General features: G+C 64.7%; 102 protein-coding genes and 1 rRNA gene (1 of these 103 only partly in view). 48 read left to right on the top strand and 55 right to left on the bottom strand.

The genetic code is table 11. The annotated features are described in order from the left end of the window. Positions 1-563, bottom strand: the beginning of a protein-coding gene (locus tag C7H85_RS16085; protein WP_106730717.1) for an inosine/guanosine kinase. Its footprint begins 742 nt before the window's first position; the window shows 563 of its 1,305 coding nt (coding positions 1-563); its start codon is at positions 561-563; its stop codon lies off the left edge, out of view. Positions 564-840: 277 nt separating this feature from the next. Here C7H85_RS16085 and C7H85_RS16080 point away from each other — a divergent pair, with 277 nt between their 5' ends. Next, positions 841-1,254, top strand: a complete 414-nt coding sequence (locus C7H85_RS16080; RefSeq protein ID WP_106730716.1) for an arsenate reductase/protein-tyrosine-phosphatase family protein — start codon at positions 841-843, stop codon at positions 1,252-1,254. Further along, complete coding sequence (locus C7H85_RS16075; RefSeq protein ID WP_106730715.1) at positions 1,248-1,604, top strand: metalloregulator ArsR/SmtB family transcription factor; 357 nt, start codon at positions 1,248-1,250, stop codon at positions 1,602-1,604. The genes C7H85_RS16080 and C7H85_RS16075 overlap by 7 nt, the downstream gene beginning before the upstream one ends. Positions 1,605-1,767: 163 nt before the next feature. Here the strand turns inward: C7H85_RS16075 and C7H85_RS16070 are convergent, their stop codons facing one another. Next, positions 1,768-2,688 (bottom strand): LysR family transcriptional regulator, encoded by a 921-nt coding sequence (locus C7H85_RS16070; RefSeq protein ID WP_106730714.1) that lies wholly within the window; start codon positions 2,686-2,688, stop codon positions 1,768-1,770. 283 nt (positions 2,689-2,971) lie between these two features. Next, positions 2,972-5,041 (bottom strand): TonB-dependent receptor domain-containing protein, encoded by a 2,070-nt coding sequence (locus C7H85_RS16065; RefSeq protein WP_106730713.1) that lies wholly within the window; start codon positions 5,039-5,041, stop codon positions 2,972-2,974. A 352-nt stretch (positions 5,042-5,393) separates the two neighbouring features. Between C7H85_RS16065 and C7H85_RS16060 the strand changes: the two genes are divergently transcribed. The 13 genes from C7H85_RS16060 (at position 5,394) to C7H85_RS16000 (ending at position 22,522) form a co-directional block, all read left to right on the top strand. After that, positions 5,394-5,681: a hypothetical protein gene (locus tag C7H85_RS16060; protein WP_106730712.1), complete on the top strand. Its 288-nt coding sequence runs from the start codon at positions 5,394-5,396 to the stop codon at positions 5,679-5,681. A gap of 3 nt (positions 5,682-5,684) precedes the next feature. Then, positions 5,685-6,545, top strand: coding sequence for a putative metalloprotease CJM1_0395 family protein (locus C7H85_RS16055; RefSeq protein WP_106730711.1), 861 nt, complete (start codon positions 5,685-5,687; stop codon positions 6,543-6,545). A gap of 225 nt (positions 6,546-6,770) precedes the next feature. Next, the gene (locus C7H85_RS16050; RefSeq protein ID WP_106730710.1) at positions 6,771-7,925 is read left to right on the top strand and encodes an efflux RND transporter periplasmic adaptor subunit; all 1,155 of its coding nucleotides are present in this window, start codon (positions 6,771-6,773) and stop codon (positions 7,923-7,925) included. Continuing rightward, on the top strand, positions 7,925-9,853 hold the full coding sequence (locus C7H85_RS16045) for a MacB family efflux pump subunit (protein WP_106730709.1): 1,929 nt from the start codon (positions 7,925-7,927) through the stop codon (positions 9,851-9,853). The genes C7H85_RS16050 and C7H85_RS16045 overlap by 1 nt, the downstream gene beginning before the upstream one ends. Positions 9,854-9,855: 2 nt before the next feature. After that, positions 9,856-11,217, top strand: coding sequence for an efflux transporter outer membrane subunit (locus tag C7H85_RS16040; protein WP_106730797.1), 1,362 nt, complete (start codon positions 9,856-9,858; stop codon positions 11,215-11,217). A 482-nt stretch (positions 11,218-11,699) separates the two neighbouring features. After that, positions 11,700-12,689 carry a 2,3-diaminopropionate biosynthesis protein SbnA gene (gene sbnA, locus C7H85_RS16035; RefSeq protein ID WP_106730708.1) on the top strand — a complete coding sequence of 330 codons (990 nt, stop codon included), beginning with the start codon at positions 11,700-11,702 and terminating at the stop codon, positions 12,687-12,689. A gap of 18 nt (positions 12,690-12,707) precedes the next feature. After that, positions 12,708-13,718: a 2,3-diaminopropionate biosynthesis protein SbnB gene (sbnB, locus tag C7H85_RS16030; protein WP_106730796.1), complete on the top strand. Its 1,011-nt coding sequence runs from the start codon at positions 12,708-12,710 to the stop codon at positions 13,716-13,718. Positions 13,719-13,727: 9 nt separating this feature from the next. Continuing rightward, positions 13,728-15,434, top strand: a complete 1,707-nt coding sequence (locus tag C7H85_RS16025) for an IucA/IucC family protein (protein ID WP_106730707.1) — start codon at positions 13,728-13,730, stop codon at positions 15,432-15,434. Beyond that, positions 15,421-16,620, top strand: coding sequence for an MFS transporter (locus tag C7H85_RS16020; RefSeq protein ID WP_106730706.1), 1,200 nt, complete (start codon positions 15,421-15,423; stop codon positions 16,618-16,620). The genes C7H85_RS16025 and C7H85_RS16020 overlap by 14 nt, the downstream gene beginning before the upstream one ends. After that, complete coding sequence (locus tag C7H85_RS16015) at positions 16,617-20,150, top strand: IucA/IucC family protein (RefSeq protein ID WP_106730705.1); 3,534 nt, start codon at positions 16,617-16,619, stop codon at positions 20,148-20,150. Before C7H85_RS16020 ends, C7H85_RS16015 begins: the two co-directional genes overlap by 4 nt. Next, positions 20,140-20,907 (top strand): HpcH/HpaI aldolase family protein, encoded by a 768-nt coding sequence (locus tag C7H85_RS16010; protein ID WP_106730704.1) that lies wholly within the window; start codon positions 20,140-20,142, stop codon positions 20,905-20,907. Before C7H85_RS16015 ends, C7H85_RS16010 begins: the two co-directional genes overlap by 11 nt. Then, a complete protein-coding gene (locus C7H85_RS16005) occupies positions 20,904-22,124 on the top strand; it encodes a type III PLP-dependent enzyme (protein WP_106730703.1) in 1,221 nt (406 codons plus the stop codon). Before C7H85_RS16010 ends, C7H85_RS16005 begins: the two co-directional genes overlap by 4 nt. A 2-nt stretch (positions 22,125-22,126) precedes the next feature. Continuing rightward, positions 22,127-22,522: a ParB N-terminal domain-containing protein gene (locus C7H85_RS16000; protein ID WP_106730702.1), complete on the top strand. Its 396-nt coding sequence runs from the start codon at positions 22,127-22,129 to the stop codon at positions 22,520-22,522. Between the two features lie 85 nt (positions 22,523-22,607). Here C7H85_RS16000 and C7H85_RS15995 read toward each other — a convergent pair whose 3' ends face one another. From C7H85_RS15995 to C7H85_RS15975, 5 genes are read right to left on the bottom strand one after another with little or no spacing between them, the layout of a single operon-like run. Continuing rightward, positions 22,608-23,399 (bottom strand): ABC transporter ATP-binding protein, encoded by a 792-nt coding sequence (locus C7H85_RS15995; protein WP_106730701.1) that lies wholly within the window; start codon positions 23,397-23,399, stop codon positions 22,608-22,610. A 3-nt stretch (positions 23,400-23,402) separates the two neighbouring features. Next, a complete protein-coding gene (locus tag C7H85_RS15990; protein WP_158260108.1) occupies positions 23,403-24,374 on the bottom strand; it encodes a FecCD family ABC transporter permease in 972 nt (323 codons plus the stop codon). Then, on the bottom strand, positions 24,371-25,372 hold the full coding sequence (locus C7H85_RS15985; RefSeq protein ID WP_106730699.1) for a FecCD family ABC transporter permease: 1,002 nt from the start codon (positions 25,370-25,372) through the stop codon (positions 24,371-24,373). Before C7H85_RS15985 ends, C7H85_RS15990 begins: the two co-directional genes overlap by 4 nt. Continuing rightward, positions 25,353-26,252: an ABC transporter substrate-binding protein gene (locus C7H85_RS15980; protein WP_106730698.1), complete on the bottom strand. Its 900-nt coding sequence runs from the start codon at positions 26,250-26,252 to the stop codon at positions 25,353-25,355. Before C7H85_RS15980 ends, C7H85_RS15985 begins: the two co-directional genes overlap by 20 nt. Then, entirely contained in the window at positions 26,246-28,384 is a 2,139-nt protein-coding gene (locus C7H85_RS15975) for a TonB-dependent receptor (RefSeq protein WP_158260107.1), read from the bottom strand. Before C7H85_RS15975 ends, C7H85_RS15980 begins: the two co-directional genes overlap by 7 nt. Positions 28,385-28,496: 112 nt before the next feature. On the opposite strand from C7H85_RS15975, the gene C7H85_RS19625 reads away from it, so the two are divergent. Both C7H85_RS19625 and C7H85_RS20275 read left to right on the top strand, forming a co-directional pair. Then, positions 28,497-28,730: a hypothetical protein gene (locus C7H85_RS19625; protein WP_146140469.1), complete on the top strand. Its 234-nt coding sequence runs from the start codon at positions 28,497-28,499 to the stop codon at positions 28,728-28,730. Positions 28,731-28,870: 140 nt separating this feature from the next. Continuing rightward, a complete protein-coding gene (locus C7H85_RS20275) occupies positions 28,871-29,731 on the top strand; it encodes a ferric iron reductase (RefSeq protein ID WP_106730696.1) in 861 nt (286 codons plus the stop codon). Here the strand turns inward: C7H85_RS20275 and C7H85_RS15965 are convergent. Next, positions 29,713-31,149 (bottom strand): aminotransferase-like domain-containing protein, encoded by a 1,437-nt coding sequence (locus tag C7H85_RS15965; RefSeq protein ID WP_106730695.1) that lies wholly within the window; start codon positions 31,147-31,149, stop codon positions 29,713-29,715. The two genes, C7H85_RS20275 and C7H85_RS15965, sit on opposite strands and share 19 nt — an antisense overlap. A 102-nt stretch (positions 31,150-31,251) precedes the next feature. Here C7H85_RS15965 and C7H85_RS15960 point away from each other — a divergent pair, with 102 nt between their 5' ends. The 6 genes from C7H85_RS15960 (at position 31,252) to C7H85_RS15935 (ending at position 37,872) form a co-directional block, all read left to right on the top strand. Next, the gene (locus C7H85_RS15960) at positions 31,252-32,136 is read left to right on the top strand and encodes a DMT family transporter (protein ID WP_106730694.1); all 885 of its coding nucleotides are present in this window, start codon (positions 31,252-31,254) and stop codon (positions 32,134-32,136) included. A gap of 207 nt (positions 32,137-32,343) precedes the next feature. Beyond that, positions 32,344-32,808, top strand: a complete 465-nt coding sequence (bfr, locus tag C7H85_RS15955; protein WP_106730693.1) for a bacterioferritin — start codon at positions 32,344-32,346, stop codon at positions 32,806-32,808. Between the two features lie 12 nt (positions 32,809-32,820). After that, on the top strand, positions 32,821-33,291 hold the full coding sequence (bfr, locus tag C7H85_RS15950) for a bacterioferritin (protein ID WP_106730692.1): 471 nt from the start codon (positions 32,821-32,823) through the stop codon (positions 33,289-33,291). Positions 33,292-33,494: 203 nt separating this feature from the next. Further along, positions 33,495-33,995: a M48 metallopeptidase family protein gene (locus C7H85_RS15945; RefSeq protein ID WP_106730795.1), complete on the top strand. Its 501-nt coding sequence runs from the start codon at positions 33,495-33,497 to the stop codon at positions 33,993-33,995. Positions 33,996-34,399: 404 nt separating this feature from the next. Next, entirely contained in the window at positions 34,400-35,866 is a 1,467-nt protein-coding gene (locus C7H85_RS15940) for a NarK family nitrate/nitrite MFS transporter (protein WP_106730691.1), read from the top strand. A gap of 278 nt (positions 35,867-36,144) precedes the next feature. Then, positions 36,145-37,872, top strand: coding sequence for a bifunctional protein-serine/threonine kinase/phosphatase (locus C7H85_RS15935; protein ID WP_106730690.1), 1,728 nt, complete (start codon positions 36,145-36,147; stop codon positions 37,870-37,872). A gap of 2 nt (positions 37,873-37,874) precedes the next feature. Here C7H85_RS15935 and C7H85_RS15930 read toward each other — a convergent pair whose 3' ends face one another. The 9 genes from C7H85_RS15930 to C7H85_RS15890 all read right to left on the bottom strand — a co-directional run bounded on the left by C7H85_RS15930 (position 37,875) and on the right by C7H85_RS15890 (position 49,918). After that, positions 37,875-39,218 carry an MmgE/PrpD family protein gene (locus C7H85_RS15930; RefSeq protein ID WP_106730689.1) on the bottom strand — a complete coding sequence of 448 codons (1,344 nt, stop codon included), beginning with the start codon at positions 39,216-39,218 and terminating at the stop codon, positions 37,875-37,877. A 51-nt stretch (positions 39,219-39,269) separates the two neighbouring features. After that, positions 39,270-40,103, bottom strand: coding sequence for a nitrilase-related carbon-nitrogen hydrolase (locus C7H85_RS15925; RefSeq protein WP_106730688.1), 834 nt, complete (start codon positions 40,101-40,103; stop codon positions 39,270-39,272). 244 nt (positions 40,104-40,347) lie between these two features. Beyond that, positions 40,348-41,235, bottom strand: a complete 888-nt coding sequence (locus C7H85_RS15920) for a glycine betaine ABC transporter substrate-binding protein (RefSeq protein ID WP_106730687.1) — start codon at positions 41,233-41,235, stop codon at positions 40,348-40,350. Positions 41,236-41,275: 40 nt separating this feature from the next. Then, positions 41,276-42,016, bottom strand: coding sequence for an ABC transporter permease (locus C7H85_RS15915; protein WP_106730686.1), 741 nt, complete (start codon positions 42,014-42,016; stop codon positions 41,276-41,278). Continuing rightward, positions 42,013-43,194 (bottom strand): ABC transporter ATP-binding protein, encoded by a 1,182-nt coding sequence (locus tag C7H85_RS15910; protein WP_106730685.1) that lies wholly within the window; start codon positions 43,192-43,194, stop codon positions 42,013-42,015. Before C7H85_RS15910 ends, C7H85_RS15915 begins: the two co-directional genes overlap by 4 nt. A 37-nt stretch (positions 43,195-43,231) precedes the next feature. Beyond that, complete coding sequence (locus C7H85_RS15905) at positions 43,232-43,885, bottom strand: ABC transporter permease (protein WP_106730684.1); 654 nt, start codon at positions 43,883-43,885, stop codon at positions 43,232-43,234. A gap of 211 nt (positions 43,886-44,096) precedes the next feature. Further along, a complete protein-coding gene (ydiJ, locus tag C7H85_RS15900; protein ID WP_106730683.1) occupies positions 44,097-47,156 on the bottom strand; it encodes a D-2-hydroxyglutarate dehydrogenase YdiJ in 3,060 nt (1,019 codons plus the stop codon). Positions 47,157-47,188: 32 nt separating this feature from the next. Further along, positions 47,189-48,814 carry an amidohydrolase family protein gene (locus tag C7H85_RS15895; protein WP_106730682.1) on the bottom strand — a complete coding sequence of 542 codons (1,626 nt, stop codon included), beginning with the start codon at positions 48,812-48,814 and terminating at the stop codon, positions 47,189-47,191. 99 nt (positions 48,815-48,913) lie between these two features. After that, positions 48,914-49,918 carry a GlxA family transcriptional regulator gene (locus C7H85_RS15890; protein ID WP_210433677.1) on the bottom strand — a complete coding sequence of 335 codons (1,005 nt, stop codon included), beginning with the start codon at positions 49,916-49,918 and terminating at the stop codon, positions 48,914-48,916. Positions 49,919-50,049: 131 nt separating this feature from the next. On the opposite strand from C7H85_RS15890, the gene C7H85_RS15885 reads away from it, so the two are divergent. Together C7H85_RS15885 and C7H85_RS15880 are read left to right on the top strand one after the other, a co-directional pair. Next, entirely contained in the window at positions 50,050-50,940 is an 891-nt protein-coding gene (locus C7H85_RS15885) for an alpha/beta hydrolase (protein WP_106730793.1), read from the top strand. A 70-nt stretch (positions 50,941-51,010) separates the two neighbouring features. Next, positions 51,011-51,907, top strand: a complete 897-nt coding sequence (locus tag C7H85_RS15880) for an amidohydrolase family protein (protein WP_106730681.1) — start codon at positions 51,011-51,013, stop codon at positions 51,905-51,907. 70 nt (positions 51,908-51,977) lie between these two features. Here the strand turns inward: C7H85_RS15880 and C7H85_RS15875 are convergent, their stop codons facing one another. The 8 genes from C7H85_RS15875 to speB all read right to left on the bottom strand — a co-directional run bounded on the left by C7H85_RS15875 (position 51,978) and on the right by speB (position 61,554). Beyond that, a complete protein-coding gene (locus tag C7H85_RS15875; protein WP_106730680.1) occupies positions 51,978-52,664 on the bottom strand; it encodes a response regulator in 687 nt (228 codons plus the stop codon). Then, positions 52,661-53,971: a DUF4118 domain-containing protein gene (locus C7H85_RS15870; protein WP_106730679.1), complete on the bottom strand. Its 1,311-nt coding sequence runs from the start codon at positions 53,969-53,971 to the stop codon at positions 52,661-52,663. Before C7H85_RS15870 ends, C7H85_RS15875 begins: the two co-directional genes overlap by 4 nt. Next, positions 53,958-55,280, bottom strand: a complete 1,323-nt coding sequence (locus tag C7H85_RS15865) for a TrkH family potassium uptake protein (RefSeq protein WP_106730678.1) — start codon at positions 55,278-55,280, stop codon at positions 53,958-53,960. The genes C7H85_RS15870 and C7H85_RS15865 overlap by 14 nt, the downstream gene beginning before the upstream one ends. After that, entirely contained in the window at positions 55,259-55,915 is a 657-nt protein-coding gene (locus C7H85_RS15860) for a potassium channel family protein (protein WP_106730677.1), read from the bottom strand. The genes C7H85_RS15865 and C7H85_RS15860 overlap by 22 nt, the downstream gene beginning before the upstream one ends. Positions 55,916-56,062: 147 nt before the next feature. Continuing rightward, on the bottom strand, positions 56,063-57,511 hold the full coding sequence (locus tag C7H85_RS15855) for an aldehyde dehydrogenase family protein (RefSeq protein WP_106730676.1): 1,449 nt from the start codon (positions 57,509-57,511) through the stop codon (positions 56,063-56,065). Between the two features lie 9 nt (positions 57,512-57,520). Then, positions 57,521-59,140 (bottom strand): 5-guanidino-2-oxopentanoate decarboxylase, encoded by a 1,620-nt coding sequence (locus tag C7H85_RS15850; RefSeq protein ID WP_106730675.1) that lies wholly within the window; start codon positions 59,138-59,140, stop codon positions 57,521-57,523. 10 nt (positions 59,141-59,150) lie between these two features. Beyond that, the gene (locus tag C7H85_RS15845; protein ID WP_106730674.1) at positions 59,151-60,539 is read right to left on the bottom strand and encodes a YjiH family protein; all 1,389 of its coding nucleotides are present in this window, start codon (positions 60,537-60,539) and stop codon (positions 59,151-59,153) included. 55 nt (positions 60,540-60,594) lie between these two features. Then, the gene (gene speB, locus C7H85_RS15840) at positions 60,595-61,554 is read right to left on the bottom strand and encodes an agmatinase (protein WP_106730673.1); all 960 of its coding nucleotides are present in this window, start codon (positions 61,552-61,554) and stop codon (positions 60,595-60,597) included. A 203-nt stretch (positions 61,555-61,757) separates the two neighbouring features. Here speB and C7H85_RS15835 point away from each other — a divergent pair, with 203 nt between their 5' ends. After that, complete coding sequence (locus tag C7H85_RS15835) at positions 61,758-63,170, top strand: sigma-54 interaction domain-containing protein (RefSeq protein WP_106730672.1); 1,413 nt, start codon at positions 61,758-61,760, stop codon at positions 63,168-63,170. Here the strand turns inward: C7H85_RS15835 and C7H85_RS19745 are convergent. Continuing rightward, positions 63,152-63,319, bottom strand: a complete 168-nt coding sequence (locus C7H85_RS19745; protein WP_158260106.1) for a hypothetical protein — start codon at positions 63,317-63,319, stop codon at positions 63,152-63,154. The two genes, C7H85_RS15835 and C7H85_RS19745, sit on opposite strands and share 19 nt — an antisense overlap. Positions 63,320-63,548: 229 nt before the next feature. Between C7H85_RS19745 and C7H85_RS15830 the strand changes: the two genes are divergently transcribed. Both C7H85_RS15830 and C7H85_RS15825 read left to right on the top strand, forming a co-directional pair. Then, the gene (locus tag C7H85_RS15830) at positions 63,549-63,995 is read left to right on the top strand and encodes a MarR family winged helix-turn-helix transcriptional regulator (RefSeq protein WP_106730671.1); all 447 of its coding nucleotides are present in this window, start codon (positions 63,549-63,551) and stop codon (positions 63,993-63,995) included. Positions 63,996-64,119: 124 nt separating this feature from the next. Further along, positions 64,120-64,539: an organic hydroperoxide resistance protein gene (locus C7H85_RS15825; RefSeq protein WP_106730670.1), complete on the top strand. Its 420-nt coding sequence runs from the start codon at positions 64,120-64,122 to the stop codon at positions 64,537-64,539. 306 nt (positions 64,540-64,845) lie between these two features. On the opposite strand, the gene C7H85_RS15820 is transcribed toward C7H85_RS15825, so the two are convergent. Further along, the gene (locus C7H85_RS15820) at positions 64,846-66,117 is read right to left on the bottom strand and encodes a mechanosensitive ion channel family protein (protein ID WP_106730669.1); all 1,272 of its coding nucleotides are present in this window, start codon (positions 66,115-66,117) and stop codon (positions 64,846-64,848) included. A gap of 103 nt (positions 66,118-66,220) precedes the next feature. Continuing rightward, complete coding sequence (locus C7H85_RS15815) at positions 66,221-66,904, bottom strand: glutathione S-transferase (protein WP_106730668.1); 684 nt, start codon at positions 66,902-66,904, stop codon at positions 66,221-66,223. Between the two features lie 731 nt (positions 66,905-67,635). Here C7H85_RS15815 and C7H85_RS15805 point away from each other — a divergent pair. Further along, positions 67,636-69,597: a methyl-accepting chemotaxis protein gene (locus tag C7H85_RS15805; RefSeq protein ID WP_106730666.1), complete on the top strand. Its 1,962-nt coding sequence runs from the start codon at positions 67,636-67,638 to the stop codon at positions 69,595-69,597. Between the two features lie 136 nt (positions 69,598-69,733). On the opposite strand, the gene C7H85_RS15800 is transcribed toward C7H85_RS15805, so the two are convergent. Further along, positions 69,734-70,591 (bottom strand): LysR family transcriptional regulator, encoded by an 858-nt coding sequence (locus tag C7H85_RS15800; protein WP_158260105.1) that lies wholly within the window; start codon positions 70,589-70,591, stop codon positions 69,734-69,736. A 109-nt stretch (positions 70,592-70,700) separates the two neighbouring features. Here C7H85_RS15800 and C7H85_RS15795 point away from each other — a divergent pair, with 109 nt between their 5' ends. Then, positions 70,701-71,951, top strand: coding sequence for a YbfB/YjiJ family MFS transporter (locus C7H85_RS15795; protein WP_158260104.1), 1,251 nt, complete (start codon positions 70,701-70,703; stop codon positions 71,949-71,951). Then, positions 71,882-72,091, top strand: coding sequence for a tautomerase family protein (locus tag C7H85_RS15790; protein WP_106730663.1), 210 nt, complete (start codon positions 71,882-71,884; stop codon positions 72,089-72,091). Before C7H85_RS15795 ends, C7H85_RS15790 begins: the two co-directional genes overlap by 70 nt. A 3-nt stretch (positions 72,092-72,094) precedes the next feature. Here C7H85_RS15790 and C7H85_RS15785 read toward each other — a convergent pair whose 3' ends face one another. Genes C7H85_RS15785 through C7H85_RS15775 form a run of 3 tightly spaced genes read right to left on the bottom strand, consistent with a single transcriptional unit; the run spans position 72,095 to position 75,029 of the window. Then, positions 72,095-73,363, bottom strand: a complete 1,269-nt coding sequence (locus C7H85_RS15785; RefSeq protein ID WP_106730662.1) for an amidohydrolase — start codon at positions 73,361-73,363, stop codon at positions 72,095-72,097. A 9-nt stretch (positions 73,364-73,372) separates the two neighbouring features. Next, on the bottom strand, positions 73,373-74,830 hold the full coding sequence (locus C7H85_RS15780; protein ID WP_106730661.1) for a sodium:solute symporter family protein: 1,458 nt from the start codon (positions 74,828-74,830) through the stop codon (positions 73,373-73,375). Then, positions 74,823-75,029 carry a hypothetical protein gene (locus C7H85_RS15775; RefSeq protein WP_094039059.1) on the bottom strand — a complete coding sequence of 69 codons (207 nt, stop codon included), beginning with the start codon at positions 75,027-75,029 and terminating at the stop codon, positions 74,823-74,825. Before C7H85_RS15775 ends, C7H85_RS15780 begins: the two co-directional genes overlap by 8 nt. A gap of 161 nt (positions 75,030-75,190) precedes the next feature. Between C7H85_RS15775 and C7H85_RS15770 the strand changes: the two genes are divergently transcribed. Continuing rightward, positions 75,191-76,084, top strand: a complete 894-nt coding sequence (locus C7H85_RS15770; protein ID WP_106730660.1) for a LysR family transcriptional regulator — start codon at positions 75,191-75,193, stop codon at positions 76,082-76,084. A 118-nt stretch (positions 76,085-76,202) separates the two neighbouring features. Beyond that, positions 76,203-77,666: a DUF3360 family protein gene (locus tag C7H85_RS15765; RefSeq protein ID WP_106730659.1), complete on the top strand. Its 1,464-nt coding sequence runs from the start codon at positions 76,203-76,205 to the stop codon at positions 77,664-77,666. 80 nt (positions 77,667-77,746) lie between these two features. Here the strand turns inward: C7H85_RS15765 and C7H85_RS15760 are convergent, their stop codons facing one another. Beyond that, on the bottom strand, positions 77,747-78,556 hold the full coding sequence (locus tag C7H85_RS15760; protein ID WP_158260103.1) for a helix-turn-helix domain-containing protein: 810 nt from the start codon (positions 78,554-78,556) through the stop codon (positions 77,747-77,749). A 394-nt stretch (positions 78,557-78,950) separates the two neighbouring features. On the opposite strand from C7H85_RS15760, the gene dctP reads away from it, so the two are divergent. The 6 genes from dctP to C7H85_RS15730 all read left to right on the top strand — a co-directional run bounded on the left by dctP (position 78,951) and on the right by C7H85_RS15730 (position 84,642). Beyond that, on the top strand, positions 78,951-79,967 hold the full coding sequence (gene dctP, locus C7H85_RS15755) for a TRAP transporter substrate-binding protein DctP (protein WP_106730657.1): 1,017 nt from the start codon (positions 78,951-78,953) through the stop codon (positions 79,965-79,967). 160 nt (positions 79,968-80,127) lie between these two features. Next, positions 80,128-80,691, top strand: a complete 564-nt coding sequence (locus tag C7H85_RS15750) for a TRAP transporter small permease (RefSeq protein WP_106730656.1) — start codon at positions 80,128-80,130, stop codon at positions 80,689-80,691. Next, positions 80,691-82,010 carry a TRAP transporter large permease gene (locus C7H85_RS15745; protein ID WP_106730655.1) on the top strand — a complete coding sequence of 440 codons (1,320 nt, stop codon included), beginning with the start codon at positions 80,691-80,693 and terminating at the stop codon, positions 82,008-82,010. The genes C7H85_RS15750 and C7H85_RS15745 overlap by 1 nt, the downstream gene beginning before the upstream one ends. Before the next feature lie 94 nt (positions 82,011-82,104). Next, positions 82,105-82,857 (top strand): gamma-glutamyl-gamma-aminobutyrate hydrolase family protein, encoded by a 753-nt coding sequence (locus C7H85_RS15740; RefSeq protein WP_106730654.1) that lies wholly within the window; start codon positions 82,105-82,107, stop codon positions 82,855-82,857. A 13-nt stretch (positions 82,858-82,870) separates the two neighbouring features. After that, positions 82,871-84,139 carry a D-amino acid dehydrogenase gene (locus C7H85_RS15735; RefSeq protein WP_106730653.1) on the top strand — a complete coding sequence of 423 codons (1,269 nt, stop codon included), beginning with the start codon at positions 82,871-82,873 and terminating at the stop codon, positions 84,137-84,139. Between the two features lie 35 nt (positions 84,140-84,174). Next, entirely contained in the window at positions 84,175-84,642 is a 468-nt protein-coding gene (locus C7H85_RS15730; protein ID WP_106730652.1) for a RidA family protein, read from the top strand. A gap of 13 nt (positions 84,643-84,655) precedes the next feature. Here C7H85_RS15730 and C7H85_RS15725 read toward each other — a convergent pair whose 3' ends face one another. Beyond that, complete coding sequence (locus C7H85_RS15725; RefSeq protein WP_106730651.1) at positions 84,656-88,057, bottom strand: AAA family ATPase; 3,402 nt, start codon at positions 88,055-88,057, stop codon at positions 84,656-84,658. Further along, positions 88,054-89,271: an exonuclease subunit SbcD gene (sbcD, locus tag C7H85_RS15720; RefSeq protein ID WP_106730650.1), complete on the bottom strand. Its 1,218-nt coding sequence runs from the start codon at positions 89,269-89,271 to the stop codon at positions 88,054-88,056. The genes C7H85_RS15725 and sbcD overlap by 4 nt, the downstream gene beginning before the upstream one ends. A 123-nt stretch (positions 89,272-89,394) precedes the next feature. On the opposite strand from sbcD, the gene C7H85_RS15715 reads away from it, so the two are divergent. Further along, positions 89,395-90,294: a DMT family transporter gene (locus C7H85_RS15715; RefSeq protein WP_106730792.1), complete on the top strand. Its 900-nt coding sequence runs from the start codon at positions 89,395-89,397 to the stop codon at positions 90,292-90,294. On the opposite strand, the gene C7H85_RS15710 is transcribed toward C7H85_RS15715, so the two are convergent. Both C7H85_RS15710 and C7H85_RS15705 read right to left on the bottom strand, forming a co-directional pair. Further along, positions 90,291-90,911, bottom strand: coding sequence for a glutathione S-transferase family protein (locus C7H85_RS15710; RefSeq protein WP_106730649.1), 621 nt, complete (start codon positions 90,909-90,911; stop codon positions 90,291-90,293). The two genes, C7H85_RS15715 and C7H85_RS15710, sit on opposite strands and share 4 nt — an antisense overlap. Before the next feature lie 215 nt (positions 90,912-91,126). Beyond that, complete coding sequence (locus C7H85_RS15705; protein WP_245879693.1) at positions 91,127-91,660, bottom strand: MarR family winged helix-turn-helix transcriptional regulator; 534 nt, start codon at positions 91,658-91,660, stop codon at positions 91,127-91,129. 285 nt (positions 91,661-91,945) lie between these two features. On the opposite strand from C7H85_RS15705, the gene C7H85_RS15700 reads away from it, so the two are divergent. Then, positions 91,946-92,323, top strand: coding sequence for a c-type cytochrome (locus tag C7H85_RS15700; protein WP_425445079.1), 378 nt, complete (start codon positions 91,946-91,948; stop codon positions 92,321-92,323). 48 nt (positions 92,324-92,371) lie between these two features. Here the strand turns inward: C7H85_RS15700 and rep are convergent, their stop codons facing one another. Further along, entirely contained in the window at positions 92,372-94,387 is a 2,016-nt protein-coding gene (gene rep / locus C7H85_RS15695) for a DNA helicase Rep (protein ID WP_106730647.1), read from the bottom strand. Between the two features lie 127 nt (positions 94,388-94,514). Between rep and C7H85_RS15690 the strand changes: the two genes are divergently transcribed. Together C7H85_RS15690 and csdE are read left to right on the top strand one after the other, a co-directional pair. Then, a complete protein-coding gene (locus C7H85_RS15690; RefSeq protein WP_106730790.1) occupies positions 94,515-95,729 on the top strand; it encodes an aminotransferase class V-fold PLP-dependent enzyme in 1,215 nt (404 codons plus the stop codon). Then, a complete protein-coding gene (csdE, locus tag C7H85_RS15685) occupies positions 95,729-96,151 on the top strand; it encodes a cysteine desulfurase sulfur acceptor subunit CsdE (protein ID WP_106730646.1) in 423 nt (140 codons plus the stop codon). The genes C7H85_RS15690 and csdE overlap by 1 nt, the downstream gene beginning before the upstream one ends. Positions 96,152-96,433: 282 nt before the next feature. Here csdE and tcdA read toward each other — a convergent pair whose 3' ends face one another. Both tcdA and ilvC read right to left on the bottom strand, forming a co-directional pair. Then, positions 96,434-97,240, bottom strand: coding sequence for a tRNA cyclic N6-threonylcarbamoyladenosine(37) synthase TcdA (gene tcdA, locus C7H85_RS15680; RefSeq protein ID WP_106730645.1), 807 nt, complete (start codon positions 97,238-97,240; stop codon positions 96,434-96,436). 170 nt (positions 97,241-97,410) lie between these two features. Beyond that, the gene (ilvC, locus tag C7H85_RS15675) at positions 97,411-98,895 is read right to left on the bottom strand and encodes a ketol-acid reductoisomerase (protein ID WP_106730644.1); all 1,485 of its coding nucleotides are present in this window, start codon (positions 98,893-98,895) and stop codon (positions 97,411-97,413) included. Positions 98,896-99,032: 137 nt separating this feature from the next. Here ilvC and ilvY point away from each other — a divergent pair, with 137 nt between their 5' ends. The 3 genes from ilvY to C7H85_RS15660 are packed head-to-tail and all read left to right on the top strand — an operon-like array spanning position 99,033 to position 100,420. Next, on the top strand, positions 99,033-99,923 hold the full coding sequence (ilvY, locus tag C7H85_RS15670; RefSeq protein ID WP_106730643.1) for an HTH-type transcriptional activator IlvY: 891 nt from the start codon (positions 99,033-99,035) through the stop codon (positions 99,921-99,923). Positions 99,924-99,981: 58 nt separating this feature from the next. Continuing rightward, positions 99,982-100,248: a ubiquinone biosynthesis accessory factor UbiK gene (ubiK, locus tag C7H85_RS15665; RefSeq protein ID WP_106730642.1), complete on the top strand. Its 267-nt coding sequence runs from the start codon at positions 99,982-99,984 to the stop codon at positions 100,246-100,248. After that, positions 100,235-100,420: an acetyltransferase gene (locus C7H85_RS15660; RefSeq protein WP_106730641.1), complete on the top strand. Its 186-nt coding sequence runs from the start codon at positions 100,235-100,237 to the stop codon at positions 100,418-100,420. The genes ubiK and C7H85_RS15660 overlap by 14 nt, the downstream gene beginning before the upstream one ends. A gap of 3 nt (positions 100,421-100,423) precedes the next feature. On the opposite strand, the gene fre is transcribed toward C7H85_RS15660, so the two are convergent. From fre to trxA, 4 genes are all read right to left on the bottom strand, one after another. Further along, entirely contained in the window at positions 100,424-101,122 is a 699-nt protein-coding gene (fre, locus tag C7H85_RS15655; protein WP_106730640.1) for an NAD(P)H-flavin reductase, read from the bottom strand. 15 nt (positions 101,123-101,137) lie between these two features. After that, positions 101,138-102,625, bottom strand: coding sequence for a 4-hydroxy-3-polyprenylbenzoate decarboxylase (ubiD, locus tag C7H85_RS15650; RefSeq protein ID WP_106730639.1), 1,488 nt, complete (start codon positions 102,623-102,625; stop codon positions 101,138-101,140). A 111-nt stretch (positions 102,626-102,736) separates the two neighbouring features. Then, positions 102,737-104,002, bottom strand: coding sequence for a transcription termination factor Rho (gene rho, locus C7H85_RS15645; protein WP_106730638.1), 1,266 nt, complete (start codon positions 104,000-104,002; stop codon positions 102,737-102,739). Positions 104,003-104,183: 181 nt separating this feature from the next. Beyond that, a complete protein-coding gene (gene trxA / locus C7H85_RS15640) occupies positions 104,184-104,510 on the bottom strand; it encodes a thioredoxin TrxA (RefSeq protein WP_094039082.1) in 327 nt (108 codons plus the stop codon). Positions 104,511-104,625: 115 nt separating this feature from the next. Here trxA and rhlB point away from each other — a divergent pair, with 115 nt between their 5' ends. Together rhlB and gppA are read left to right on the top strand one after the other, a co-directional pair. Further along, positions 104,626-105,939, top strand: a complete 1,314-nt coding sequence (gene rhlB, locus C7H85_RS15635) for an ATP-dependent RNA helicase RhlB (protein ID WP_106730637.1) — start codon at positions 104,626-104,628, stop codon at positions 105,937-105,939. Positions 105,940-105,945: 6 nt separating this feature from the next. Next, complete coding sequence (gppA, locus tag C7H85_RS15630; RefSeq protein WP_106730636.1) at positions 105,946-107,427, top strand: guanosine-5'-triphosphate,3'-diphosphate diphosphatase; 1,482 nt, start codon at positions 105,946-105,948, stop codon at positions 107,425-107,427. A 41-nt stretch (positions 107,428-107,468) separates the two neighbouring features. On the opposite strand, the gene hemB is transcribed toward gppA, so the two are convergent. The 10 genes from hemB to rrf all read right to left on the bottom strand — a co-directional run. Then, positions 107,469-108,482 (bottom strand): porphobilinogen synthase, encoded by a 1,014-nt coding sequence (hemB, locus tag C7H85_RS15625; RefSeq protein WP_106730635.1) that lies wholly within the window; start codon positions 108,480-108,482, stop codon positions 107,469-107,471. After that, on the bottom strand, positions 108,479-109,270 hold the full coding sequence (locus tag C7H85_RS15620; RefSeq protein WP_106730634.1) for a TatD family hydrolase: 792 nt from the start codon (positions 109,268-109,270) through the stop codon (positions 108,479-108,481). The genes hemB and C7H85_RS15620 overlap by 4 nt, the downstream gene beginning before the upstream one ends. Continuing rightward, the gene (gene tatC / locus C7H85_RS15615) at positions 109,267-110,016 is read right to left on the bottom strand and encodes a twin-arginine translocase subunit TatC (protein WP_106730633.1); all 750 of its coding nucleotides are present in this window, start codon (positions 110,014-110,016) and stop codon (positions 109,267-109,269) included. The genes C7H85_RS15620 and tatC overlap by 4 nt, the downstream gene beginning before the upstream one ends. Beyond that, on the bottom strand, positions 110,017-110,379 hold the full coding sequence (tatB, locus tag C7H85_RS15610) for a Sec-independent protein translocase protein TatB (RefSeq protein WP_106730632.1): 363 nt from the start codon (positions 110,377-110,379) through the stop codon (positions 110,017-110,019). Between the two features lie 2 nt (positions 110,380-110,381). Next, positions 110,382-110,636, bottom strand: a complete 255-nt coding sequence (gene tatA / locus C7H85_RS15605) for a Sec-independent protein translocase subunit TatA (protein ID WP_106730631.1) — start codon at positions 110,634-110,636, stop codon at positions 110,382-110,384. Between the two features lie 83 nt (positions 110,637-110,719). Beyond that, positions 110,720-112,360, bottom strand: coding sequence for a ubiquinone biosynthesis regulatory protein kinase UbiB (gene ubiB / locus C7H85_RS15600; protein ID WP_106730630.1), 1,641 nt, complete (start codon positions 112,358-112,360; stop codon positions 110,720-110,722). Further along, on the bottom strand, positions 112,357-112,962 hold the full coding sequence (locus C7H85_RS15595; RefSeq protein ID WP_245879692.1) for a ubiquinone biosynthesis accessory factor UbiJ: 606 nt from the start codon (positions 112,960-112,962) through the stop codon (positions 112,357-112,359). The genes ubiB and C7H85_RS15595 overlap by 4 nt, the downstream gene beginning before the upstream one ends. A 14-nt stretch (positions 112,963-112,976) precedes the next feature. Continuing rightward, positions 112,977-113,732 (bottom strand): bifunctional demethylmenaquinone methyltransferase/2-methoxy-6-polyprenyl-1,4-benzoquinol methylase UbiE, encoded by a 756-nt coding sequence (gene ubiE / locus C7H85_RS15590; protein WP_106730628.1) that lies wholly within the window; start codon positions 113,730-113,732, stop codon positions 112,977-112,979. A 56-nt stretch (positions 113,733-113,788) separates the two neighbouring features. Continuing rightward, on the bottom strand, positions 113,789-114,175 hold the full coding sequence (gene crcB, locus C7H85_RS15585; RefSeq protein WP_106730627.1) for a fluoride efflux transporter CrcB: 387 nt from the start codon (positions 114,173-114,175) through the stop codon (positions 113,789-113,791). A 151-nt stretch (positions 114,176-114,326) separates the two neighbouring features. After that, positions 114,327-114,411: ribosomal RNA gene (gene rrf, locus C7H85_RS20355) — 5S ribosomal RNA — on the bottom strand; the annotation flags it as partial.

The following is a 114,411-nucleotide window of genomic DNA, read 5'->3' as shown; positions in this document are numbered from 1 at the left end:
GAGGCGGTCTGGATCTGCGCCTGGTCGAGGTGGGCTGGCTCAAGGTGGTCCATCATGCCCTTGTTGATGGCGAAGCTGCGTTCGCCGTCGGGGCTTATCAGGGTGATGCACTGGCCGATGGAGCCGGCCACCGGCTGCAGGTAGTTCAGATCCACCCGGGAGGAAGAGGTACACAGGTAGCGGTAGGGCGAACTGCCCACCCGGATATTCTCGCTCATCACCCCGAACAGCACGGATCGGTCGTCGGCCAGCACCGAGTAGTTGTGCAGGGTGTTGCCGATGGTGCCGCCGGCAAACTCCGAGACGATCAGTTCCCGAGCGAGCAGCTCCCGGTAGATGCCCTCGGCCTTGTCCGCCGCCAACAGCATGGAGTGCCCCCTGGAAAGACCATGGCGGGCCAGGAAGCTGTCGTCCACATGGGCTTCGATGTCCACCAGCACCTGATCGATGCCGCAGATATGGCCGGAGAGCGGTTTGTTTTCCGGCAGCAGTTCGCTCAGCCGCGGATCCCGCGACTCCACCGGGAAGAAATGCTTGTGCTTGCGCTGGCCGGGAAACTTCATGTGTCTTTACCTCAAGGCAACAATCGGCGGAGTCTAGCAAAAACCCGGGGCCGGCTCACCAGGCCGTCGGCCGGTCAAACGTTTACGCCCGAAATTAATTCACCGGTTTTTCAATGAAAGACCCCTCACCCGGGCCCGGTCAAGCCAACCCGGCCGCCGCACCGAGCACAACTCGATGACAGCATGATGAATCCGGCGGCACGGCGCCACCGGTTGTCGTTGACATGCGAAGGTCCGTATATATGATGTTGCCATCATTCAGGACTTCGATTCCGTCATGACGCGTGTGCTTTTTGTCTGCCACAGCAATGCAGTCTGCTCTCCCATCGCCGAGGCCCTGCTCAAACACCTTGCCGCCGACCGCTACGAGGTGATGAGCGCGGGCCTCCAGCCTTCTGATATAGAGCCCAACGCCCTGGCCGCCCTGCAGCGGCTGAGCGTGAACACCGAGGGGCTCCATAGCAAAGGGCTGGACCGGGTTTCCGACCAGTATTTCGATATCGTCATCAGCCTGTGCGAACAAGTGGAAGACGCCGCCAGAACCGTGCCGGCGGCGCGCTTCATGGCCTGGCATTTCGAGGACGCCCACTGCTGCTCCCAGCCGGAGGCCACCAAGGTGGTGCATGAAATCTTTGAGCGCATCAAGCTGCTGGTGCTGGTCCAGGATCGTCAGGAGAAAACCCTGTGGTAACCGAAAGCTATCCCCTGGCGCTGTTCAAGTGCCTGTCCGACGATACCCGCCTGCAACTGGTGCTGATGATCATGGCCGAGCAGGAAATGTGCGTCTGCGAGCTGACCCACGCCCTCGACGAAAGCCAGCCCAAGATCTCCCGCCACCTGGCGCTGCTGCGCCAGCACGGCCTGCTGGCCGACCGCCGCGAGGGTCAGTGGGTCTATTACCGGCTGTCGCCGGCACTGGATGCGGGCGCCCGGTCGGTATTGCAGCACACCTTTCAGCATTACCAGGGCTATATCGGCCCGGCCCGGGCCCGGCTGGCCACCATGGGCAACCGGCCCGAGCGCCAGCGGCTGTGCTGCTGATACGGCTGACCAACCTTCGTATTACTCGGTGGTCACTCCCGCGAAGTCGGGAGTCCCGTGCAAACGGTCATGGAGCTCCGCCTTCGCGGAGATGACAGGTATTAAACCGAAACATCCTCAGAGAAGCTTGGAGGAGCGCACCCCCGCCCCAAGCATCGGCGCTTTAGCAGCCCTGCTCTTCGTGGTAGCGCCAGGCTTCCGGCAGTGACTTGCGCAGGTGCGCCAGCAGGGCGCCCACCTTCCTCGGCTGACGCCCGAACGAATACAGCAGTCCTACCGGCCGGGACGACAGCCGCCACCCCGGCAGGCAGCGGGCGAGCTTGCCCGGATGGGACCGGTCGTAGCTCTCGGCGAAGGCCACCGGCAGTATGCCGATGCCCTGGCCGCGGGTGATGGCATCCATCTGCAGCACCAGGCTGTCGACGGTCAGTCGCGACGGCGACGGCTGAAAGCCGTATTCCCCCTCGGCGTCGTGCCGGAAGGTCACCCCCGCCGCCGCCTCGCCGAGCCAGTCGACCCAGGCATGGGCCGCCAGCTCGCGGGGATGGCCCGGCTGCCCCCGCGCCGTCAGGTAGGCAGGGCTGGCGTACAGGCCGCACTGCCAGTAGCTCAGCACCTCGTGGCGCAGGCCACATTCCGGATCCCGGCCCACCCACAGCCAGATCTCCCCCTGCCCCTCGCCGGGCGCCGGCGGCCGGGTTTCGGTGTGCAGCGAGATGCGCATACCCGGGTAATCCGCCAGAAAGCGCTCCAGCGCCAGCGGAAACCAGCCCCGGCTGCAGCAGGCATGCACCCGCACCACCAGCTCGCCGCTGACCTCCTCGCGCAGATCGTCCATCGCCTGCCGGCTCTGCTCGGCCAGCCGCAGTATCTGCCGGCTGTACTGTTCGAACAGCAACCCGGCTTCGGTGGCCTGCAGCCGGTTGCCCTGGCGGTTGAGCAGCGGCTGGCCCAGCCGCTCTTCCAGCTGGCTCAGGCGGCGGCTCAGGGTGGATTTGGGAACGCAGAGCTGGCGGGCGGCCTCGGTCAGGCTGCCGCAGCGCATGACGGCGGTAAACCCTTCCAGTTCCTGTAAATCGTGCATCGGCAAACCATCGACTCAATGGCGCCCGGTAGTGGTCATCCGGTGATGACGGGCGCCGGGTGGAAGTAGCTGCAACCCCGGGGCTGCTGTTCCGGATAACGGAACACCCGGATGGAGCCGATACTACTCCATTCCGGCCGGTTTTTTAAGTCATAACCATAATGGTTTCTAAAACCATTATCATTTAACTTTGCAGGGCACCCCAAAAACAACAGGCGCCGGGCCGGAGGGCCGGGCGCCTGGGGCGGTATCGGCGGCGGCATCGGGCCGCCACCGGGCAGGATCAGAAGTCGACGGTCAGGCCCAGGTTCAGGCTGCGGCCGTCCAGCACCACCTCATAGTCGTCGTTGGTGACCTTCTTGTTGGCGACATTGTAGAGGCCGGCCTTGACCCTGGTATTGGCAGCCAGCTGGTACACCAGGCCCACATCCACCAGGGTGTAGCTCGGCGTGCCCTCGGACATGCTGGTGCGGCTCAGGTAGTCGCTGGTCTCGCCCCGGTAGTTGCCCTGCACCCAGAAGTCCAGGGTATCGCTGGCCTGCCAGTCCAGGCTGACGTTGGCCATGTGCTCGGGCACCTTGTTCAGCGGCTGGCCCTGGAATTCCCCGCTCTGCTGCTCGGACTCGGTATAGGTGTAGCTGGAGCTCAGCCGCAGATCCCGGGTGAAGTCGTAATCCAGGGTCAGCTCCAGCCCCTGCATCATCGCCTCGCCGATGTTCTTGCGGGTGCTCAGGAAGTAGTAATTGGTTCCCTGAAAATTACAGCTCCAGGCCGCGACATTGTCTCTGTTGGTGTTAGAACCATCGGTATCTGTCTCGCACAGGCGGTCTTCCGCGATCTTGTCCTTAAAGTCGGTGCGGAACAGCATCAGGCTGCTGCTCAGGCCGAGCTGGTGGCTGTTGTAGACGAAGCCCGCCTCGTAGCTGGTGCTCTTTTCCGGCTCCAGCTCCGGGTTGCCGATGATCAGGGCGCGCGGATGGGGCGCGGGGGAGCCGCCGCCGCCGGTGCCGCGGCCGAAGCCCTCGGTGGCCTCGGCCAGCCCCGGCTGCTTGTAGCCGGTGGACACGCCGCCCTTGAAGGTCCACTCGGGGGTCAGATGGTAGGTGGCGTAGACCCGGGGCGACAGGTGGCCGCCGAACAGCTCGTCGTCGTTGTAGCGCAGCCCGGTGGTCAGGTTCAGCTCGTCGGTGAGGGACCATTCGGCCTCGGCGTAGAGGGCGGCGATCCAGCGGTCCACCTGGGCCACGGCGCCGGGCACGTTGCTGGTGAGCAGGCCGTTGGTTTCGTCGGTGAAGTCTTCGTACTTGTACTGGCCGCCGAAGGTCAGCACATGGTCGCCCATGAAGTAGCTGGCCTGGGTGTTGAAGATGCTGACCTCTTCTTTCTTGGTGCTGTCCTGCACCCGCTCCGACACGTCGTGCTGCAGGTAGCTGCTCAGCTGCAGGTCGCCGTAGTGGCCGTCGTGGGACAGCACGTAAACGTCCTTGTGGAAGGTCGTGTCCGAGCCGGTGGCGGTCGCGGCCACGCTCTTGCCCGGGGTGCTGCTTTCGTCCAGGGCGGCGGTATCGTAGGACAGGCCGATCTCGTTGGCCTCGTCCGGGGTCAGGATCAGCTTGACGCCGCCCTTCTTGCGCCGGCCTTCCGGGGTGCTGGCCGCCGAGTCGTCGGCGCCGACGAAGTCGCTTTCATCCGTGCCCTGCCAGCTGCCGTTGAGCTGGGCGCCGAGCAGCCCCGGGATCAGGGCGCCGCCGGCGAACAGGCTGACCTGCTGGGCGTCGTTGTTGATGTCGTTGAACGACTTGGTGTACTCGGTGCTGATGCTGCCGCTCCAGGTTTCCTCCGGCTTGCGGGTGATGATGTTGATCACCCCGCCCATCGCCTCGGAGCCGTAGAGGGAAGACATGGGGCCGCGGATCACCTCGATCCGCTCGATCATCGAGATCGGCGGCAGGGCGATTTGCTTGCCGCCGTCGGAGCCGTTGGTATTGACCGCGCGCCCGGCGGACACCGGCTTGCCGTCGACCAGGTAGAGGGTGTAGCTCGGCGCCATGCCACGAATGCTGATGTCCTGCATCTTGCCGCCACCGGTCACGTAGACACCGGGAATGTTCTTCACCGCGTCGGTGATATCGGTATAGGACTGCTTCTCCAGCTCCTCCCGGCTGATCACCGAAATGCTGGCGGGGGCGTCGGCGATGTTCTGCTCGAAGCCGGCGGCGGTGACCACCACCGTATCCAGGGCGGTGTAGTCCTCGGCCACGGCGGCGGGACCCGCGGTGAGCAGTGCCAGCCCCAGCGCCCTGGTCAGGGTATTCCTGGTGAAAGGCAGGGGAGCGTTGGAAGGCTCGGACATGGTGTTGACTCCTTGATGACAAAGTTATCTGCTGTTCCGTTTTCGATACCGGTGCTCCCCCGGGCCGCGCGGCCGGGTCGCCCGGCACGGCCGCGGCGGATGCGCGCAAACGGGCAAGCGGCTTCCCGCGCTTCACCGCGTTGCGGAGGAAGCGATACGTGCGATAAGCGGGTCGGGGTGACCGGCAAACCTGAGGAAGCAATGATAATCGTTATCATTTTTCTTTTACAGCCGTGTTGCTGAAACATGCTGTTGCAGAAAATGGAACCCGGGCCCTGTCGCGCCCGGCCTTTCCTCCCCGGCCGTTATGGTGAATAATTAAACGTCCCGAACGAACCCCATGCGAGGCCCGATGAACATTCAATCCGCTTTCTCCGCCGGCTTGCAGGGCTACCAGCGCGCCGCCGACGGCGTGGCCGAAGCCTCGGTCAATATCAGCCGGCAGCACCTCAACCGGGTCGCCAACCAGTCCGACACCGCGCCCGAGGTCAATCCGGATCGGTTCGTGGATGCGGGCCGGAAAACCGCGACCGACAGCCTGGTCCAGCTCAAACAGGGCGAGCTCCAGGCCCGGGCCGGTGTCAACAGTATCCGCAGTGCCGACGCCATGCTGGGCACCCTGATCGATATCCGGGTCTAGACGATGCAGATCGGCACCTCCTTCAACGACGCCGCCTTCATCCCGGCTCCGCCCGCCACCGGCCCGATCCGCCGGGACAACGAGCAGCGCGAGCGCGTCCCGGCCACCGAACAGGCCGACGCCTTTGCCGGCTCCGACCCGCGCCGGGAGCAGACCGACAGCCCGGACGAGCCCGGGCTGTACGATGCACGCGGTCGCCGGAGCGGCGAGCCCACCGATGCCCGGGAGCAGGCCGCCACCGGGCCGGCGGTGGATCCCGAGGCCGAGGATAGCCAAACCACCGAAGAGGACGGTGAGTCCGCCCGGCCGACCAAGCCGTCCGGCGAGGAAATGAGCGTCGAGGAAGTGCAACAACTGCAGGAGCTGCAACAGCGGGACCGGGAAGTGCGCATTCACGAACAATTGCACGCCAGCGTCGGCGGCCAGTACGCGGGCGCCCCCAGCTATGAATTTGAAACCGGCCCCGACGGCAAGCAGTACGCGGTGGGCGGCGAGGTGCAGATCGACATTTCCCCCGTTCCCGGCGATCCCCGGGCCACCATCGACAAGATGCAGCAGGTCAGGGCGGCGGCGCTGGCGCCGGCCGAGCCGTCCGGCGCCGACAAGGCCGCCGCCGCCCGTGCCGATCAGCATATTCGCACGGCCCAGGCCGAATTGCTGGAATCGGCCGACCCCACCCGGACTGCCGCCACCGGCCAGGACAACGGCTCAGGCCCTACGCCCGGGCCCGGCGGCGAAGCGCCGGCCTCGGCGGTCACGCAAGAGACGACCCAGGGCCAGATGGCACTCCGAAACCGGGTGATCAGCGGAACCTACGGCAAGGCCGCCCAGGCCGACGCCCGCAGCCTGCTGAACCTGGCCTGATCGGTCCCCGGCCAGGGCCCGCGCCAGCAGCAGTTCCAGCGCCTGGTCCAGGGTGAAGTCCGCCGTCTGATTGTTCATGTTCCCGCGCCGGCGAGCCGTAACGCCGGTGAAGAAGTGTCAGCCTGTGAGACTTTGACACACTTTAGCGACAATTCGCTGTTTGAATACCCTCATATCAGGTTACCGCCGGGGCCGCGGGCCCCCGGACTCTCTCAGGGCTTATCGATGAAAAGAACCACCTTGTTCGGGCTGAGCCTGGCGCTGTTACTGGCGCCCGGCCTCTATGTATTTTCCGACCGCCTGCTCGGCGACGACGGCGCCGCGGCGCCGGTGACGGTGGCGGTACAGCAGGGCGAGCTGATCGACCAGGTGACCGCCACCGGCATACTGCAACCCAGCGGCTACGTGGACGTGGGCGCCCAGGTGTCGGGCCAGCTCAAGGTCATTCACGTGGAGGTGGGCGACAGGGTCGAGGCCGGCGACCTGCTGGCGGAGATCGATCCCACCGTCTACCTGGCCCAGGTGGACGCCAGCCGGGCCCAGCTGCGCAACCAGCGGGCCCAGCTCAAGGACCGGGAGGCCCAGCTCACCCTGGCCCGCCTCCAGCACCGGCGCCAGCAGAACCTGATGGCGGAAAACGCCACCTCCCGCGAGGCGCTGCAGAGCGCCGAGGCCGGCCTGCGCTCGGCCGAGGCTCAGGTGGAGGCGCTCAAGGCACAGATTGCCCAGACCGAGTCCAGCCTGCGCGCCGACGAGGCCAACCTGGATTACGCCCGCATCTACGCCCCCATGGACGGTACCGTGGTCAGCATTGAGGCCCGCCAGGGCCAGACCCTGAACACCAACCAGCAAGCGCCGACCCTGATGCGCATCGCCGACCTGGCCACCATGACGGTGCAGGCCAAGGTGTCCGAGGCCGACGTGGGCAAGTTGAGCCCCGGGATGAAGGTCTATTTCACCACCCTCGGCGATCCCAACCGGCGCTGGTACAGCCAGTTGCGCAAGATTGAACCCACGCCGGTGGTGGAGAACAACGTGGTGCTGTACAACGCCCTGTTCGACATCGACAACCCCCGGGGCCGGCTGATGTCGCAGATGACCACCCAGGTGTTCTTCGTGCTGGCGGAGGCGGAGGACGCCCGGCTGGTGCCCATGTCGGCGCTGGCCTTCCCGGACCGCCGGGATCGCAGCCAGGCCGAGGTGCAGGTGCTTACGGCGGCGGGAAAGCTTGAAACACGCCGGGTCGAGGTGGGCGTGAGCAACCGCATCCAGGCCGAGATCCGGTCCGGGCTGGACACCGGCGAGCAGGTGGTGCTGAACGTGGCACCGGTCGCCGCCGAAGGCGGTGAACGCCGGCCCGGCATGAGGATGCGCTTCTGATGAGCTCACCATTGATAGAACTCAGGGGCATCACCAAGCAGTACGGCGCGGGCGAGCTGGCCACCCGGGTGCTGCACGGCATCGATCTCACCATCAACAAGGGCGAGTTCGTCGCCATCATGGGCAGCTCCGGCTCGGGCAAGTCGACCCTGATGCACCTGCTCGGCTGCCTGGACCAGCCCAGCGGCGGCGAATACCGGCTGCAGGGCCGGGACGTGGCCAGCCTGAGCGGCGACGAGCTGGCTCGGCTGCGCCGGGACACCTTCGGCTTCGTGTTCCAGAGCTACCACCTGCTGGGCGGCGCCAGCGCCCGGGAGAACGTCGAGGTGCCGGCCATCTACTCCGGGTTGTCCCGCCCCGAACGCCGGGCCCGGGCGGAGCAACTGCTCTCCACCCTGGGCCTTGCCAGCCGGCTGGAGCACAAGCCCAGCCAGCTGTCCGGCGGCCAGCAGCAGCGGGTGTCCATCGCCCGGGCGCTGATGAACGGCGGCGACATCATCCTCGCCGACGAGCCCACCGGCGCGCTCGACAGCAGGAGCGGCGCCGAGGTGATGGCGCTGCTCACCGGGCTGGCCCGCCGGGGCCACACCGTGATCCTGATCACCCACGATCCCAAGGTGGCGGCCCAGGCCGACCGCATCATCGAGATCAGCGACGGCCGCATCCTCGCCGATCCGGGCCCGGCCACGGCACGGGAGGACGGCGCCGCCCCTGCCCGCCCCCGCCCCGCCGGCTCGCTCGCCGCCGAGCTGCTGGAGGCGGTACGCACCGCCCTGCGCTCCCTGCGCAGCAACCTGTTCCGCGCCGCCCTCACCCTGCTCGGCATCGTCATCGGGGTAGCCTCGGTGATCACCATGCTGGCCATCGGCAACGGCTCCCAGCAGCAGGTGGTGCAGAGCATCAGCGCCATGGGCAGCAACCTGCTGCTGGTGCGCCCCGGCGCCCCCAACCAGTGGGGCCGGCGCGCCACCTCCACCCTGGTGCCGGAAGACATGCAGGCGGTCCGGGAGCTGGCCAACGTGAGCGCGGCGGTGCCCGAGATCGGCGGCTCCGCCACCCTGCGCTTCGGCAACCTGGACCACAGCCCGGAGATCAACGCCACCTCCGCCGATTTCCCCGCCGCCCGCCAGTGGGCGCTGAGCCAGGGCACCTTCTTTACCGAAGAGGACGAGCAGAGCTACGCCACGGTGGCGGTGCTGGGCCAGTCGGTGGTGGACGCCCTCTTCCCCGACACCGAGCCCCTGGGCCAGTACGTGATGGTCAACAACATCCTGTTCCAGGTGATCGGGGTGATGGCGCCCAAGGGCGCCTCGCCCTGGGGCCAGGATCAGGACGACGTGGTGTTCGTGCCCTACACCACCGGCGGCCTGCGGCTGTTCGGCCAGCGCTTCCTGCGCAACATCACGGTGTCGGTGGCCGAGGTGGCCCGCATCGGCGACACCGAAACCGAGATCCACCGGCTGCTGCTGGCCCGCCACGGGGTGGAGGATTTCCAGATCCGCAACATGTCCTCCATCATCGACACCGTCTCGGCCACCACCCGGACCTTCACCTGGCTGCTCGGCTCCATCGCCGCCATCTCGCTGCTGGTGGGCGGCATCGGGGTGATGAACATCATGCTGGTGAGCGTGACCGAACGCACCCGGGAGATCGGCATCCGCATGGCCACCGGCGCCCGCACCCGCCACATACTGCAGCAGTTTCTCACCGAGGCGCTGGTGGTGTCGGCCCTGGGCGGCGCCATCGGCGTGGTGCTGGGTCTGGCGGCGGCGGCGGTGCTGGCCGCCTTCGAGATACCGGTGTATTTCTCGCCCGCGCCGGTGCTGCTGGCCTTCGGCTGCGCCTTCGCCACCGGCCTGGTGTTCGGCTGGCTGCCCGCCCGCAAGGCGGCGCGGCTGGATCCTGTTGTTGCTCTGGCATCGGAATGATCATGACTCGCTTACCCTTTTCCCTGTTTGCCCTGCTGCTGCCCCTGACCCTGGCCGGCTGCGCCCAGACCACCCCGCCGGAGCGCCCGGAACTCGCCCTGGCCGGCCAGTGGAACACCCCCGCCGGGACCGATGAGGTCGGCCCCGGCTGGTGGCGGGACTTCGGCTCCCCCACCCTCGACCGGCTGATCGAGGAGGCGCTGACGGCCAGTCCGGACCTGCGCATCGCCGCCGAGCGGATCCGCCAGGCCGAGGCCCAGGTGCAGAGCGCCGGCGCCTCGCTGTTCCCCGCCCTCGCCCTGAGCGGCGGCAGCGATCGCAGCTGGTCCGACAACGGCGCCGGCGAGAGCAGCCGCGCCAGCCTGGGCATCAGCTACGAGCTGGATCTGTGGGGCCGGCTCGGGGCCGAGCGGCGGGCGGCGGATGCCGGCCTGGCCGTCAGCCGCCACGATCTCGACACCGCCCGGCTAACCCTGACCAGCGGCGTGGCCAGTGCCTGGTTCCAGCTGCTGGCGCTCGACGAGCGAATCCGCATCAACGAGGCGAACCTGGCCATCGCCAGGGACAACCTCGCCATCGTCGAGGCCAAGTACCGCAACGGCGCCGCCGTGGTGAGCGACGTCCACCGCCAGCGTACTGCCGTGCTGAGCCAGGAGGCTACCCTGCTGCCCCTGCGCGAGCAGCTGCGCCAGACCGAATCGGCCCTGGCCATCCTGCTGGGCCGGCCGCCCCAGGGGTACCGGCTGGCGCCGGAAGCCCTGGCCCGGTTGTCGGTTCCCGAGCCGGCGGCGGGACTGCCCAGTGAACTGCTGGGCCGGCGCCCGGACCTGGCCGCCGCCGAGGCCCAGCTGACCGCCGCCGAGGCCAACGTGGCGGCCGCCCGCGCCGCCCTGCTGCCCTCGGTGCAGCTCAGCGGCAGCGGCGGCCTGGCCAGCTCCGCGCTGCTGTCGCTGGCCGACCCCGGCCACAGCCTGAGCCTGGCGGCGGCGCTGTCGCAGACCCTGTTCGACGGCGGCCGGCTGCGCAGCCAGGTGGCGCTGAACGAGGCGCGCCGGCGCGAGCTGGTGGAAAACTACCGCAAGGCCATCCTCACCGCCCTGAAGGAAGTGGAGGACGCCCTCGGCAACTTGGTGCTGACCCGGGAGCAGGAAGTGCAGCAGCGGTTGATCGTCACCGAGGCGCGGGAAACCCTGCGCCTGACCGAAATCCGCTACCGGGAAGGGGCCGAGGAACTGCTGTCGCTGCTCGACGCCCAGCGCACCCTGTTCGGCGCCGAAGAGCAGCTGGCCATCCTGCGCCAGGGCCGGCTCGACGCCAGCCTGGATCTGGTCAAGGCCCTCGGCGGCGGCTGGCAGGCCGGCTGAGCGCAAGCAATTTATTCCTGGCCATCCGGCTGCCCGGCAAGGCGGCAGGTGGCCAGCCTGTATCCTCCCGCTACTTGCTCCCATAGCCGGCGCTTTAGCCGCCGGGAAATACTCTTTCTCCTCCACTAAACGGCGTTAAATAACCAATCCTAATAGTGCTACATCGACTGAGACACGCCGTATAAGGTGTGACACTCGCGGTTTCGACCTGCTGCGAACATTCACTGGATGTTCGGTCAGGCCGAAATGCTCGTCACGGCGAGCAAGCTCGCCCCCTGGCACGGAGGGTCTGCTTAGCGGGACCCAGTCGCTGCCGGTAGTGATCTACTATTCGGAACAGCCACTTAAGCAAACAGCCGCTCATGCCTTTCTTCTCTTCAATGGCGAAGATTCCTGTCGCAATAACTAAAACACAATGAAAATGATGTTGATAGTGATTATCATTTGTGTACTATGAGAGCCACTTTTCAGGAGGCTCAACGATGATCTGCAAAAACATTACGGACTGTGTAGGTAATACTCCGCTCGTCAGCCTGTCGCGGCTTTTCCCTCGGGAGGGGGTCAGCGTATTGGCGAAAATGGAAATGATGAATCCCGGCGGCAGCATCAAGGACAGACCGGCCAAGTATATGCTCGAGGCCGGCATTCAGGCCGGCACCATTAACAGCGGCAGCCATATCATCGAAAGCTCCTCCGGCAACCTGGCTATTGCCCTCGCCATGACCTGCAAACTGAAAGGATTGCCCTTCACCGCCGTGGTGGATCCCAAGATATCCCCCACCAATTTGAAAATGCTCAGGCTGTATGGCGCCAATATCGTCTCGGTGACAGAAAAAGATCAAAACGATGGCTATCTGCTTACCCGGATCAACACCGTCAAACAACTGCTGCTGTCAATCCCCAACTCGGTCTGGGTAAATCAGTATGCCAACCCCGACAACTGGCGCAGCCATTATCATGGGGAAGCGGATGAAATTCTAAGACAGACAGACCGGGATATTGACTATCTGGTGATAGGGGCGAGTACATCCGGAACCTTGATGGGGGTCTCCCGCCGTCTCAGGGAGCATTTCCCGGCCATGAAAGTCATCGCCGTCGATATCGTCGGCTCCGTCCTCTTTGGCGGAAAGTCCTCTCCAAGGGAAATACCGGGAATAGGGGCGAGCCGCGTCCCCGAGTTGTTGTCTCCCGAAGAAGTGGACAGCGTCATCTATGTCGACGATTACGAATCAGCCCTGGGCTGCAGGGAACTGCTTGTAAAAGAAGGGATCCTCGCCGGCGGATCCAGCGGTTCGTCGGTTTCCGCCATCGGCAAGCTGCTGCCCGACATCCCCGACGGCAAGTGCGTCCTGACCCTGTTGCCGGACCGTGGCGAGCGCTACCTCGATCTGGTTTACGACGAAGACTGGTTCGATATGGTCAGACAGCGTCATTTTGATAACACCCCTCCTCTCCAAAGAAAGATTGCCTAATAAAAAGGAAACATGTTCATGCACCACGTCAAACTCCGCTACCTCAGCCAATCGGATCTGCTCGGCCTGGGCGCAGACCACAGCAACGCCTTTATCGAAGCGATAGAGGAAGGATTGAAACTTCACGCCGGGGGGCATTTCATTCAGCCATTGAAACCCTATCTACGCTGGCCGGGTGCCGACCATATTGCCGATCGCATCATCGCCATGCCCTGCTACCTGGGCGGGAATAATCCGATCGCCGGCATCAAGTGGATCGGCTCCAGGCAGCACAACCCCGGCCGTTTCCATCTACCACGCGCCAGCGCCCTCATTATCCTGAACGACGCGCAAACGAACTACCCGGTGGCGATAATGGAAGGCAGCCTGATCAGCGCCATGCGTACCGCCGCTATTACCGGGGTGGCGACAAAGTATCTGGCCAGAAGCGGTTTCTCCGATATCTCCATCATCGGATGCGGCCCCATAGCACAAATGCAGGTGAAGACGCTGCTCGAACAATATGAGCAGATTAACACCGTACATCTGTTCGATATCAATAAGGCCGCCGCCGACAACCTGATCAGCCAGTTTGCCGCCAAATACCCGAAAGTCGGCTTTGTCATTCATGACTCGGCCCGTTCCGCGGTGGAACAGGCCGATGTACTGGTGACCTGCACCGTTTCCGACAAACCCTATATCCCCTTCGAATGGATAAAAAAAGGCTGCTTTATTTCCAATATCTCGATCATGGATATAGAGCGGGATGTTTTCCTGAAAGCGGACAAAGTCATCGTCGACGACTGGGATCAATCAAACCGCGAGAAAAAAGTGATCAACCAGTTGGTCGAAGAGGGATTGTTCAGCCGTGAACAGCTGCATGCCGAGCTGGGCGAGATCGTCCTCGGTCAGGTAACGGGCCGGCACAGCGATGATGAAATCATACTGCTCAACCCCATGGGCATGGCCATCGACGACATTGTCTGCGCCCGTTGGTTCTATCAGGCGGCGGAAAGCAAAAACGCGGGTACCGAACTGCCCTTGTTCTAGGAAACGCTTATGTTACGGCAACTCTATACGGACCAACTGCAAAAGCTGGTCGATGCGCTTTACATGGAGAACGTCGACGGTTTTTGCGACAGCCTGCGCTTTTCCGGCGCCGTGCTGTCCGTCCGGCTCGACGATGCGATGAGTCTTGGCTTCTCTTGCCGGATGCAAGAGGGGCTGAGGCCCTATCGGGTACAGGATGACGATGTCCGCCTGCAAGACGAAAGGCAGGGTACGCGATGCCGGATATCCCCCCGGGAGGTCATGCCCTATCTGGTGCAGGCGTCCTGGTGGCCCGAGGCGGGCCGGGAACGGGCGGTGCAATGGTGGCAGGAGTGCTTCGATTTTCTCGAGCACCTGCCCGCCCGACTCCCATCGGCCCGCGATGCCGCCACCTCGCCCCTGGCGGCCAGCGAATGCTTCGCCATGATGGCCGATCGCCCCTTCCATCCCTTTGCTCACGCGAAAGGCGCGCTCGCCCGGCTGGTCACCGATTCGCCACGGCTTCACTGGTGGGCCCTGCCCCCCGGCAGCCTGTTGAGCAAACAGTCCCGGCAGCCGGCCGAGCTGCTGCTGAGTGAAGCGGAGCAGGCGGCGCTGAGTGTCCGCCTTCGGCACCTGGCGCCCGGTTACGTCGCCTTGCCCCTGCTCCCCACCCAGCATCGGCTCCTGTTGTCGGAAAGCAATACTTTCGGCGCCGTGGATCTGATCTTCACCACCGCGACCGGCTCTCCCACTTCCTCCCTGCGCACCCTGGCGAGTGCCCGGAACGAAAGGATGCATATCAAGCTTTCCACCAGCGCAAGCACCCTGGGGGCTATCCGTTCCATGCCGCCCCGCTACCTGGTCAATGGCGATGAGGCTTGCCGCCTGCTGACGCAGATCCTGGAGCGGGACAGTGCCCTGACCTCGGCCATCACCCTGTGTGACGAGCACCACTGGTGGGTTGCCGGACGGGAACAGGTGCTGGTCAGGAATCCGGGCCTCCTGGGTTGCCAGATCCGTTTTCTGCCGCCGTTCGACCAGGCCCCGTCAAGCCGCCTGCTCGCCATGTCGGCGTTGAGTTATCCGCACGAGCCGGTCTGGCGGCGGCTCCTGGATGGAGATGCCGACCCCTGGCAGGCCCTCCAGGACCTGAGCCGCTGTTTTATCAACACCTTCCTGAACCTGTGGTGTCACGGCGTGATGCCGGAGTGCCATGGCCAGAACGTACTTGCACGCTATCAACACCGGCAGTTGCACGGCTTTGTTCTCCGGGATCATGACACCCTCCGCATCTGCCCCGCCCGGCTCACCCGGTTGGGATTGCCGCTGCCGGATTATCAGATCGACTGGACGACGCCCAATTCGCTGGTGCTGGCCTCGATGGAGGAACTGCTCGCCTATTTCACGACACTGGGACTGCAGGTCAACCTGTACCCTATCGCCTTGGCCGCACTCCGGCACAGCAACAGGACCGAAGCGGACTTCTGGCGCTGGGTACGGACCTGTATCGAAGATTACGCGGCAGCCCTGCAGGACGAGGAGCTCGGGCGTATCCTGTCCGACAGCCTGCTGAACGCAAAGGCCTGGCCGTTCAAGCAGGTTCTCGGCCCCCTGTTGACGCGGCCCGGCGCCTCGACAGGCATGCCGAGCGCCATGGGAAGTATCCGCAACCCCCTGTTGCCGCTCCCCGCACCCCGGCCCCCGACGGCGGAACCCATGCATGAAGCATCCTAGCGCTATCCATGTCCTCTTGTGCTGCCAGTTCCTGGCGACCTTCGGGGTCATGGTGCTGATCCCGGTTATGCCGTTGTATCTGGAAAAACTGGCGGACGACATGAGCACCGCGATGCTCTGGTCCGGTATCGCCCTGGCCGCTCCCGCCATCGGCGGCGTGCTGTCGGCGCCCTTGCTCGGGCGCCTGGCCGACCGCTGGGGATACCGCCCCATCCTGTTCCTGGCCTTGGGCGGGTTCTGCGTGTCGCTGCTGCTGATGTCCTTCGCCGGCACCCTGGCCCAGTTTCTTGCCGCCCGGCTGCTGCTTGGCTTTTGCGGCATATCCCTCGTCATCACGGCCTATACCGCCCATATGGCGGAACCTTCCGGCAAGGGCATGCTGCTGGGACGCTTGCAAAGCGCCATGGCACTGGCTTGCCTGAGCGGTCCCCTGCTCGGGGGGCTGTTCATGGACCGCTGGGGAATGGAACTCTTGCTCAATATGACCGCGGCCATGACCTGCGTCGCCCTCGTTGCCGCCGCGCTTTGTCTTCATGACGCCTCGCCCCGTTCCTGCCATCGGGACCAACCCGAGCCGCCGTTGCGCAAACGCTGGTTCTGCCGGTGGCCCACCTTGTCCTGGCTGGCGGCGGGGGCGCTGGCCCAAGGCGGCGCCTTTGCCCTGGTCACCTGCTTTGCCCTCTATGTCAGCGAGCTCGGCGACCCGCGCTTTCCCGCCGCCACCCTCACGGGAGGACTCCATGCACTGGCCTGGGCCGCGACTTTCCTGGCCGGCAGCTACTGGGGGAAGCGTAACGACCGGGGCAGTGCCCGGGGCAGCTTTATCATGGCCTCGGCCGGATGCGGCAGCGCCATCCTGGTCATGCTGTATGCGGACAGCCTATGGCAGCTCGCCCTGCTTCGGCTGGTGCAGGGCTTCTGCCTGGCCGCCCTCACCCAAACGGTCGTTTATATCGTCAGCAACCGGGTCCATCCCCGCCACCAGGGACAGGCGATCGGAACCGCCAACAGCGCCCTGGTCTCGGGACAGCTGATAGGGCCACTAACGGTGGCGGCCGTCTATCCGTTCTTTCACGCCAGTGGCGCCATGGCGGCCAGCGCGGCTCTTTTTATTGCCGCCGGCCTCCTGTTGCTCACCAACAAACACCCCGCTTATTCAACCTGTACAGAGGCAACCAGACCATGACGTCAACAATGGACAGCCGTTGGCACCACAAACTGTTCGAACAATACCTGAACACCTTTTTCCGAGAGACCGGCCTCGATATCCATCGGCATCTGGTTTCATACCAGGACAACCCTTATGCCGATCAACTGGCGATGAACGATGGCGAGCTCGGCTTTGCCTATCACTTTACCGCCTCGGACAAGATCCTGTACGGCACCATCAGCCACCTTTCCCTGACCGGTTATCACCGCTACGGCGCCACCTTCCTGCTGCAGCAAAACGGAGCCAGTCTGGCCGAGACGCTGGACGAGATCCGGCCCTTGCTGAGGCTTATCTGCGAGCAGTTGGCCCTGAATGCCGGCCAAGGGGCCGAGCAGCGGCAACAGGCCGTCAACCTGTACGAAAAGATGTGCAACAGCGTCGAAAAGTCCGGCTTTTTCCTGAATACCCGAAAAGAAAAGGTCGCGGTATTGTCGGTAACCGAGGACTTCACCGCCGCGGAACAGGGCATGCTGCTCGGGCATCCCTTCCATGTCACCTCGAAGGCCAGCATGGGGTTTTCGGAAGAAGACATGAAACGCTACAGCCCCGAACTGGGCGCTTCGTTCAGGCTCCACTACTTCGCCGTGGCGCCGGCGCTGGTGCGGACCCTGTCCAGCGGTGCCGATGTCTCCCAACTGCTCGATCCGGCGGCGCGCCAGGAGGCGGCCAGGCTACTGGGAACCAGGGCGGGCCAGTACCAACTTGTCCCCTGTCATCCCTGGCAGGCCAATTTTCTGCTGGAGCAACCCGCAGTCCGTCAAAAGCTCGAACAGGAGCTCATTATTTCGCTCGGCCCATTGGGACAGGTGGTCTGGCCGACCTCTTCGGTCCGTACCGTATGGATGCCGGAAAGCAGGCTGTTCCTCAAGCTTTCCCTGGATGTACGCATCACCAATTTCATCCGCAACAATCCACCCGAGCAGATGATACGGGCGATCGATGCCAGCCGCCTGCTGCACCAACTGACGCCGGAGGAAACCGACGACGCCCTGCGCCTGTTGCCCGAGCTGGCCGCCCAGACCCTGGAGCTGGCGGGGCTGGAGGCTGCTTTCGGCATCATTTACCGGGCCGGCCTGGATGATGAAGCTCTCGAGCAGACCCGGATCCTGGGAAGCCTGGTGGAGGAGTGCCCGATGACCGGAGCGCTGCCGCTGGGCCATTATGTGCGACAAGCCGCCGGGCTCGCCGGTAAAGACATCACCGCTGCATTCGTCGCCGACTGGTGGCGCCAATATACCAACGTCTCGCTGCTGCCGGCCCTGAAGTTGTTTGCCACCACCGGGATCAGCCTCGAAGCCCACCTGCAGAACAGCCTGATGCGGTTTCGCCAGGGCACCCCCGTCCAGCTCGTGGTGCGCGACATGGAGGGGGTGAGCGTCGCCAGCGACTCCATGCTGGCGCCACGCTGCACCGCCGTCGGCCCGGAAAGCTCGGTATGGTACTCCGCCGACGAAGCCTGGTTCCGCTTCAAGTACTATCTCGTGGTCAACCACATCGCCCACCTGATCGGCGCCCTGGCCAGGTCGTTTCCGGTCAGTGAGGCCCGGCTCTGGCAGACGACCGGGCAGGCACTGGCCGACGCGAACCTCGGTGGCCGGGCCCAAAGCTACGCCCAGGAATTGCTGCAGGCCCGGTCTCTGCCGGCAAAAGCCAACATGCTGAGCACCTTTAACGGCACAGGAGAGAGCCCCGCCTGGGTCAATATTCCCAACCCCCTCAGTGCCTATCGTTACCGTGACCTCACCCCCCTGGCCGAAACGGATGATGCCACCGCCTACCGGCAGGCGGAGCAGCGTGTCGTCCAGCAGCTGCTCGAAGCCCTGTTGTACGAGCAGGCCCTCCCCTGCCGGCATGAACAGGACGGGTTGCTCATTCCCGTGTCGGCGACCCTGAGCTACCGGTGCCAGGCCAGGATCAGCACCAGCTTTTCCCGGGTCCGGATCCGGCCAGGCTCCGTGCAGCGGTGGGAATCCGGGCAGGCCGGCCCGGTGTCACTCAGGCAACTCATGGCGGATATCGGCCGGATAGTGGAGGCCGATGCCGAACGCTGGCAGCAATTCCACCAGGAACTCACGGAGACCCTGGCCAAGCATGCCCAGACGCTGCAGCACAGCACCGTCACGCCCCTGCGCGAGCTGCCTTATTTCGAGCAGGAGGCGCGCATCAACAACGGCCACCTGTACCACCCCAGCTTCAAGTCCCGGGTGGGTTTCGATCTGGATGAAAACAAGCGCTACGGCCCGGAGCTGTCGGCCGGCTTCCCCCTCGTCTGGCTGGCCGTCGACAGAGCACTGGCCCATCTGGGAGTCAGCCGCTCCACCAGCCTGGAGGCCCTGTACCGCCGGCATTTCTCATGCGAGGAATACGGCGCCATTCACCGCCAGATCCGCGCCGCGGGCAACAAACCGGAAGACATGGTACTGCTTGCCGTTCATCCCTGGCAGTGGCGCAAGATCATCCGGGTTTTTTACCAGGACATGCTCACCCAGGGCAGGATCATCAAGCTGGATGTCACCGGCCCGGCCTACCTGCCACAGCAGTCCATCCGGACCCTGTCCGACATCAGCGACCTGGGTGCACCCTCGCTGAAACTGGCCATGAGCCTGCTGAATACATCCACATCCCGGGTGCTCGCGCCCCATACCGTCAGCAATGCCGCCAGGATCAGCGATTGGCTGTGGCACCTGGTGCAGACCGACGATCGCCTGCCGGAGGACAGAAAGCCCATCATACTGCGCGAGATCGCCGGCATCGGCATCACGCCTCCCGCCCCGCTGCAAAAGCAGTACGGCGCGCTCGCCTGCATCTGGCGTGAAAGCGTCTACCGCCATCTGTCGGAGCGGCAGTCGGCCACCCCGGTGACCGCCCTGGTGCAGCTCGACATCGACCAACGACCGCTTATCGATCCCTGGATCCGGCAATACGGCATCGGCGCCTGGCTGACCGCCCTGCTCGAACGTGTTTATCTGCCGGTCATGCACATGCTCTGGTATCACGGCACGGCGCTGGAGTCCCATGCCCAGAATATGCTGCTGGTGCATGAGCAGGGCATGCCGGTCAGGGTGGCGCTGAAGGATTTCCACGACGGCGTGCGTTACAGCAAATCATTGCTCCACGATGCCGTCCAACTTCCCGAGCTCACCGACGCGCCACAGGCCCACGCCCGGGTGAATCCGAACTCGTTTCTGGAAACGGACGACGCCAACGAGTTACGGGACTTCACCCAGGACGCCCTGTGCTTCGTCAACCTTGCCGAACTGGCCTGGTTTCTGGCCCAGCACTACCACTTTGCCGAGCAGGAGTTCTGGGCCCTGGCAAGGCGTGTGGTACGGCAATACCAGTCGGACCAGCCGGATCTCGCCCCGCGTTTCCGGCTGTTCGACTTCTTTGCCGACCGTATCGATGTCGAGCAACTGGCCAGCCGCCGTTTCCTGCCGGAAGTCCGGCTGCGGGTGATGCCGGTCGCCAATCCGCTCTGCGAGGAGGAGCACCATCATGGCCACTAGTTCCCTCAAGAGCCGCCTCTTTGCCGGCGAGGCATGTTTCGGCCTGTTCTGCTCCATCCCCTCTGCCGTCGCATTGGAGCAACTGGCGGTGGCAGGGTACGACTTCGTCATCATCGATCTGGAACACACCCTGATCAGCCCCGAACAGCTGGAAACGATGCTGCTGGCGGCACGGGCGCAGCGCCTGGATGTCCTGGTACGGGTGCCGCTCCGGGCACCGCACCTGGTGCTGCCCCTGCTCGACGCCGGGGCGGCGGGCATCGTCTTTGCCCGCGTCGAGGATGCAGACCAGGCAAGGCAGGCCGTCGAGCTCTGCCACTATGCCCCGCGAGGGCAGAGGGGACTGAACTCGACCAGGGCCAGCCGTTACGGCGCCGACGACCTGGCGGCATACACCCGGGGGGCGGCAGCCGACACCCTGGTGGTGGTGATGATCGAAAGCCGGCAAGGGCTCGACCATCTTGCAGCCATCGCCGGGGTCGATGGCGTCGACGTCGTCCTGGAAGGGGCGGCGGATCTGTCCCAGTCCCTGGGATTGCACTGGCAAACCCAACACCCCGAGGTGCGCGCGACCATCGAGCGGATGTACGCCATCACCCGGTCGGCCGGCAAGGCATTCTGTGCCTTGCCGCGCGACCCGCAAGCCATCCGGCACTGGCGGCGGCAAGGCGTCTCCATGTTCGTGCTCGGTGACGACAGGGGCATCATGCGCCGGGCTCACCAGGCTCATCTTCAAACCCACAAGGAAATATCATGACCCTGCCTTTTTCCATCGAACCACTCCGGCGCCACCTGGCGGGGCAGGACGCGCCGGCCTGCGCCTATTATTACGATCTCGATCACCTTGAGCAGCGAATCGAATCGATCGTCGGCGAACTTCCGGATAACGTCCGCTTCTACTACGCCATCAAGGCCAACTCCGACACTCCCGTGCTGCAGACCCTGGCCCCGCACATCCATGGTTTTGAAGTCGCCTCGCTGGGAGAGGTCCACAAGGCCCGCCGCGCCGCGCCCGCCAGCCCCATCGCCTTCGGTGGTCCGGGCAAGACCGGGCCGGAACTGGAAGGCGCCCTGGCCGCGGATGTCGAGCTCTACCATATCGAGAGCTACCTACAACTGGTCCGGCTGAATACCCTGGCCGCCAGGGCGGGAAAAACGGTGAAGGTGTTGCTGCGGGTCAATCCCCGCTTCACCCTGCCCGACGCCACCCTGCAGATGGCCGGCAAGCCCACCCAGTTCGGCATCGATCAGCACGAGATCGAGGAAATTCTGGACAACCTGGGCCGGTATTCACAGCTCCGCTGTGTCGGTTTCCATTTCCATGCGATATCCAACAACCTGGATGCCCACAGCCACCTGATGCTGGTCCGCCGCTATATCGAGCTGACCCTGTCCTGGCAGCGACGGTATGGCCTGCCGGTCGAAGTCCTCAATATCGGCGGCGGCATCGGCATCGACTACGCCCCCGACGGCCGTCAATTCGACTGGCCGCACTACTGCCGCGGGCTGGCAATGCTGCTGGAGAGCGGTGACATCGCCTTCAGCCTGGCGATGGAATGCGGACGTTTCGTCACGGCAACATGCGGCTGCTACGTGACCGAAGTGACGGACATCAAGCGCAGCCACGACGAACATTTCGCCATTCTTCGCGGCGGCAGCCACCAGTTCCGCCTGCCTTCCTCCTGGCAACACAACCATCCCTTCCAGGTATTGCCGACCGAGTCATGGCCATGGCCCTGTCCCCGCCCCGGCGTGACCCGGCAGAACATCACCCTGTGCGGGGAGCTGTGCACCCCCAAGGATGTGCTCGCCCGCCGGGTCGAGGTCGAGCAACTGCGTGTGGCGGATCTCGTCCTGTTCGAACAGGCGGGGGCCTATGGCTGGCACATTTCGCATCACGACTTCCTGAGCCACCCGCATCCCGCGCGCATTTACCACCGCAACGGGCAACTGTTTTTTACCGAGGAACACTGATCATGCTTTGTGCAAAGCCGATAACCCTGGTCGACATCGACGCCATTCGTCCCAACGAGGAGGTCTATGCCGAGCAGGTCGACTGGCTGGTCAACAAAATAGCGGACGAAAAAATCTGGCGCATCCCCCTGACCCTGGACAAGGACAGCCTGTCCATCATGGATGGCCATCACCGGAGAACGGCGGCGTTACGCCTGCGGTTGAAGCGTATCCCCTGCCTATTGCTGGACTACCACGAGGTGGATTTCATCAGCACCCACCCCTCGATGCAGGTCACCCCCCTGCTGGTACGGGAGTTTTCCCTCCAGGGGCGCTTGTTTCCCCCCAAGAGCACCAGGCATGTCTTTTATGGCCCCCTGCCCACCTGCAATATCTCCTTGAGCCTGCTCAGGGGCTGAGTGCAGCAAAAACAGGCAACCCGGTGCACCCGGGTTGCCCGCCGGTAAACGGAGCCTTCGCCCTTTGCTTGCCGCTGCAACGCGGCTAGCGGCACCCCGCCAGGGGGATCAGCAGCGGGCAGCCGGCCTGGGGATGGGGCCGGATGTCGCAGTGCAGGCCGAAGATGGCGTCGACCAGTTCGGGGGTGGCGGTCTGCGCCGGCGAGCCTTCGGCGACCAGCCGGCCCTGCTTCATGTAGATGAGGTGGTCGGCGAACTCGAAGGCCTGGTTCAGATCGTGCAGCACCAGCACCAGGGTCTTGTCCTGCTCCCGGTTCAGTCGCCGGAGCAGGTTGAGCAGCTCGTACTGGTGGCTGAGATCCAGGTAGCTGGTCGGCTCGTCCAGCATCAGGATGTCGGTCTGCTGGGCCAGCACCATGGCCAGCCAGGCCCGCTGCCGCTGTCCGCCGGAGAGGGCGGAAAGGCGGCGCTCCGCCAGGGGCGCCATGTCCGTCTGCCGCAGCGCCTCGGCCACCGCCCCATGGTCCGCCGGAGCCGGCGGCAACAGGGGCCGGCGGTAAGGGTAACGGCCCATCATCACCAGCTCCGCTACCGTCAGGGTATCGGGCGCGGCGGGATGCTGGGGCAAAAACGCCAGCCGGCGGGCCAGCCGGCGCCCCGGGATGGCGGCGAGCTCCTCTTGCCCGATCCGGATGCGCCCTTCCCGGGCGGGCTGCAACCCGGCCAGGGTCTTGAGCAGGGTCGACTTGCCGCAACCGTTGGCCCCCAGCAGCACCGTGATGCAGCCCGCCGGTATCGCCACGTCCTGCCGCTCGATCAGCAGCTGGCCACGGTAGCCGACGCTCAGGCCCTCGGCCCTGATGGCATCCTCGTTCATCTCTTATTTTCCTCGCAAACGTTGTTGCCAGAGCAGCAACAGCACAAACACCGGTACCCCCAGCAAGGCCAGCAGCAGGCCGGCCGGCAGTTGCACCGGCGCGAACAGGCTCCGGCCGAGCCAGTCGGCCAGCAGGGTCAGCAGGGCGCCGTAGCCCATCACCGGCAGCGCCAGTTTGCCGGGCTGGGGCGGATGCAGGGCCCGGGCGAGGTGGGGCGCCAGCAGGCCGACGAAGCCGAGGGTACCGGCCGCCGCCACCGCCATGGCGCTCAGGGCGCAGGCCAGCAGTAGGCACAGGCTTTCCAGCAGGGTGACGGGGGTGCCCAGCATGCGGCTGCTCAGGGGATCGAGCAGCAGCGGCGCCAGTTGCCGGCACAGCAGCCAGCCGGCGGGCAGCAACAGCGCCGCCCAGCCCAGGGTGGTAAGCGCCGTGTCGCCGTGGCTGCCGGCGAAGCTGCCCGCCAGCCAGGTCATCACCATGGCGATCTGCTGGCTGTCGGCCAGGATCAGCAGGCAGCCGATCAGGGCGCTCAGCAGGCTGCTCAAGCCGATTCCCATCAGGATCAGCGCCACCGCCGCCGTGCCCCGGCTCAGCCACCACAGCAGGGCCGTGCTGGCCAGGCCGCCCAGCAGCCCGAGCAACGGCAGCCACTGGGGGGAAAGGCCGGGTATCAGCAGCAACGCCAGCACCACCGCCAACGCCGCCCCCTGGTTGATACCGATGATGCCGGGATCGGCCAGCGGGTTGCGGGACAGGGTCTGCAGCAGCAGCCCCGCCAGCCCGAGCCCGGCTCCCACCAGCGCCGCGGTCAGTACCCGAGGCAGGCGCAGCTCGCCGATCAGTTGCAGCGTCAGGCTGCGATGCTCCGGCGCCAGCAGCAGCGACAGGGTGTCGACGCTGCCGTTGAGCAGGCACCAGGCCAGCACCGGCGGCAGCAACCACAGATAACCGTAATGACTCAGATGTCGTTTCACCGCTCGAGGTACCTCCGTCGTACCAGCCACAGGAACCAGGGCACCCCCAGCAGGGCCAGCGCCATGCCCGGCGGCAGCCGGTCCTGTTCATCAACGGCCAGCACCAGGCCATCCGCCGCCGCCAGCAGGCCGGCGCCCAGCACCATGCTGCCGATCAGTTGCCGGTGCAACCGCTCGCCCAGCCAGAAGCGGGCCATGTGCGGCACCACCAGGCCCACGAACAGGATAGGGCCGCTCACCGCCACCGAAGCCGCCGTCAGCAGCAGCACCACGGCCGACACCGCCAGCAGCACCAGCACCGGGTTCAGTCCCAGGCTGCGGGCGGTGTCGCCCCCGGTTTCCAGTATTTCCAGCGGCCGGCCGCAGAGCAGCGCCAGCAGCAGGGCGGGAAAAACCAGGGCGGCCAGGGGGGGAAGCTGGGCCGGCACCACCAGCGACAGGGAGCCCGCCAGCCAGAAGCGGATCACGTCCAGCGCGTGCTGATCCAGCAGCAGCAGCATGGTTCCCAGGCCGCCGAGCAGGGTGCTGAGCAGAGCGCCGAACAGCAACAGGCTGTCGGCCGCCAGCCGGCCGGTGGCCAGCCTGACCACGCCGAACACCAGCACCATGGCCAAGGCGGCCCCGCCCAGGGCCGCCAGGCAGGCATGCCACAGGGTAAAGGGCAAGGGCGAGATCAGCAGGCACACCAGCCCCAGGGCCGCGCCCTGGTTCAGCCCGAGCAGGCCGGGGCTGGCCAGGGGGTTGTGGGTCAGCCGCTGCAGCAGGCAACCGGCGGTACCCAGGGCCGCGCCGATCAGCAGGGCCGCCAGCAGCCGGGGCAACCGCAGTTCGGTCAGCACCAGGTAGTCGACGGGCGGCATCGCCTCGCCGCCACCCAACAGCCAGCGCCAGCCGGGCCCGGCCAGGTTATCCCCGCCGAGCAGCAGGGCCAGCGGCAACAGCAGCAACACGGCCAGCGGCAGCCAACGCCGCCAGGGGCTAACGGGGCGAGTAGTCATCGATAATCCGCTCCAGATCCACCAGCACCTTTTCCGCCGCCAGCGGACCTATGCCCAGCATCCAGTAGCCGTCGTCCACCTCGTAGAGCCGCCCGCCGAGCAGCGGCCAGAAGGCGGAATCCCGCCAGCGCCGGATCAGCGACCCCTTCTCGGGGGCGTACTCGCTCAGCAGTATGATGTCGCCGTCCAGGGCCTTGATATGGCGCGGCGACGCCAGTTGCCGGGCGAAGCCGCCCCCCGCCTGGGACGCAGGCCGGTCCAGCCCGCAATGCGCCAGCAGGCTGCCGACGAAGGAGTCGCGCAGGTACAGCCGGACGTGGGTCTGCATGGAGCGCACCAGCGACAGGGTGGGATGGCCCTTGCGGGCATGGAGGGCGGCGATGCGCCGGCAGCGGGCATCGATGGCCGCGAGCCGCCGCTCCGCTTGCGGCTCGCGGCCAAGGGCCCTGGCAAAAAGGAGAAAGTTCTCCGCCCAGCTGGCGCCGACGTTCTCGCTGAACACGGTGGGCGCCATGCCGGACAGCAGGGGATAGAGCCGGCCATGGCGCAGCCGGCTGCCCAGGACCAGATCGGGCTGCAGTTGCATCAGCCGTTCCAGATCCGGCTCCTGTACCACCCCCAGCGACGCCGGCGATGCCGCCTGCGCCAGGTAGGCGGGGAACTGCCCGACCTGATAGGGGGTCGTGGCGGCGATGGGCGTCACTCCCAGCGCCAGGGCCATGTCCAGCTCGCCGGTATCCAGCACCGCCACCCGCCGGGGTTGTGCGGGCACGCAGCTCTCGCCCATGGCATGCGACAAAAGGCGGCACCCGGCCGCCTTTTCGCCCCAGGCCGGCGGGTGCAACAGCACCAGCAGCGGCAGGAAGAGCCATGTTACCACCGGTACTGGTAGCCCAGCTTCAGGGTCGCGCCGCTGGCGGGGATATGGCTGGTGTTCTTGCCGTCCCGCAGCAACTGGCCATAGACGTGGTAGTAATCCTTGTTCAGCAGGTTTTCCACGCCCAGGTTGAAGCCGTGCCGGCCCAGGTCGTAGCGAGTGCTGTAATCCAGGGTGGTATAGCTGTCGACCTGGCGGCTGCCGAAGCCCACCTGATCCTTGAAGGCGTCGTCCCGGGAGCCGCTGTAGTTGGCCTGCAACCGGTGCAACCACTGATCATGGGGGTGGTACTCCACATAGGCGCGCACCTGCAGCGGCGGGATACGATAGCCGTTGAGCGCCTTCCATTCCTGGGCTGCCTCGTTGTAGCTTTCGCCTTCCATCCAGGTCAGCAGGCCACCCAGTTGCCACTGTTCGTTGAGCCAGTGATCCAGGGTCGCTTCCACCCCGTAGATCCGCTCTTTCGCCCGGCTCTGGGCAAAGGCGAAGTCCTGAATCACCACCGGGCCCAGATCCGAGGTGCTGTAGAACAGGGCCAGGCTGCCCTGGGTATAGCCCCAGTCGCCCCGCCAGCCCAGCTCGTAGTTGTCGGTCTTGATCGGCTTGAGCTGGGAGTCGTTCACGTTGAAGCCGGCGGGGGCGATGCGCAATTGCAGCCCCAGATCCGGCAATTCGAAGCCCTGGGAGAAGTTGCCGTAGAGCTCCATGCTGTCGGTCAGGCTGTACACCAGGCCGGCATTGAACAGGAAATCGTCGAAGCTGACGTCGCCGCCCTTGATGTCGTTGCCCAGCCCCAGGGTGGTGAAGTCGTCGAAGGAGGCTTTGGCATGCTCGTAGCGGGTACCGGCTTCACCGCGCAGGCGCTCGCTGAAGTCGTACTCCAGCTGGGCGAAGGCACCGATATTGCGCTGGGTCAGCGGCGGCATGAACAGCCGATCCCCGGTATCGACAAAGACCAGGCCGCCGCTGTTGTCGAAGGCCGTGCCGTCATAGGTGGTCACCGGCATTTCCGATTTCTCCCGACTCAGATCCAGCCCCCAGCGCAGCAGGGTGTTGTCGTTCAGCGCCGAGTTGATGGTCAGCCGGCTGCCGAGGGTTTCGCTGTCCAGGTAGGTCTGCACCAGCTGCCCCCAGGTAGCGATGTTGCGGGCATCGAAGGGGGTGAAGCGGGCATGGTAGTCGCGGTAGTACAGCTGGGCGTCCACCACCCCCAGCGGGGTCTGGTCGGCATTCCAGGCCAGGTTCACGAAGCTGTTGCGGGTGCGGTTTTGCTCGTCCAGTTGCAGCCCGGAAATGGCCCGGGCCCGGGCATCTCCCGGCGCCGCGGCATTGACCGCCGGATCCGAGGCATAGTCGGTGTCCTGTTTGGCGTCGAGATGATTGGCGGACAGGGTCAGGGTGCCGGCGTCGAGATGCCAGCTGACCTTGCCGGCCAGGCTGAGGCTGTCGGTATCCGACAGGTCGCCCTGGCTGGGCTCGGGCGCGATGCGAGAGCCATTGCCGTCGAAGGCCGCGCCCTGGTGCTCCCAGGCCACGTTGAAACCGTAATCGACGGTCTCGTTGCCGCCGCCCAGGGACTGTTCGCCGCGATAGCCCAGGCCGTCCCCCGTCACCCGGGACAGGGAGCTCTGTACCCCCAGCCTGGTCACGGCTTCGTGCCGGCTGCGCCGGGTGATGATATTGACCACGCCACCGGCGGCGCCGCTGCCGTAGACGGCGCTGCCGCCGCGCAGCACCTCGATGCGTTCGATATTGGCGGGATCGATGTTCATCAGGTCGCGGCTGACGTTGCGGCTGGTGTTCTGCGGAATACCGTCGATCAGCACCAGCAGGTTGCGCCCGCGCAGGGTCTGGTTGAAGTTGGTCAGGGTCTGGCTGGCCGGCGCCATGCCCGGCACCGTCTTCGCCAGCACTTCTCCCAGGCTACGGGCGGTTTGCAACTGGGTGTCCATCTGCTCGCGGTCGATCACCGTTACCGCATGGGCCAGCTCGCTCGCCTCCATCCCCTGGCGGGTGGCGCTGACCACCACCGTATCCAGTTCATAGGGCTGCGCCGCCTGGGCCTGGGCGTCCACCGCCAGCGGGGCCGCCACCATCATCGCCAGCACCGGCGACACCTTGTTCATCTTGCTCATATAATCCTTGCTCTGTGCTGAAGGCCGACATCCATGGGCAGGCGAAGAGCGACCTTCTTCCTCTCCGGCCTGTCCTTCTTGGTGGCTAGAACTTCGGCTGGCCTGACGGCCGATGGTGACCATGCCTGCATGCCATGGCGGTAAAAAAGCGGTTCCTTCGCATAATAAGCACAACACCAACTCAAATGATAATAATTTTTATTTGCTTATTATTTTATATATTTATCTTGATTGCAATAAAACCAGGGAACTTTTTACTCTTGATGTTGACGTTGCGGAAACCGGTCGCCCTATCTTTGTTCTCTGCGGCAATGTGACGGCTGCCTGCGATGCTACCGGCCTCTAAACGAATACGGGACCATGACGACGCCCAGGCCCATCAGGTGTCGACCGCGATCCCGGCATTGAAATAAAAATAATTCTCGTTAATATTCTTTGATAAATTCTGGCCCTATTCCGGCCACCTTATTTCCCGACGAGGACCCCATGCAGGCAAGCGCTTCCCTCCGGATCCCCCTGGCATTCCCTTCCCTGGCCGAGGAGCTGGCCGAGCTGTCGGCCCGGCTGGGGGAAAGCGGCTGGTCGTGCGGCGCCGCCGGCCCGGACTGGACCCCGGCCGGGGCGCTGATGACGCCTGGATCGGCGCTGCTGGAGGCCTGGCTGGAGCACGAGGGCAGCCATTACCCCGATACCGATCTCAAGACCCGCTGCTCTTTCCTGCTCGGCCGCTACGCCTGGTACCTGGCCCTGCCCCTGGCCGGGCTGCTGTTGCTGGGCGGGCGGCTGCCCGGGTTCGGCCCGGCGCAGCTGGCGCTGAAAATGGAGGAGTACCAATGGCGGCATGAAGGCCAGGAAGGCACCGCCCGCCGCCTGCTGCTGCGCTTTGCCGCCGGCTACCCGGCCGACGCCGGGGAAGAGACGGAACGGCGGCTGCAGCACGGGATCGAGACTCATATGGCCCCATTGGTGAGCCTGCTGCACCGGCGCTGCGGCCTGCCCGAGCGGGGCCTCTGGTGCCTGGTGGCGGACTCGGTGGCACTGGCCTTTCTGCACGCGGGCCAGCAGCTCGGCTGCGAGGAGCGGGCCAGGGCCCTCGCCCTGGCCGTGCTCAAGGAGCCCGACTCCCCGCTGTACAACCGCAAGACCGGCTTCGTCGACATCGTCTTGCCGGACCCGGACCACCCCGGGCGCGAACCGGCCCGGCGCAGCTTCCGCACCCGCGCCGGCTGCTGTCGCTTCTACACCACCCAGGGCGGTCGTTACTGCACCACCTGCGTCCGGGAGCACCCGGAAAACCGGGACCGCCGCCTGCGCGAACTGGTGCGGGCTCAACTGGCCGCGGACTGAGCGGCCAGCTCCAGGGCCTCACCCAGGCCCCGCCACACCGCCTCGTGCTGGCACTGGGCGATATTGATGCGCATATGGCTGTCCGCCTCGGGCTGGCGGCTGAAGTGGCGCCCCGGCGCCAGCAGCAGGTCGTGCTCGGCGGCCAGGCCGGTGAGCCGGCCGGCGCCGATGCCGTCCGGCAGCCGCAGCCAGCAGAAGAAGCCGCCTGCCGGGCGGTGTTCCACCCGGAATCCCATCGCCTCGAAACGCGCCAGGGTCGGCTCCCGCACCTCGTCCAGCCGCCGCCGCAGCTGCTCCAGGTGGCGGCGGTAGCGGCCGCCGGTGAGCAGCCGGTACATGATGGTCTCGGTGGCGGTGGAGGTGGACATGCCGGTGATCAGCTTGATGTCGGTGAGCTCGGCGATCATCGCCGGGTTGCCGGCGATAAAGCCGACTCGGAAGTCCGCCGACAGGGTCTTGGACAGGCTGCCCAGGTAGAGGGTGCGCTCGAAGCCGGCCAGGCTGGCGTAGCGCAGGCTCTGCCAGGGGTCGAAGTCGGCGTAAATGTCGTCTTCCAGCAGCCAGCAGCGGTGCTCGGCGAGCAGGCTCAGCACCTTGTAGGCCCGGCCGCGGCCGACGCTGGCCCCCACCGGATTGCTCAGCACCGAGTTGGTGATGTAGAGCACCGGCTGGTGCTCGGCCAGAACCTGGCGCAACACCGCCAGATCCGGTCCCTCCAGCCTCCGCGGCACCGGCACCGGCACCGCCCCCACCAGCCGCAACAGGGTCAGGAAGTTGTAGAAGCCGGGATCGTCCACCAGCACCCGATCCCCGGGCCGCACCAGGGCGCGCAGCACCAAATCCACGCCATGGGAGGCGCTGGCAGTCATCAGGATCTGGGACGGATCCGCCTGGATATTAAGCTGTTCCAGCCGCAACGCCAGCTGGCTGCGCAGGGCGGGATGGCCCTGGGCGCTGCCGTATTCGGTGAGCGGCGCCGGCTGCCGGGCCAGCTCGCGCAGGGCGGAGCGGATGTCCTGATCCCCCAGCCAGTCCGCCGGCAGGCAGCCGCTGCCGGGCTTGTAGCGGAAGCGCTCGGTGTCCATCACCTGGCGCAGCAGCGCCACCTCCTGGGCCATGGCGCTGGCGGAAGCATCCACCTCCAGCACCAGCCGGCGGGTTTGCGGGCTGCGCGCCACGTAAACGCCGCTGCCCTGGCGGCTGACCACCAGGCCGGCGGCCACCAGCCGCTCGTAGGCGTCGGCCACGGTGAAGCGGCTCACTGCAATCTGCTCGGCCAGGGTGCGAATGGAGGGCAGCCGCTCGCCCGGCTTCCAGCGCCCCTCCCCGATGGCCTGGGTGGCGTGGCGCACCAGCTGCTCCACGAAAGGATGGCTGTCGGCCTTGTCGAAGGCCCAGTCGGCGGCGGTAATTGTCATGGCGTAGCTACCTGTACACTCGGGTCGATTTTATAAGAAGTGTCCTGATTGTCTGGTAGTAAAGCGACTAAGCTGACCAAAAGCAAGCAACCGGAGTCCGCCATGAAGACCACCAGCCCGCCTTCCCTCGATACCCGCCCCCTGCTCGGCATGGCCTGGGGCCTGCTCGGGGTGATGACCTTTTCCGCCGGCCTGCCCGCCACCCGCATCGCGGTGCAGGAAATGCCGGCGCTGTTCGTGGGCGCCGGCCGCGCCGGCCTGGGCGGGGTACTGGCCCTGCTGCTGCTGGCGGCCACGCGCCAGTCCCTGCCGAGCGGGCACCAGTGGGCCCGGCTGGCGGTGGTGGCCGCGGGGGTGGTGTTCGGCTTTCCCATCCTCTCCTCCCTCGCTCTGGAAACGGTGTCGGCCACCCACAGCGTGCTGGTCACCGCCCTGCTGCCCCTGTGCACCGCCCTGGCCGGCGCCTGGCTGCACCGGCACCGGCCGAAGCCCGCCTTCTGGCTGTGCGCCCTGGCAGGCACGGCGCTGGTGCTGCTCTACGCCGGACAGCAGGCCCAGGGCCACTGGCAGTTGGCGGATCTGTGGCTGTTGCTGGCCTGCGTGCTGTGCGGTCTGGGCTATGCGGAAGGGGCACGGCTGACCCGGGAGCTGGGTAGCTGGCAGGTGATCTGCTGGGCGCTGGTGCTGTCGTTGCCGCTGCTGACACCGCTGATCTGGCTGAGCCGCCCCGAGCCGGCCCTCACCAGCCCGGCGGGCTGGCTGAGCTTTCTCTACCTCGGCAGCTGCAGCATGTTCCTGGGCTTTTTCTTCTGGTACAAGGGGCTGGCCCTGGGCGGCGTGACCCAGGTCAGCCAGGTGCAGCTGCTGCAGCCGTTCGGCGCCCTCTGGTTCGCCGCCCTGCTGCTCGGCGAGCCTGTTTCGGCCCAGGCCATCTGGATCTGCCTGGCCGTGGTGGCCTGCGTGGCACTGGGCCGGCGTTACGCCTGAGCCAGCGGAGAGGTCAGCGAGGGCGCTTCCGGCCGAAGGGAATGCACAACGGGGTGGCGAAACAGGAGGCCGGGCCGGTGCGTTGACGCCACCGAAAGAGCCCTACCTCGCACGCCCCTCGGTTTTATGGAGATATTCGGATTTCCCGCCTAGGCTTTAGTGGCGAAAGCACCATACCCTCACCCCAGTTGCCACGGGAGGCCCCCCATGAAAGGCGACAAAAAAATCATCGATTACCTGAACCAGGTCCTGACAACAGAACTGACCTCCATCAACCAGTATTTTCTCCATGCCCGTATGTTCAAAAACTGGGGGCTGAAAGAGCTGGATGAAAAAGAGTACAAGAAATCGATCAAGGACATGAAGCAGGCCGATACGGTGATCGAGCGGGTCCTGTTCCTCGAAGGCTTGCCGAACCTCCAGAAGCTCGACCCGCTGCGTATCGGAGAACACGCCGAAGAGATGCTGCAGTGCGATCTGAGCCTGGAGCTGGAGCAACTGACCCTGCTGCGCGAGGCCATCGGCTACTGCGAGTCCAAGGGTGACTACGTCAGCCGGGAAATACTGGAAGATATCCTCGAATACGAGGAAGAGTATGTCGACTGGCTGGAAACCCAGCAGACCCTGATACGGGATGTCGGCATCGGCAACTATCTGCAGGCACAGATGTAGGGAGAGTTGGGCATGAAAGGCAACAAGAAGGTCATCGACACCCTGAACGAGCTGCTGGCCGGAGAGTTAACGGCCATGGATCAGTATTTTATCCATTCCCGCATGTATCAGGACTGGGGCTTCAACAAGCTGTATGAACGCATCAATCACGAATTCGACGACGAAAAAGGCCATGCGGCGGCGCTGATCGAACGCATTCTGTTTCTGGAAGGAACACCGGACATGACCCAGCGCGCCGCTCTGAAGGTCGGAAAGAACGTTCCGCAGATGCTCAAAAACGACCTGCAGCTCGAATACGACGTCGACAAGGCGCTGAAAAGCGCGATCAAGCTCTGCGAGGACCAGAAGGATTACCAGAGCAGGGAGATCCTTGAACAGATGCTGGCCGATACGGAGGAAGACCATGCGTACTGGCTGGAAAAACAACTGGGCTTGATCGACAAGGTCGGGCTGCAGAATTACCTGCAGTCCCAGATGGGATGAGCAGGCGCCGACCGATACGGGCAGAAACACCGGCAACGGCCGGTTCCGCCATATAACCCGGTCCGGACGGAGGTGAATCCTCTCGCTGGCCCGGGCATGGCGGCCGACATGGCCCGGGACCGGCGTCACGCCCGAGGCCGCGGGGACAGGACGCCCGGCTTCGGCTTATAATGGGCCTTCGATTCATGCAGTACGGGGCCGCCGTGAATACCCTCAAATACCTCACCGGTTATCCGGAAAGCATTCAACTCCAGGCCGGCGAGCTGCTCGACAGCGGCCGGCTGGGCGATTACCTGCAGCGCAAATACCCGCAGCGCCATCCGGTGCAAAACGACAAGGCGCTGTACGACTACATCAACGGCCTCAGGAATCAGTACCTGCGCAAGAGCCCGCCGCTCAGCCAGGTGCGTTACGACAGCAAGCTCAACGTGCTCAAGCAGGCGCTCGGCATGCACAGCTACCAGTCGCGGGTACAGGGCAGCAAGCTCAAGGCCCACAACAGCATTACCGTCGCCGCCCTGTTCCGGGAGGCGCCGCCGGAATTCCTGCGCATGATAGTGGTCCACGAGCTGGCCCATTTTAAGGAAAAGGAGCACAACAAGGCCTTCTACCAGCTGTGCTGCCATATGGAGCCGGCCTATCACCAGCTGGAACTGGATACCCGACTCTGGCTGCTGTGGCGGGACCGGCAGAAGAACGCTTAGGGCTGTGTTGCCGGCCACGCGACTGAAGCCGCGGAGGTAATCGGTAGGGTCCATTTCAATGGACCATTTCCGCAACCAGCCCTGATTTGGTCGAATAAATTCGACCCTACAACCCTGGCCAGGGCTCCGTGCTGTCGATTTCAATCAACCCCTCGCACGCCAGGCACAGCACCTTCATGGCGCAAATTACCACTTTAGTGGTACCACTTTGGTGCAATAGGTCTTTTTCTGCACACTGATTGTGCATTCCACGGCCGGAGCGCCTTAACTTGGTGCTCACGGCCCCGTCGCCTCTCCTGCCACTCGGTCATAATACTCAGTAAAAACAAGGAATTGTCAGCTTGGCATGATTCCGGCTTGTCACCGTACAACATTGTTGTAACGGTCTCTGCGAGAACATCTACATGACTGCTTCAAAACTCAAGCTTCTATCCTTCAGCGGCAACAGCCGCATCCTGCATCTGACCTGGCTGGCGTTTTTCATCAGCTTCGTGGTCTGGTTCAACCACGCTCCCCTGCTGGTCTTTATTCGCGACAGCATGGGGCTGACCAGCCAGCAGGTTTCCACCCTGCTGATCCTCAACGTGGCCCTGACCATACCGGCGCGCATCGTGGTGGGCATGCTGGTGGACAAGTTCGGCCCCCGGATCATGTATTCGCTGCTGTTGGGGCTGGCCAGCCTGATCTGCTTCTTCTTCGCCCTGGCCCAAAGCTTCGAGCAGATGGCGCTGGCCCGCTTCCTGCTGGGCTTTGTCGGCGCCGGTTTCGTCATCGGCATCCGCATGATCTCCGAGTGGTTCCCCGCCAAGCAGGTGGGCCTGGCCGAGGGCATCTACGGCGGCTGGGGCAACTTCGGCTCCGCCGCCGCCGCCATCGCGCTGCCGGCCATCGCCCTGCTGATCGGCGGCGAGCACGGCTGGCGCTACGCCCTGGGCCTGACCGGCGCCATCGCCCTGGTGTATTCCTTCGTCTACTACTTCGGCGTGTCCGACACCCCCAAGGGCTCCACCTACTTCAAGCCCAAAAAGTCCGGCGCCATGGAAGTGACCAGCCGGGGCGACTTCGTGCTCTACATCGTCATGAGCCTTCCCCTGTACGCGGCCCTGGCCCTGCTTACCTGGAAGCTGTCGCCGGCCGGCGTGTCCCTGCTCTCCGCCACCGCCAGCACCCTGATCTACGCCGTGCTGGCGGCGCTGTTCGCCTGGCAGCTGTATCACATCGTCAAGGTCAACAAGGGGGTGTTCCACCAGCCGGTGCCGGCCATCCACCGCTACAAGTTCAAGCAGGTGGCGGTGCTCAACCTGGCCTACCTGGCCACCTTCGGCGCCGAGCTGGCGGTGGTGTCCATGCTGCCGCTGTTCTTCAGCGACAGCTTCGGCATCAGCGCGGTGCAGGCGGGCATCCTGGCCTCGGCCTTCGCCTTCATGAACCTGGTGTCCCGCCCCTGCGGCGGCCTGTTCAGCGACCGGCTCGGCCGCAAGAAGACCCTGACTCTGAGCCTGGCCGGCGCCGCCATGGGCTTTTTCCTGATGGGGCTGATGGACGGCAGCTGGCCGCTGGTGCTGGCGGTGCTGGTCACCATGGCTTGCTCCTTCTTCGTGCAGGCCGGCCAGGGCGCCGTGTTCGCGGTGGTACCGCTGATCCAGCGCCGCCTCACCGGCCAGATCGCCGGCATGACCGGGGCCTACGGCAACGTGGGCGGGGTGGTGTTCCTCACCGTGCTGTCCTTCGTCTCGCCCCAGGTATTCTTCTGGGTGATCTGTACCGTGGCCGCGTTCACCATGGTGGCGGTGCAGCTGATGGACGAGCCGAGCGGCCAGATGGCGGAAGTGCTGCCCGACGGCACGGTGCAGATGATAGATGTACACTAAATAACTGTTCCGAATAGTAGATCACTACCGGCAGCGACTGGGTTCCGCTAAGCAGACCCTCCGCGCCAGGGATGGCGCGGCGGAGCCTCCTGGGGGCGAGCTTGCTCTCCGTGACGAGCGGTTTCGGCCTGACCGAACATCCAGTGAATGTTCGCAGCAGGTCGAAACCGTGAGTGTCATACCTTACACGGCGTGTCTGCGTGCGGGGCCCAGTCGATGTAGCACTATCAGGATCGGCTATTCAGGACTCCGCCCAGCCACACAGCCAAGGACCGCCTTTGACCACCAGCCTCCATGTCCGCTGCGGCCAGCACTCGCTGGCCGGGCGCAAAGCCGAAAACCAGGATGCCCTGGGCTTTTATGTTCCCGACAATCCGCTGCTGCTCGACGCCAAGGGCCTGGCCTGCGTGCTGGCCGACGGCATCAGTAGCAGCGACCAGGCCGCCCTCGCCAGCCAGTCGGCGGTGCGCGGCTTTCTCTCCGACTACTTCAGCACCCCGGACAGCTGGTCGGTCAAGCAGTCCGGCGCCAAGGTGCTCACCGCCATCAACCTCTGGCTGTGCAGCCAGGGCAGCCAGTTCCTGAGCGAATCCCGCTCCGCCGCCACCACCTTTTCCGCCCTGGTGCTCAAGTCCACCACCGCCCACCTGTTCCACGTCGGCGACAGCCGCATTTACCTGTGGCGCAACGATGAACTCGAGCCCCTGACCCAGGATCACCGTGTCCGCCTCGGCAAACAGCGGGAATACCTGGGCCGGGCGCTCGGCATCGACTACGGCCTGGAGATCGACTACAAGTCACTGCCGGCGGAAGCCGGCGACCGCTTCCTGCTGCTGACCGACGGCGTCTACGAGTTCGTGTCCGACGGCGAGATCCGGCGGCTGCTGCGCCAGTACCCGGATCCGGACGCCTGCGCCACCGCCATCTGCGAGGCGGCCCTGGCCGGCGGCAGCGACGACAATATCAGCTGCCAGATCCTGCAGATTGACCAATTGCCCCGGCCGGAGGTGGACGAAGTGGTGGCCCGGCTCACCGCCCTGCCCTTTCCGCCGGAACTGGAACAGGGCATGGTGCTCGACGGCTACCGCATCCTGCGCGAGCTGCACGCCAGCTCCACCAGCCAGCTCTATCTGGCGGTGGACACCGACAGCGGCGACAAGGTGGTGCTCAAGACCCCCTCGGTCAACTTCGAGGACGATCCCGCCTACCTGGAGCGGTTCCAGCTGGAGGAGTGGGTGGGCCGGCGCATCAGCAGCCCCCATGTGGTGCGGGTGATCGAGCAGCAACGGCCCCGGCATTTTCTCTACTATGTGCTGGAATACCTGGAGGGGCGCACCCTGGAGCAAAAGCTGGACGACGACGGCCCGCTGCCCCTGGGCGAGGTGCGCCGGCTGCTGCCCCAACTGATTGCGGGGCTGCGCGCCTTTCACCGGCTGGACATGCTGCACCAGGATCTCAAGCCCGGCAACATCCTGGTCAGCGACGACGGCCTGCTCAAGATCATCGACTTCGGCTCCGCCCGCATCGCCGGCATCGCCGATATCGCCACCCCGCTGGAGCGCAAGACCCTGCTCGGCACCAAACAGTACACCGCCCCCGAATACCTGCTCGGCACCCGGGTCGGCCCTCGCTCGGATCAGTTCGCCCTGGGCTGCATCCTCTACCAACTGCTCAGCGGCCAGTTGCCCTACGGCGAGCGGCTGGCCGCCGCCAGCGGCCGGGGTCAGCTCAACCGGCTGCGTTACCGCAGCCTGCGCCACTACCAGCCGCAACTGCCGCACTGGGTCGACAAGGCCATCGGCAAGGCGGCGGCCCTCGATCCGGCGCAGCGCTACGAGGCGCTGTCGGAGCTGGAGGCCGATCTGCGGAAACCCAACCCGGCCTTCCTGCGCGAGGAACAGCTGCCGCTGGTGGAGCGCCACCCGCTCGCCTTCTGGCGGGTGCTGTCACTGCTGCTGTTGCTCGGCAATATCCTGCTGCTGGCGCTGCTGCTGGCCCGGGACTGAGTTCATTCCCCCTCGTGGCCACACGCCGAACGGGACAAGTCGTCCAGCAACCCGGCCAGCCCGGCGTTATCCAGTTCCGCCAGCTGCAGTATCTGCCGCCTGAGCCCAAGCCGATGCGTATCGGACAGCCAGGGAGCGGCCAGAAGGTCAAACTTGCCCAGCAGTTCCTCCCGCTCCAACGGGTTTTCGGGATTGCCCCGGGCGACGGCGGCGGCCGATGTCAGCGCGCTGCCGTCCTCGAACAGGATGCGGGCATGGGCCCAGCGTTCGGCCGGAAACAGGCGGTTGTAGCCGGCCTCTTCATGACAGAAAACCCGCTCGCTCAGCCACCGACGCAAGGGGTTGCGCAGACCGGCGCCGGTCTCGGCGATGGCCTGTACCGAAAGACCGTCGTCGAGCAGGGCCGAAGACACGGCAAAGGGCAGGCTGTACTGGGCCTGCTCGGTGGTGGTCGGATGCCGGGTATGCAGCCGGGTCGCTTCATGGAAGCTGTGGATATGGATCTCCCGGATAGCCCCGAGAGTAAACCCCGGCGCCCGGCGCAACTGACGTACCGCTTCCACCGCCGGCTGGGCCCAGCGGCACACCGGATAGGGTTTGAAATACTGCTCCAGCAGATACCAGCGTCGTCCCAGATCCGCCCATATCGGCGCCAGTGTCGCGTCACTCAGGGTCAGCGCCGGCGCCCCGGTAAAACCGGCACGGGCCAGCAGGGCGGCACTGACCCCGGCCAGCGCCCCCCAGCCGGAGCCGTCCTTGAGCATGGTCGGGTGATCGATGCAACGCATCATCTGGCTGCGGGGCCCATGGAATTCGGCCGTCCCCAGTGCCTCTGCAGTTTGGGCCGCATCCAGCCGGAGCAGCCGGGCCGCCACTGCCGCCACGCCGAGACAGTTCCAGGCCCCCGAGGTGTGATAATCGGCGGCACTGGCATGCAGGGCGATACCGGCCCGGGTGGCGATTTCGTAGCCCACCACCAGGCAGGTCAGCAGCTCGGCGCCGCTGAGCTCCCGCTCCCGAGCCAGCGCCAGCAGCCCGGGCAGGATCGCCACCCCCACATGGCCCTTGGTCAGCACCTGGCCGTCGTGGGCGTCGATACTGTCGATCAGCGTCGCCCCGTACAGGGCGGCCCCGCAGGCGCTGGCCCGGCGCCCGTCGAACAGCAGCGGCACCTCGCCGGGATACTGACAGCAAACAAAGTCACCCATGATCCGGCCCAACCGGGTCCCCCGCCCGGCCAGGGCCACCCCGGTCAGGTCGAGCAGGCAGAGGCTGGCCTGTTCGACCACCTCGGCCGGCAGCATGTCGAATTTCAGTTCATGGATAAAATCAACGATGGGTTTCATCGGGTTGTCCCTTATTGACGCCGGACAGGGGCTCGGCCCCCGAGTATCTGCTCAGCCTTCCAGCAGCTTGCGGATCAGCGGGCTGTCCGCGTCGCGGATGGCCGGATGGTCGAAGCGTGCCCGGGCGATGGCGTCCCGTGCCAGCACGGCGTCGATCAGGCATTCCTGGTCGTCCGCCTGGGCCAGCACCTCGCCCCGGGGTCCCAGGATGCGGCTGCCGCCCCAGAACCAGGCGTCCCGCTCTGCGCCGTAACGGTTGGCCATCAGCACCGGCATGCCGTAGAGCATGGCGTAGAAGGTCACGTTGGTCAGCCAGTTGCGCTCGTTGGAAAACTCGTCGCTGACGATGGCCGAGGCCGAGTTGATCGGGCTCAGCAGCAGCTCGGGCCGGCGCAGCATGGCACAGTGCACCAGGGCCGGGTTCCACATGTCGGCGCAGATCTGGGTTACCGCCCGCCAGCCGGGCTTGCACTCGGCCAGCGGAATACTGTCGCCGCGATGGAACCACTTGCCTTCTTCCAGGCCGCCATAGGTCGGCAGGTTGAGCTTGCGGTGCACCGCCACCACCCGGCCGCCTTGCAGGTAGGCGGCGGCGTTGTAGTATTCCCCCGGGCCGGCTTCTTCCACGAAGCCCGCCACCACCAGCAGCTCCGGCGCCTGGCCGGCCAGCTCCCGCAGCCGGGGGTCGTCCGCCGCCATCGCCGCCGCCGGCGTGTCCCGCCCCAGCTGGTAGCCGGTCAGGGACAGCTCGGGGAAGAGCAGCAACTCGGCGCCCCGGCGGCGGGCCCGGCCGATATAGTCGGCGTGCAGGGCCAGGTTGTCGTCAATCTGCAGCAGGCCGGGGTTGATTTGCGCCACCGCGACCCTGAGGTTGTCGTCTTTCATGATGTTACTCCCGGCACAGAGGCGGATGTCCCGATGCCGTCAGTTTGGTGACAAAGTCGTGTCCATGACCGTATACGTCGGCCAAAGGGCCAACTCCGCCGACACGCCGTGAATCCATCCATGGAGGCTCCGCCGCGCCCTCCCTGGCGCGGAGGGTCGGCGGAGCCGTTCCCTTTGTCCGCCTGCTTGGCATGGGCGTTGCCTGTGTAGGTAAGCCCGAAGCTTTGTAAGCAGTCTCCCGGATTCAGAGAAGATCCCGTTCCTTCAGGAACTGCTCGGCCACCGCCTCGATGGCGACCCGCTCCACATCGACCCTGGCATTCAGCCCGGCCATCACCTGATCATCCAGCTGGGCGGACAGCCGGTTGAGCTGATCCGCCAGTTCCGGGTTGGCCGCCAGGGTTTCCTGCCGCACCACCGGGGTCAGGGCGTAGGCCGGGAAGTAGTGACGATCGTCTTCCAGCACCACGAAGTCGAAGGCCGGGATACGGCCGTCGGTGGCGAACACCAGGGCCACGTCCACCTGGCCTTCCTTCAGGGCCACGTAGGTCAGGCCGGTGTCCATGCGCTTGACGTCACGGCGCGCGAACTCGAAGCCGTATTCTTCCTGCAGGGGACGCAGGCCGTCGGGCCGGGCGTACCACTCGGCGTTGACCGCCAGACGCAGATCCTCTCCGTTATTGATGGCCGCCGCCAGCTCGGACAGGGAGCCGATGCCCCGCTGCTCGGCGTCCGCCCGGCGCATCGCCAGGGCATAGGTGTTGTTGGCCTTGGAAGGATTGAGCCAGACCAGGCCGATATCGGCGTCCAGCGCCTTGACCCTGTTGTAGGTCTCTTCCGGGCTCAGCCGCTCTTCCACCTTGTTGTAGGTGATGAGCGAGGTGCCGGTGTATTCCCAGTACAGGTCCACCTGGCCGTTTTCCTGGGCGGAACGCAGCACCGAACTGCCCATGCCGGCCCGCTCCCGCACGCCGTAGCCCTTGGCCTCGAGATACTGGGCAGTGATGGAGGTCAGCAACTGCTGTTCGGTGAAGTTCTTGCCCCCTACCACCACCTGGTTGGCCAGGGCGGTGGTGGTGGACAGGCCCAGGGCCAGCGCCCCCAGCAGGCAGTGACGAAGATGTTTCAACATAAGGTATTTCCTCTCGATTTCCTTTTCAGTTTTCCAAAAGTCAGGCCGTGCGCAGGCGCAGCGGATTGACACCCTTAGGTACAAAGACAAAGGCCAGGGCAGCCACCGCCATGTCCACCAGTATCGCCAGCAGCGAGGTGGGAATGGCGCCGGCCAGCATCATCATGGGTTCGTTCAGGTCGATGCCGGTAAAGATCAGCTCGCCCAGCCCGCCCCCGCCGATCAGAAAAGCCAGCGGCACCGTGCCGACGTTCACCGCCAGGGCGGTACGGATGCCGGCGAAGATCACGTAGAGGGCGTTGGGCAGCTCCACCCGCAACAGCATCTGCCCCGGCGTCATGCCGATGCCGGCCGCGGCCTCCTTCAGGTGGGCCGGCACTTCCAGCAGGCCGGTATAGGTGTTGCGCACTATCGGCAGCAGGGTGGCGATGGTCAGGCCGAACACCGCCGGCACCATGCCGATGCCGAGAAAACTCATCGCCAGCGCCAGTATCGCCAGGGTGGGAATGGTGGTGCCCACGTTGAGCAGCTGCATCATCCCCTCGGCGTGACGGCGCATGGCCGGCCGGCTGAGCCAGACCCCCAGCGGCAGGGCGATAAGGATGGCGATGCCGCCGGAGATCAGGGTCAGCTCCAGGTGCTGCCCGGTCAGGAACAGGATATCGTCCTGGTAGTACAGCAGCTCGTCGATAAACCCCTTGCCCCCGGTGACGGCACCCAGCAGGAACATGGCCGCCAGCAGCGCCAGCAGCAGGATGCGGGTGACAGACCATTTGCTCATAATACGCTCCGCAGGTTGCACACCATGTCCTGGTCGGCCCCGCGGCTCCCGCCGGCGCGTCCGGGCTTGTAGGTCGCGCTCAGGTAATGGGTCACGCCGCGCTGGGTCACGTCGCCCACATAGACGCCCTGCTCGTCCACGCAGGGCAGCCAGGTGGTGTCGTGGGTGAACATCATCGACGCCACCTTGCGCAGGTCGTCCCGGATGCCGGCGGTGCCCTTGAGCCCCACATAGTGGTCGCCGCAGTAGCCCTTGACGGTGCCGGCGATGCCCTTGGGCACATAGCCGACGGGCTGACCGGCGTCGTTGACCATGACGATGGCGTCGCTGTAGCCGTGCTCCTCCATCAGCCGCAGCGCCTGCTGCAGCGAGTCCCGGGCCTTGACCCTGGGAGTGTCGGTCACCAGCACCTGATCCACCTTCACCAGCCGCAGCCGCTTCAGGGCCCGGTCGTCGCCGACGAAACTCTCGACGAAGTCGTCCTTGGGGTGGGCCAGCAGATCGTCCGGGGTGTCGTACTGCACCAGCTTGCCGCCCCGGAAGATGGCGATACGGTTGGCCATCTTCACCGCCTCGTCGATGTCGTGGCTGACGAACATGATGGTCTTGTTGAGCTCCTGCTGCATCTTCAGGAACTCATCCTGGATCACCTCCCGGTTGATGGGATCGATGGCGCCGAAGGGCTCGTCCATCAGCATCACCGGCGGATCCGCCGCCAGGGCGCGGGCCACGCCGACCCGCTGCTGCTGGCCGCCGGACAGCTCGCCCGGGTAGCGCCGGAGGAAGACGCCCGGATCCAGCGCCACCATCTCCAGCAGCTCCTTGGCCCGGCGCTGGTAGGCCTCGGGCTTCCAGCCCAGCAGCTTGGGCACCACGGCGATGTTTTCCGCTATGGTCATGTTGGGGAACAGGCCGATCTGCTGGATGACGTAGCCGATGTTGCGCCTCAGGGTCACGGTGTCCAGGCCGGTGGTGTCCTCACCGTTGATGAACACCCGCCCCGAGGTGGGGGCGATGATGCGGTTGATCATCTTGAGGGTGGTGGTCTTGCCGCAGCCGGAGGGGCCGAGCAGGACGCAGATTTCCCCCTTCGGCACCTCCATGCTGATATGGTCGGCGGCGGAGACGGCACCGTTGGCGGTCTCGAATATCTTGGTGAGGTTGTCGATCTTGATCATGATGTCATCTCTTCTTCGGCAACGAGGGCCGGCCCAGTCAGGCCCGGCTCAGGCCCTTGGGGGTGAGTTTCTTCTGCGCCCACAGCAGCAGGTAGTCGGCGATGATGGCCAGCACGCTGACCGCGATGGCACCGACGATCAACTGGCGGTGATCGCTCTGGGAGATGCCGCGGCTGATAAAGGTGCCCAGGCCGCCGGCCCCGATGTAGGCGGCGATGGCCATGACCCCGATGTTCATCACCACGGCGGTGCGCACCCCGGCCATGATGACGGGAATGGCCAGGGGGATTTCCACCATCCGCAGCCGCTGTAGCGGACTCATACCGATGCCCCGGGCCGCCTCGCGGAGGGCGGGGCTGACGTTGTTGATGGCGGTATAGGTATTGCGGATGATCGGCAACTGGGAATAGAGCAGCACCGCGATCACCGCCGGCAGGTAGCCGATGCCCTGGCCGATCACCGAGAGGATGGGGATCATGATGCCGAACAGGGCGATGGACGGTATGGTGATGATGATGGAAGCGATGTAGAGCACGGCGCTCGCCACCTTCTCGTTCTGGGTGATGGCGATACCGATCGGCACGCCGGTGAGGATCGCCAGGCCCACCGCCACCCCCACCAGGGAAAGATGCTCCAGGGTCAGGCGCAGCACCTGCCCCCAGTTGTCCAGGAAAAACGCGAGAACGTCCAAAACCACCTCCTGATCATTTCCGGCATGTCCATGCCATCGGACGGCTGCCGCAGCGGCAGGGTTAACATTAAGTTAACAGCACTCTAACCATTTACCCCTGCATTAAAGTGTAGTAATCCGACATATTAACTAAAAAATACGACCCCTGGCGGACATACCAAAGCGGCCCCGCTCCGGGGCCGCTTTGGTACCTGCGAAACCGCAACGCCATTCAGCCTTCTTCCAGCCTGGCCAGCAGCACCTGCAACGGATGATGAATGGTCTCGCCCTCAACGCGTTTGACCTGGCTGCGGCAGGAGTAACCGGTGGCCACCAGCCGGCCCTGGTTGGCCGCGGCTCTCGTCACCCTGGCCCAACTCTGCTCGTAAATCTGCCGCGAGGTCTCCCGATTGGCCGTCTCGTGTCCATAGGTACCGGCCATACCGCAGCAGCCCAGGTTCGGCACCTGCAAAGTCAGGTTGAAGTCCGAAAACAGGGCCTGCCAGTCCCGGATGGCAGCCGTCGCCGCGGTTTTTTCCGTGCAGTGGGGCAGCAGCAGGTACTCTGCCGGTTTCAGGTTGCTGCCCAGCGCCCGCAGTCGATCACGCCGGCCCACCAGCCACTCCTGCAGCAACAACACCGCGGGCACCTGCTCCGCACCCAGGGCCTTGGCATACTCGTGGCGATAGCTCAGGGTCATGGAAGGATCCACCCCCACCAGCGGCACCCCAAAGTCCGCCAACTGCCGGAGCATGGCATTATTCTTGTGGGCCCCTTTGTGAAAGGCCCCCAGGAAACCATGCACATGCAGGGGCTTACCATTGGGCAGAAAGGGAGCCAGCAGCGGACGGAAACCCAGCTTCGTCAGCAGGGCCAGCACATCCAGTACCAGCCTGGTCTCGAAATAGGAGGTAAAGGCGTCCTGTACCAGTACCACCGTATTGTCCCGCTCGGCCGGACTCAGGGACGCCAGCCGCTCCGGTGTCGCCCAGTCGATCCCCAGCGCCGGCAACGCCCGGTCCAGACGCATACCGCTGAGCCGGGGGCTGTCCACCAGCCCGATACGCCGCCACACTCCCCGCAGCGCCCGGCTGTCTATCAGCCAGTTATAGGGCGCCGGCCACTTCGCCAGCCAGGGCACCAGATGCTCGAGGCTGGCCACCAGGTAATGGCTCACAGGACGCAGATAGCGGCCGTAATAGAGCTCCATAAAGCGGGCGCGCAGATCCGGGATGTCCACCTTGATCGGACATTGGGACACACAGGACTTGCAGGCCAGGCAGCCCGCCATGGCCTCATGTACCTGGTGAGAAAAGTCGGTAGCTCCCCGCCGTTTTGCCAGACTGTTGCGCAGCCGGGACCAGAGCCCGGCGAATGGAGCCGCACGCCGCAGCCGCGCACTTTCCACCAGGGGATCGACCCCCTGCCCGGCCAGCAGCCGCAACCATTCCCGAGCCAGAGTGGCCCGCCCCTTGGGAGATTGCAGCCGCTGCCGGGTCGCTTTCCAGGAGGGGCACATGGCGTCATCGGGATCGAAGTTATAACAGGCGCCATTCCCGTTGCAGCCGAGTGCACTCTGATACTCCTGCCGTACCAATACCGGGATCTGGCGATCGAACTGGCCGCGGGTCGGCACGCCGTCTATCCGCAGCAGCTCGGCACCGGTGCCCGCCGGAGTGGCTATCTTGCCGGGGTTGAGCTGGTTATGGGGGTCGAACAGCGCCTTGACCCGCTGCAGCACCGGATAGAGGGGGCCGAAAAAGGCCGGGGCATATTCCGAGCGAACGCCCTTGCCGTGCTCACCCCACAGCAAACCATGGTACTTTTGGGTAAGTCGCACCACCTCGTCGGTGATGGTCCGGATCAGTGGCTCCTGATCGGGGTCCTTCATATCGATGGCCGGACGCACATGGAGCACTCCCGCATCCACATGGCCGAACATGCCGTAGTCCAGGCCGTGGCGATCCAGCACCGCACGAAACTCACCGATAAAGTCAGCCAGATGCCCGGGCGGCACGGCGGTATCTTCCACAAACGGGATGGGCCGTCGCTCCCCCTTACCGTTGCCGAGCAGCCCCACCGCCCGCTTGCGCATGGCCCAGATTTTCTTGATCTCGGTCTCGCCGTGGGCCAGGGTAAAACCGAAGCTCTGTCCCTCGCCGCCGGCCTGCCGCTCCAGGTGGCGACTGAGGGCCTTGACCTTCCGCTCCACCTCTTCCCGGCTGTTGCCGGTGTATTCCACCAGATTGATGCCACGGATCGGCGGTTCTTCCGCACGCCGGGGAAAGTAGTCGCGTACCGAGTCCCAAACGATATCGGCCATCGCCAGCTGCAACACCCGGGAATCGACCGTTTCGATGGAGCACGGCTGCCAGTTCATCAGCGCCTTGGCATCACGCAGGGCATGGTCGAAGCTGGCGTACTTGATGTTGACCAGCGTCGCAAAACGGGGCAAGGGCAGCACCCTTAGCCTGGCCTCGACGATAAAACCGAGGCTGCCCTCGGAGCCGCACAGCAGGGAATTGAGATCGAAGCGGCCGTTTTCGTCACGCAGGTGGGCGAGATCGTAACCGGTGAGGCAGCGGTTGAGCTTGGGAAAGCGGCTCTCAATCAGCTCCCGGTTTTCCCGGTGCAGGGCATCCAGCTCCCGATGCAGCTGTCCGACCAGATCGTCCCGCTGCTGGTACCGCTGCAGCACTGCATCATCCAGCGGGGCCGACTGCCAGAGGCTGCCATCCAGCAGCACAGTGCCGAGTTCCAGCACATGATCCCGGGTTTTACCGTAGCGTACCGACCCCTGCCCGCTGGCATCGGTGTTGATCATGCCGCCGATGGTAGCCCTGTTACTGGTGGACAGCTCGGGGGCGAAAAACAGCCCATGCGGCGCCAGCGCCCGATTGAGCTGATCCTTGACCACCCCGGCCTCGACCCTGGCCCAGCCCTGCTCCGGATTGATCTCCAGAATACGATTCATGAACCGGGACAAATCGACCACGATGCCGTCACTCAGGGACTGACCGTTGGTGCCGGTACCGCCGCCCCGCGGGCTCAGCACTATATGACGGAACGCCTCACGACCGGCCAGCCGGGCGAGCAGGGCCACGTCCTCCTTGTGACGCGGGTAGAGCACCGCCTGGGGCAGCAACTGGTAGATGGAATTGTCGGTGGCCTGAGCCAGACGGTGGCCGTAGTCGGTGTTGATGTCACCTTCGAAGCCCTGCGCCTGCAGCGTACTGAGAAAGGCGAGGTAGGTCTCCTGTGTCACCGACGTCGGGGTAAGAGCAGGTATCATGGTGGTATCCGTTCCTTTGTGTTTTCAGGGGGTTAATCGTGCGCCAGCGGTGCGAAACCGTAGAGGCGCTGGGGGTTGTCGACCAGGATCTTGCGCAACAGAAGCGGGTCCGCCGCCCAGTCATGCACCAGTTCGAGCAGGCCGCCGTCATTGGGCATGTCCCGCTCCAACCCGGTGTGGGGCCAGTCCGAGGCCCACAACGTTCGTTCCGGTGCCGCCGCCAATATGGCCCGGGCGAAAGGAGCCACATCGGCGTAAGGATAGGCCTCGCCACTGATGCGCTCGGCGCCGGACAGCTTGATCCAGGCCCGGCCATCCCGGGCCAGGGCCAGCATTTCCTGAAAACCGGGAGCCTCGACGCCGAACTGGGTCGGCATATGGCCCATATGGTCGATCACCAATTGTACCGGCAGCCGCCCCAGGGACTGATACAGATCGGAAAACTCGGAGACGTCGATCAGCATCTGCAGGTGCCAGCCGAAAGGCGCCACCCTGGCCGCCAGCCGGCGCACATCGGATACCTCGACTCCGCTCTTGAACAGCAGATTGATACGCACCCCCCGCACGCCCAGTTCATGCATGGCTTGCAGCTCGGCCTCCGGGGTGTCGGGATCGATCACCACCACTCCCCGGAACTGCTCGCCGCCCTTGCGCAATACCTCGAGCAGCATGCGGTTGTCGGTGCCGTACACACTGGGCTGCACCACCACCGCCCGGGACAGCCCCAAGGTTGTCATGACCTTACGGTAACCGGCGAGGGATGCCGGGGCCGGGGTATAGGAGCGGTGGGGAGTGAGCGGATAACGCCGGGACGGCCCGAACACGTGCATATGACAATCGCAGGCACCTGCCGGGACGGCGAAATGTACTTGGCGGGGGCTCGGATCCGGCGGCAGGCACAGGGGAGCATGGGTCTCACCAAGAGCGCTCATACGGGTCCGTTCCCAACCCTGCAGGCCTTTGAGTCCCAGGCGATCGGCGGTATTCAGGATATGTCGCCAGGTCGCCCGCCGGGCCAGATCCGGATCACCCAACACAATGGCTTCCTGGATCTCGCGCCGCTCTGCCACTATGGTGGCAGCTTCGCGGGCAAACAGGGCCTGCGCCGGTTTGACCCGGCCGAGGGCCTCGAACAGGTGGCCGGCGAGAAACAGGATGAAATTGTCGAAATATTCGTTGCCGCTGGCCTCGGCCAACGCACGGCTGAACGACAGCTCTCCGGGCAGCAGGCTGTCCTGGCGTTGCGCCGCCCGGGTCAGTTCCGCCACCGCCTCGGCCAGCCGCGCCAGTTGGGCCCGGGTGCGGCGCCTGGCCGCCATGCCTGCCGCCGCCACTTCCAGCTCCAGCCTGAGCTCGAGCAATTTGCGCAGCTTGGCCAGGCTGGCCAGCTCCTCGGGATTGATCTTAAAGCCCTGTTGCCGGCCATCGGCGATAACAAAGGCCCCCAGCCCCTGGCGGCTCTCGACGAACCCCTCGGACTTCAGCCGTGCTATGGCTTCCCGCACCACGTTGCGGCTCACGCCGAACGCCTGTGTCAGCTGTTGCTCGGTCGGCAGCTTGTCCCCCACCCTGAGGTTGCCGTCGCGGATCTCCCGCTCCAACTGACCGGCCACCTCGGTCGACAGCTGGCGCGGCTTGGACAGGTTGGTCAGTTTCATCTCGGCCTCTCGTCTTGCCTGCGCTATCACTTCACTTGTTGGTTGTCCTACAAGTGAAGTGAAACCTATAGCAAATTCCCGGCGGATACAAGCCTGGTATCAGTCCCGTTTATCGGTCCGCGGCTCCCCCTCGATAACCGGCCGGATTCGCCGGGCCTGCCGTTCCTGCCGGGGGCTGCAGCCGTACTTCTGCTGATAGCAGCGGGAAAAATAGGAGGAGGAAGCGAAGCCGCAAGCCATGCCCACCTGCAGGGTGGACAGGCTGGACTGCAGCAGCAGGTGGCGCGCCTTCTCCAGCCGCAGGTCAAGGTAGAAACCGGCGGGCGAGGTGCCGAGCAGCTGTTTGAACAGGCGTTCCAGCTGACGGCTGGACAACCCGACCTGCTCCGCTACCTGCTGGCAGCTCAACACCTCTTCGAGGTGACTGCGCATGACCTCTATGGCCCGGACCAGGCGGGGATGATGCACGTTGAGCCGGGTCTGGATGGCCATGCGCTGGCTGTCATGAGCCGGCCTGATGCTGGGGTGGATGCACTGCTCGGCCACATCGTTGGCCAGTTGTTCACCGTGCTTGAGCGCGATCAGGTGCAGCATCATGTCCAGCCCCGCCAGGCCGCCGGAGCAGGTGATGATCCTGTCATCCACCTCATACAGCTCGCCGGTGACCCGCAAATCGGGAAATTCTTCCTGCAGGCTCTCTTTGTTCTCCCAGTGGATGGTGCAGGAGTGCTGCCTGAGCACCCCGGCCCGGGCCAGCAGCAGGCTGCCGGTAGAGGTCGAGCCCAGGGTGATCTGCCGGCGGGACAGCTGGCGCAACCAGCGGTTGAGACCCTCGTCCTTCACCACCTCGGCACCGATTCCCGCCACCACTATCATGGTGCCGATGTCGTCGGTGTCCTCGAAGCGGCGGGTCGGGGCGAAGGGCATGCCGTTGCTGGCCGGCACCGGCAGATCGCCCCGGCTGTACAGGTGCCACTGATACAGGGGCCGCTTCCTGATGCGGTTGGCCATGCGCAGCGGCTCCACCGCCGCGGAAAAAGACAACATGGAAAATTCCGGCACCAGAAAAAAACCGATTTGCTCTACCTCTGTGACTCCCAGCACCGTCAGCTCCTTTGCACCTGCCCGTCGATGTCGCTTTTTTTAGCAACGTTGTCGGATATTAACAGTTATTTAACCTGATGGTTACCGCATTATGAGCCTCGACCCTACCACTCCTTCTTGGGATACCGATGATGATTGAGCAAAACGTTAAATTTCACAGCGATGGTTTGGTGCTCGACGGCGCCTTCTTCACCGACGAACACAACAACGATCCGTCCCTGCCGATAGTGATTGTATGCTCCGGCTTTACCGGCCAGAAAAACATCCACCCCGAGCGCTACGCCCGTGCCTTCACCCCCCGCGGCTTTACCGTGTTCGGTTTCGACTACCGCGGTTTCGGCGAGTCCCAGGGCACCCGTGAAAAAGTATTGCTCGAAGAGCAGGTGCGCGACATCGCCGCCGCCGTGGCGGTAGTGCGCCAGCGGGCCGAGAAAGAAGGCCGCAAGGTGGTGCTGGCCGGCTGGGGCATGGCCGGTGGCCTGATCCTCGATGCCTGTCGCCTGGTCGAAGGCCAGGTGGACGCCCTGGTGGCAATGAACGGCTTCTTCGACGCGGTACGGGTTCAGAAGGCCCTGCGCGGCGAGCACGGCTGGAAAGCCTTCAAGCAGTTCATGGCCGCGGAGCGTCAGCGCCTGGCCCTGGGCGGTGAGCCGCAAGGCATCGATCCCTTCGACATCTACCCGCTGGATCCGGTGAGCCGCGAGTACGTCTTCACCGAGCTGGTCAAGGCCCCGGGCTACGGCGTGACCTCCAGTTTCGATTTCGCCGACTCGCTGATCAGCTTCAAGCCCGAAGCCCACCTGGACGAGCGTTTCGCCAGCGTGCCGCTGCTCATCGCCCACGGCGCCGAAAACGATCTGCACCCGGTGACCGAGCCCAAGTCCCTCTATGCCGCCTACCCGGGCCCGAAGGAGCTGTTCCTGCTCGAGGGGGGCGGCCATACCGAGTGGATGCTGGACGACAACCCGCTGTTTATCCAGTTCTCCGGCCACATCGCCGACTGGATGCAACGCAACGTCTAACCGGCATACCCGGGGTAACGGAGGAAGCACAACCGCCCTCCCCGTTACCCCGGGTTCACAGGAATTCCCCATGACCCAGCCAGATACCATTCCGTTTTGTGCCGCCGCCGATCCCTTTCCGCAACCGGCGGGGGCCCGCCCACCGCAAGGCAGCTGCGATACCCACGCCCATGTGTTCGGCCCCGCGGAACGCTACCCCTATACCGCCAACCGCAGCTATACCCCGCCCGACGCACCGCCCGGCGCCTACCTGCACCTGCACCGCACCCTCGGCATCGAGCGGGGGGTGCTGGTCCAGCCCAGCGTCTACGGCACCGACAACCGCCTGATGGTGGACACCCTGCATTACCTGCAGCAGCAGGGTCTGCAGTACAAGGGCGTGGCGGTGGTGGATGCGGATATCTCCGAACGGGAGCTGGACCAGTTGGCCCGGGCCGGCGTCTGCGGCGTGCGCATGAACCTGCTGTTCAAGGGCGGCATTGCCTGGCGGGATGTGGAGTCCCTGGCCCGGCGCCTGGCCGAGCGCAGCTGGCACCTGCAGTTTTTGATCGACGTATCCGAATTCGAACAGCTGGAAGCCAGGATCCGGAGTCTCCCCACCCCGGTCGTCATCGACCACATGGGGCACATGAATGTCGCCAACGGCCTGCATCACCCCGGCTTTCAGGCGCTGCTGAGGCTGGTGGAAGACGCCAGGGCCTGGGTCAAGCTGTCGGGCAGTTACCGCATCACCAACCAGCCGCTGCCGCCTTACACAGACGTACTCCCCTTTGCCCAGGCCCTGGTCGGGGCCAACCCGCAGCAAATGTTATGGGGCTCGGACTGGCCGCATCCTCATTTCGGCCGGCCCATGCCGGGCGATGGTCCCCTGCTCAGCCTGCTGGCCGATTGGGTACCTGATGAAGCCCTGCGGCGACGCATTCTGGTCGACAACCCAGCCCGGCTTTACGGCTTCCCTTCGTGTTGAGTCACTCGATGGGACTCGCCCCGCGGACGCCATAACGACCCGGGCACCCGGACGAGCACTTCTGCCTGCCTCAGGGCAGCACCAGCCGGTAGCCGATACCCGGCTCGGTGAGCAGGATGCGGGGATGGGCGGGCTGGGTTTCCAGCTTCTGGCGCAGCTGGGACATGTGCACCCGCACGTATTCGTGGTGCTCCACGTGGGCCGGGCCCCAGACCGCGCTCAGGATCTGGCGGTGGGTCACCACCTTTTCCGCGTGGCGCAGCAGGAACAGCAGCAGCTTGTACTCGGTGGGGGTCAGGTGCAGCGGCTCGCCGCCGCGGCTGACCCGCCGCGCCGCCGGATCCACCAGGATGTCGCCCAGCTGCAGCGGCAGCTCCGCATCCCGGGCCGGCCGGCGCAAGGCCACCCGGATCCGCGCCAGCAGTTCCTGGGCGCCGAACGGCTTGGTCAGGTAGTCGTCGGCGCCGGCGTCCAGCGCCTCCACCTTTTCCGTTTCCCGCTCCCGCGCCGAGATCACGATCACCGGCATGGCGGACCAGGCACGCAGCTCCCGCAGCAGATCCACTCCGTCCATGTCGCCCAGGCCCAGGTCGAGCAGCACCAGGTCCGGCGCCCGCCCGCTCAGGCTGCGCAGACCCTCGGCGCCGCCGGCCGCCACCGCCACCCCGTAGTCGTGGCTGCGCAGCAGGGTCTGCAGGAAGCGGGTCATGGAGGCGTCGTCTTCGATGATCAGGATATAAGGCTGGGGTGCCGTCATGGCTGCGTTCTCCAGGCGGGCCAGACCAGATGGCTGACGGCCACCCGGCCGTCGTCGCCGTCGGTCAGATAAAAGGAACCCTGGTGGCAGTCGGCCACCGCCCGGCAGATGGGCAGGCCCAGGCCGGCGCCGCCGTCGCGCCGGGGCAGGGCCGGCTGCGGCGGCTTGCCGTTGGTCAGGATGAAATCGTAGAGCTCGCCGTGCCAGCGTCCTTCCAGCCGGTAGGGGGACAGGCCGTGGCGCACCGCGTTTTCCAGCATGTTGGCCAGGGCGATCTCCAGCAGGGTGTCGTCGCCGTGGATCGGCGCCTTGTTGTCGATATCGATGTCGAAGTGCACCGCATCGAACAGGCTGCCGCGCCGGCGCAGGGCGGCGCTGACCACCTCTTCCGGCATCAGCGCCTGCACACCGATCTGGTCCTGGCGCTGCACCCGGTTGAGCTCCATCACCTTGTCGAAGTGGCTGCTCAGCACCCGGCTCTGCTGGTAGATGGACTCGGCGATCTCCCGGTATTCCTGCGCGTCGAGGCGCACCGCCGGATCCGCCAGCATGCTGGCGTTGCCCATGATGCTGGCCAGGGGGGTGCGCAGATCGTGGGACAGGGAGCGCAGCAGGGCGTTGCGGCTGCGGGCCAGTTCCGCCTCCAGCCGCGCCTGCTGCTCGGCGCCGGCCAGCCGGGCCCGGGTCAGGGCCTGGCCCAGCAGCGAGGCCGCCACCTTGAGTAGGGTGCGGTTGGCCTTGTACAGCCCGGCCTCGCAGCACAGGTACACCCCGGGCCGGTGCCGGTCCCGCACCGGCAGCGACTGGCGGCCGTCGGCGGCGGGCTCGGATTCGATGGTGACCGGGCTGTGCAGCTGGCGGCTGAGCAGCTGGCCGACGAAGTCGAACATGGCGCCCGGGCTGCTGCGCTCGGGCAGGCCGCGCGCCAGCAGGAACATGCCCCTGAGCTGCTTCAGCAGGTGGCGGACCCGGTCCAGCTGGCCGCGCAGCCGGCCGCTGAGATTGCTGATCAGCAGGCCCACCGCCAGCATCACCCCGAAGGTGAGCAGGTAGTCGAGGTTGTGCACGTGCAGGGTGTAGTAGGGCTCCACATAGAGCACGTCGAACAGCAGCACGCCGAGCACCGTGGCCAGGGCCGCGGGCCGGCGGCCCTGGCGGGCCGCCACCACCGCCACCACCAGCAGCAGCGCCATGGCCACGTCGGTGCTGGTCAGCCAGCCGCGCAGGGGCAGCAGCCCCAGGGCCACCGCCAGGGGGCCGGCCAGGCTCGGCAGCCAGGCGTGCCGCCGCCGCTCAGCCCAGGGCAATGCGGCCTCCCGCGTAGCGCAAGGGACGCTCGGGATTGCCCGCCAGGGCGGTAAAGAGGTACACGGGGCTCAATTTTCCGATAATCATCACCATCATCAGCAACACCTTGGTGGCCTGGCTCAGCTCGGCGGTGATGCCGAGCGACAGTCCCACCGTGCCCAGGGCCGAGATCAGCTCGAACACCAGGGAGAAGGGCGACAACCCGGGCATCAGGTACAGCGCCGCCAGGGTGGTCAAGGACAGCAGCAACAGGGTAATCACCAGTATACCGGCAGCCCGCAGCAAATACTCCACCCCCAGCATGCGCCCCAGCATGCGGGTTTCGGTGCGGCCCTGCAGTGCCGCCACCACCCCGGTGATCAGCAGCACGAAGGTGGTGATGCGCAGGCCGCCGGCGGTGGAGCCGGGGGCGGCGCCCACCACCATGTTGAGCATCAGCCAGGTCTGGCCCGCCGGGCTCATGGCCGCGATATCGACGCTGTTGAAGCCGGCGGTACGGGCGGTGGCGTTCTGGAAAAACGCATGCAGCAGCCGTTGCTGCCAGGGCAGCCCGGCCAGGCTGTGATGCTGCTCGAACAGCAGCAGCAACAGGGTGCCCGCCACCAGCAGGGCCAGGGTGGCCCACAACACCAGCCGGGTATGGATGCTGCGGCAGCGGCGCAGCACCAGCAGCTCGTACAGCACCGCGAAGCCCAGGCCGCCGAGGATAAAGCCGGCGGCGTGGGCCAGCACCATCCAGGCCGGCGACACCGACATCAGGGAGTCGCCGGACAGGGCGAAGCCGGCGTTGTTGAAGGCCGACACCGCATGGAACAGGCTGGTGCCCAGGCCCCGCTCCCAGCCCAGCAAGGGCACCCAGTGCAGGGCGAACAGCGCCGTCAGCGCCGCCTCCAGCCCCAGGCTGAACAGCAGGGTGAAGCGGATCACCTGGGACAGCCGCAGATCCGGCCCCAGTTGCCAGTAGGAGCTGAGCATGGCCTGGTTGCGCAGCCCGACGCTGGCGTTGAACGACAACATGGCCGCCGCCCCCAGGCTCATGTAACCCAGGCCGCCGAGCTGGATCAGCAGGCCGATGATGGTCTGGCCCAGGGCCGAATAGGCGGTGGCGGTATCCACCACCACCAGGCCGGTGACGGTGACCGCCGATACCGCGGTGAACAGGGTGTCGGGCCAGGCCACCGGGCTCTGTTGCGCCGCCGGCAGCCACAGCAGCAGGCTGCCGGCCAGGGCCAGCACCAGATAACCCAGCAACAGCAGCAGCGCCGGCGAGCCCAGCCGTTTGTGGGTCAGGACAAGTTGCGCAGACATGTTTCCAGTTGCTCCGCGTCGGCCAGCAGCAGCAGCTTGTCGCCCGGCTGCAGGCGGGCGCTCTGGATTAACTGCTCGGGCTGGTAATCCTTGTAGCGGGTCATGCCCAGCAGCCGGACATGGTGGCGGCCGAGCAGGCCCACCACGTTGCGTTCGACATGGCTGGCGTTGACTTCCAGCTCCGCCAGTACCTGGCCAGTGGACAGCACCTGGCGGGTCAGCAGTTCGGGGTGACCCAGCCAGGCCGCCACCATCTCGCCCATCGCCTGCTCCGGGTTGATGGCCCGGCTCACCCCCATCTTCAGCGCCAGCTGGTAATGGTAGTTGTCGCGGGTCTTGCACCAGATCGCCTCCACCCCCACCTCCTTCAGGTTGAGGATGGTGATCAGGCTGCTCTGCAGATCGGTGCCGATGGCCACCACCACCGCGAAGAACTGCCGCCAGTCGATGCTGGCGGTCACTTTGGGATCGGTGCCGTCGGCGATAATCGCCTCGGCCACGTCATCGGCGATGGCGTGCACCCGCCCCTGATCCGAGTCCATCGCCATCACCTCCAGGCCGGCGCCCCGCGCCGCCCGGCAGAAGGCCGTGCCGAACCGGCCCAGGCCGATCACCGCAATACGTTTTTTTGCCATGGTTTGAAGTCTCCGTAAGCCATGAGCCAAGCCTACGAAAACCGGCATAAGAAGGGTGTTTAGATTGAGGGGGCGGCCATAAAGAAACTGTAAAGAAGGCCACCGGCACAAGGCCGGCGGCAATGGATACGCTACGACGTCGCCGGGCTAATCCGCCGGGCCCAGCAGGTGCTTGACCTCGAGGAAGGCGTTCAGCCCCCAGGGGCCCAGCTCGCGGCCGATGCCGCTGCGTTTGAAGCCGCCCCAGCTGGTTTCGCACGGCACCACCTGGACGCTGTTGTACCAGATGGTGCCGGCCCGCAGCCGGCGACCCAGCCGCCGGGCCCGCTCCGGATCCCCGCTCACCACCGTCGCCGCCAGGCCGAAGTCGCTGTCATTGGCCAGGCGCACCGCCTCCTCCTCGTCGTCGAAACTGCGGCCGCAGAGCACGGGGCCGAAGATCTCTTCCCGCCACAGCCGGCTGGCGGCGGGCACGTCCCGGAACAGCACCGGAGCCTGGAAGAAACCGTGCGCCGGCAGGGTGCGGTGGCGGCCGTCGCGCACCACCGCCAGGCCTTCCGCCTCAGCCACGGCCAGGTAGTCCAGCACCGCCCGGCGCTGGCGGGCGCTGGCCAGCGGCCCCATGTCGGTGCCCTCGGCCAGGGGATCCCCCAGCCGCAGGGCGTCGATGCGCCCGGCCAGGGCCCGGTACAGGGGCTCCGCCAGGGAACGGTGCACCAGCAGGCGGGACGTGGCCGAGCAGATCTGGCCGGCGTTGAAGTAGATACCCGCCATCACCAGTTCGGCGGCCCGTTCCGGGTCGGCGTCCTCCAGCACCAGGATCGGCGACTTGCCGCCCAGCTCCAGGGCCACCGCCCGGCTGGCCGGGGCGGCGGCGGCCATGATCGCCTCCCCCACCCGGTTGCTGCCGGTGAAGGACACCTTGTCGATGTCCGGGTGGGAGGAGAGCGCCGCCCCCACGCCCTCGCCGTCGCCCAGCACCAGGTTGAACACCCCGGCGGGCAGCCCCGCCTCAAGGGCGAGCTCGGCCAGGGCCAGCTCCGGCAGCGGCGTCATCTCCGAGGGCTTGAACACGACGGCGCAGCCCGCCGCCAGCGCCGGCGCCAGCTTCCAGGCGCTGGTCACCAGCGGGAAGTTCCAGGGAGTGATCAGCGCCACCACCCCCACCGGATCCAGGTAGCCCAGGGCCTGCAGCCCGGGCTGGGCCAGGACCACGTCCTGCCCCTGCCGTTGGTCCAGCGCCCGCGTCTGGCCGGCGTAGTAGCGGTAGCAGGCGATGGCGTCATCCAGGTCGAGCAGGGCCTCGGCCAGGGGCTTGCCGTTGTTGCGGCTGGACAAGTGCGCCAGTTCCTGCCGCCGGCGGGCCAGGCCGTCGGCCATCGCCTCCAAATAAGGCGCCCGCCCGGTGCCGCCCAGGGCCTGCCAGCCGGGCTGGGCGCGCCGCGCCGCCGCCACCGCCGCGTCCACGTCGTCCGGGTGGCCGCCGGTCAGCTCGGCGAGCACCTCCTCGGTATAGGGGTTGACCACCGCCAGCCGGCGCTCGCCCCGGCTCGGTTGCCAACGGTTGTCGATAAACTGCCGGTCCAGAGTCTGCATGCGTCCTCCTTATCCCGCCATCGCCCGGCTCCAGCCGGCGGCGTCTATCTCCACCAGCAGGGGGCCGTCGAGGGGCCGCGTGGCCAGGGCCCGGGCCAGCGCCTCCGGGTTGTCCACCCGGGTCGCACGGCAACCGAAGCCGGAGGCCAACTGCTGGAAGTCCGGCGCCCAGATGTCCACCCCCACCCGGCTCACGCCGTAGTGGTCCATGTAGCGGCGGATCTCCTCGTAGCCCTGGTTGTGCCACAGCAGTATCACCACCGGAATGCCCGCCTCCACCGCCGTGGCCAGCTCGCTCAGGGTAAACATGATGCCGCCGTCGCCCACCAGCGCCACCACCGGCAGCTCGGGTTTGGCCAGGGCCGCGCCCAGCGCCGCCGGCAGGCCGTAGCCCAGGGTGCCGTAGCCGGTAGAAGCGTTGAAGTAGCGCCGGGGCTCGGGCTGGCTCACCAGATGGTTGCCGGCATAGACGGTGGCGGTGGAATCCCCCACCAATATCGCCTCGGGCAGTAGTTCGCGCAGGGTGTCGAACAGCGGCACATAGGGGGCGAAGGCCGGATCCGTCGCCAACGCCAGTTCCTGGCGGGCGGCCCGCACCCGCTCGGCCCCGCCCCGGTTCAGGGGCGCGGGAAAGTGTTCGAGCAGCAGTTCCAGGCTGCGGCCGGCGTCGGCCACCAGCCCCAGCGCCAGGCGCTGGTTGCGCACCAGTTGCTCGGGATCGATATCGATACGGATCAGCCTGCCGTCCAGCCGGAAGCCGTCGTCGAACACCACGTCGTAGTCGGTCTCGCCCAGTTCGGTGCCCACCGCCAGGATCACGTCCGCCTCCCGGGCCAGGGCGCGCACCGCCGGCAGGGCGGTGTTGGCGCCCAGATCCAGCGGGTGGTCCCGCCCCAGCAGGCCCTTGGCGTTGATAGTGGTCGCCGCCGGCGCATCCAGCCGCGTCACCAGGGCCCGGGCCGCTTCCGGCGCCTCGACGCAGCCGCCGCCGAGCAGCAGCAGCGGCCGCTGCGCCTCGCGCAGCCAGGCCGCCGCCTGGGCCAGTCCGCGGGGATCCGGCGCCGCCCGGTACAGGGCGGGCGCGGGCCGGGGCGCGACGGCCCGCACCGGGGCCGGCAGCAGATCGATGGGGATCTCGATGTGCACCGGCCCCGGCCGGGCACCGTTGAACACCGCGAAGGCCCGGTCCAGCACCTCGGGCAGGGTGGCCGGGTCGAGCAGGGTGTGGCTGAAGCGGGCCACCCCGGCCATCAGCTGTTGCTGGCCGGGCAGCTCGTGCAGCCGGCCCTGGCCCAGCCCCAGGGTGTCGCGCCGGTTGACGCTGGAGATCACCAGCATGGGGATGGAGTCCGCCAGGGCCTGGCCCATGGCGGTGGCGATGTTGGTCATACCCGGGCCGGTGATGATCAGGCAGACCCCGGGCTTGCCGCTGGCGCGGGCGTAACCGTCGGCCATAAAGCCCGCCCCCTGCTCGTGGCGGGGCGTCAGGTGGCGCAGGCCGCTCTCCGCCAACCCCCGGTACAGCTCTATGGTGTGCACCCCGGGGATGCCGAACAGGGTGTCCACCCCGTAACGGTCGCGCAGCAGCCGGATCAGCAGGCCGGCGCAGGTGGTGTCAATCTGGGTCATGGTCACTCCCTCAGAAGAAGAACAGGTGGGCCATCAGGGCGATGATGGGCAGGGTGATCAGGGTGCGCAGCAGGAAGATCACCAGCAACTCCCACAGTTTGAGCGGTATCCTGGACTTCAGCAGCAGGGCGCCCACTTCCGACATGTACACCAGTTGGGTCAGCGACAGGCAGGCCACCACGAAGCGGGTCAGCTCGCTCTCGATGCCCTTGGCCAGCACCGCCGGCAGAAACATGTCGGCGAAGCCCACCAGGGTGGCCGGCGCCGCGGCCGCCGCCTCGGGCAGGCGCAGCCACTCCAGCAGCGGGATCATGGGGTAGGACAGCCAGGTGAACAGCGGAGTGTATTCCGCCAGCACCAGGGAGACGGTGCCGATGGCCATCACCAGCGGCAACAGCGCCAGGAAGATGTCCACCACGTTGAACAGGGCGCTCCGGGCCAGCCGGACCGGACCCGGGGCCTGCTCGGCGCGGGCCACCGCCAGCTCCAGGCTGTAGCGCAGCACGCCCTTGCCGCCGGGGGCGGTTTCGGCGATCTGGCAGCCCGCCGGCTCGTAGTAGGTGTCTGGCTTGCACGACAGGGGCGGCAGCCGGGGGATGATCACCGCCGCGGCCAGGCCGGCCACCACCACGGTGAAGTAGAACTGGATGAACATATGGTTCAGGCCGACGAAGGTGGTGATCAGCAGGCTGAAGGCGATGGAGGCCACCGAGAAGTTGGTGGCGATCACCGCCGCCTCCCGCCGGGTATAAAAGCCTTTCTCGTACTGCTGGGCGGTGATCAGCACCCCGACGGTGCCCGAACCCAGCCAGGAGGCGGTGGCGTCGATGGCGCTGCGGCCGGGCAGGCGGAAGATAAAGCGGAACGGCTTGCTCACCAGGGCGCCGATGAACTCCATCAGCCCGAAGTCCACCAGGAAGGGCAACAGCAGGGCGGCGAAGAAGAAAAAGGTGAGCAGCACCGGCGCCAGATCCAGCAGCACCACGCCGCCGGTGTTGCGGTTCCAGATAAATTCCGGTCCGAACTGGAACAGGGCCATCAGCCCGAACAGGGCACCCAGCACCCGCAGGCCGAACCAGACCGGCCCCACGTCGAAGACCTCATGCCAGGCCCCGTCCCGGGCCCAGCCGGGCTTGGCCAGCTTGACCAGGGCGGTGAGCAGCACCGACAGGCAGAGGATGGCCACCGCCACCGCCGGCAGGCTGTCGCCCAGGGCCGCCTTGAGCCAGTCGGCCATCAGCCCCAGGCCGATGGTGACCTGGTCCCCCTGGCTGATGGGCACCAAGAACATGCCAACCCCGAGCAGCGAGGGCAGCAGGAATTTGAGCAGTCCGCGGCGGTTCAGACGACCGCCCTTGGAAGTTGCATGGCCGCCGGCGGCCTCCAGAGAAGAAGACATCAGATTACACTCCTTTGTTTATAGTGGCTGCCGCCGGGTGCAGCGGCAACATCCTTCAGCGCCGCTCGACCCCGGGCAGCACACACAGCATTTCGTACAGCAGGTTGGCCGCCAGCAGGGCGGTGTTGCCGCTGGGATCATAGGGTGGCGACACCTCGACCAGATCGCCGCCGACGATATCCAGCCCCCAGCAGCCGCGGATGATTTCCAGCGCCTGGGGCACGGTCAGGCCGGCGATCTCCACGGTGCCGGTGCCCGGCGCGTAGGCGGGATCGATGCCGTCGATGTCGAAGCTGATGTAGACGGGGCCGCCGCCCACCCTGGCGCGCACCTCCTCCATCAGCCCGACCAGCGAGCGGTGCCAGCATTCCTCGGCGGGCACCACCCGAAAGCCCTGCTCCCGGCTCCAGTCGAAGTCGTCCGCCGCGTAGCCGGTGCCACGCAGGCCTACCTGCACCACCCGCTCGCCGTCGAGCAGCCCCTCTTCCACCGCCCGCCGGAAGGGGGTGCCGTGGGCGATCTTCTCGCCGAACATGTGGTCGTTGATGTCGGCGTGGGCATCCACGTGGATGAGCCCCACCGGGCCGTATTTCTTCTTCATGGCACGCAGTATCGGCAGGGCGATGGTGTGGTCGCCGCCCAGGGTCAGCGGCCGGCAACCGTGCTCCAGCACCTGATCGTAGAAGGATTCGATGATGCCCATGCTCTTCTGCAGGTTGAAGGTATTGATGGGCACGTCGCCGATGTCCGCCACCTGCAGGCTGTCGAAGGGCGCGGCGCGGGTGGCCATGTTGTAGGGCCTGAGCATGCGCGACTCGTCGCGGATCTGGCGCGGCGCCAGCCGGGCGCCGGGCCGGTTGGAGGTGCCGATGTCGAAGGGCACCCCGACGAAGGCGGCGTCCAGGCCGCTCGCATCCTGCTGGGTGGGCAGCCGCATCATGGTGGCGGGGCCGCCGAAGCGAGGCATCTCGTTGCCGCCCAGGGGCTGGTTGAAGGGGGGTTCACGCTTGCTCATGGGATTCTCCTGCAGCGGGCCGGGCACTGTGCCTGAGGCCGTGGTTTCCTTTCCCCTGATAGAGCAGTTAGCGTGCCAGTTTTTATTTATTTGATTTTAAAGGAGTTAAAAATCTAATGATGCAATATTGAATCGACAGCTCGCCCTTTTCGATACATATTTGTATCATTAATTCATTCATGCATCACCCGCAGGACGCCGCCATGTCGCAAACGGACCGCCTGGTGCTCGACACCATCATCGCCACCGCCCAGGACCACCTGTTCCTGACCGACGCCGGGGGCCGGGTGCTCAAGGTCAGCCCCGGCAGTACCGCCGTCTACGGCCTGAGTCCGGAAGAGCTGTGCGCCACCACGGTGCAGGAGCTGGAACGCCGGGGCGTGCTCTCGCCCTCGGTCACCCTGGAGGTGATCCGCACCGGTCGCCCGGCCCAGCTGATGCAACACACCGCCACCGGCCGGCGGGTGATCGCCGAGGCCTTTCCCATCTTCGAGCAGGGCCGGCTGAGTCGCGTCGTCAGCCGCTCCCGGGATCTCACCGACCTGCAGCTGCTGCAGGACGAATACGCCCTGCTGCAGCGCCGCTTCAGCGAACACCTCAAGCGGGGCAATGCCCCCTCCCTGGGGGAAGAGCTGGAGCTGGACGAGCTGGAAGCGCAGAGCCAGTTGCTGCGGGAAGTGGCGCAGTTGCTGAAGAGGGTGGCGCCGACCGACGCCACCGTGCTGATGCTGGGCGAGTCGGGGGTGGGCAAGACCGCCTTCGCCCGCCAGCTGCACCGCTGGAGCCAGCGCCGCCAGGGGCCCTTTATCGACGTCAACTGCGCCGCTATTCCCGACTCCCTGTTCGAGTCGGAGATGTTCGGCTACCAGCCCGGCGCCTTCAGCGGCGCCGCCCGTCAGGGCAAGGCCGGGCTGCTGGAGCAGGCCGAGGGCGGCACCCTCTTCCTCGATGAAATAGGCGAGCTGCCCCTGGCCATGCAGACCAAGCTACTCAAGGTGATCCAGGACGGCACCATCACCCGGCTGGGCGATACCCAGCCGCGGCGGGTGGACTTCCGGCTGGTGGTGGCCACCAACCGGGACCTGGCCCGGCAGGTGGAGGAAGGCTCCTTCCGCCTGGATCTCTACTACCGGCTCAACGTGATACCGGTGACCATCCCCCCCCTGCGCGAGCGGCGGGAAGACATCCCCGGCCTGGTGGAGCTGCAGCTGCAACGGCTCAACCGCCGCTACGGCGGCCACAAGATGCTGCACGCCGGCGTCTGGCCGGTGCTGATGGGCAACGACTGGCCCGGCAACGTGCGCGAGCTGGAAAACTGGGTGGAGCGGGCCTGGCTGTCGGCCCCGGGGGAGCTGATCGGCGCCCTGGCGGAGAGCCCGCGGGAGCCGGGCCCTGTCCCGGCGCCCCAGCCGTCGGCCCCCGCCCCCGCCCTGGCGCCGGGGCAGGGCCTGAAGGCGGCACTGGAAGAATGTGAAAGGGCCATACTGGCCGAGCTGTGCACTCAGTTGCCCAGCACCTATGCCATCGCCGAGCGGCTGGCCATCAGCCAGCCAAGCGTGGTGCGCAAGCTGCAGAAATACCGCTTGGGCATCGGCGATCAGCCCGCGTCCCGGTAGCCCGTCATCTGCGCCAGCCGGTGCGGCACCAGGTGAATGATGAGCAAGCTCGCCAGGATAAAACCCTTTACCAGCAGCGGTGCCATCAGATAGGAAAATTCGAGGTGGCAGGCCTCCAGCCAGTGCTGGCAGGACAAGTGATCTTCCATACGCTCCCGGCGGTCTTGATCTGCCGGTGCAGAATGGCCCGTGGCCAGCATGATGGTGGCGGAAACGGACAAGGCCGAATGAAGAAGGACACCGTCCTCCCCATGCACCGACACCCGTAGCGCCATGAGATCGGATATAATAGCCGCCAGCTCACCACGGCTGCGCCGAGACGCCGCAGTCCGGCTTGTGCCGGGGTGAAAATGAACATGACAGATTAAGGTAACCCGGATGGACAATCGCTCCTGCGAGGCCCTCAGGCTGGACAACCAGCTCTGCTTTGCCCTCTACTCGACTTCCCTGGCCATGAACAAGCTGTACAAGCCGTTGCTGCAAGCCCTGGGCCTCACCTACCCGCAATACCTGATCATGCTGGTGCTGTGGGAAGAAAATGGTATCACCGCTACCGAACTGGGCAAACGGCTGGTGCAGGATCTCGGCGCCCTGAGCCCGGTCATCAAGCGCCTGGAAGCCCAGGGGCTGCTCACCCGGCAACGGAGCCCGGACGATGAACGCAAGATCCAGCTGCGGCTCACCGACGCCGGTAAGGATCTGCGGCAGCGGGCCGGCACCATTCCCGGCGAGGTGCTTTGCGCCAGCGGCCTGGATGTAGAAGCCGCGCTCAAGCTCAAGGCCCAGCTGGAAGAGGTGCGCAAGACCCTGCAGGAACTTATCTAGAAAATCGAACAGCACAATCTAAAAATAATATTATCGCAATAATATTTATCGCGATAATATCACCTCGTTCCCGACATCGTTGCCATGATGCAAGGGCCACCAAAAACCATACGAGGATTCCACCATGCAAGTACTGTACAAAGCTATCGCCACTGCTACCGGTGGCCGTGACGGCCACGCCAAGTCATCCGACGGCATCCTGGAGGTCAAGCTCAGCACCCCCAAGGAACTGGGTGGCGCCGGTGGTGAGGCCACCAACCCCGAACAACTGTTTGCCGCCGGTTACTCCGCCTGCTTTATCGGAGCCCTCAAGTTTGTCGGGGGCCAGAGCAAGGTGGCCATTCCTCAGGACACCAGCATCCGCGCCGAGGTAGGCATCGGCCAGATCCCCGGCGGTTTCGGCCTGGATATCGATCTTTTCGTCCGGTTACCGGGGCTGGATCAGGCGGTGGCGCAAGATCTGGTCGCCCAGGCCCACCAGGTCTGCCCCTATTCCAACGCCACCCGCAATAACGTCGACGTCCGTCTTCACGTCGAAGTCTGAGCCTGGCCGGCAAGGCTCCACTACGGGCCTTGCCGGCATTCCCGCCCGGATATGCCGGTTTTTCTTGCGGGCGGTCCTCCTGCATCATCCCGGCTTCCCCAGATCCTGCTTCGCCAAGCGGATGGAGCCCAAACACGGAGATAGCCTTGGGCCGGTGTTGATCCTGTGGTCACTGCAGGAAAGCCGCCGCTTCCCTTCCACCGGTCGTCGCGCTGCGCCTCGTCCGACAACAGGCAGAAAGCGGCGATCTGGCCTGCACTCGCTTCCGGATACTGAAGATGAGGGCCGTTAGGCGCCCACGCATGCCTAGCCCGCGTCCCGGTAGCCCGTCATCTGCGCCAGTCCCTCGCCCAGCGCCCGCATGTCGTAACCGGTGGGAGTCTGGTGCACCCGCAGCCCAAACTCGGGCAGTACCGCGAACACATGGTCGAAGATGTCGCCCTGGATACCCTCGTATTCCACCCAGCTGGTGGTGTTGGTAAAGGCATAGATCTCCAGCGGCACCCCGCTCGAGCCCGGCTCCAGCTGACGCACCATCAGCGTCATCTGCTGGTGAATACGGGGGTGCGCCTTGAGGTAGGCGGCCAGGTAGGCACGAAAGGTGCCCAGGTTGGTGAGCCGGCGGCCGTTGACCAGGGACGACAGGTCCGCCTGCTGCTCGCTGTTGTAGCGGCCCAGTTCCTGCACCTTGCCGTCCAGGTAGGGCGCCAGCAGCTGTGCCCGGCACAGCCGCTTCAGTTCGGCCTCATCCAGGAAATGCACGCTGCTGGCATCCAGGTGCAGGCTGCGCTTGATCCGCCGGCCGCCGGATTCGCTCATGCCGCGCCAGTTCTTGAAGGAGTCGGAGATCAGCGCATAGGTGGGAATGGTGGTGATGGTGTTGTCCCAGTTGCGCACCTTGACCGTGGTCAGGCCGATGTCGATCACCTCGCCGTCGGCCCCGTACCTGGGCATTTCCAGCCAGTCTCCCACCGACAGCATGCTGTTGGCGGACAGCTGGATGCCGGCCACCAGCCCCAGTATGGGGTCCTTGAATACCAGCATGGTCACGGCGGTCATGGCGCCCAGGCCGCTGAACAGGATCACCGGCGACTTGCCGATCAGCAGCGACACCATCAGGATGCCGATAAGGAGCGCACCTACCAGCTTTACGCCCTGGAAGATGCCGCGCAGCGGCAGCTTGCGCGCGGTGCGCGACTGGACCGAGATGTCCAGCAGCGCGTCGAGCAGGGAAAACAACGACAGCAGGCCGAACAGCAGTATCCACAGGTGGGCGATGGTCTGGATCACCGCCAGGGTAAGGCCACCGCTCAGCCAGAGCCCGGCCTGCAGGTAGATGATCACCCCCTGCAGGGTGAAGGCCAGGCGGTTGAACAGCTTGCTGTCGAACAGCGCCCGCTTCCACCAGTGGCGGGAGCGCCGGGCCAGCTTCTCCACCGCCCCCAGTACCAGCCGGTGCAGCAGCAGGTGGATGACGACCGAGGTGACCAGGATAAAGCCCAGCACCAGCAGCAAGGCAATCAGATCGGAAAATTCCAGTTGATAGGCCTCCAGCCAGTTCATGACTTCTGCCTGCATAAGTGACTCCCGTTGATGGTTCTATCGTGCCGGCCCGGACCGGCGTCCGCGCACAAGGCTAAGGATATGGCGTCCGCCGTCAAGGGCCGGGGCCCTTTCGGGCTCAGTCCGTCGCCGCCGGGCCATAGGCATAGGGCCCGCCGGCCTTGAGCGCGCGCAGGTAGGCGGGCCTGGCCTGCAACTGCGCCACATAGTCCCGGATACGGGGATAATGCCCGCCCATGCCGGTCCGGCTCAGCGCCGCCTCCAGCGGAAAGCTCACCTGGATGTCGGCGGCGCCGAAACGCCCGCCCACCAGCCAGTCGTGGCAGGACAGGTGATCTTCCACAAAATCGAGATGGATCTTGATCTGCTGCCGCAGGAAGGCCTTGTCCACTTCCGCCACTATCTTGTTGACCACGGGGCGGACGAAGAAAGGCACCGGCGCCGCCTTGACCTTGTCGAACACGTAGCGCATCAGCAGCGGTGGCATCAGCGAGCCCTCGGCGTAATGCAGCCAGTACACATAGTCCCACCAGGCGGGGGAGTCCGTCGCCGGCAGCAGGGCCTCCCGGCCGTAGGTCCGGGCCAGGTAGTCGACGATGGCGCCGGACTCGGCCAGGGTAAGCTCGCCGTCGGTAAGCACCGGCGCCTTGCCCAACGGATGGACCCGCTTCAGGCTCTCGGGTGCCAGTTGGGTTTTTTGGTCCCGCTCATGATGCTGAACCCGGTACTCCAGTCCCAGTTCCTCCAGCAGCCAGAGAATGCGCTGGGAACGGGAGTTGTTCAGGTGGTGTACTGTTATCACCTTGATCCCCCTTCTGATAATCCATTGTCGTGAAAGCAGATTCCGATACTGGCACAGGGCGGGGGCGGCTTCATCCGCTTTCTGTCTCCTTCCCGTTCCGCTTGGGCTGTTGTGAGTCCTGCCCATGTTATCGGCGCGGTTTTTGCCTATGGTTTGGAAACCGGCTCTGATCACCAGTCCGCAACCTGGTTTGACGCAGAGAAAAGGCGACAGACAATCGGCCGCTTGGTCAGGTTTTAAACTGCACGGGGCGCTAAAGGGGTCAACCTGCGCGACCTGCCCTGACTCCGCCTATTCCTTGACCAAGGCGGGGCTGGCAGACACGTCCATGTCGTTTTCAAGCAACTGCCCGGAGCCAACCTGCTCTAGGATGCGGAATTTAAGGACAAAGCGGGGATCTCCCCCGAAGACGAGGGCTCGTTCACACCGGAGGCATACTGGAAGCGTCCGGCAGGGTTGTCCATCGACGATCATCTGCGGATGGGGCTTGTTGTAAATCCGTGGTGAAGCAACATATTTTCGGCCTCGAGCAACACTCGTCACCGCAGTAACCTCGCCGATGGAACGGCACAAGGCAAGGACCCCTTATTCAATAGCGCAGTGAATCATTCACAGGGAGAAATGAATATGAACGGCTCCGCCAAATCAAGCAGCGGCCCATTGCCGGGCTCGTCGCCCAGGCTGTCCCTATCATCCTCGCTCCGCCGCTCTACCTTACGGAGTTCGATTCAATGACCAGCATTAAAACCAAACTGCTCGCGGCTTTTCTCTGCACCACCCTGTTGCCGGTGATCGTGGTCGTGGCGCTGACCCTGCGCAACGTCAACCAGGACGCCAAGCAACGCTTCGCCGAGGCCAGCAGCCTCGACATCGCCATCGTCGATCAGGCCTTCGGCAACTTCTTCGACACCATGGGCCACGTGGTGTCGATGATGGCGGACTATCCGATCCTGAGCCAGACCCGCGAAGGCGCCATCAGCACCTATTTCGACGAGGGCCGCAAGCCCGCCGAGGTTGCCATGGCCAACGGCGGCCGCGAGCAGCGGCTGTTCGAACTGTTCAGCGCCATCGGCAACAACAACTCGACCCTGGGGTACGTCTATATGGGCGACCGGCACGGCGGCTATCTGGAATGGCCCGGCAGCGACAACTACGGCAACTGGGATCCGCGCAAGCGCCCCTGGTTCGACCTGGGTCGCGACGGCAACTACCAGCTGGTACGGCGCGACGGCTATTACTGGGAAGGCGACGATTCGGTCTATGTCTCCCTGCTGAAAGGCTTCCAGGACGAACGCGGCGAATTCGAAGGCGTGGTGGCGGTCGACGTCTCGCTCAAGGCGCTCACCGACATGGTGCAGCAGATCCGGTTCGGGGAGACCGGCTTTATCATGATCGTCGAGGGCAACGGCAATGTGCTGGTCGATGGCGGCAATCCCGCCAACAACTTCAAGCCCCTGGCCGAACTCGGAAACTTCAAGGCGCTCGGGGCCCAGCAAGCCGGCCTGCTCGACATCACCATCGACGGAGTCGACTACATGGCCAATGTCTACCAATCGCCCGGGCTGGGCTGGAAGTTCGTCGGTTTTATGCAGCGCGACGAAGTGTACGCCGAGGCGCAGCAGCTGACGCGCACTACCCTGATCGTCAGCCTGGTGCTAGTGCTGCTGTTCGGCCTGCTGGGACTGGTGATCGCCGGCCGTATCGTCAATCCGATCAACGCAGTCAAGGGCCGTTTGAAAACCATCGCCGAGGGCGAAGGCGACCTCACCACCCGGCTCGATGTCGACAGCCGGGATGAAACCGGCGAGCTGGCGCGCTGGTTCAACCAATTCGTGGCATCGACCCAGCGCCTGGTGAGCGCCATCAAGGAAACCTCGACCAGCATGGACAGGGTTTCGGCGCGCACCAATGCCAGCGCCAGCCAGATGGCCGGTGCGATCGGGCACCAGCGCGACTCCCTGGAGCAGATCGCCACCGCCGTGACCGAAATGGCCTCGACCGCCAACGAAGTCGCCCGCAACTGCAACGACACCGCCGATGTGTCTAATCGGAGCCTCAACGCGACCCGCGACGGCAAGGAGATCATCGACCGCAGCGCCACCGGCGTCGGCCGGCTGGGCGACAGTATCCGCCAGGCGAACGCCGTCATCCTTGAGCTGGAGAAGGAGACCGGGAGCATCAACGATATCATCTCCACCATTCAGGATATCGCCGGCCAGACCAACCTGCTGGCCCTGAATGCCGCCATAGAGGCCGCCCGTGCCGGAGAGCAGGGCCGCGGCTTCGCGGTGGTCGCCGACGAAGTCCGGACCCTGGCCAACCGCACCCAACAGTCGACCGAGGAGATCAACAACATCCTCGGCCTGCTGGTCAGCCGTACCCGGACCGTATCCGTGACCATGGAGCACAGCCTGAAAGAGTCCGACGCCGCCATCGCCCTGTCCGATGAAACGAGGCAGGCGTTCGAAGCCATAGAGGCGTCGGTCGAGCAGATCCGGGACATGACGACCCAGATCGCCAGCGCCGCCGAAGAGCAGCAACTGGTGACCGAGGACATCAACCGGAACATACTGGCGATCAGCGAGTCGGCCAACCGGCTGCAGGAAATGTCCACCGAAGTCGAAGGCGCCTACGGCGAGCAGACCGGCCTCAGCCGCCAGCTGACGCAACTGGTGTCGAGCTTCAGGACCTGATGGCGCCATGCACGCCGCCGTACCGTTCGGCGGTGACGGGCCGCCGTTTCCGTTTGATCGACATGAAACCCGCTGAAACGGCGGGTTTCATGCTTTCAGGCCCGGTCTGTGTATGGTGCCCCGGTGCCGACTCTCGTTATGCCACACCACCGAGCCGCGCCAGCAGATCCTGCAGCGCCGCGCTGGGCGGCATGTCCCGGCGGCGGATAAAACAGGTATTGACCCGGGCCAGGCGCTCCGGCACCGGCAATCGCCGCAGCCCCCGGCCATAGTCCCGGTGTTCCACCACCGCCCTGGGCATCAGGCTCACCCCCATGCCGGCGGCCACGCAGCCGAGGATGGCCTCGAGCGAGCCGAACTCCATCAGTCTGAGCGGCGGCCGCCCCAGCTCTTTCAGCCAAGCGTCGAGCAGGGCCTGGTAGGAGCAGCCCTGGCGGAAACCGAGCAGGGCGCGGACACCCTCGTCCTCCAGCCCGGAACAGCCTGCCGGCGCCACCAGCACCATCTCCTCGGCAAATACCACCTGCTGCTCCAGATCCGGGTGATCCACCTCGCCCCCCACCAGGGCCCCTTCCAGCCGGTATTCCAGCACGCCCCGGCGCAGCTCGGCGCTGGTTCCGGTGTGCAGTTGGATCTCCACTCCGGGGTGGGCCCGGTGAAAGTCCGCCAGCGCCGGCGGCAGGCGGATGGCCGCCGTGGTTTCCATCGAGCCCAGCACCAGGCTGCCTTCCGGCTGCGCCCTCGGCTGCACCGACTGCCGCGCCAGTTCCGCCAGGTGCAGCATGCGCCGGGCATAGCCCTGCAGCTTTTCCGCCGCCGGCGTCGGCACCATGCCCCGGGCCCGGCGGTAGAACAGCGGCGTACCCAGGCTGCTTTCCAGCGCCTGCAGCCGGGCGGTCACGTTCGACTGCACACAGTGCAACTGGCGGGCCGCCGCCGTGACCCCACCCTGCTCCCACACCGCCAGGAACACCCTGAGTTCATGCAAATCCATCGCCATCGCCTTAGCCATCACTTTTTATGAAAGATGCATCATAACTAATCATTAGACTGGATGAGACGCAAGGGCAATCATGGGGCAGGAACGAGAACGAGGATCCCCAGTGACATCCCACGCCTCCTGGCGCCTGAGCCTGGCCGCCGGCATCACCCTGCTGGCCATCGTCATGGGCATAGGCCGTTTCGCCTATACCCCGCTGCTGCCGCTGATGCAGGCCGATCAGCCCCTGTCGGACCTGCTGGCCGGCTGGCTGGCATCGGCCAACTACCTGGGCTACCTGCTCGGTGCCCTCTGGCTGGCCTGCACCCGCCCCGGCAACAACCCGCTGCCGCGCCTGCGCCGCCAGTTGCTGCTGAACCTGGCCTGCGTGGCCGCCATGGGCCTGACCAGCGCCCCCTGGCTCTGGCTGCTGTGGCGCCTGCTGGCCGGCTGGAGCAGCGCCGCCGCCTTCGTGCTGGCCTCGGGACTGGTGCTGGAAGAGCTGGGCCGCCGGGGCCAGGCGGCCGGGAGTGGCTGGCTGTACAGCGGCGTGGGGCTGGGCATCGCCCTCAGCGCCCTGGCGGTGCCCTGGCTGGACGGCCTGGCCGGCTGGCGGGGCGGCTGGCTGGGCCTGGCGGCGCTGGGCGGACTGCTGGCATTGCTGCCCTGGTTCGGCCTGCCCGGGACGAGTGCGCCGGTACCGGCCGCGTCGATGGCCGGGCAGCCCCCTGTCCGCCGTGGCCTGCTGCGCTGGCTGCTGCTGGCCTATTTCTGCGAGGGGCTGGGCTACATCATCACCGGCACCTTTATGGTGGCCATGCTGCACCAGCAACCGGCGCTGGCCGGGCTCGGCCACCTGAGCTGGCTGCTGGTGGGGCTGGCGGCCATCCCCTCCTGCGGCCTCTGGCTGTGGCTGGGCAACCGCCTCGGCCTGCTTGGCACCCTGATCGCCGCCCACCTGACGCAGGCCCTGGGCATAGTGCTGCCGCTACTCTGGCCGGGCCCGGCCGGGGCCCTGCTCGGCGCCCTGCTGTTCGGCGGCACCTTTATGGGCATCACCGCCCTCGCCCTTTCCCTCGGCCGCCGGCTGGCCCCTTCCCGGGTCCAGGCCACCCTGGCCGGGCTCACCGCCGCCTTCGGCCTGGGCCAGATCATCGGCCCGGTGCTGGCGGGGCTGAGCCTCAGCCGCCAATACAATTACGACCAGGCCCTGCTCGGCGGCGGCCTGGTGGTGCTGCTCGGCGCCCTGGCCCTGCTCTGGGGCCGCTACCGACACCCTTTGTCAACCACCCAAGGAGAACCCTCATGCCCTACGTCAATATCAAGCTCACCCGGGAACAGGACCCCATCACCCGGGAGCAGAAGGCCGAACTGATCACCGGCGTCACCGACCTGCTGGTGCAGGTAGTGGGCCGCGGCCCCGGCACCACCGTAGTGGTGATCGACGAAGTCGACACCGACAACTACGGCGTGGGCGGCGCCACCATCACCGAACGGAGAAAGCAGGGAAAATAGCCCTTACTCCAGAAACGCCAGGGCGCCGGTGACCATGGCGGCGATGCCGGTTTCCAGGGAGGGCTTGCGGTCGGGCGCGTAGTAGGGCGAGTGGGGCATGGGCAGCTGGCGCATACGATCATAGGTCCGCTCGCCGCGGGTACCGGCCCAGCTTTCCTCGGTGGCGGCGCCGATAAACCAGTAGGCGTAGGGGATGTCCCCGCCCTCGAAGCCGCCGGCGGCGGCGTTGCCGAAGTAGGGGAAGTCCTCACTGCCGCCGAGCCGGCCCATCTCGAACAGCTGCGGCTCGCTGAAGTAGTCGCCGTGGGCCCGGCGCAGCCGTTCCACGGTGGCGGCGTCGTTGTCCAGGGTGATGGTTTCGCTCAGCACCCGGTATTCCGCCGGCTTCGGCGAGCAGCCCGCCAGGCACTCGGCGTCGATGATACGCCGGATAGCATCCAGCACCTGTTGCAGCAGCGCATCGCTGAAGCAGCGCACGTTGATCTCCAGCTCGGCGCTGTGGGGGATGATGTTGCCCTGGGTGCCCGCCTGCAGCTTGCCCACCGTCACCACCACCTGCTCGCTGGGCTCCACTTCCCGGGAGACGATGGTCTGCAGCCGCACCACGGCGTGGGCGGCGATCACCACCGGATCCACCGCCTGGGCCGGCATGGAGCCGTGGCCGCCGTTGCCGTGGATGATCACCCCCAGGGTGGTGGCCGCGGCCATGGCCCGGCCGGCGATGTGGCCCACCATGCCGGCCAGCGCCGGCATGTTGTGCTGGCCCAGGATGACGTCGGGCCGGGCGATGCTCTCATAGAGGCCGTCGTTGAGCATGGCCCGGGCGCCGCCGAACACCTCCTCCGCTGGCTGGTGCACTATCATCAGGGTGCCCCGCCAGTGCTCGCGCAGGGCATACAGCACGGCGGCGGCGCCGGTCAGGCAGCTGGCGTGCAGATCGTGGCCGCAGGCGTGCATCACCGCCGGCCCCTCCCCGCCGTGGCGGCAGCTGGCGTAATCGAGGCCGGTCCGCTCGCGGATGGGCAGGGCGTCCATGTCGCCGCGCAGCATCACGCAGGGCCCCTCGCCGTTTTGCAGCAGGCCCACCACCCCGGTCTTGCCGAGGCCGGTGGTCACCCGGTAGCCGATGGCGTCCAGCCGGGCGGCCAGCTTGCGGCTGGTTTCCACCTCTTCGAACGGCAGCTCCGGATGCCGGTGCAGGTCCTGGTAGAGCTGGTCGATATCGTCGTAGACACGCGCCAGGGCGCCCTTGATTAAATCATGTATCTGCATGGGGTTACCTTATACCTTGGACGCCACGGCGTCGGTCTTGTTATTGAACAGCCATTGCCACAGGGCCACCACCAGCAGGTTGAGCAAAAAGCCCCAGAAGCCGGGATGGAACTGCATCGGCGACGGCAGATAGAACTGGTACAACAGGGTCAGGCCGCCGCCCAGCACGGTGCCGGCGATCACCGCCTGTTTGGTGAGGGCGGGCAGGAAGAGGGCGCCGATCACCATGGGCATCAGCTGCACTATGATACCGAAGGCGCCCAGCAGCACCGCCACCAGCGACGCCGGGTTGTAGAGCGCGAACAGGTAGCCCAGCAGCGACACCACCAGCACCCCCAGCTGGATGGCCCGCACCACAGCCTGTTCGGACGCCTTGCGCATCACCGAGATGCAGAGGATGTCGCGCACCGCTATGGTGGCGGCGGTATGGGCCAGGTTGGCGCCGGTGGACATGGCCGCCGCCAGGGCACCGGACAGCATGATACCGGTCACCCAGGGCGAGAAGCCGGCCACTTCCATCACCAGCTTGAGCAGCACCTCGTCGGGCCGGGCCAGGGGCTGGTCGGCGAAGGTGAGGATGCCGGCGAAGCCGATCAGCAGCAGCGGCACCAGCAGGTAGGCGAACAGCGGATAAAAGACGGCCACCTGGCGCAGGGTGCGGTCGTTTTCGGCAGTGTAGAACTTCATGAACAGGTGCGGCCACATGGCGCCGCCGAAGGCGCTGACCAGGATGGCGGTGCTGAAGGCGCCCCAGCCCATGACCCCGGTGGCACCCGGCATCACCAGGTATTCGGGCATCTGCAGCTGGATCTGTTCGAACATGGGCCCCACGCCGCCGAACAGGCGATCGGTGACCGCCCAGCCGAGGAACCAGGCAATACCCACCATCATCACCCCCTGCAGCAGGTTGGTCCAGCCGATGCCGCCCAGGCCGCTGCTGTACACATAAGCCGCCACCACCAGGAAGGCGAGCAGCGCCCCCAGCCAAAAGGGCACCAGGCCACCGGTGGCTGCCTGGAACAGCAGGCCGGCGCCGGCGATCTGGATGGCCAGGTAAGGGATCAGCGCCACCACGCTGATGATGCCGGCGAAGGCGCCCAGGCCCGGGCTGCGGTAGTGGTGGGCAATCATGTCGGCCTGGGTCAGGTAGCCGTGGGCCTTGCCCAGCTCGCGCACCCGCGGCCCCATCACCCAGATGATGATGGGGATAAGACTCAGGTAAGCCAGGATGTAGAGGGCGGGGGCGCCGTGCTGGTAGGCCCAGCCCGGGGTGCCGAGAAAGGCAAAGGCGGAGAAGATTTCCGCCCCCAGGATAAAGAACAGGATCAGCACCCCCACATGGCGGCCGCCGGCCACGTACTGCTCCAGGCTGGAGCCGGTGCCCTTGCCGCGGGCGCGCACCCCCACCCACAGCACCAGCAGCAGGTAGGACAGGGTGATTCCGGTAACGATAGCCGCATCAGACATGGCGCTGGCCTCCATACTGTTTGATGAAGGCGGCCAGCAGGCCGGCGAACAGCAGGAACATCCACAGGATGTACCAGAAGAACAGGAACGGCAGGCCCAGTATCATCGGCTCCACCCGGTTGGCGATCAGGGCCCCGGGCCAGATCATGGCCAGGGTGCAGAGCACGAAGTGCAGTCCTATCCAGCGGTTGGTATTCATCAAGCATCTCCTTCGCATTGTCTTTCCTTGCCTCCACCGGCGTGGTGATGGCCTGACGATCAAGATAGGACTTGTTCCGGCAATATAAAAAATAGTAAATATCTATATCCTTCATATCATTTCGGTATGGCGATACCGGACAGGATCACCGGAGCCCCGCTATGGATTTTCGCCAGTTACGCTATTTTGTCGCCATCGTGGAGGAAGGCTCCCTGTCGGCGGCCAGCCGCAAGGTGCATATCGCCCAGCCGGCCTTGACCCGCCAGCTCCACACCCTGGAGGATGCGCTGCAGGTCAGCCTGTTCGAGCGCCATACCCGGGGCATGACGCTGACGGTCACCGGCCGGGCGCTGTACGAGGATGCCAGGAAGATGCTGGAAGAACGGGTGCGGGTGATGGCGCGCATCCGCGCCCTGGGCCAGGGCCTGACCGGCAAGGTCACCCTGGGGGTGACGGTGTCCCACCTGTGGGTGCCGGATATCCGGCGGGTGCTGGCCCGGTTCCGGGATCGCTATCCGCAGGTGGCGCTGGAGGTCTATCCGCTGCTCTCGGGGCCGCAAAGCGAAAAGCTGAAGGACGGCACCATAGACGCGGGTTTCCTGTACCTGGAAGAGCGGGTACCCGACCACCTGCACAGCCGCCTGTTCCACCGGGATCACCTGGTGCTGGCGGTGCCCGCCGGCTCCCCGCTGGTGGCCTCGCCGCCCGCCCGGGTGCGGGCGCTGAACGAGCTCGACTTCGTCTGGGGCCCCCGCCATACCTCCCCCCACTACTACGATCGGCTGAGCGCCTACTTCACCCGCCTCGGTCTGGTGCCCAGGGTGGTGCAGCAGGGCGCCGACAACATCACCATCCTCAGCCTGGTCGCCGCCGGCCTCGGCATCTCCATCGTGCCCGGCGACTGCCGCTGGAGCTCGCCGCCCGGGGTGCACTTTATCGACATGGACGAGCTGCGGGAATGCGATATGTCGATCCATGTGGCCTGGAGCCGCCACAACCCGTCGCCGGCCCTGCAAAACTTCATCGATACCGTGCTGGACGAGCCGCGGGGCTGACCCCGCACCTTGTTAACGCCATGTAGTAAGACTTATGTCCAATGGCCGTATTTTTTAACAATCCCTAAGATGGCCTCAGCTTGACCAGAGACGATAATAATCCATCGAGGAGATGACCATGTCTGAGGCTCCTTTCCAGACCTACCGTTCGCAGCGCAAGCCCCGGCGCTCCTTCGACAGCCGCGCCGCCTACCTGGAGCACGAGCTGTCGATCATGTCGCCCCGCCGCTGGCGCATCAACCTGCCGTTCCGGGACTACCGCTTCGAACTGGAAGATCTGGTGCCGGCCCTGGCCGCCACCATCGGCAAGATAGTGATGGTGGCCGCCGTGGTGGCCGCCTTCGCCGGCCCGCTCGGCCTTAGCAACGAGTTCGTGGTGGAGAACGTCCGCTTCGAGATGCTGATCGCCGCCCTGCTGTTCGTGATCCTGTTCTCTGGGTTGATCAACCCCAACGCCAACCTGGCCGGTACCCACGGCCCCATGATCCCGCTGATCCCGCTGATCGTCGCCTCCGGCGGCCACCCGCTGGCGCTGGGGCTGATGGTGGGCATGTTCGGCCTGCTGCTCAGCGTCAGCAAGGGCGGCAGCAAACTGATGGCGCTCACCAGCGACGGGGTGCGCGGCGGCCTGCTGATCTACCTGGGCGCCATGGGCCTGCTCAGCCAGGTCAAGGCGCTCAACGCCTGGGCCACCGGTATCGACATGGGCTATGTGGCCTTCGCGGTGATCCTCTCCACCATCATCATGTACGCCCTGCTGGCCCGGCTGGAAATGCGCTGGCTGTCGATCCCGCTCGGCTCCGGTATCGCCTTTGTCATTGCCATCGTCCTGGGCGCGCCCTTCGAGTTCGTGACCGAGCCGGGCATCCCTCACCTGAGCCCGGGCTACTGGTGGGGAGAAACCACCGGCTGGCAAATGGGCTGGCCCGAACTGCACCACTTTGTGAGCGTGATCCCCTTCGCGGTGCTGGCGGTGGCCATGTGGTCACCCGACTTTATGGGCCACCGGGTGTTTCAGGAGCTGAACTACCCGAAGAAGGCCGACAAGGTGCTGATGAATGTGGACGACACCATGGGCGTGGCCTCGGTACGTCAGGCGGTGGGCAGCGTGCTCGGCGGCGGCAACCTGGCCTCCTCCTGGGGTACCTACATGATCCCCGCCGCCATCGCCAAGCGTCCCATCCCCGCCGGCGCCGTGCTTACCGGCCTGTTCTGCGTCATCGCCGCCCTCTGGGGCTACCCCATGGATCTGGCGGTGTGGGATCCGGTGCTGCGGGTGGCGCTGATCGTCGGCGTTTTCATGCCCCTGCTGGAAGCCGGCATGCAGATGACCCGCAACACCACCAGCAGCCAGTCCGCCGGCATAGTGGTGTTCGCCTCCGCCTTCGTCAACCCGGTGTTCGGCTGGTCGCTGACCATGCTGCTCGACAACCTGGGTCTTATCGGTGACAAGGAACGCGGCAAGAAGCTGCGCCTGATGGACCGCTGGGTGATCCCCGGCATCACCTTCGCGGTGCTGCTGGTGATCATGGCCATGGTGGGCATGCTGCCCGGCATACCGGCGCTGATGAAGATCTCCTGAAAGACCTTGAGTGAAGTTCACGTTTCCAACCGGGGCCTTGCCCCGGCTTTTTTATGTCACCAACAACGCCGCCAAGGGAGCTACTCGCCGATGGCGAGAAACAACGACTCGTCTACGCCTCTGCGGTTGTCGATGGCCGCTCTGATACGTCCGTCGACTTCTGCTTCTTCATACAGGCCACACCCCCTGAACTGTTTCTTGAAGTCGACGGTTTCACCCAGATAGTCATAGAGCACCCGGGTACAGGCCGGGGTGCGATGGCTCTTGGACGAGACGCCGATTTTCACGCCGAGCAGGTGCTTGAGCTGGCTCTTGTAGGAGGGAAACAGCACCGTCTGGGTGATTTCGTTTTCCGTCAGCGCCTCGTAATCCATCAGGAAGATGCGATCGCACAGGTTGACGGCGATGCCATGGTAACGGCAATGGGTCACCTTTTCGCCGCGCGCCGCGGCGCCGATCAGCCGCTCGTACCGGGCGTAGGCAATGCCCTGCTTGCTGGTGCTGACCTGCACCAGCGAGCGGAAAATCCGCCCCGGATAGCCCAGGGAGTAGTAGTATTCGTGATACCAGCCCAGGTAGCGCTCCAGGCTTGGCCGGGACCGGCCGCGCAACTCGGCCATTTTCCTGAGGTAACCGTCCTGGGGAGCGATCTCGGAACGGGCCGCGATCACCTGCTTGGTGAACTGCTCATGGGGCATCAGGATCTCGAACTCTTCCACCCCGAAAAAGTCGCAGATCAGGCGCAGGTTGGCCTTGGACGGGCTGACCTTGCCGCTCAGATATTTATTGAACTGGGTCCGGTTGATGCCCATTTTCTTGCACACCTGGGCCAGCGACGGATAGTGGCCGCAGAGCAGCTTCAGGTTGTCTGTAAAATCCACCCGGCTCATGCCGTCCATCCCAAAGGCATCATGCTTCGCCCCGGGGCGCGGCGGCCAGGGTTCCGCCCGCCTTTCCGCACACCGGTTTTAGCGGGATCTGCCGCTGCTGAGTCCATTCTCCACTTCCCCTTGCTCAATCTTGCGTCGAAGGTCTTGCCCGGCCGGTTACAGCGCCATGGCAGTGGCCAATTGTGCCACCGGTGCCGCCGCCATGCCATTTGCCGATGGCTCTGGGTGACGCCTTTCTGACAGGGCGCACAGATTGCGCCAGGGGTGACGCACCCGGTGCGCTGGACTGTGCCGGCTGCGAACTGCTCGCCCACGACAGCCCCTGCTCTAATGGATACCCAGGAGGCGCCCCCGAGGCGCCATCTCCTCCGTCCCAACCACAAGGAAGTCGGCCATGAAACGCTTACATCGCATCCCCACCTTTTCCGCTGTCGCCCTGGCCAGTGCCTTGGCGCTGAGCCCCCTTACCGCCCTCTCCGCCGAGACCCTGCGGCTGTCGGCCATTGAGCCCCCCACCTCCACCGTGGTGGCGTTCGCCAACGCCTTCTCGGAGCGGGTCAGGCAGTACAGCCAGGACAGCATCGACATCAAGGTCTATCCCTCCAGCCAGCTCGGCGACTGGGTCGAGGTGCATGAACAGGTGATGGAAGGCACCATCGATCTCGCCCTGCAACCCCTGTCCAACAGCTTCAACGAAGTGCTCTCCCTGCAATGGTTCCCCTATGCGGCGCTCGACTTCGAATCCGGCCGGGACGCCTTCTCGGAAGGCGGGGTCGTCCATGAAATCATCAACGAGGCCCTGGCCGAGCAGGATATCAAGATACTGGGCGCCTTCGTGTCCGGCATGGGCGGCATCGTCTATACCAGGCCGGCCCCCGCCCCCCGGGATCCGAACGCCAGCCAGGGCCTCAAGATCCGGGTCTGGCCGGGCGGCACCACCCACCAGGAGCTGCTCAAGCGCCTGGGCTATCAGACCGCCCCCATCCCCTGGTCGGATCTTTATACCGCCATGCAGACCGGGGTGGTGGACGGCGCCATCGGGGCGACACCCGAGCTGGTCATGAACAATTTCGCCGACATCGCCAAGATGTGGGTGCAGAACAACGATCATTTCGAAGTGTCTTTCCTCGCGGTGAACAAGAGCCGCTTCGACAGCCTCTCCAGGGAGCAGCAAAGAGCCATCAGCCGGGCCGCGACCGAATTGTCCACCGAACGCTTCGCGGCCGCCGAGCAGGAGCATGAAAAATTCCTGCAACAGATGCGTGACAAGGACATAGAGGTGGTGGTGCTGGACAAGGCCGAACTCGAGTCCGTCGCCCAGGTGGTGCGTGCCGAGGTGTGGCCCAGGATAGAAAGCGAGATCGGGGCCATTAACATGGCCCGCCTGAAGCTCAGCCTGGGTATCAGGTAGTCCCTCCGGCCAGAGACCGGCATCCGGTGACAGGGCCCCACCTGAGTGGGGCCATCCCGGCCCACCGGCACCATCGCCATGCCCACTCCGGCATGAAACCGTTCTCCCTGCCCTTCCCCGCCCCTCGGCGGCCGGGAGGGCCCCAACACAGGGGATCGTCATGGACACGACCGTTTTATCCCTGCTGCATAACAAGCTGTTGTGGCTGCAGCGCCTGGTGATGGGACTGACCACCATCGCCTTTTCCGTCCTGATCTTTATTCAGGTATTTATTCGCTATTTTCTGGATCTGCCGCTTTACGGTGTCGAAGAGATCGCGGTCTACCTGGCGGTCTGGCTCTATTTCATCGGCTCCGGCTATGGTGTTTATCGTGGCAACCATATCTCGGCCGGCGTCATGGATATTGCCTTTTCCTCCCCTTCGGCCAGGGCGGCACTTCATGTCCTGGTGTCGCTGATTTCACTGGCCATCATCGTCTGGATTTTCTGGATTTGCCTCGGCTATTTCCAGTGGAGCCTGGCACGGGCACCCAAATCACCGGAGCTGAGAATACCGCTCTACTACGTGCATGCCGCCATGCTGGCGGGAACGGGGCTCATGTTTTTTTACACCCTTATCGAGCTGGCCGGCAGGCTCCATTGCCTGGCCACGGGCCGCCCTTATCATTCCCTGGCGACGATCGACGACAACGACACCGCTCACAAGACAGAAGGAAAGTCTTGATGAATATCGACATCCTGATTGATGCCATCATCCTCGTCACCCTGCTGCTGCTGGGCGTGCCCGCCCCCTTGTGTTTTGCGGCCGCCGCCCTGTTCCTGTTTGCAACGGGAGATTTTCACAACTCCAACTTCCTGGTGTCATCCGGCTTTAGCAAGCTGTCATCGCTGATCCTGCTGGCCATACCGCTCTATATCTTCGCCGGTGGACTGATGACCCAGGGCGGGATCGCCGGTCGCCTCATCGACCTGGCCGAAAGCCTGATCGCCCGGGTCAAGGGCGGACTCGGCATAGTAGTGGTGTTTTCCACCGCCATCTTTGGCGCCATTTCCGGCATGTCCACCGCGGCGGTCGCCTCTATCGGCTCCATCATGATCCCCAAGATGGTCGAGCGCGGTTATGATCGGGGCTACGCCACCACCCTGGTGGCGGCCTCTTCCGTGCTGGCCCTGCTGATCCCGCCCAGCTCCTCGATGATCCTCTACGGCTGGGTCACCAACACCTCGATCACCGCCATGTTCCTGGCACCGGTGCTGCCGGCCCTGCTGCTGATCGGCAGTTTCACCCTGCTGAATCTGTTCCTGACCCGTAACATGAAGGTGGTCGAGCCCCCTCGCCGTTCGCTGCGGGATACGGGCACCGACGTCTGGCTCAAGACCAAGCGCGCCGCCTTCGGGCTGGCCATGCCGATCGTCATTCTGGGCTGCATTTATGGCGGCATCACCACCCCCACCGAAGCCGCCGCCATTGCCGTGATTTACGCCATCCCGGTCGCCGTGTTCATCTATCGGGGCCTGAGCTTCCGCTCCTTAACCGATGTGGCCTGGAAGACCGGACAGATAGCGGCAGTATTGATGGTACTGGTGTTCTTCTCGTCGATGCTGGCGCGGGTCTGGACCATGGGCAACGTACCGCAAACCGTGATGGAGTCCATTCTGGGACTCAGCGACAACAAGATATTGCTGTTGTTGCTCATCAACCTGTTCCTGCTGCTGATCGGCATGTTCCTGGACGATATCAGCGGGGTCCTGCTGGCATCTCCCATGCTGCTGCCGGTTGCCGTCAGCCTGGGCATAGACCCGGTGCACTTCGGCGCCATTGTCGGCGTCAACCTGGGGATGGGGCTGATCACCCCGCCCACGGCGCCCATCCTCTATTTCTCCGGGCTGATCGGCAACACCACCCTGCCCCGGATGATCGGCTACACCATGGCGTTCATCTTGTTCGGCTATCTGCCCGTGCTGCTGTTGACCACCTTTGTGCCGGAGCTGTCCCTGCTGCTGCCCGAGTTGATCCTGGGATACCAGCCCATGGGGCAATAACCCCTCGATAATCAAGGGACGAACACGCCATCACCACCGACCACGCAATATCAAACTGACAGACGTATTTATCACAGTCATAGAGGTACACATCATGTCTTCCACGCCGGTCATCGGAATTACACTGGATATCGAACATACCCCGGGCTATGCCCTGGAACCCTGGTACGCGCTGCGGGAAAACTATTGCTCGGCCATCGCCTCGGCGGGAGGACTCCCGGTGGCCCTGCCCCATGAACAGGACGCGGTGGAGCGCTATCTCGACCTGGTCGATGGCCTGGTGATCAGCGGCGGCATGTATGACATCCCTCCCGAACTCTATGGCGAAGTCCCGCGCCAGGGAGAGCTGGTGACCAAGGAGGGCCGCACCCGGTTCGAGCGCAAGCTGATCGAAGGGGCGCTGGCCCGCGATATTCCTCTTATCGGCATCTGCGGCGGCATGCAGCTGTTGGCGGTGATCAAGGGGGCCAAGCTGATCCAGGATATCCCCAGCGAAGTGAAGAACAGCCTGAAGCATATGCAGCCCCAGCCGCACCATGTGGCCGGACACGGCGTCAACCTCACGCCCGGCACGCTGATCTCCCGCCTGTTTCAGCAGGAACAGATCCTGGTGAACAGTGTGCACCATCAGGCGGTACGGGATCTGCCAGCGGAGATCATCGTCAGCGCCGTGTCCGACGACAGGGTCATCGAAGCGATCGAAATTCCGGGCCAGCACTTCTGCCTGGGCTTCCAGTGGCATCCGGAATATCTTATCAACCAGGGGGAGCAACGGTTGTTCGAGGCCCTGGTCGCGGCGGCGGCCCGACACCACCGCCGCTCGGCTGCCCTCCCCCTGGCCAACTAGGACGCGGTTTACCATGAAGACAGACTCCATTGCCATCATCGGCGCCGGCATCATCGGCATCACCTCGGCCTACCTGCTCAGCCGGGCCGGCTACCGGGTCATGCTGCTGGACGCGGGCGAGGAGCCCGCCCTGGGCACCAGTTTCGCCAACGGCGCCCAACTGAGTTATTCCTATACCGATGCCATGGCCTCGCCGGGCCTGGTGGCCAAGATGCCCGGCATACTGCTGGGCCGGGATCCGGCCTTCCGGGTACGGATGTCGGCGGACAGACAGCTGTTGCACTGGGGCGGTCGCTTCCTGCTGCAGGGCCGGGCGAGCCGGGAGCAACGCAACACCCGCAATATACTGCGGCTCTCACTGCACTCCCGGGAGATGATGCACGCCACCCAGGCCGAGGCCGGTGTCGAGTTCCTGCACCGGCCTTCGGGCAAGCTGCATCTCTACGGCAGCCAGCAGGACCTGGACCAGGCCGCCGCGAGGGTCCGGTTGAAAGGGGAGTGGGGCTGCCCGCAACGGGTACTGGACTGGCGGCAATGCCTGGCACTCGAACCCGGCCTGGCCCAGTTGGCCGGCCCCATGGCCGGTGGGGTGTATTCCCCCCTGGACGAGGTGGGGGACTGCCGCCAGTTCGCCCTCGCCCTGCTGGACCGACTGCGTCGGCAGCAAGGGTTCGAAGAACGTTATCACTGCCGGGTTCACCACCTGCGTAAAGAAGGAAACCGCATCACCGGGCTGGATACCAGCCAGGGTCCCCTCACCGCCGACGCCTACCTGCTGGCCACCGGCCCCGACAGCCTGGCGCTGGCCCAAGGCATCGGCCTGAGCCTGCCCATTTATCCGATCAAGGGTTACAGCATCACGGTGCCCGCCACCGGCCAGGCCCCCGCTGTCTGTATCACCGACGTGGACAACAAGGTGGTGTTCGCCCGCATCGGCGACCGGCTGCGGGTGGCCGGCTGTGCCGATATCGTCGGTTACGATCGGGAGCTGGACGAGCGGCGCATCGCCCACCTGCTGCGGATCTGCCGGCAGCGCTTCCCCGAGGCCGGCGACTACGAGCGCATCCTCGACCGCTGGACCGGTTTCCGCCCGGTCACCCCCAGTAGCGCCCCCATCATCGGCCGGGCCGGGGCCGACAACCTCTACCTGAACCTGGGCCACGGCATGCTGGGCTGGACCCTGGCCATGGGTTCGGCCTCGCTGCTGGCGGCCCGGATAGGCGGTTATCCCGCTCCCATCGACGACACCGGGCTGCGCCCTATCGACCACGGCCTGCGCTGAACCGGCGCGGCCCCACCATCCGGAGAAAAACACCCATGAACACCATAGAACACCGGCTCACCGAACTGGGTATCACCCTGCCCGAGGCCGGCACTCCCGCCGGAAATTATCAGGCCTTCCTGCCACTGGGCGATCGCCTGCTGCTGAGCGGACAAACCTGCCGGGTCAACGGCGTCCTGGCCTACGCCGGCCAGGTGGGCGGAACCCTCTCCATCGAAGAAGGACAGGCCGCCGCCCGCCTCTGCACCCTGAACCTGCTGGCCCAACTGAAGGCAGCCTGCGGCGGCGAACTGGACCGGGTTGCCCGCTGCGTCAGGCTGACCGTGTTCGTCAGCAGTACGCCCGACTTCGGCGCCCAGCCGTTGGTGGCCAACGGCGCCTCGGACCTGCTGGTCGAGATTTTCGGCGAACGCGGCGCCCATGTCCGCTCCGCCGTCGGCGTCAGCGCCCTGCCCGGCCATTCGGCGGTGGAGATCGACGCCGAGTTTCTGCTCGGTCGCTGAATCGAAGGCCAGCTTATTTCACCGCGAATTCCGGCGCCAGCCGGCTCAGGCCCAGGCCCTGACTCTTGCTCAGCCGGATCTGCACCGGCACCCGTTCCTTCAACGCCTCGATATGGCTGATGATGCCGATCATCTTGCCGCTGGCGTTGAGGGCATCCAGGGCGTCCAGGGCCACTTCCAGGGTATCGGCATCCAGGGTGCCGAAGCCCTCGTCGAGGAAGAGGGAGTCGATGCGGGTCTTGCTGCTGACCAGATCCGACAGCGCCAGGGCCAGCGCCAGGCTGACCAGGAAGCTCTCGCCGCCGGACAGGGTCTGGGTATCCCGGGCCACATCCGCCTGCCAGGTATCGATTACCGCCAGCTCCAACTCGCCGCCTTCCTTGCGGGCCAGCCGGTAGCGGCCGTGCAGCCGCGCCAGCCGGCGGTTGGCCAGGTGTACCAGGTGCTCCAGGGTCAGGCCCTGGGCGAAGCGACGGTACTTGGCGCCGTCCGCCGAGCCGATCAGGCCATTCAACTGCTCCCAGTGACGCAACTGCAGGCGCCCCTGCTCAATCTCGTCCAGCAGAGCCTGCTGCTGCACGCGCTGTGCCGCGTCGTGCTCCAGCCGGCCGTCGAGCCGGCCCAGCTGCTGCTGCAGGACATTGGTGGCCTCCTGTTGTTGCTGCTCCAGGGCCTCCAGCTCTGCCAGCGGCGGGGGTGCCGCCGGTCCCAGTTGCTGCCATGCCTGCTCGGCCTGCTCCAGGCGGGCGAGAGCCCGCTCCAGCCCCTGCTCCAGGCTCTTGAGTCGCGCCTGCAACCGGTCACGCTCCTCCTCATCGAGCCGGGCGGCAATAAAGGCGGCTTCGTCGGCGAAGGGGCTGTCGGCCAGGGCCTGCTGCCATTGCCGGCCCCCCTCGACCAGCTCGCATTCCAGCTCCGCCCGTTGCTGCTGTTCCCGCTCCAGCACCGCGTTCTGGCGGTGATGCTCGGCGTTCAGTGCCTGCAGCCGCACCTCGGCCTCGCTCGCGGCCGCCAGGGCATCGTCGGTGCTCACCGGCTCCCGCTCGGCCCCCCCCAGCGCCTGCCAGTCCTGTTGCCAGCGCTGCCAGTGCCGTTCGGCGTCGCGCAACTCGCCGGCCAGCTGCTGCCGTTGCCGCTCCAGGCCGTGCCCCGCCTGCTGCCAGTTCTGCCATTGCCGCCATTGCCGCTCCCGTTGTTGCAACCAGGCGTTCCAGTCGTCGGGCCGGGGCTGGTCCTGCTCGCCCAGGGCTTCGCTCAGTTCCTGCTCCAGCCCGGTAATCTGCCGGCGGGCCGCCTGGGCCTCGTCATCCAGCTGCCGCGCCTGTTGCTGCAGGCTTTGCCGCTGCTGCGCCAGCAGTTGCTGCTGGTGCTCGAGGCCGGCGGCATGAGCCCGGGCGGCTTGCTGCGCCTGATCGGCCTGGCTGAGAGCGGCGTTGGCCGCCTCCAGTTGTTCGGCGAGTTGTTCCAGTTGCGCCAGCTGCTGGCCTCGCCCGGCCAGTTGCTGGCGCCAGTCCGCACCGGTGAGCGCCAGTGCCTGCAAGCCGTCATCCTGTTCGGCGGCCTGCCGGCGGATGGCCTCGTCAAGGCTGTACAGCCGCTGCCGGGCCTGCTCCTGGGCCGCCTTGCGCTCCGCCTGCTGACCACTCAGGGTCTGTCCCTGCAGCTCCAGCACCTCCAGCTCGGCCTGTTTTCGGGTCAGCTCATGGGCGGTGCTGTCGTCCAGGCCACGGTAGGCCTCAATTGCCGGATGAGTCCCACTACCACACAGGGGGCAAGCCTCGCCGGGCCGCAGTCGCTCCCGGTGCTGTTCCAGGGAGCGGATCAGCACTTCCTGCTCCAGCAGTTTCGTCTTGTCCCGCACCTGCTCCTTGAGCTGGCGATACTGTTCGCGCACCTGCGCCAGCTGTTGTTCCCCCTGTTGCCATTCCGGCTCGAGCCGGGCCAGTTTGTCCTGCTCCTGCAGCCGTTCAGCCTGCTGCCGATGCAGCCAGTCGGCCCCCTGTTGCAGCTCGGCCCAGCGGGGTTGTTCGCGGCGTAATTGCTGCAAGCGGGTCTTGATGGCGCTTTCGCCCTCGCCGCCCAGCAGCAGCGCCAGCGTCCGCTGTTGCTGCCGGTATTCCTGCTCCGCCTGCTGTTGCGCCTGCCGGGCCTCGGTCAGCTGTTGCACTAGGCGCTGCCCGTCGCGCTCGGCCTGTTGCCGCTGCTCGCCGTTGTGTTGCTGCCGGGTCTGCCGCCCCCGGTACTGCTGCTGCAGCGTGTCGAGCTGCGCCACGCTGGCGCGCCAGCCCGCCAGTTGCTCGCCCAGGCGTTCGCCGGCCGGATTGGCAGCCATGGCCCGGGCCAGCCGCTGCCGCTCCTGCTCCTGCTCACCCTGTTGCTGCAGCAGCGCCTGATGATGCTGACGGCTGAACGACAGCCCTTGCCAGCCGCACTGCTCACGCTCCTTCGTCAGCACCGCCAGCGCCGCCTGTCGCTGCTCCAGTTGCGCGCTCAGAGTTTGCAGCCGGGCCTGGCCCTGCTGCAGCTGTTGCCACCGGGGTTGCAGCCGGGCTGCAGGCTCGCTCGCCCGCAGCCGGACCCGCTCGGGGGCGGCCTGTTCCAGTGCCGCCTGCGCCTGCCGCTGTTCATGGTGCGCGGCCAGCCGTTGCTGCTCGCAGCTGTCCCACTGGCGGCGGCGCTGCAGCTCGGTCCGGGTTTGCTGCAGGCCCTCTTGCTGCCCGGCCAGTTCGGTACCGACCCTGGCCCGCTCCTGCTCGATGTCCCGTCGTTCGTCGTCGCTCAGCAGCGCCACGCCCTGGGCCCTCGCCTCCTGCTGCACCAGGACGCTCTTGTGCTCCCGGGTCTGCTCGAACACCCGCTGGGAAATGCGGGCGTAGATGTCGGTGCCGGTCAGTTCCTCCAGCAGTTCCGCCCTTTCGTTGGCATCCGCGTGCAGGAAGGCGGCGAAACCGCCCTGGGCCAGCAGCATGGACTTGGTGAAACGGCCGAAGTCCAGCCCGGTGAGCTGTTCGGTGAGTTTCAGCTTGTCGCCGACCTTGTCGGCAAGAATGGTACCGTCGAGCCGGGCCAGCTCCACCCTGGGCGCCTGCAGCTTGCCGTCACTCCTGTCCCGGGCCCGGCGCTGGCTCCAGAAGGCGCGAAAGCCGTCGCCCTTGACCTCGAACTCCACCTCCGCCAGGCAGTCGGCGGTATGGCGGGTCATCAGCTCGTTGCCGCCGGCGGATACCATCTTCATACGGGGAGTCTGGTGGTAGAGCGCCAGGCAGATGGCGTCCAGCAAGGTGGTCTTGCCGGCCCCGGTGGGCCCGGTGATGGCGAACAGGCCGTTGTCCCGGAAGGGCTCCCGGGTAAAGTCGATTTTCCACTCCCCCTTGAGGGAGTTCAGGTTTTTCAGCCGCAGGCTCAGTATCTTCATGCCGGATCCTCCAGTTGCGCCAGCAACTGGCGATGCAGCGCTTCGAGCGCCGTTTCCTCTTCCGACGCCAGTTGCTCCGCCGCCAGCCGCCGCTCGAACACCTCCTCCGGGGTCAGTTCGCTCAGGGTCTCGCCCCCGACCGCCGCCAGCCCGTTGCCGCTTTGAGGCCGCTGCCGGCGCACCAGCAGGATCTCCAGTGGCAGCCCCTCCGCCAGGGCCTCCACCCGGGGTTGCAGATCGCTCAGGTAATCGTCGCCGGTGACCGTCACTTCCAGCCAGACCGGCGAAGTTTCGCTGCCGTTTTCTGCCAGTTCGGCCATGGACGCCGCCAGTTCATCGAGACTGCCGTCGATCCGGGCCAGCGGCTGGAAGACCGGTACCGGCAACGGGGTTATCCGTTCCAGGCTACCGCCCGCGAACTCCACCAGCAGCACTTCCTTCTGCTGGCCCACTTCGTCGAAGCTCAGGGGAATGGGCGAACCGCAATAGCGGACATGCTCCAGCCCCGCCACCTTTTGGGGCCGGTGGATATGGCCCAGGGCGATATAGTCGGCGGGAGGAAAAGCGGAGGCGGGAAACGCCTCCAGGGTGCCGATATAGATCTCCCGCACCGAGTCGCTGCTGCGGGCGCCGACGGTGGTGAGGTGGCCGGTGGCGATGATTGGCAAGGGGACATTCATTTGCGCCCGTCGCCCTTCGGCCAGCTCGAACAAGGCACGATAGTGGTCGGCGATGGCCTGCTGCAGCGCCTGCTGCTTGTCCTGCCCGCTCTGGCCGGCCCGGCTTTCCAGCAGATCCCGCGACCGCAGAAAGGGCACGGCGCAGAGCAGGGCGCCGGGCTCGCCGTCGGCCCGGCGCAGCTCCAGCAGGTGGTCCCCGGGCGCGTCCAGCACCCCGGGGATCACCGACACGTTCAGGCAGCCGAGCAGTTCCCGGGACTCGTTGAGCATGGCCACCGAATCATGGTTGCCGCCCAGTATCACCAGTTGGGCGCCGGTTTGCTGCAGTTCGACGATGAATCTGTTGTATAGCTCACGCGCATAGCTCGGGGGGGTGCCGGTGTCGAACAGATCCCCGGCCACCAGCACCGCCGCCACCTCCTGTTGCCGTACCTGCTCCACCAGCCAGCTCAGGAAAGCCTGGTGCTCATCGAGCCGGGTTTTGCCCATGAAATGCTGGCCCAGATGCCAGTCGGAGGTGTGCAGTATGCGCATAGGTGCTCTTGGTGTCGTCGGCGAAGCCGTTATTAAACCCGCTAAGCCGGTTGGGCGCAAATGCCCTTGGCGACGGCAGAAAACTTGCTAGACTGGGCCTTTCTTCCGATATTCCGTCTGAACATGGCTTTTTCCTACGATTTTCTCGCCCTGGCGGCGGCCGCCTGCTGGGCGGTGGCCAGCCTGCTGTCCGCCGGCGCCGCCCGCCACCTGGGGGCCTTCGCCTTTTCCCGCTGGCGGATGTTCTGCGTCAGCCTGATGCTGTGGTCGGTGGCGCTGCTCAGCGGCGGCTGGGCCAGCCTCGACCGCGCCAGCCTGACCATCATGGCCGTCTCCGGGCTGATCGGGATTTTTATCGGCGATACCGCGCTCTTTGCCGCCATGAACCGGCTGGGCCCACGCCGGGCCGGGGTGCTGTTCGCCACTCATGCGCTGTTTTCAGCACTGCTGGGCTACCTGGTATTCGGCGAGACCGTCACCGGCCCGACCCTGCTCGGCTGCTTGCTGCTGGTGGGCGGGGTGATGACCGCCATCTTCTTCGGCAAGCGCAGCGGGGAACAGCACGCCTGGGAGCAAGACAACGGCAGCCCCTGGCCGGGCATCGGCTTGGGGCTGCTGTCGGCGCTGTGCCAGTCGGTAGCCACCCTGATGGTCAAGCCGACCATGGAGGGCGATATCGATCCGGTCTCCGCCTCGGCGGTGCGCATGAGCACCGCCTTCCTCGCCCACCTGGCCCTGCTGTGGTGCGGCCTGGCGGTGGCCAAACCGCTGCGCGCCATCAACTGGCCGGTATTCGGCATGGTGGCGCTCAATGCCTTGCTGGCGATGGGGGTGGGGATGACGCTGATCCTGCTGGCGCTGCGTTACGGTGAGGTGGGCATGGTGGCCATGCTGAGCTCGGTCAGCCCGGTGCTGGTGCTGCCCCTGCTGTGGCTGATCATGAAACGCCGCCCGGCCGGTGGCGCCTGGCTGGGCGCCCTGGCCACCGTGATCGGCACGGCGTTAATCGTGGCCCGTCATTAAATCTGCAGGCCTTCCGCGTCTATCACCTGGCGCACCCCGGGATCTTCCCTCATGTCCTGGAAGTGGCGGGCCACATGGGAGTAGGGGGCGAGGCCCTCGGGCATGATCCGGGTGGCCCAGTAGGCGAACACGAAGGCGCAGGCATCGATGATGCTCTTGTGCTCATCCATGTACCAGGTGCGGCTGGCCAGGTGGTTGTCCATTCGCTGCAGCAGCTTGTCGGCCCGCTCCGGCACCGCCGCCTTGATAGCGTCGTGGGCGGCAAAGCTGCGATCCCTGGTGTATTTCTGTGGCGCGAAATAGGGCGCGAAGGCGCTGTAGACGTCGGTATTGAGAAAGCTCAGCCAGTAGTCGCACTGGTATTGCAACACCGGATCCGTACCCGGCCCCAGGTGTTCGCCCTCGGGTAAACGGGACAGGTAGCGCAGTATGGCGTTGTTCTGGTACAGGGCCCCCATCTCCTCGGTGAACAGTACCGGCACCGCCGCCATGTAGTTGATCTTGAGAAATTCCGGGTCCCGGGTGTCGGCCAGCACGAGTTCAAAGGGCAACCCCAGCCAGGCCAGCACAATATGGGGGGCAAGCGAGCATGCTCCTGGCTTGTAATACAACTTCATTATATGACCTCCTTGGGCAAGGCGGTGGTCACCTTGCCGGTCTCTGATGGGTCGGTGTCGGGGACGGCCGTCATCGCCGGCCCGGCGCCCAGCTGGCGCCGGCTGCGGCCGTCGGCATCGTTAAGGACATCGGTTAATTATCAGCAGGAAATCATAAAAAGGCGATGTTGCGGGGTGCTCACGCCCAGTCAATGGCGAAAAAGGGGAGGCAGCCCTCAGTCTTCGATCGCCAGCAGCATTTTCTTCAGCAAGGCGGCGAATTGCTGCCGCTCCTCGGCCGTGAGGGTCGCGGCCAGCTCGGCTTCGGCGGCCAGGTGATATTTCACCGCGTCTTCCACCACCTTGAAGCCTTCGTCGGTGAGGGTGACGATAACGCCGCGGCGGTCGTGGTCCGCCTGGGCCCGGCTGACCAGCCCCCGGCTTTCGAGCCGGTTGATGCGGTTGGTCAGGGCGCCGGAGGAGATCAGCACCATGGCCTGCAACTGGTTGGGCGACAGCTGGAAATAGGGCGGATGGCGGCGCAGTGCCGCCAGGACGTCGAATTCCCCCACGTTCAGCTCGTAGCGGGACAGATCCTGCAGCACCCGGCGGGTGATGAAGTACTCGAGGCGTACCACCCGCCCGATCACTTCGGTGCTGTCGAAGACCAGATCGGGGCGGGCCCGCCGCCACAGGGTGACGATACGGTCGATTTGATCCATGACCCGGGTGCCGTCCGGACTGCCGTTCTGCGTATTATTATCGTTCATTGTTGCGTTGTGCTCCGTGATGCTCGCAGCCATTTTCATATCAAGAGAATCGTCATAATAACATAAAGGGTCAAGTTCAGAAGTCGGCTAAATCCCGCTGCGGGCACCTCGAATATCTTGCGCCATCGGCCGGCCAGTCTGTCGTTAGATCGTTTAATGCCCCTCGCACTTGGGGTATACTCGGCGGGTTTAACGGAAAACAAATAAGCCAACTGGGAGAATAAAAAGGTGAGCCTGTTAAGAAACCTGTTGCTTGCCGGTGTTGCCGCTGCCTCGCTGAGTGGCATGGCCTACGCCGCCAATGATATGTCGCCGGAAGCCATCGCCGAACGCACCAAGCCGGTGGGCAGCGTTTACACCGCCGCCGATCTGGAAGGCATTGTGGACACCGCCGCCGCCGGAGACAGTGGCGAACCCGCCGCTCCGCGCGGTGGTGAAGAAGTCTACAACGCTGCCTGCTCTGCCTGCCATGGTACCGGCGCCGCCGGTGCGCCGGTCAAGGGTGACACCGCGGCCTGGGGCCCCCGTGCCGAGCAGGGCCGAGACACCCTGCTGAGCCATGCCCTCAACGGCTTCAATGCCATGCCGCCCCGCGGTGCCTGTGCCAACTGCTCCGACGAAGAAATCGCCAACGCCGTCGACTATATGCTCGACGCCATCTAAGGTCGGTCAGCACAGGATAAAGCCGCAGCACTGCGGCTTTTTTTGTGGCTATTTTTTATCGAACATGGCCCTCAGGCTGGCCACGCCGGCCAGGCCCTTTTGCATCCGCTCCCCTTCGCTCGGCGGCTTGCGATTGTGCTCCCAGTCCAGATCCTGCTGGGGCAGCTCAAGCAAAAAGCGACTCGGCTCGGGCCGCACCATTTCACCGAACTGCCGCCGCTCCCGGCACAGGGTGAAGGTGAGCGCCTGCTGGGCGCGGGTAATGCCCACATAGGCCAGGCGCCGCTCTTCCTCGATATTGTCCTCGTCGATGCTGCTCTGGTGCGGCAGCAGCCCCTCTTCCATGCCCACCATGAACACGAAGGGAAACTCCAGGCCCTTGGAGGCGTGCAGCGTCATCAACTGCACCTGTTCGCCGTCGTCTTCCTCCTCGCCCCGCTCCATCATGTCGCGCAGGGTCAGGCGGGTGACCACCTGGGGCAGGGTCATGGCATCGTCCAGATCCGAGCCTTCCAGCATCTGGCTGACCCACTTGAACAGGGTGGACACGTTCTGCATGCGCATCTCCGCCGCCCGCGGGCTGGGGGAACTCTCGTACAGCCACTCCTCGTAGTGGATGTCCTTGATCATGTCGCGCACCGCTTCCACCGCGTTGCCGCGCGCCGCCTCGTCGCCCCGGCGCACCAGCCAGTCGCTGAAGGCGCGCACCGCCACCAGGCCCCGGCCGCCGAGGTGCTGCTCCAGGCCCAGCTCGAAACTGGCGGCAAACAGGCTTTTTCCCCGCTGATTGGCGTAGGTGCCCAGCTTTTCCAGGGTGGTGGGCCCGATCTCCCGCCGCGGCGTGTTCACCACCCGCAGGAAGGCGTTGTCGTCATCCGGATTCACCAGCAGACGCAGGTAGGCCATGATGTCCTTGATCTCGGCGCGGGAAAAGAAGGAGGTGCCGCCGCTGATCTTGTAGGGAATGCGGTTGGTCATCAGTGCCTTTTCCAGCACCCGGGACTGGTGATTGCCCCGGTAGAGGATGGCGTAGTCGCCGAACTTGCTGCCATTCATGAACTTGTGGCCCATGATCTCGGCCACCACCCGCTCCGCCTCGTGCTCTTCGTGCTTGGCGAACAGCACCCGCACCGGCGCCTCGTATTCCATTTCCGAGAACAGCCGCTTGTCGAACACATGGGGGTTGTTGGCGATCAGGATGTTGGCGCACTGCAGGATGCGCCCCCGGGAGCGGTAGTTCTGCTCCAGCTTGATCACCTTGAGGCTGGGGTAGTCCTCCTTCAGCAGCACCAGGTTCTGGGGCCGGGCCCCGCGCCAGGAATAGATGGACTGATCGTCGTCCCCCACCACGGTGAAGCGGGCCCGCTCACCGGCAATCAGCTTGACCAGCTCGTACTGGCTGGTGTTGGTGTCCTGGTATTCGTCCACCAGCAGGTAACGAATTTTATTCTGCCAGTGGGCGCGCACCTCGGCGTTGGTCTTGAGCAGCAGGGTCGGCATCAGGATCAGATCGTCGAAGTCCAGGGCATTGTAGGCCTTCATCTGCCGCTGGTAGCGCTCGTAGCACTGGGCGAACAGCACCGCTTCCGGATCCGTGGCCAGCCGGGCCGCCCGCGCCGGCAGCACCAGATCGTTCTTCCAGTTGGAGATGGTGGACAGCAGGCGGGCGATCTTTTCCTTGTCGTTGTCCAGCTCCTGCTCGGTCAGCTCCTTGATCAGCGCCAGCTGATCCTGGTCGTCGAACAGCGAGAAACCGGCCTTCAGCCCCAGGGTCTTGTGCTCGCGGCGGATGATCTCCAGCCCCAGGGTATGAAAGGTGGACACCATCAGCCCCCGGGCCTCGTGTTTGCCCAGAGTCTGTGCCACCCGCTCCTTCATCTCCCGCGCCGCCTTGTTGGTGAAGGTGACGGCCGCGATATTCCGCGCCTTGTAGTCGCACTGGCGCACCAGGTAGGCGATCTTGTTGGTGATCACCCGGGTCTTGCCACTGCCGGCGCCGGCCAGCACCAGGCAGGGCCCGGCAATGTAACGCACGGCGTCGTCTTGGGCTGGGTTGAGTTTCATCAAAGCTCCGCGGGGCTGAACAAGGCCGGCTATTTTAACGGCAGACACCCTCCGGGTGAAGGGCGCCTTGTCATGAGCCCGGCTTTGGCCCATGATCCGGTCAGTTTTCCCTTTTCCCGGCAACATCATGGCGACCGACATCAAGGCACTCAGACGCGACTTTCCCACCCTGGCCCAAATCGTCAACGGCCATCCGCTGGTGTACCTGGACAACGCCGCCACCACCCAGAAGCCGCAGCCGGTGCTGGATGCCCTCAACCACTACTACCGGGACACCAACGCCAACGTGCACCGTGCCTCCCACGCCCTGAGTGGCCAGGCCACCCGGGCTTTCGAGCAGGCGCGGGAAAAGGTGGCGCGCTTTATCCACGCCCCCTCGGCCCGGGAAATCATCTGGACCCGGGGCACCACCGAAGCCATCAACCTGGTGGCCTTCAGCGTCGGCCGGCACTTCCTCAAGCCCGGGGACGAGATCCTGCTCAGCACCCTGGAACATCACGCCAATATCGTGCCCTGGCAGCAGGCGGCGGCGGCCACCGGCGCCGTGCTGAAAGTCATTCCGCTTACCGACAGCGCCGAGCTGGACCTGGACGCCGCCGGGGCCCTTATCAGCGAGCGCACCAAACTGCTGGCCATCGGCCATGTCTCCAACGCCCTCGGCCAGGTCAACCCGGTGGCGGAGCTTATCCGCCTGGCCAAGGCCGCCGGCGCCGTTACCCTGGTGGATGGCGCCCAGGCGGTGGGCCACTTCCCGGTGGACGTGCAGGCGCTCGACTGCGACTTCTACGCCTTTTCCGGCCACAAGATGTTCGCCCCCACCGGCATCGGCGTGCTCTATGGCCGGAGCGAATGGCTGGCGCGGATGCCTCCCTGGCAGACCGGCGGCGAGATGATCAAAACCGTGAGCTTCGAGGCCACCACCTTCAACGAGCCGCCGTTCAAGTTCGAGGCGGGCACCCCCAATATCGCCGGCGCCATCGCCCTGGGGGCGGCGGTGGATTACCTGCAGGCGCAGGACAGGGCCGCCCTGATGCGCCACGAAGACACGCTGCTGCAACAACTGCTCACGGGGCTGGACGCCATGGCCGACATTCGTATTATCGGCCGGCCGCGGGCCGGCGCCGTCTCCTTCGTGATGGGCGGCGTTCACCCCCAGGATCTGGCCACCCTGCTCGACATGCAGGGCATAGCGGTGCGCACCGGCCACCACTGCGCCATGCCGCTGATGCAGGCGCTGGCCTTGCCCCAGGGGACGGTGCGCGCCTCCCTCGCCTTTTACAACACCTCCGACGATATCGCCGCCCTGCTGGCCGGCATCGACAAAGCCCGGGAGCTGCTGTGATGAACCACCCCTTCGGCACCGCCATCACCGATCAGGATATCCGCGCGCTCTTCACCGCCGCCCACGGCTGGGAGGCCCGCTACAGGCAGCTGATACAGCTGGCCAAACAGCTGCCGCCGCTGCCGCCAGAAGCCAGAATCGAGGCCAACGCCATCCACGGCTGCGAAAGCCAGGCCTGGCTGCAGGCCGGACAGGACCCGCAGGGCCGCTGGCAGCTGCACTGCGACTCGGACGCCCGCATCGTCAAGGGCCTGATGGCGGTGGTGCTGGCCGCACTCAACAATAAAACCGCCGCCGACATCGCCGCCTTCGATATGGAAGCCTACTTCGAGGAGCTGCAACTGTTGCCCCACCTGAGCCCGTCCCGGGGCAACGGCCTGCGGGCCGTGGTGGAAACGATTAAAAACAAGGCCGGAAGCTAGAAGTGGGAAGCTGGAAGCAGCCCGGGGTGGGTGGCCATCACTGCTGCCTCTTGTAAGCCCCGACACCGTCTGGAGGTAGTGCCGGCAGGCCGCCGCGGGGCGACAGGGAGGACAAAGGGCGCTGCTCAGCCGACCTTCTGTTTCAGGGATGAAACAGAGAGCGTACAGGGAGGTATTCATAGCGTGTCGGCGGAGTAGTGCCCTTTGGCCGATGGTCCACACCTCATCAAAAGCCAACAAAAGCTGGTGACCAGGGGATGAGCCGCCGCGCCGGAGGCGCTCTTAACTTCCAGCTTCCGGCTTCTCGCTTACGGCTGCTTGCGAAGCAAGCCTGGCCAGCACCCGGCCGACCATAAAGAAGCCGAAGGTGGCGGTGATATGGGTGGCGGCGCCAAAACCGGAGGCGCAGTCCATCTTCATGGTGCCGTCCGATTGCTGCTTGCTGCGGCAGATGCCGCCGGCCCCGTCGGGGTAACGGGGCTGCTCGGTGGAAAAGACGCAATCCACCCCGAACTTGCGTTTGGGATTCTTGCTGAACTGGTAATGGCGGCGCAGCTCGCCACGCACCTTGGCGGCCAGGGGATCCTGGATGGTCCTGCTGAGATCGGCCAACTGGATCTGGGAAGGATCGATCTGACCACCGGCGCCGCCGGCGGTGATCACCGGGATCTTGTGCCGCTTGCAGAAGGCGATCAGCGCCGCCTTGGCCCTGACCGAGTCGATGGCGTCCAGCACATGGTCGAACCCCGCCAGCAGGTGCTGTTCCAGGTTGTCCGGGCCGATAAAGTCGTCCACCACCCGCACGCCGCACTCCGGGTTGATCAGCGCGATCCGCTCGGCCATGGCGGCGGTCTTCTCGACACCGATCTGGTGAGACAGGGCATGGATCTGACGATTGGTGTTGGTGATGCAAATATCGTCCATGTCGATCAGGGTGATGGCGCCGATACCGGAGCGCGCCAGCGCCTCCGCCGCCCAGGATCCTACGCCGCCGATGCCGATCACACATACCCGGGCCGCCGCGAACCGGGCCAGGGCCTCCGCCCCGTACAACCGGGCGATACCACCAAAACGCTCGTCAAAACTCATCTTCTGCTCCCCTTGATTGAGCGAGCATTATATCAAAGTCACCGGGACTGGGGATTGGGGACTCGGGACTAACACCGCCAGTCCCTAATCCCCATTCCCGAATCCCTGCCATAAACAAAAAAAAGGAGGCCGAAGCCTCCTGTTGTTACCGCTCTGTTTATTATGAGCGATTAACCGCCGACGGCGATATTCTTCATGTCGGTCATGTAGGAACGCAGGGTCTTGCCGATGCTCTCGACCGGGTGGTTACGGATGGCTTCGTTGACCTCGATCAGGCGACGGTTGTCGACGGAGTTGGACTCCACCGCAATGGTCTTGCCGATGACGTCGGTGCCCACTTTCGGCATGAACTGTTCACGCAGCAGCGGTACCGCGGCGTGGGCAAACAGGTAGTTGCCGTACTCGGCAGTGTCGGAGATCACCACGTTCATCTCGTACAGACGCTTGCGCGCTACGGTGTTGGCGATCAGCGGCAGCTCGTGCAGCGACTCGTAGTAGGCGGACTCGTCGATAATGCCGGAGGCGGTCATGGCTTCGAACGCCAGCTCGACGCCGGCCTTGACCATGGCCACCAACAGGATGCCGTTGTCGAAGTATTCCTGCTCGCCGATCACCACGTCGGTCACCGGATACTGCTCGAAGCTGGTATCGGCGGTTTCTTCACGCCAGGTCAGCAGGTCGTGATCATCGTTGGCCCAGTCGGCCATCATGCCGGCGGAGAAGTGGCCTTCGATGATGTCGTCCATGTGCTTGTTGAACAGCGGGCGCATCAGCTCCTTCAGCTCGTCAGCCAGGTCGAAGGCCTTGATCTTGGCCGGGTTGGACAGGCGATCCATCATGTTGGTGATGCCGCCCTGCTTCAGGGCTTCGGTGATGGTTTCCCAGCCGAACTGGATCAGCTTGCCGGCGTAACCGGCGTCGATACCCTCGGCCACCATCTTCTCGTGGCAGACGATGGCGCCGGCTTGCAGCATGCCGCACAGAATGGTCTGCTCGCCCATCAGGTCGGATTTCACTTCGGCAACGAAAGATGATTCCAGTACACCCGCCCGGTCGCCGCCGGTGGCGGAAGCCCAGGCCTTGGCGATGGCCAGGCCTTCACCCTGGGGATCGTTCTCCGGGTGAACGGCGATCAGGGTGGGTACGCCGAAACCGCGCTTGTACTCTTCACGCACTTCGGTACCGGGGCACTTGGGCGCCACCATCACCACGGTGATGTCCTTGCGGATCTGCATGCCTTCTTCCACGATGTTGAACCCGTGGGAGTAGCCGAGGGCGGCGCCCTCTTTCATCAGCGGCATGACGGCGTTGACGGCGGAGGTGTGCTGCTTGTCCGGGGTCAGGTTCATCACCAGATCGGCGGTGGGGATCAGCTCTTCATAGGTGCCCACCTTGAAGCCGTTCTCGGTGGCCTGCTGGAAAGACTTGCGCTTTTCGGCGATGGCTTCGGCGCGCAGGGCGTAGGACACGTCCAGGCCGGAGTCGCGCATGTTCAGACCCTGGTTCAGGCCCTGGGCGCCGCAACCGACGATGACTACTTTCTTGCCTTTCAGGTAGTTGCAACCATCGGCGAATTCTTCGCGGTGCATGAAACGGCACTTGCCCAGTTGCTCGAGCTGCTGACGCAGATTCAGGGTGTTGAAATAGTTAGCCATGGCCTATTGCTCCAATTAATCCGTTTAACTTGAATTCCTGCACCGACCGGCGGTGACGACGGCAGTCACTATACCCCAGGCTTTTCATTGCTTGAAATGATATATTCGAAACAGAGTATTTCATTTGGTGCAATGTGATGGATATCCGTAACCTTGAGCTGTTCCTCCACCTGAGCCAGAGCCTGCACTTCGGCCGCACCGCCGACGCCATGGCGGTCAGCCCCTCCACCCTGAGCCGGGCAATACAGCGGCTGGAGCAGGAACTGGGCTGTGAACTGCTGGACCGGGACAACCGCAGCGTCACCCTGACCCCCGCCGGCCAGCAGCTGCAGCAGTTCGCCCAGGGCTGGCTGGCCGACTGGCAGACCATGCGGGAGCAGCTCAGGCACAGTGAGAGCCCCTTGCAGGGGCGGCTGCGGCTGTTTTGCTCGGTCACCGCCAGTTATTTCCTGCTGCCCGACATACTGGCGCGCTTTCGCACCCGCTACCCCCAGCTGGAATTGCGGCTGGAAACCGGGGATCCGGCCCTGGCCATCGACAAGGTGCTGCACGACGAGTCGGATCTGGCCATCGGCGCCCGCCCCGACGCCCTGCCCGCCAAGCTCGACTTCATCAAGCTGCAGACGGTGCCCCTGGTGTTTATCGCCCCACGCATTCCCTGCCGGGCCAACGATCTGCTGCAACAGGCCAGCGCCGACTGGAGCCAGATCCCGGTGATACTGCCGGAGCAGGGGGTGGCCCGCAAACGCACCAACCAGTGGTTCCGCAACAAGGGCATCAGCCCCCACATCTACGCGGAAGTGGCCGGCAACGAGGCCATCGTCGGCATGGTGGCCCTGGGCTGCGGTATCGCCCTGGTACCCACGGCGGTGATCGAGCACAGCCCCATGGCCGACAAGATCCGCCGGCTCAACGTCACTCCGGATCTCAAACCGTTCGAGGTCGGCGTCTGCCTGCTGAAAAAGCGGCTGGAGGATCCCCTTATTCAGGCCTTCCGCCAGATTGCCCTGCAGCTAGCCAATCCCTGATCCCCATCCCCCCGGCGATTGGGTTACAATAGCGCCAACACCTTTAAGGAGAGCGACCATGCTGGACCCGAAAAAACTGGAAGAGATCGCCAAGCAGATCCAAAACAACCTGCCCGCCGGGCTGAAGAACATGGGTGAAGAAGTGGAAAAACGCATCCGCACCGTGCTGCAGGCGCAACTGGGCAAGCTGGACATGGTGACCCGGGAAGAATTCGACGTGCAGACCAAGGTGCTGTTGCGCACCCGGGAAAAACTGAACGAAATGGAAGCCAAGCTTGCCCAGCTCGAGCGTCAGCTGGCCGAAGGCCGGGATGAACAGCTCTGAGGCGGAGCACATCCGCCAAGCCTGCCTGCAGGCCGCCCTCGCCGCCTATGAACAGGGCGGCCTGCTGGGCCTGTGCCAGGAGGGGCGGTTCGAGCTGGCGATGGATGCCATCCGCCGGCTGGAGCTGGCCCCCTTGACCGACACCGACCGGAAATCCCCCTCCCGGCCCTAGACGTCAGATAAACTCGTAGGCATCCCCGAACAGCCGCTCGGTCTCGATCCCTTTTTCCTTGAAGGCTTCCCGTGCCACGCCCGCCATCTCGAACCGGCCCGCCACATAGATGTCGTAACCGGTCAGGCTGGGAAAATCCGCCATGATGGCCTCGTGTACCAGGCCGGTGCGTCCCTGCCAGTGCTCGTTGCCGTTTTGCACCACCGGCACGTAGGTCAGCTCCTTGTGCTCGGCCACCCAGGCGTTGATTTCCTCATCGGCGTAGAGGTGATCCTCGAAGCGCACGCCCCAGTACAGAAAGACCGGACGGTGCAATCCTTCCGCCAGCATCTTCTGCAGGATGGAACGGGTATAGGCAAAACCGGTGCCGCCGGCCATCAGGATCACCGGATGACGGGATTGGCCGCGCAGGTAGGCCTTGCCCGCCGGCAACTGCACCTCGATATTCCCCTGTTCCTGCATGCGCTTGAGCACCTGCATGGCATAGGTGTTGTCCGGCGCCGCGCCGATATGGAGCTCAACAGTTCCCTCGCCATTGGGAATGTTGGCGATGGAAAAGGGGCGTTTGTCATCGTCGGCCATCACCACCAGCAGGTACTGGCCGGGCTGGAAATCCACCTGTCGCGCGGGTTTCAACCGCACATACCAGAGGGCATCGGCCATTTCTTCCAGGGCTTCTACACTACATGTTACTTTCTGCATGACTGTCCTTTGTTCTTAACTCTGTTCGGCACTCGCATCCAGGATCTGAAGTTGATCCCATAGCGCATCGACCCTTTGTTTTACTTCGTCCGTCATCACTATGGGTTGTCCCCATTCCCGGTCGGTTTCGCCGGGCCACTTGTTGGTGGCGTCCAGGCCCATCTTGGAGCCCAGACCGGACACCGGCGAGGCGAAATCCAGATAGTCGATGGGTGTGTGCTCGATCAATGTGGTATCCCGCGCCGGGTCCATTCGGGTCGTAATGGCCCAGATCACGTCTTTCCAGTCTCTGGCATTGATGTCGTCGTCGCACACGATAACGAACTTGGTATACATGAATTGTCGTAAAAACGACCAAACGCCCAGCATGACACGTTTGGCATGGCCAGGGTAGCGTTTTTTCATGGTCACTACCGCCATGCGGTAGGAGCAGCCTTCCGGCGGCAGATAGAAGTCCACGATCTCAGGAAACTGCTTCTGCAGTATGGGCACGAACACCTCGTTCAGCGCCACTCCCAACACCGCCGGCTCATCGGGCGGGCGGCCGGTATAGGTGGAATGGTAGATGGCGTCCCGCCGGCGGGTGATGCGCTCCACCGTGAACACCGGGAACTCATCGATCTCGTTGTAGTAGCCGGTGTGGTCGCCATAAGGTCCTTCGGGTGCCGTCTCGTCCGGATAGATATGGCCTTCCAGCACGATTTCGGCGCTGGCGGGGACTTCCAGATCGCTGCCGATGCATTTCACCACCTCGGTGCGGCTGCCCCGCAGCAGGCCGGCGAAGGCGTATTCCGACAGGGCATCGGGCACCGGGGTCACGGCGCCGAGGATGGTGGCCGGATCGGCCCCCAGGGCCACCGCCACTGGATAGGGCTGGCCCGGATTGGCCTCCTGCCACTCACGGAAATCCAGCGCCCCGCCGCGATGGCTGAGCCAGCGCATGATCACCTTGTTCCGGCCCAACAGTTGCTGACGGTAAATCCCCAGGTTCTGCCGTTTCTTGTAGGGGCCGCGGGTTATGGTCAGGCCCCAGGTGATCAGGGGGGCGGCGTCGCCGGGCCAGCAGTGCTGGATCGGCAGCCGGGTCAGGTCGACCTGGTCCCCTTCTAGGATCACTTCCTGGCAGGGTGCCTTTTTCAGCCGCTTGACCGGCATGTTCAGCACCTGCTTGAAGATGGGCAGCTTTTCCATCAGCTCCTTCAGCCCCTTGGGCGGCTCCGGCTCCTTCAGATAGGACAGCCAGCGCCCCACATCGCGCAAGGCCGCCACGTCCTGCTGGCCCATGCCCATGGCCACTCGCCGGGGAGTGCCGAACAGGTTGCCCAGCACCGGCATGTCGAAGCCCTTGGGATTTTCGAACAACAGCGCCGGGCCGCCCGCCTTGAGGGTGCGGTCGCAGATCTCGGTCATTTCCAGATAGGGATCGATTTCGTGCCGGATGCGCTTGAGTTCGCCCAGGGCTTCGAGTTGCGCGATAAAGTCTCGTAAGTCCTTATATTTCATAGGTTTATTCCGAGTGTATCGAGTGACTCCGGAGATTATAACCGGATTGGGCAGGCATGTATCGCAAACAAAAACCGCGGCAAGCCGCGGTTTGGTCAGACGAGGGCAGTCTTATTTCTGCTGGCGTTTCATCGCCTCGAAGAACTCGTCGTTGGTCTTGGTCATGGCCAGCTTGTCGATAAGGAACTCGATGCCGTCGATCTCGCCCATGGGGTGCACGATCTTGCGCAATATCCACATCTTCTGCAGCTCCTCCGAGGTGGTGAGCAGCTCTTCCCGGCGGGTGCCGGAACGGGTAATGTCGATGGCCGGGTAGACCCGCTTCTCGGCGATCTTGCGCGACAGGTGCAGTTCCATGTTGCCGGTGCCCTTGAACTCTTCGTAGATGACGTCATCCATCTTGGAGCCGGTTTCCACCAGGGCGGTGGCGATGATGGTCAGGCTGCCGCCTTCCTCTACATTACGGGCGGCGCCGAAGAAACGCTTGGGCCGGTGCAGGGCGTTGGCATCCACACCACCGGTCAGCACCTTGCCGGAGGACGGCACCACGGTGTTGTAGGCCCGCGCCAGACGGGTGATGGAGTCGAGCAGGATCACCACGTCCTTCTTGTGTTCGACCAGGCGCTTGGCCTTTTCGATCACCATGTCGGCCACCTGCACGTGACGGGCCGCCGGCTCGTCGAAGGTGGAGGCGATGACTTCGCCCTTCACCATCCGCTGCATCTCGGTCACTTCTTCCGGCCGCTCATCGATCAGCAGCACGATCAGGGTACATTCCGGGTGGTTGTAGGTGATGCTCTGGGCGATGTTCTGCAGCAGCATGGTTTTACCGGCCTTGGGCGGCGCCACAATCAGGCCTCGCTGGCCCTTGCCGATGGGGGATGCCAGATCCAGCACCCGGGCGGTAATGTCTTCGGTCGAGCCGTTGCCCCGCTCCATCTTCATGCGCTCGTTGGCATGCAGCGGGGTCAGGTTTTCGAACAGGATCTTGTTACGGGCGTTTTCCGGCTTGTCGTAGTTGACTTCGTTGATCTTCAGCAGGGCAAAGTAGCGTTCGCCTTCTTTCGGCGGACGTATCTTGCCGGAGATGGTATCACCGGTACGCAGGTTGAAACGGCGGATCTGGCTGGGCGACACATAGATGTCATCGGGACCGGCCAGGTAGGAGGAATCGGCGCTGCGCAAAAAGCCGAAGCCATCCTGCAGGATTTCCAGCACACCATCACCGAAGATATCTTCACCACTTTTAGCATGGGCTTTGAGGATAGCAAAGATGATGTCTTGCTTGCGCAGACGGGCGAGGTTTTCCAGGCCCATGGTTTCCCCAAGCTTTATCAGCTCAGATACAGGGGTATTCTTGAGTTCAGTAAGATTCATAGTGGTGAGTTTCTATCAACCAGGATGTTAAATGGTCAGGAAAGTCTGCTGGATTGATGCTTGAATTCGGAGAGCCCTGGGGCACAAATAGGCTAGCAAACGAACAATAAACTAGCACCAAAAAGGAGAAGCGTCTAGCAAAAAACCGCAAGGGGTGCCTTGCGCACCCCTTGGATTGCCATTACAGGTTGGCGTCCAGGAACTCTTTCAACTGAGTCTTGGACAGCGCCCCTACTTTGGTTGCCGCCACTTCGCCGTTCTTGAACAGCAGCAGGGTGGGGATACCGCGAATACCGAACTTGGGCGGAGTATCTGCGTTCTGGTCAATATTCAGCTTGGCGACGGTCACTTTACCTTCATATTCGCCGGCCACTTCGTCCAGGATCGGGGCGATCATCTTGCAGGGACCACACCATTCAGCCCAGAAATCTACCAGAACCGGGCCATCTGCCTTGATCACATCAGCGTCGAAGCTGGCATCGGTCAGCTGAACAATTTTGTCACTCATCTCCAACTCCAGTCAGTTGTTTGTTCCCGCAACACAAAACGTCGGGGCAATTTAGTTGCCCTATTTCAAATGATCCTGTTTATTATTGCAAGCCTAACCTGATATTCTGAACGCTATGAGCAAAACACACTTAACAGACGTAAAATTTGCCCAGCTGGGCCTGCAATCGCAAGTGCTGGCCGGACTGGAAGCAAAGGGATTTCACAACTGCACGCCGATCCAGGCGCTGTCGTTACCTCATTTGACTGCTGGCAAGGATATCGCCGGACAAGCCCAGACCGGCACCGGCAAAACCATCGCCTTCCTCGCCGCTACCTTCAACCATCTGCTGACCACCCCGGCACCTGAAGCACGCCAGCAGAACCAGCCGCGCGCCATCATCATGGCCCCGACCCGCGAGCTGGCGGTACAGATATTTAACGACGCCGATACCCTGGCCGACAGCACCGGCCTCAAGCTGGGCCTGGCCTACGGCGGCGATGGCTACGAGAAGCAGGTGCAGGTGCTGGAAGCCGGGGTCGACATCCTGATCGGCACCACCGGCCGCATCATCGACTTCCTCAAGCAGCGGGTGATCGATCTGGGCGCCATCCAGGTAGTGGTGCTGGACGAGGCGGATCGCATGTTCGATCTTGGCTTTATCAAGGACATCCGCTACCTGTTCCGCCGCATGCCACCGTCCTCCCAGCGCCAGAATATGCTGTTTTCCGCCACTCTGTCGCTGCGAGTACAGGAACTGGCCTACGAGCACATGAACAGTCCAGAGCACGTGCAGATAGAGCCGGAGCGCAAGACCGGCATCCACATTCAGGAAGAGCTGTTCTATCCTGCCCAGGAAGACAAGATGCTGCTGCTGCTGAGCCTGATGGAAGAAGAGTGGCCCGACAAGGCCATTGTGTTCTCCAATACCAAGCACAGCTGCGAAGAAGTCCATGCCTGGCTGAATGCCGACGGCCACCGGGTGGGCCTGCTCACCGGCGACGTACCGCAGAAGAAGCGGCTGAAAATACTGGAAGACTTCACCAGTGGCGTGCTTGATGTCCTGGTGGCCACCGATGTGGCGGCTCGCGGCCTGCACATTCCCGATGTCACCCATGTGTTCAACTACGACCTGCCCGACGATGCGGAAGACTACGTGCACCGTATCGGCCGTACCGGTCGCGCCGGGGCCAGCGGCCGCTCCATCAGCTTCGCCTGTGAAGAATACGTGTTCAACCTGCCGGCGGTGGAAGCCTATATCGAGCACGAAATTCCGGTCAGCAAGTACGACCGGGAGGCCCTGCTCGATGATGTGACGCCCCCCAAGCGCATCCATCACCACAGGGCCAGTGCCAACCGCAACCTGCGCGACCGCCAGGGCAGCGGCCCGCGTCGCACCGGCAACAACAGCAACAACCGGCGTCGGCGCCCTCAGGGTACCCGGAGCTGAGCACCGGTGAAAAACCCCGCACTGTACGCCGCCATTGATCTGGGTTCCAACAGCTTTCATATGCTGGTAGTGCATGAGGTGGAGGGAGCCTGCCGTACCCTGGCCAAGGTCAAGCGCAAGGTGCGCCTGGCCGCCGGCCTGCAGCCGGACGGCAGCCTCGACGCTCCCGCCATGCAACGGGGCTGGGACTGCCTGCAACTGTTCGCCGAGCAGTTGCAGGATGTGCCCACCGAGCATATCCGCATCGTCGGCACCGCGACCCTGCGCCTGGCCACCAATATCGACACCTTCCTGAGCACGGCCGAAGCCATTCTCGGCCACCCCATCCGGATTATTTCCGGCGAGGAGGAAGCCGGCACCATTTATGAAGGTGTAGCCTGGACCTCTTCCGGCACCGGCAAGCGCCTGGTGATCGATATCGGCGGCGCCAGTACCGAGCTGGTCATCGGCGAAGGGACCAGCCCCTTGCTGCTCAACAGCCTGCACATGGGCTGCGTCACTTGGCTAAACCACTATTTTACCGACGGCCACTTGTCCGCCCCGAACTTTGAACGGGCCATCACCGCCGCCCAGCAGACGCTGGCACCGGTGGCGGCGGCCTACCTCAAGCTCGGCTGGCAGGCCTGTATCGGGGCTTCCGGTACGGTGCAGGCGATTCAGGAAATCATGGTCAGCCAGGGGGAAAGCGAGCAGATCACCCTGGCCAAGCTCAGGCTGCTGCAACAGCAGGCTATGGCCTGCGGCCACCTCGATCGGTTGCAATTACCCGGGCTGCAGGCCGAGCGGATACCAGTATTTCCCTCGGGGCTCGCCATACTGATCGCGTTGTTCGACACCCTGGCGATAGACGCCATGATGCTGGCCGGCGGCGCCCTGCGCGAGGGCCTGGTGTACGGCATGCTGGGCCGGCGTCAGGAGTGCGACGCCCAGGAAAGAACCGCCGACAGCCTGATCGCCCGCTACCAGCTGGATCGGGCCCAGGGGGAACGAGTCAGAAAGACCGCGCTGCACGCCCTGGCACAGACCGCGGCAGACCAGGACGACCTGGCCCTGATGCTGGGCTGGGCCGCCATGCTCTACGAGCTTGGACTGTGCATTGAGTACAAACGCGCCCCCGAGCACGCCGCCTATATCATCAGTCATGTCGATCTGCCCGGCTTCACCTCGGCGCAGAAGCAGCTGCTGGCGGCCCTGCTGCTCAATCAGCGGGACGAGCTCAAGCCGGATGCCTTGTGCCAGCAAAGCGCCATTCCGGCGGAACAGGCCATACTGCTGGTCCGGCTGCTCAGGCTGGCCATTATTCTCTGCCTGCGCCGCACCCGGGGCACCGTGCCCGAATTCGGACTGAGCCGGGAAGGACAGCGTCTGATCCTGACACTGCCTTCCGGCTGGAGCCACCAGCACCACCTGCGCGCCAGTGAGCTGCAGCAGGAAGCCCGCCGCCAGACCGAACAGGGCTGGCCACTGGAAATTGTGGAGCGGGATTAGGGATCGTAGTCAGCCCCAGTCCCCAGTCCCCAGTCCCAAGCTTACTTCTCTTCCTTCAGCCAGGTGGCGACCCGTTTGGCAAAATAGGTAAGGATGCCGTCGGCCCCGGCGCGCTTGAAACACAGCAGGGATTCCACGATGGTTTCCCGCTCCTTCAGCCAGCCGTTCTGGATGGCGGCCATGTGCATGGCGTACTCGCCACTGACCTGGTAGGCAAAGGTCGGTACACCGAACTGCTCCTTGACCCGGCGTACCACGTCCAGATAAGGCATGCCCGGCTTCACCATCACCATGTCCGCCCCCTCCCGGAGATCCAGCGCCACTTCCTGCAGGGCTTCATCGCTGTTGGCCGGATCCATCTGATAGGTGGCCTTGTTGCCGCCCTTGAGGTTGCCCGCCGAGCCGACCGCATCGCGGAAGGGACCGTAGTAGTTGGAAGCGTATTTGGCGGAATAGGCCATGATCTGGGTGTTGATAAAGCCGGCTTCCTCCAGTGCCTGGCGGACGGCACCGATACGACCGTCCATCATGTCGGAGGGCGCCACGATATCGGCGCCGGCTTCGGCATGGCTCAGCGCCTGTTTGACCAGCACTTCGGTGGTGATGTCGTTGAGCACGTAGCCCTGTTCATCGATGATGCCGTCCTGACCATGGGTGGTGAAGGGATCCAGGGCCACGTCGGTCATCACCCCCAGCTCGGGGAAGGCTTCCTTCAGCGCCCGCACCGCTTCCTGGGCCAGGCCATCGGGGTTGTAGGCCTCTTCCGCCAACAGAGACTTCTGGCTGGCGTTGACCACCGGGAACAGGGCAACCAGCGGAATCCCCAGCTTCACCAGCTCCGCCGCTTCCTCCAGCAGCAGATCGACGGACAGCCGCTCCACCCCGGGCATGGACGGCACCGGTTCCCGGCGCTGGAAGCCGGGCAGCACAAACATCGGATAGATCAGGTCATCCACGGTCAGCGCATGCTCACGCACCAGACGGCGGCTGAAATCATGCTTGCGCACCCGGCGCAGGCGTCGTCCTGGAAAACCACCAAAAACTTGTTCGGTCATGACTTCTCCTCAATACGGAAAAAGGCGCGGCTGGTCGCCGTGACGGCGGCAATCAGGGCGTCGGGTTCATCGCCCCGATACTCGGCGATCCGCCGGGCGATATGGGGCAGGTAGGCGGGCTCGTTGCGTCGGGAGGCGGGTTTGGGCGACAGATCCCGCGGGATCAGGTAGGGGCTGTCGGTCTCAATCATCAGTCGTTCGGCGGGGATCAGGCGCACCAGCCGTTGCAACTCACGGCCCCGACGCTCGTCGCAGATCCAGCCGGTGATGCCGATATGCAGATCCAGAGCCAGGCAATCGCGCAGCTCCTGCTCGGAGCCGGTAAAGCAGTGCAGTACCACGGCCGGGAGCCGGTGGCGCCAAGGCTTCAGTATCTCGATAAAACGCGGGTGGGCATCCCGGCAGTGCATGAACACCGGCAGTTGCAGCCCGGCAGCCAGCTCCAACTGGGCGGCAAAGGCGGCATCCTGCTGAGGCCGGGGCGAAAAATCCCGGTTGTAGTCGAGGCCGCACTCGCCGATGGCCACCACCTGGGGCCGGGCCGCCAGCCGTTCCAGCTCCAGCAGGCTCTGGCCATCGAAGGTTTTGGCGTCATGGGGATGAATACCGGCGGTGGCGTGACAGAAACCGGGCTGGCCGGCGGCATAGTCCGCCACGGCCCGGCTTTCCTCCAGGTTGGTGCCGGTGAGGATCAGCGCCGTGACACCCGCCGCCCTGGCCCTAGCCACGACCTCGGGCCGGTCCGCATCGAACTGGCTGCTGGTCAGGTTGACCCCGATATCGATCATGGCGCCTGATCCTGCTCCTCGTCGCCGTCCTCCTCCCGGACATAGAAGCGGGCAAAGAAGACCCCCACTTCAAACAGCAGCCACATAGGGATGGCCAGCAGGGTCTGGGAGATCACATCCGGCGGCGTCAGCAGCATGCCGACGATAAACACGATGACAATCACATAGGGTCGTTTTCCGGAAAGATCTTTCGGTGTGGTTACACCGGTCCAGCACAGCAGTATGGTGGCGATAGGGATTTCGAAGGCGATGCCGAAGGCCACGAAGAGGCCGAGCACGAAATCCAGGTAGCTGGCGATATCGGTGGCGATAGTCACCCCTTCCGGTGCCATCTTGGTGAAGAAGCCGAAGGCCAGCGGAAACACCACGAAATAGGCGAAGGCGGCACCGGCATAAAACAACAGGGCACTGGAAAATACCAGGGGGGCTATCAGCCGTTTTTCGTGCTTGTAGAGGCCCGGGGCAATAAAGGCCCACACTTGGTACAGCACATAGGGAATGGCCGCAAAGAACGACACGATCAGGGTCAGTTTCAGCGGGGTCAGAAAGGGCGTCGCCACGCCGGTGGCGATCATGCTGGCCCCTTCCGGCAACTGCTTCAACAGGGGCTCGGCCAGTATGCTGTAGATATCGTTGGCAAAATAGACCAGGGCCAGAAATACCAGCAGAATGGCAGCAAAAGCGCGGAGTAGGCGGCCTCTCAGCTCCACCAGGTGGCTGATCAGCGGCTGCTGTGCTTGACTCATTTAGGGCTTATCCTGGGGCTCGTTCGGTGCCGGATTTGCCGGCTCAGAGTGGGTACTGCTGCCGCTGGTCTTTTCGTAGGGGCGATTGACCGAGGCGGCGGCATCTTTCAGTTGATCGATGGACTGTTTGAGCTCGGGGCTCAAGTCTTTCATCCCGAGCTGCTCGGCCTTTTTCAGATCCCGATGCAGTTCTTCCATCTTCAGTTCCTGGGCCAGCTCACTCTTGACCGCGTTGGCCGTATCACGCACGGTTTTAAACAGCCGGGATACCGTTCTGATGGCCACCGGCAAACGCTCGGGTCCCAGCACCAGCAACCCGACCACGGAAATCACAACCAGCTCCCAGAAACCGATGTCGAACATGATTACACCCGATCTTTGTCTTTGGCTTTATCCTGGTCTTTCTGGTTAAGGGAGTCATCCTGCTCTTTCTTGTCGGCCAGTTTCTGCTGCTCAAAGTCGGCATCCTTCTTGTCCTGCTCCTCGTCGGTCATCGCCTTCTTGAAGCCTTTCACCGCCGAGCCCAGATCCGAACCCAGGCCGCGCAGTTTTTTGGTGCCAAACAACAGCACCACGATCAACACCACGATAAGCAATTGCCAAATACTGATTCCGCCCATGACGTACTTTTCCTATACAGAATGAAAACAATAAAGAACGATTATATCCCTGCTTGATGACAAAGAGTCGAGCCCAGATCAAACTAACGTCTGCTGATCAGCCGCCACCCCAGCAACCATACAACCAAAGTGAGCACGAGGCCAGACATGGCCCACTGGGTTTTCTCCATCCCCAGCAGCAGAATGCTGGCCAGCAGCGTGGAGGCCCCCATCGCCAACAAAAAACGCCCCTGTCCCTGCCCCTTGTCGTGACGGGAATACTGATCGTAAAGCCCCTGCATCTGCCGCTGCTGCAGCTTGGCCTGCCGCAAGGCGTCGTAGACCAGCTCCGGCAAATCGGGCAGCTTCTCGGCCCAGAAGGGCGCCTTCTCCTTCACCGCGTTGATCACCGCCTTGTAGCCCACCTGCTGCTGCATCCAGTCTTCCAGAAACGGCTTGGCGGTTTTCCACAGGTCCAGCTGCGGGTAGAGCTGCCGCCCCACCCCTTCCACGTACAACAGGGTTTTCTGCAGCAGCACCAGTTGCGGCTGCACCGCCATATTGAAACGGCGAGCGGTATTGAACAGGTTGAGCAGCACGTGGCCGAAGGAGATTTCCGACAGCGGTTTTTCGAAAATCGGCTCCAGCACGGTGCGAATGGCCGATTCGAATTCCTCCACCTTGGTATCCGCCGGCACCCAGCCCGACTCCACATGCAACTCGGCCACCTTGCGATAATCCCGGTTGAAGAAGGCCAGGAAGTTTTCCGCCAGGTAACGCTTGTCGTCCCGGTTCAGGGTGCCGACGATGCCGCAGTCAATACCAATCCACTGGGGATCGTGCGGATCCTCGTAGGAGACGAAAATATTGCCCGGATGCATGTCCGCATGGAAAAAGCTGTCGCGAAACACCTGGGTGAAGAACACCTCGACGCCCCGCTCCGCCAGCAGCTTCATGTCGGTGCCGTTGGCTTCCAGCGCCTCGATATCCGACACCGGGATGCCGTAGATACGCTCCATCACCAGCACATTCTCATGACAGTAGCTGGGGTAAATTTCGGGCACGTAAAGCGTGCGGGAACCTTCGAAGTTGCGCCGTAACTGGATGGCGTTGGCCGCTTCGCGCAACAGATTGAGTTCATCCAGCAGGGTCTTGCGGTATTCCTGCACCACTTCCACCGGCCGCAGCCGGCTGCTGCGCTCGGGTACCAGCCGGGCAATCAGGTTGGCCATGGACTGCATCAGGCTGACATCCGCGTCGATCACCCGCTCGATGCCCGGACGGATCACCTTGATCACGATCTCCTGTCCGGTCTTCAGCCGGGCGGTATGGACTTGGGCGATGGAGGCGGATGCCAGGGGCTTTTCATCAAAATCGTCGAACAGGACTTCGATACGGTTTTGCAGGCTGGCTTCTATCTGTTTGCGTGCCAGGGCCCCGTCAAAGGGAGGGACCCTGTCTTGCAGCATCGCCAGCTCTTCCGCGATGTCCGGCGGCAGTAGATCCCGACGGGTGGAGAGCATCTGGCCGAACTTGATGAACACCGGCCCCAGGCTTTCCAGCGCCAGCCGGATACGCTTGCCACGGGACAGCTCCGGATGCTTGTTCTTGAGCCAGAACAGGCTCCGGCGGGCAAACCGCGCGGGCCACACCTGCAGCCGGGCCGGGATCAGCTCGTCCAGGCCATAATCAAACAGGGTCTTGCCAATCTGATAGAGGCGGACCAGCTCACGCAGTTTTCTCATCGGTGGGCTACCTTATCGGCCAGGCTGGCCAGACGTCCTTGCAGGCGAATCAGCCTTTTATTCAGTTCCGTCACCTCGTCGCCGAAATCCACCAGTTCCAGCGCCCCTACCGCCAGCCTCGCCTCTTCCCTAACATAATCTCCCAGGTGCAGCCGGACGGCATGGGCCCTGTGCTCGAGGGACTGCCGCCATTCCCGGCCATGGCGGCACAGCAGGTGAGCCGCGATATCTCCGGTATATGGCGCCAAAAGGGACTCGATATCAATGGCCGGATCTTTCATCAGCGCAGTCACATCCTGCCAGGGTTGGGGATCGCCTTGCAGATCGAGGCGTCCGTCGCGGATATACTGCATCAGCAGCCCCTTGTCTTTCAGCAATCCCAGGGCATTGAGCGCCAGGGTAAGATGGCTGTCGGGTTCGCCCTCGTAACGACCGAGCACTTCCACCCGATTGGCAGAAAACACCAGGAAACCGTCGGCCAGCCCGGAAACGGTCAGCCGGAGGGTCTTGCCGTGGAGGGGGGCCAGCTTTTTCAGCCGTTCTTCATCCAGCCCTATAAAGCGGTTCAGTGCCGCCTCGAAAGCGCCATTCAACAATGGCATCAGCAAATCATTCATTAAAACTTGAACCCTCGGTGCAGCGCCACTATGCCATCGGTCAGGTTAAAGTATTCAACCTGTTCGAGGCCGGCTTGCTCCATCATGGCTTTCAGGGTTTCCTGATCCGGATGCATGCGGATCGACTCCGCCAGATACTGGTAGCTGTCGCTGTCCTGGGCCACCAGGGCACCCATCTTCGGCAGAATATTGAAAGAATAGAAGTCGTACAATTTGTTCATGATTTCGTGCTGGGGCTTGGAGAACTCCAGCACCAGCAGGCGACCGCCGGGCTTCAATACCCGCTGCATGGAGGCCAGCGCCTTGTCTTTGTCGGTGACGTTACGCAATCCGAAGGCGATGGTGATCAGATCGAAATGATTGTCCGGAAACGGCAGTTGTTCGGCATTGGCCTGAACATAGGCAATATTGTTGCCAAGCCCCATATTCCTGAGCTTATCCCGCCCGACCTTGAGCATGGAGTCGTTAATATCCGCCAGCACCACCTGACCACTTTCTCCCACGATCCGTGCGAATTTGGCGGTCAGGTCCCCGGTTCCGCCGGCCAGATCCAGCACCTTCTGTCCCTTGCGCACGCCGGAACAGTCGATGGTAAAGCGCTTCCACAGGCGATGGATACCGAACGACATCAGATCGTTCATCACGTCGTACTTGGCAGCCACAGAGTGGAACACGCTGGCCACCATCTGCTCTTTTTCATCCGCGCCCACGGTTTTATAACCAAAATGGGTCGTCGCCTTGTGCTGTTCTGACATTCTGAAGACACCTATAGAATCAAAGTAACGAGTGTACTGCAAATGCTCAGGCCGGACTAACGGGAAGCTAGCAGGCTGCTGGTGATCTGCATCCCCAAATAAGTAAGCATGATACAGCAAACGACATTGAGACACACATTGACCATGGCCTTGATCCATTGTCCGTGCTCGAGCAACAGGACAGTGTCGAGGGAAAAAGAAGAAAAGGTCGTCAGGGCCCCCAGCATGCCGACCACCACAAAGGGGCGCCAGGAGTGAGCACTCACGATATTTTGCTGAATCAGTACGAAAAAAACGCCAATCAGCAGTGAGCCGGCAAGGTTGACGGTCAGGGTGCCATAGGGGAAATTCCGGCCCAACAGGCGAGCCATCAGCTCGGTCGTGGTGAAACGCAGAATCGCCCCGATGGCGCCGCCAATGCCAACAAACAGCAGTGTTTTCATCCCGATGCATTCCGCAAAAGACAGGGGAACATTGTACTCAGCCCTAACCGGGAAAGGTATCGAAACGGGGATTTATTTGCTCGGTAAGGGAGCAGATACAGAAGAATGGAAAAAGCCCTTCACATCGGTGAAGGGCTTCTTGAATTTGGGTGCCTGGCAGTGACCTACTTTCACATGGCAGCTGCCACACTATCATCGGCGCGGTCGCGTTTCACTTCTGAGTTCGGCATGGGGTC

It is taken from the genome of Zobellella endophytica (assembly GCF_003012775.1).
GTDB lineage: Bacteria > Pseudomonadota > Gammaproteobacteria > Enterobacterales > Aeromonadaceae > Oceanimonas > Oceanimonas endophytica.
This window is presented reverse-complemented; position numbering and strand designations above follow the sequence as displayed.

Bases quoted from the DNA above. Each gene is read 5' to 3' on its own strand.
- C7H85_RS16080 (WP_106730716.1), top strand. From the start codon at position 841: ATGACGCGTGTGCTTTTTGTCTGCCACAGCAATGCAGTCTGCTCTCCC.
- C7H85_RS16070 (WP_106730714.1), bottom strand. From the start codon at position 2,688: ATGCACGATTTACAGGAACTGGAAGGGTTTACCGCCGTCATGCGCTGC.
- C7H85_RS16065 (WP_106730713.1), bottom strand. From the start codon at position 5,041: ATGTCCGAGCCTTCCAACGCTCCCCTGCCTTTCACCAGGAATACCCTG.
- C7H85_RS16060 (WP_106730712.1), top strand. From the start codon at position 5,394: ATGAACATTCAATCCGCTTTCTCCGCCGGCTTGCAGGGCTACCAGCGC.
- C7H85_RS16055 (WP_106730711.1), top strand. From the start codon at position 5,685: ATGCAGATCGGCACCTCCTTCAACGACGCCGCCTTCATCCCGGCTCCG.
- C7H85_RS16050 (WP_106730710.1), top strand. From the start codon at position 6,771: ATGAAAAGAACCACCTTGTTCGGGCTGAGCCTGGCGCTGTTACTGGCG.
- C7H85_RS16045 (WP_106730709.1), top strand. From the start codon at position 7,925: ATGAGCTCACCATTGATAGAACTCAGGGGCATCACCAAGCAGTACGGC.
- C7H85_RS16040 (WP_106730797.1), top strand. From the start codon at position 9,856: ATGACTCGCTTACCCTTTTCCCTGTTTGCCCTGCTGCTGCCCCTGACC.
- sbnA (WP_106730708.1), top strand. From the start codon at position 11,700: ATGATCTGCAAAAACATTACGGACTGTGTAGGTAATACTCCGCTCGTC.
- sbnB (WP_106730796.1), top strand. From the start codon at position 12,708: ATGCACCACGTCAAACTCCGCTACCTCAGCCAATCGGATCTGCTCGGC.
- C7H85_RS16025 (WP_106730707.1), top strand. From the start codon at position 13,728: ATGTTACGGCAACTCTATACGGACCAACTGCAAAAGCTGGTCGATGCG.
- C7H85_RS16020 (WP_106730706.1), top strand. From the start codon at position 15,421: ATGAAGCATCCTAGCGCTATCCATGTCCTCTTGTGCTGCCAGTTCCTG.
- C7H85_RS16015 (WP_106730705.1), top strand. From the start codon at position 16,617: ATGACGTCAACAATGGACAGCCGTTGGCACCACAAACTGTTCGAACAA.
- C7H85_RS16010 (WP_106730704.1), top strand. From the start codon at position 20,140: ATGGCCACTAGTTCCCTCAAGAGCCGCCTCTTTGCCGGCGAGGCATGT.
- C7H85_RS16005 (WP_106730703.1), top strand. From the start codon at position 20,904: ATGACCCTGCCTTTTTCCATCGAACCACTCCGGCGCCACCTGGCGGGG.
- C7H85_RS16000 (WP_106730702.1), top strand. From the start codon at position 22,127: ATGCTTTGTGCAAAGCCGATAACCCTGGTCGACATCGACGCCATTCGT.
- C7H85_RS15995 (WP_106730701.1), bottom strand. From the start codon at position 23,399: ATGAACGAGGATGCCATCAGGGCCGAGGGCCTGAGCGTCGGCTACCGT.
- C7H85_RS15985 (WP_106730699.1), bottom strand. From the start codon at position 25,372: ATGACTACTCGCCCCGTTAGCCCCTGGCGGCGTTGGCTGCCGCTGGCC.
- C7H85_RS15975 (WP_158260107.1), bottom strand. From the start codon at position 28,384: ATGAGCAAGATGAACAAGGTGTCGCCGGTGCTGGCGATGATGGTGGCG.
- C7H85_RS19625 (WP_146140469.1), top strand. From the start codon at position 28,497: ATGGTGACCATGCCTGCATGCCATGGCGGTAAAAAAGCGGTTCCTTCG.
- C7H85_RS20275 (WP_106730696.1), top strand. From the start codon at position 28,871: ATGCAGGCAAGCGCTTCCCTCCGGATCCCCCTGGCATTCCCTTCCCTG.
- C7H85_RS15965 (WP_106730695.1), bottom strand. From the start codon at position 31,149: ATGACAATTACCGCCGCCGACTGGGCCTTCGACAAGGCCGACAGCCAT.
- C7H85_RS15960 (WP_106730694.1), top strand. From the start codon at position 31,252: ATGAAGACCACCAGCCCGCCTTCCCTCGATACCCGCCCCCTGCTCGGC.
- bfr (WP_106730693.1), top strand. From the start codon at position 32,344: ATGAAAGGCGACAAAAAAATCATCGATTACCTGAACCAGGTCCTGACA.
- bfr (WP_106730692.1), top strand. From the start codon at position 32,821: ATGAAAGGCAACAAGAAGGTCATCGACACCCTGAACGAGCTGCTGGCC.
- C7H85_RS15940 (WP_106730691.1), top strand. From the start codon at position 34,400: ATGACTGCTTCAAAACTCAAGCTTCTATCCTTCAGCGGCAACAGCCGC.
- C7H85_RS15930 (WP_106730689.1), bottom strand. From the start codon at position 39,218: ATGAAACCCATCGTTGATTTTATCCATGAACTGAAATTCGACATGCTG.
- C7H85_RS15925 (WP_106730688.1), bottom strand. From the start codon at position 40,103: ATGAAAGACGACAACCTCAGGGTCGCGGTGGCGCAAATCAACCCCGGC.
- C7H85_RS15920 (WP_106730687.1), bottom strand. From the start codon at position 41,235: ATGTTGAAACATCTTCGTCACTGCCTGCTGGGGGCGCTGGCCCTGGGC.
- C7H85_RS15915 (WP_106730686.1), bottom strand. From the start codon at position 42,016: ATGAGCAAATGGTCTGTCACCCGCATCCTGCTGCTGGCGCTGCTGGCG.
- C7H85_RS15910 (WP_106730685.1), bottom strand. From the start codon at position 43,194: ATGATCAAGATCGACAACCTCACCAAGATATTCGAGACCGCCAACGGT.
- ydiJ (WP_106730683.1), bottom strand. From the start codon at position 47,156: ATGATACCTGCTCTTACCCCGACGTCGGTGACACAGGAGACCTACCTC.
- C7H85_RS15895 (WP_106730682.1), bottom strand. From the start codon at position 48,814: ATGAAACTGACCAACCTGTCCAAGCCGCGCCAGCTGTCGACCGAGGTG.
- C7H85_RS15885 (WP_106730793.1), top strand. From the start codon at position 50,050: ATGATTGAGCAAAACGTTAAATTTCACAGCGATGGTTTGGTGCTCGAC.
- C7H85_RS15880 (WP_106730681.1), top strand. From the start codon at position 51,011: ATGACCCAGCCAGATACCATTCCGTTTTGTGCCGCCGCCGATCCCTTT.
- C7H85_RS15875 (WP_106730680.1), bottom strand. From the start codon at position 52,664: ATGACGGCACCCCAGCCTTATATCCTGATCATCGAAGACGACGCCTCC.
- C7H85_RS15865 (WP_106730678.1), bottom strand. From the start codon at position 55,280: ATGTCTGCGCAACTTGTCCTGACCCACAAACGGCTGGGCTCGCCGGCG.
- C7H85_RS15860 (WP_106730677.1), bottom strand. From the start codon at position 55,915: ATGGCAAAAAAACGTATTGCGGTGATCGGCCTGGGCCGGTTCGGCACG.
- C7H85_RS15855 (WP_106730676.1), bottom strand. From the start codon at position 57,511: ATGCAGACTCTGGACCGGCAGTTTATCGACAACCGTTGGCAACCGAGC.
- C7H85_RS15850 (WP_106730675.1), bottom strand. From the start codon at position 59,140: ATGACCCAGATTGACACCACCTGCGCCGGCCTGCTGATCCGGCTGCTG.
- C7H85_RS15845 (WP_106730674.1), bottom strand. From the start codon at position 60,539: ATGTCTTCTTCTCTGGAGGCCGCCGGCGGCCATGCAACTTCCAAGGGC.
- speB (WP_106730673.1), bottom strand. From the start codon at position 61,554: ATGAGCAAGCGTGAACCCCCCTTCAACCAGCCCCTGGGCGGCAACGAG.
- C7H85_RS15835 (WP_106730672.1), top strand. From the start codon at position 61,758: ATGTCGCAAACGGACCGCCTGGTGCTCGACACCATCATCGCCACCGCC.
- C7H85_RS19745 (WP_158260106.1), bottom strand. From the start codon at position 63,319: ATGGAAGATCACTTGTCCTGCCAGCACTGGCTGGAGGCCTGCCACCTC.
- C7H85_RS15830 (WP_106730671.1), top strand. From the start codon at position 63,549: ATGGACAATCGCTCCTGCGAGGCCCTCAGGCTGGACAACCAGCTCTGC.
- C7H85_RS15825 (WP_106730670.1), top strand. From the start codon at position 64,120: ATGCAAGTACTGTACAAAGCTATCGCCACTGCTACCGGTGGCCGTGAC.
- C7H85_RS15820 (WP_106730669.1), bottom strand. From the start codon at position 66,117: ATGCAGGCAGAAGTCATGAACTGGCTGGAGGCCTATCAACTGGAATTT.
- C7H85_RS15805 (WP_106730666.1), top strand. From the start codon at position 67,636: ATGACCAGCATTAAAACCAAACTGCTCGCGGCTTTTCTCTGCACCACC.
- C7H85_RS15800 (WP_158260105.1), bottom strand. From the start codon at position 70,591: ATGGATTTGCATGAACTCAGGGTGTTCCTGGCGGTGTGGGAGCAGGGT.
- C7H85_RS15790 (WP_106730663.1), top strand. From the start codon at position 71,882: ATGCCCTACGTCAATATCAAGCTCACCCGGGAACAGGACCCCATCACC.
- C7H85_RS15785 (WP_106730662.1), bottom strand. From the start codon at position 73,363: ATGCAGATACATGATTTAATCAAGGGCGCCCTGGCGCGTGTCTACGAC.
- C7H85_RS15780 (WP_106730661.1), bottom strand. From the start codon at position 74,830: ATGTCTGATGCGGCTATCGTTACCGGAATCACCCTGTCCTACCTGCTG.
- C7H85_RS15775 (WP_094039059.1), bottom strand. From the start codon at position 75,029: ATGAATACCAACCGCTGGATAGGACTGCACTTCGTGCTCTGCACCCTG.
- C7H85_RS15770 (WP_106730660.1), top strand. From the start codon at position 75,191: ATGGATTTTCGCCAGTTACGCTATTTTGTCGCCATCGTGGAGGAAGGC.
- C7H85_RS15765 (WP_106730659.1), top strand. From the start codon at position 76,203: ATGTCTGAGGCTCCTTTCCAGACCTACCGTTCGCAGCGCAAGCCCCGG.
- C7H85_RS15760 (WP_158260103.1), bottom strand. From the start codon at position 78,556: ATGAGCCGGGTGGATTTTACAGACAACCTGAAGCTGCTCTGCGGCCAC.
- dctP (WP_106730657.1), top strand. From the start codon at position 78,951: ATGAAACGCTTACATCGCATCCCCACCTTTTCCGCTGTCGCCCTGGCC.
- C7H85_RS15750 (WP_106730656.1), top strand. From the start codon at position 80,128: ATGGACACGACCGTTTTATCCCTGCTGCATAACAAGCTGTTGTGGCTG.
- C7H85_RS15745 (WP_106730655.1), top strand. From the start codon at position 80,691: ATGAATATCGACATCCTGATTGATGCCATCATCCTCGTCACCCTGCTG.
- C7H85_RS15740 (WP_106730654.1), top strand. From the start codon at position 82,105: ATGTCTTCCACGCCGGTCATCGGAATTACACTGGATATCGAACATACC.
- C7H85_RS15735 (WP_106730653.1), top strand. From the start codon at position 82,871: ATGAAGACAGACTCCATTGCCATCATCGGCGCCGGCATCATCGGCATC.
- C7H85_RS15730 (WP_106730652.1), top strand. From the start codon at position 84,175: ATGAACACCATAGAACACCGGCTCACCGAACTGGGTATCACCCTGCCC.
- C7H85_RS15725 (WP_106730651.1), bottom strand. From the start codon at position 88,057: ATGAAGATACTGAGCCTGCGGCTGAAAAACCTGAACTCCCTCAAGGGG.
- sbcD (WP_106730650.1), bottom strand. From the start codon at position 89,271: ATGCGCATACTGCACACCTCCGACTGGCATCTGGGCCAGCATTTCATG.
- C7H85_RS15715 (WP_106730792.1), top strand. From the start codon at position 89,395: ATGGCTTTTTCCTACGATTTTCTCGCCCTGGCGGCGGCCGCCTGCTGG.
- C7H85_RS15710 (WP_106730649.1), bottom strand. From the start codon at position 90,911: ATGAAGTTGTATTACAAGCCAGGAGCATGCTCGCTTGCCCCCCATATT.
- C7H85_RS15705 (WP_245879693.1), bottom strand. From the start codon at position 91,660: ATGAACGATAATAATACGCAGAACGGCAGTCCGGACGGCACCCGGGTC.
- C7H85_RS15700 (WP_425445079.1), top strand. From the start codon at position 91,946: ATGGCCTACGCCGCCAATGATATGTCGCCGGAAGCCATCGCCGAACGC.
- rep (WP_106730647.1), bottom strand. From the start codon at position 94,387: ATGAAACTCAACCCAGCCCAAGACGACGCCGTGCGTTACATTGCCGGG.
- C7H85_RS15690 (WP_106730790.1), top strand. From the start codon at position 94,515: ATGGCGACCGACATCAAGGCACTCAGACGCGACTTTCCCACCCTGGCC.
- csdE (WP_106730646.1), top strand. From the start codon at position 95,729: ATGAACCACCCCTTCGGCACCGCCATCACCGATCAGGATATCCGCGCG.
- tcdA (WP_106730645.1), bottom strand. From the start codon at position 97,240: ATGAGTTTTGACGAGCGTTTTGGTGGTATCGCCCGGTTGTACGGGGCG.
- ilvC (WP_106730644.1), bottom strand. From the start codon at position 98,895: ATGGCTAACTATTTCAACACCCTGAATCTGCGTCAGCAGCTCGAGCAA.
- ilvY (WP_106730643.1), top strand. From the start codon at position 99,033: ATGGATATCCGTAACCTTGAGCTGTTCCTCCACCTGAGCCAGAGCCTG.
- ubiK (WP_106730642.1), top strand. From the start codon at position 99,982: ATGCTGGACCCGAAAAAACTGGAAGAGATCGCCAAGCAGATCCAAAAC.
- C7H85_RS15660 (WP_106730641.1), top strand. From the start codon at position 100,235: ATGAACAGCTCTGAGGCGGAGCACATCCGCCAAGCCTGCCTGCAGGCC.
- fre (WP_106730640.1), bottom strand. From the start codon at position 101,122: ATGCAGAAAGTAACATGTAGTGTAGAAGCCCTGGAAGAAATGGCCGAT.
- ubiD (WP_106730639.1), bottom strand. From the start codon at position 102,625: ATGAAATATAAGGACTTACGAGACTTTATCGCGCAACTCGAAGCCCTG.
- rho (WP_106730638.1), bottom strand. From the start codon at position 104,002: ATGAATCTTACTGAACTCAAGAATACCCCTGTATCTGAGCTGATAAAG.
- trxA (WP_094039082.1), bottom strand. From the start codon at position 104,510: ATGAGTGACAAAATTGTTCAGCTGACCGATGCCAGCTTCGACGCTGAT.
- rhlB (WP_106730637.1), top strand. From the start codon at position 104,626: ATGAGCAAAACACACTTAACAGACGTAAAATTTGCCCAGCTGGGCCTG.
- hemB (WP_106730635.1), bottom strand. From the start codon at position 108,482: ATGACCGAACAAGTTTTTGGTGGTTTTCCAGGACGACGCCTGCGCCGG.
- C7H85_RS15620 (WP_106730634.1), bottom strand. From the start codon at position 109,270: ATGATCGATATCGGGGTCAACCTGACCAGCAGCCAGTTCGATGCGGAC.
- tatC (WP_106730633.1), bottom strand. From the start codon at position 110,016: ATGAGTCAAGCACAGCAGCCGCTGATCAGCCACCTGGTGGAGCTGAGA.
- tatB (WP_106730632.1), bottom strand. From the start codon at position 110,379: ATGTTCGACATCGGTTTCTGGGAGCTGGTTGTGATTTCCGTGGTCGGG.
- tatA (WP_106730631.1), bottom strand. From the start codon at position 110,636: ATGGGCGGAATCAGTATTTGGCAATTGCTTATCGTGGTGTTGATCGTG.
- ubiB (WP_106730630.1), bottom strand. From the start codon at position 112,360: ATGAGAAAACTGCGTGAGCTGGTCCGCCTCTATCAGATTGGCAAGACC.
- C7H85_RS15595 (WP_245879692.1), bottom strand. From the start codon at position 112,962: ATGCCATTGTTGAATGGCGCTTTCGAGGCGGCACTGAACCGCTTTATA.
- ubiE (WP_106730628.1), bottom strand. From the start codon at position 113,732: ATGTCAGAACAGCACAAGGCGACGACCCATTTTGGTTATAAAACCGTG.
- crcB (WP_106730627.1), bottom strand. From the start codon at position 114,175: ATGAAAACACTGCTGTTTGTTGGCATTGGCGGCGCCATCGGGGCGATT.